The sequence below is a fragment of the Micromonospora sp. WMMD882 genome (assembly GCF_027497255.1).
Taxonomy (GTDB): domain Bacteria; phylum Actinomycetota; class Actinomycetes; order Mycobacteriales; family Micromonosporaceae; genus Micromonospora.
In genome coordinates, this window is sequence record NZ_CP114903.1 from 2,990,045 (window position 1) to 3,105,387 (window position 115,343).

Here is a 115,343-nt window from a genome sequence, read left to right on the forward strand (position 1 = left end):
ACGGACCGCGCTGGCGCTCACCGTCGTCACCGTGCTGACCGTCCGGCTGGCCCTGGCGGCCGGCGGGGTGGCAGGCGCGTTGGCGGCCGTGTTCGCCCTGCTCGTCTGGGGCGCGGCGGTCACCGTCTGCTGGCCCCGCGCCACCGGGACCGGCCCGGCCCGCACCGGTGGCCCCCGGCTGTCGCTGGTCGCGCTGGCCGCCGCCGGGTACGCCGTGCTCGGCGTGGCGCTCGTGTCGCCGACCCTGTGGTGACCTGCTCGGAGTGCGTCATGATTGGGGAATGGTCCGGGTCTTCCTTCTCCTCTTCGTGATCCAGGTGGTCCTCGCCTCGCTGGCGTTGATCGACTGCCTCTCCACCGACAAGCACAAGGTCAGGGGCGCTCCCCGGTTCGTCTGGGTGCTGGCCATCCTGCTGGTGCCGCTGCTCGGCGCGGCCGGCTGGTTCGTCGCCGGTCGCCCCGTCCGGGCCGGTGACGCGCCACGCCCCGCCGCCCCGCGTCGGGGGCCGGTCGCCCCGGACGACAACCCCGAGTTCCTGAAGTCCCTTGACGAGTCGACGCGGAAGCAGGACGAGGAGCTGTTCCGGCGCTGGGAGGAGGACCTGCGGCGACGCGAGGAGAAGCTGCGCGACCCCGACCCGACGGACGCCCCCGACCGGCGGCCGGAACCGGGCCGGGCCGACACCACCGACCGGCGCCCCGACCCGGACCAGACCGCCTGACCCGGGGGCCCCGACCCGGACCGCTCGACCGGTCAGACCCGACGGCGGAGCGCCCGGACCGCCAGCGGGGCGAAGACCGCGGTGAGCACGGCGCCCCAGAGCAGCGACTGGACCACCGGGGCGGCCACCGGACCACCGACCAGCAGGCCGCGCAGCGCGTCGGCGAGCACGGTCACCGGGTTGACCTCCACCCAGGACTGCAACCAACCGGGCATGGTCTCGGTGGGCACGAAGGCGTTGCTGGTGAAGGTCAACGGGAAGATCACCATGAACCCGAAGATCTGCACCTTCTCCGGCTCGCTGACCATCACCCCGACCAGCACCGACACCCAGGCCGCCGCCAGCGAGAAGGCCAGCAGCAGGGCGAGCGCCCCGACCAGCCCGAGCGGGCCGTTGTGCAGCCGGAACCCGAGGATCGCGCCGACCCCGATCAGCAGTGAGACCGACCATGCCTGCTTGACCGTGTCGGCGAGGATCCGCCCGGCCAGCGGGGCCCACCGGGCGATCGGCAACGACCGCAGCCGGTCGAAGACACCCTTGGTGAGGTCGTTGTTGAGGCCGAAGCCGGTGGTCATGGTGGCGAAGAACGCGTTCTGCACGATGATGCCGGGCAGCGCGAAGGTGAGGTACTCGCCCGGGGAGCCGGCGATCGCCCCACCGAAGACGTACGTGAAGAGCAGCACGAACATCACCGGCTGGATGCTCAGGTCGAGCAACTCCGCCGGGTTGTGCTTGATCTGCACCAGGCTCCGCCAGGCCAGGGTGACGGTGTGCGACAGCCCGGCGACCGGGCCGGGCCGCCGGGTCGGGGCCAGCGGGGCGGGCGCGGTGACGGCGGTCATGCCAGGGTGCCTTCCAGCTCGGCGTCGGCGGGGGTCTCCGACTCGGCCCGGTGGCCGGTCAGGGAGAGGAAGACCTCGTCGAGGCTGGCCCCACGCAGCGCCAGCTCGGCCACGGCCACCCCGGACTCGTCGAGCCGGCGCACCACGGCCGGCAACACCGACGAGTCGTTCACCGGGACGGTGACGGTGGTCTGGGCGACCTCCGGGGCGTGCCCGGTGACTTGCCCGGCGATGGCGAGCACGGTCGGCAGGTCGGCGGCCCGCTCGGGCCGTACGCTGAGCGTCTGCCCGCCGGTCTTCGCCTTCAGCTCCTCCGGGGCGCCCTGGGCGATCACCCGCCCGTGGTCGACCACGGCGATCTCGCTGGCGAGCTGGTCGGCCTCCTCCAGGTATTGCGTGGTGAGCAGCACGGTGACCCCGTCGGCGACCAGACCCCGGACGATCTCCCACAGCTCGGTGCGGCTGCGCGGGTCGAGCCCGGTGGTCGGCTCGTCGAGGAAGAGCACCTGCGGGCGGCCGACCAGGCTGGCGGCCAGGTCGAGCCGCCGACGCATCCCGCCGGAGTAGGTCTTGGCGGACCGGTCGCCCGCGTCGGTCAGGTCGAAGTCGGCGAGCAACTGCCGGGCGCGGGCCTTCGCGTCCGACCGGCGCAGCCCGAGCAGCCGGCCGATGAGCAGCAGATTCTCCGCGCCGGTGAGGGCCTCGTCCACCGAGGCGTACTGCCCGGTCAGTCCGATCGCCTGGCGGACCCGGTGGGCGTCCCGGGCGACGTCGTACCCGGCGACGGTGGCGTGCCCCTCGTCGGCGCGGAGCAGGGTGGCGAGCACCCGTACCGTGGTGGTCTTTCCGGCCCCGTTCGGGCCGAGCAGGCCGAAGACCGTCCCGCTCGGCACCGCCAGGTCGACTCCGGCGAGCGCGGTGGTGGCGCCGAAACGCCTGACCAACCCCTCAGCCCGGATGGCATGGGTCATGGACAACAACTCCCCCGTGTCGTGGCGCAGATGTCGGCACGCAGCATGGACGACGGGTATGACACTTTTCCGTCGTGCCACGGCCCGACCCTACGGCGCGCGCGGGGAAGCCGCTGACGATTTTCGCCTCAGGCGAGGGTGGAGGAGCGCGGGTACGCGTCGGTCGGGTCGGTGAGCACGTTGACCAGGTACGGCACCCCGGCGTCGAAGGCGCGTTCCAGCGCCGGCCCCAGGTCGGCGGCCTTCGCCACCGTCTCGCCGGCCCCGCCCAGCGCGGTCACCACCTGGTCGTAGCGCAGCTCCGGCTGGAGGTCGGCGGCGAGGTCGTAGCCGTACATGGCGCGCATCGGGTGTTTCTCCAGCCCCCAGATGCCGTTGTTGCCGACCACCATCACCACCGGCAGCTTCTGCCGGACCAGCGACTCCACGTCCATCAGCGAGAACCCGGCCGCGCCGTCGCCCAGCAGCACGCAGACCTGCCGGTCGGGGTGGGTGATCCGGGCCCCCATCGCGTACCCCATGCCGGTGCCGAGGCAGCCGTACGGGCCCGGGTCCAGCCAGGTGCCCGGCCGGGCCGGCTCCAGGTAACGGCCGGCGTACGAGACGAAGTCACCGCCGTCGCCGATGGTGATGGCGTCCGGGGCGAGCACCTTGCGCAGCTCGCCGTAGACCCGGCCGGGGCGGATCGGGTCGCTGTCGGCGGCCAGCTCGGCGGCGTCGCGGGCCTTCGCGGCGTCCTCCTTGACGCGCAGCTCGGCGACCCAGTCGGCGTGGTCGACCCGGTCGCCGGAGTGGTCGGCCAGCGCGGTGAGGATCAGCCGCAGGTCACCGGCGGGCGAGACGGCCGTCTCGACGTGCGAGGCGCGCTGGCTCGGCGCGTCGACGACGTGCGCCACCCGCGCGTCGCCGAAGTCGCCGAAGCCGAGGCGGAAATCCAGCGGGGTACCGATCACCACGACCACGTCGGCGCCGCCCAGGGCGGCCCGCCGGGCCTTGGCGAAGGCGAGCGGATGCTCCGGCGGGAGCGCGCCGCGCCCCATGCCGTTGGTGAACACCGGCACGACGAGCGCCTCGGCCGCCGCCCGCAACGCGTCCACCGCGCCGCCGGCCCACACGTCCGACCCGGCCACGATCACCGGCCGCTGCGCGCCGGCGATCAGCTCGGCCGTCCGGGCGACCTCGTCCGGGTCCGCCGCCAGCGGCGCGGGGGCCGCGCCGGTCGGCAGGTCCGCCTCGCCGGTCGAGAAGATCACTTCCAGCGGTACGTCGAGGAAGACCGGCCCGCGGTGCGGGGTGAGCGCGGCGTCCAGCGCGGCGGCCACCGCCCCGGGGATGCCGTCGGTGTCGAAGATCGTCTCGGCGTGCCTGGTGACCGGCCGGACCAGCGGGAGATGGTCCATCTCCTGGAGGCTGCCCGAGCCCCAGCGGAACGCCGGCGCCCTGCCCCCCAGCACCAGCACCGGGGAGGCGTTGAAGAAGGCGCTGGTCAGGCCGGAGATGCCGTTGGTGACGCCGGGGCCGGCGGTGAGCACGGCGAGGCCGGGGCGACGCTGGAGCTTGGCCACCGCCTCGGCGGCGAACACCGCCGACTGCTCGTGCCGCACGTCGTACACGGGGAAGTCGGTCGTGTGCGCGGCGTCGTAGAGCGGGAAGACGTGCCCGCCGGAGAGGGTGAACATCTCGCGTACGCCGTACGCGCGCAGCGCCGCGAGCGCCAGCTCACCGCCGTGCCCCTCGATCCGCTCCGTCATTCCTCGCCCCTCTCCCGTCACGTGGCCGGTCCGAGGTTACCCGTCGGTCACGTGGACGTGAAGATTCCTCGGCGCGCCGCCCCGGTCAGCGGCCGGTGAAGCGGGGCTTGCGCTTCTCGACGAAGGCGGCCATGCCCTCGCGCCGGTCCTCGGTGGCGAACAGCGCCGCGAAGAGCTGGCTCTCCCACGCCAGGCCGGAGCCCAGATCCATGTCGAGGCCGCCGTCGACGGCCAGTTTCGCCGCCCGCAACGCCTGCGCCGGACCGTCCAGGTACGGCTTGACCAGCTCCATGGCGGCCAGGTGCACGTCGGCGGCCGGCACCACCCGGTCGGCCAGCCCGATCCGCAGCGCCTCCTGCGCGTCGACCATCCGACCCGACATGATCAGCTCCTTGGCCCGGGCCGGGCCGACCAGCCGGGCCAGCCGCTGGGTGCCGCCCGCGCCCGGGATGATGCCGAGCCTGATCTCCGGCTGGCCGAGTTTGGCGTCCTCGGCCACCACTCGCCAGTCACAGGCCAGCGCCAGCTCGCAACCGCCACCGAGGGCGTAACCGGTGATCGCGGCGACCACCGGCTTGGGGATCCGGGTGAACGCGCCGAGCGCGCTGGAGAGGTCGGCCGCCCGCTGCGCCATGTCCACGTAGGACATGTCGGCCATCTCCTTGATGTCCGCGCCGGCGGCGAAGACCTTCTCCCCGCCGTACACGATGACGGCGCGGACCTCGGGGTCGGCGGCGGCGGCCGTGGCGGCGGCCCGCAGCTCCTCCTGGAGCTGGGTGTTGAGCGCGTTCATCGGCGGCCGGTCCAGCCGGATGGTGCCGATGCCGCCCTGGGTCTCCAGCCGCACGAACTCGCCCACGCTGCCCTCACTTCCTCGTCGAAGTCGCGTGCCAACCTTACGGCCCGGCTCGTTGGGACAGTAGTCTGGTGCCAGCCCCCGCCACCGGGAGTCGCGATGGTCATGTTCTACGACGACAGGTCGGTGCAGGTCACCTCGACCGCCGTCCGGGTCGACGGACGCGTCTTCCCGCTCGCCGAGATCACCCAGGTCTGGCACCAGAAGGGCAGCCGGTCCTGGCGGGTGCTCGCCGGACGGGGCGCGATCGGCGCGGCGATGGCCGGGCCGCTGGTCGCCGCGCTCCTCGGCGTCGCGCTCGCGGTGTGGCTGCACCGGTCGTGGACGGTCACCATCGCCATCGTCGGCGCGTCGGTGCTGGTCGGTCTCGCGGTCGGCCCGGTCGCCGACGTCCTGTTCGAGCTCATGGACCGCTCGTACGCCCGGGGCAGCCGGCAACGGGAGATCTGGATCCGCTGGCGGGGCCAGCCGGTGCGGCTGGTGCACACCGCCGACGCGCTGCGTTTCGGGCAGATCTACCGGGCGCTGCAACGGGCCATGGAACGCGACCAGCCCGCCCGCCGCCGCTGACTCCTGACAGGCAGCGGGCGCCGGGCAGCGGGCGCCGGGCGCCGGTGTGTCCCGGCCGGGTCGGCCCCGGTCACGTGATCAACTTCGTTTCACGGATATGGGGGCATCGCTGGCCGGCGATACCCCCATATCCGTGAAGTGGCCGGCGCGGGCCCGGCCTGGTCGGGCCGCGCCGGCTGGCGACGGTAGGGCTGGAGACTTCCTTTGGAGCTGCCCCGTCCGTGCGCCCATGCCACACCGCGGTACCCGCCGGCGTCGGGGCGCCGGGCGGGCGGCGAGGCGTGGGCGCTGCTCACCACCACCGGCGTCTCCACCCTGCCCGGCTGGTCCCGGCTGGTCCCACGCCGCGCGCCGCACCACCGCGCAAGCCACGCCACCCAGCCCCGCCCACGCCGTGTCGTCACCGCCCACGCCGCCCACGTCGCACCACGCCGCCCACCGCCGCATCGTCACCGCCCACGCCGCGCACGTCGCACCACGCCGCCCACCGCCGCATCGTCACCGCCTACGCCGCGCACGTCGCACCACGCCGCGCAGGTCGCACCACGCCGCGCAGGTCGCACCACGCCGCGCACGTCGCACCACGCCGCCCACCGCCGCACATCGCATCCACGCCGCCCAGGGCGCCCACGCCCCTCCTCGCCACCCATGCCACTCAGCCGCTCCCGCACCATCTACGCCACCCAAGCCGCCGCACGCGTGCGGCACACGTTCGCCCTGATCGCGGTGCCACTCAAGCTGACGCCTGCCCATGCCGCGCGACCACGCCGCGCACGCCAGGCCGCGCATCGCCATGGGCAACGCGTCGCCACGCACGCCACGCCACGTGATCCACGCCGCGCATGAGGCTCCAGCGCCGGTTGCGGTGCACACCCCCGGTTGCCCCATATCTGGGGCAGCTCCAAAGCGTGCTGTCGACAGACCTGCTCCCCGGCTCCCGCCGCCCACCGCTCGGCTGGGCTACCGTTCCGCCCACTGCCCGCTGACCCCTCCCCGCTGACCGCTGCCCCTCCCCGCTGGCCCCCGTTGGCCGTTGGCTGGGTCAGGCTCCGCCGGGGTAGAGCAGGGCGAGCAACATCCCGGTCAGCCAGACGTACCCGGTGACGGCGACCGCGACCGTCAACGGCGCCGGACGCTGCTGACGGTGGGCGAGCACCAGGGCGGCCAGCGCCGGCACCAGCCAGTGCGCCAGCCCGGCGACACCGAGCAGGACCGCCCCCGGCACCAGCCAGCGTGGAGCCGCCGGCCGGATCGGCGCGGTGGGCCCCTCGACCGAGCCGGTCAGCTCACCGAGCCGGGTACGGGCAGCCGACAGGTCGAGCCGGGCCTGCCGGGCAGTATGGGGCGGGAGCGGGTCCAGGAAAGCGAGCTGGACCGTGTGCAGGCGACGCAGGGCGCGGGCGGCGGGACGGCCGTGCTCCCGGCGGAACGCCCGGACTGTCCGGAACCTCGTCCAGACGGTGGCGAGCAGGGCGGCCTCGGTCGGGGTGGCGACGGCGAACGACGGTCCGACGACCGGTGGCAACCCCGCCGGAGGAACGACCAGGGACGGCCCCGACGGCAGGACAAAGGACGACGGCAGGACAAAGGACGACGGCAGGACAAAGGACGGCGGCAGGACGAAGGACGACAGGGACGGACTCCACGTGCCGGGCGCGTCGGTCCGAGCGATCGGGGCGGTCGGGGCGGGGGAAAGGTCGGCCGGGGCGGTCAGGGCGGTGGTGCGGTGGAGCGCCTCCTGGCGGCGCAGCACGGCCAGGGCGTACCAGGCGCCCGCTCCGGGGACGCCGATCACCAGGAAGTAGCCGGCCATCGGCGAGATCGTGGGCAGGCGGTCGAGCAGCTCGGTGCTGCGCAACGCCAGCGGGGAGTTGACCGCCGCGTGGGCCAGCCAGGCCAGGCCGTACGCCCCGGCCAGCGCCGCCCAGCGGCGGACCGGACGGTGGTCGGCGCGCAGCATCGCGTACCCGATGCCGGCCCCGACCAGGGCGGTGAAGAGCGGATGGCTGACCAGCCCGGGCACGACGGTCCGGAGGGCGACGACGCGGAGCGCGTCCGCCGCGTGGTCGGGCAGGGTCTCGTCGGCGACGGCGAGGGCGTAGCCGAGATCTTCGACGGTGGCGAATCCCACGCCGGCCACCGCGCCGTAGAACGCGCCGGCGAACGGGGTACGCAGGTGCGGTCGGGCGGCCAGCAGGAGCAGCAGCACCCCGGCGCCCTTGGCGGTCTCCTCGGTGGTCGGCGCGACCAGCGCAGGCCCCCAGGCGGCGGCGAACCCGGGCGAGGTGAGCTGTGCCAGCAGCACGTCCCCGGTGTAGCCGGCGAGCGCGCCCACCAGGACCGCGACGGTGCCGCCCCAGCCGAACGCCAGCAGCACCAGCCACCAGGGCCGCCGGCCGAGCTGGTCGAGCCGGCGCAGCGCCGCCAGGCTCAACGCGGCGTAGGCCGCCAGCGGCGGCACGGCGGCCAGCGCCGACCGGGGGGCCACCCAGGCCCCGAAGCCGAGCAGCAGCAGCGGACCGGCCGCGCCCACCGTCACCACCGCCACCAGCAGCCAGAACACCGGGGTACGGGCCGGCGAGTACGGGCGGGTCACGACGGGTCCGAGCGTAGGCCGGTCAACGCGGCCCGGACCGGGGCGGGCAGCTCGGCGCAGCCGTCGACCGGGGTGACCAGCGCGGTGACCGCCACCTCCGGGCCGGTGAGCACGGCGTAGCATGCGGGCTGCTCGCCGGTGAGCGGCCCCCACTCGCCGCGCAGCCCGGCGGCGCGCAGCGGCTCGGGGCGGCCGGCCGGGCGGAGCAGCTCGTCGCGGGCCAACCGGTGCCGGGCGTGCGCCGTGAAGGGTTCCGGGTCACCCTGGTACGCCACCGCGGTGAGCCGGATCCGCAGCCCGTCGGCGGTGCGCAGGACCACCTCACCGGCGCCGGGGCGGGAGTCGGTGACGTCCAACCGCGCGCCGGGTGGCGGGTCGATCCGTACGCCGTGCCCGACGTCGACCGGTCGGGTCAGTGGTGGCCCCTCGGTGGGTAGCCCGGCCGACACGATGGCCGGCACGACAGTCAGCGCGCCCAGTCCGGTCAGGACGCCGAGCGCTACCCCGAGATCCCGCCATCTGCTCGTCATCGTTACAGGGTGTCAGGCCGGGGTGTCGACTGCGCAACCACTCAGTCGGCGACGGGGGTGCCGACGGCCCCGTCGACAGGGTTCACTGGAAAGATGACTCTCTATTACCAGGACGACACGGTACAGGTGACCTCCGAGTCGATCCAGGTGGAGGGGCTGACACTGTGGCTGGCCGACGTCTCGTACGTCTGGCACGCCCGCGGGCGGACCACGGCGGCGCAGCGGTCCCGCAAACTGGGCCGGGGCGTGCTGGTGCTGCTGCTCTCCCTGCCGCCGCTGGTGGCGGTGGTGTGCGTGGTGTCGGTGCTCGGGGCGGCGGCGCAGGACCGGGGCGACTGGACGGTGGCGCTGATCGTCATCGCGGCGTTCGCGGTGGGCGCGCTGGTGCTCGCCCCGTTCCTGGAGTTGCCGCTGGGCTGGCTGGACCGCTCGTACGAGCGTGGGGACCGGGTGCACGAGCTGTGGGTACGGCACCTGGGGCACGACATCCTGTTGCTGAGCTCATCGGACGCGCTGCGGTTCGGGCAGATCTACCGGGCCGTGCAGCGGGCCGTCGAGCAGCGGGGCGACCGGTGAGCGGCGTCCGCCCGGACGGCGGTGGTGGCCCGGACGGCGGTGGTGGCCGGTACGACGCACACTGGTCTGCATGGCGATCCCCCTCCCCCGCCCGACCGCCGTGTTCGGGTTGACCCGCTCCGCGTTCGACCAGGCGTGGGGCTCCGCGGCCTCGTTCGCCGCCGTCCCGGCCCGCGCCTTCGCGGTGCTCGACAGCGTGGAGGCGCTGGTGGCCCGGATCGACGCCGTGGCGGACCGGATCGAGGCGGTGGTCGACCGGGTCGAGGAGACCCTGGACCGTACCGACCGGGTGGTCGAGCGGGCCGAGGCGGTCTCCTCGTCCGCCGCCACCGTGGTCACCGACGCGGAGACCGTGGCGGCCCGCGCGAAAGCGGTGGTCACCGAAGCGGAGACGGTGGCCGCACGGGCGGGGACCGTGGTCAGCGAAGCGGAGACGGTCGCGGCACGGGCGGGGACGGTGGTCGCGGAGGCGGGGGCGGTGGCCGGGCGGGCGGCCGGCACGGTGGAGACGGCGCGGGCCGCCGCCGCCGTCGCCGGGGAGCTGCTGTCGGCGTACGAGCCGGCGTTGCGCCGGGCCGCCCCGATGGCCGCCCGGTTCGTGGAGCAGCTCAGCCAGGAGGAGGTGACGGCCGCGATCCGGCTGGTCGACGAGCTGCCGAAGCTGAAGGAGCACCTGACCGCCGACGTGCTGCCGATCCTGGCCACCCTGGACCGGGTCGGCCCGGACCTGCACGACCTGCTCGACGTCACCCGGGACCTGAAACTCGCGGTGGCCGGCATTCCGGGGCTGGGCATGCTGCGCCGCCGGGGCGAACGCCGCGCCGACGAGCCGGCGGACTGACCCGGAAGCCGCGCCGACCCGGAAGCCGCGCTGGGGGCGGTCGGTAGGTGACGGGTCAGCCGGCGTAGAGCTGGTCGATCTCGGGGCGGTGCGGGAGGGCCACGGACGCGCCCAGCTTGCGGACGCAGGCCGCGCCGGCCGCGGCGGCCCAGCGGACCGCGTCGGGCAGGTCGCGTCCCTCGCCCCAGCCGACGGCGAGGGCGGCGGTGAAGGCGTCACCGGCGGCGGTGGAGTCGACGACATCCACGACGAACGCCGGCACGTGCTCGTGGGCGCCGTCCCGGTCGACGTACCAGGCGCCCTGGCCGCCGAGGGTGAGCACCGCCCGGGGGACGAGCTCCAGCAGGGCGCGCGGGTCCTCGCGGCCCCGACCGGTGAGGGCCCGCGCCTCGACCTCGTTGACCACCAGCACGTCCACCGCGGCCAGCAGCTCCGCCGGGACCTGCCGGGCCGGCGCGGCGTTGACGACGACCCGGGTGCCGGCGGCGCGGGCGGCCAGCGCCGCCGTGGTCACCGTCTCGACCGGGATCTCCAACTGCGCCACCAGGACGTCGGCTTCCCGTACGCAGGTCAGCTCGTCCTCGGTGAGCCCGGTGAGGGTGGCGTTCGCGCCGGGCGCGACCAGGATGGTGTTCTCGCCCTCGGCGTCGACCATGATCAGGGCGACGCCGGACGTGCCGTAGCTGACCCGCAGGTGTCGGGTGTCGACGCCGGCGGCGGTGATCCGGGCCCGCAGGGTGACGCCGAACGCGTCCGAGCCGATCGCGCCGAGGAAGGCGCAGGAGGCGCCGGCGCGGGCGGCGGCGACGGCCTGGTTGGCGCCCTTGCCGCCGGGGACCATGACGAAGTCGCTGCCGAGCACCGTCTCGCCGGGCCGGGGCAGGGTGGGGGCCGCGCCGACCAGGTCCATGTTGGCGCTGCCGACGACGACCACCCGGGTCTGGGGCATCGCGGGTCAGGCGGCGCGGGCGGTGAACCGCTCGCCGGAGCGTTCCACCACCAGCGGCAGGCCGAAGGTCTTGGAGAGGTTGTCGCTGGTCAGGGTGGCGCCGAGCAGCCCCTGGGCGACCACGCCCGCGTCGCGCAGCAGCAGCGCGTGGGTGAAGCCCGGCGGGATCTCCTCGACGTGGTGGGTGACCAGCACCAGCGCCGGGGCGTCCGGGTCGTACGCCAGCTCGGCGAGCCGGGCGACCAGGTCCTCCCGGCCGCCGAGGTCGAGGCCGGCGGCGGGCTCGTCGAGCAGCAGCAGCTCGGGGTCGGTCATCAGCGCGCGGGCGATCTGGACCCGTTTGCGTTCGCCTTCGGAGAGGGTGCCGTACCCCCGGTCGGCGAGGTGGGCGACGCCGAGCTGGCCGAGCAGCGCGCGGGCCCGGCCCTCGTCGGCCGGGTCGTAGCTCTCCCGCCAGCGGCCGACCACGGACCAGGCGGCGGTGACCACCACGTCGGTGACCTTCTCCTCGCCGGGGATGCGGTCGGCGAGGGCGGCGGTGGTGAGGCCGATGCGGGTGCGTAGCTCGTTGAGGTCGGTGCGGCCGATCCGCTCGCCGAGCACGTGGGCGACGCCGGTGGTCGGGTGGAGTCGTCCGGACGCCAGGTTGAGCAGGGTGGTCTTGCCGGCGCCGTTGGGGCCGAGGACCACCCAGCGCTCGTCCAGCTCGACCCGCCAGTCGACGTCGCGTAGCAGCGTGGCGCCGGACCGGCGTACGCCGACGCCGTCGAGGTTGACCACCAGATCCTCGTCCACGGCCGGTGGTGCGGGTGCGGCGCCGTCCGCGCCGGGGATCAGCTCAGCAGTCACCCGGCCATCCAACCACGTGCCCGTCCCGGGGCACCTCACGGGCGACCGGGATCACTGGCAACACCTTGCAGCGTACGGAATCGTGGTGAAGAATTCCTTCACATGCGGAGCCGGTGCCCCCTACCCGACGGTGGAGCCGAACACCTCGTCCCGGACGGCGTCCAGGGCGGTGCGCAACGCCCCGCGCAGGATCGGCTCGTCGCTCAGCCCGGTCGGCACCACCCTCGGCCGGACCAGCGTGATCGCGGCCACCTCGTGCTGCACCCGCTCGGCCAGGGCCGTCCCGCCGGCCCGGCCCACCTCGCCGGCCAGCACCACCAGCGGCGGATCGAGCACCACGCAGGTGCTCGCCACCCCGAGGGCCAGCCGGCGGGCCAGCTCGTCGAGCAGCGGGCCACCGGCGTCGCCGGCCTCGACCGCCGCCCGTACCGCCGCCGCCGCGTCGTCGGCCGCGAAGCCGTGCTCACCGGCCACCGCGCGGACCGTCTCACCGCCCACGACCTGCTGGAACGCCGGCTTGGCCCGGCGGGAGACGTCACGCGGGATGGGCGCGCCCGGCACCGGCAGGTAGCCGATCTCGCCGGCCGCGCCGCTGCTGCCGTGGTGCAGCCGGCCACCCAGCACGATCGCCAGACCCACCCCGGCGTCCACCCAGACCAGCACGAAGTCCGTCATCCCCCGGGCCGCGCCGGACTGCGCCTCGGCGACCGCCGCCAGGTTCACGTCGTTCTCGAAGACCACCGGGGTGGCCAGGTCGTCGCGGAGCGCGGCGAGCAGACCCCGGTGCCAGCGCGGCAGGTTGAACGCGAAGGTGATGTCCCCGGTCGCCGGGTCCACCAGACCCGGGGTGCCCAGCACGATCCGCCGTACGCTGGCCAGCGGGGCGGCGGCGTCGCTGGCCGCCCGCACCACCGCGTTGTGCACCACGCCCACCGGGTCGTCGGTGTCCCGGGTGGACTGCTCGACCCGGCCGATCACCGTGCCGGTGATGTCGGCGCAGGCCGCCACCACCCGGTCCGCCCCGACGTCCACCCCGATCACGTGCGCGCTGCCCGGCCGTACGGCGTAGAGCTGGGCGTTCGGCCCGCGCCCGCCGGCCTGCTCGCCGACCCGGGCGACCAGGCCGCGCTCCTCCAGCCGCTCGACGAGCTGCGAGGCGGTGACCTTGGACAGGCCGGTCAGCTCGCCGAGGCGGGCCCGGGTGAGCGGCCCCTGCTCGAGCAGCAACTCCAGGGCGGCGCGGTCGTTGAGGGCGCGCAACAGGCGGGGGGTGCCGGGCAGCCGCGTCGAACTCATGCCACGTCCTCTGGTTCTGTTGAGCGTGTTGATCGTACCGGGCGGGGAGTGTTCGTAGCGTAACGCCGTCGTCGGCCGGGCCCCGGCCCCGTCGTCGACGGCGGGCAGCCGGACGGGAGCCCGGACGACCCCGAGGGAAGGAGATCACGTGGGCCTGGACCCAGGACTTCGCCGGCTCGTGCTCGGCACGCTGCTGGCCGCGTACCCGGGGCCGACGCCGCCGGCGTGGGCGCTGGAGCTGACCGGCGCGGGGCTGGCCGGGTTCACCCTGTTCGGCCCGAACGTGCAGACCCCTGCGCAGGTGGCGGCGGCCACCGCCGCGCTGCGCGCCGCCCGCCCCGACGTGCTGGTCACGATCGACGAGGAGGGCGGTGACGTGACCCGGCTGGCGCACGCCACCGGCAGCCCGTACCCGGGCAACGCGGCGCTCGGCGCGGTCGACGACGTGACCCTGACCCGTCAGGTGTACGCGGCGATCGGCGCGGAGCTGGCCGCGGTCGGCGTCACCGTGAACCTGGCCCCCACGGTGGACGTGAACAGCGTCGACGAGAACCCGGTGATCGGCACCCGGTCGTTCGGCGCGGACCCGGCCCGGGTCGCCGCGCACACCGCCGCCGCCGTGGCCGGGTTGCAGGGTGTGGGGGTGGCCGCCTGCGCCAAGCACTTCCCCGGGCACGGCGCGACCGTCGCCGACTCGCATCTGGAGCTGCCCACCGTCGACGTGCCGTTGGACGTGCTGCGGGCCCGTGACCTGCCGCCGTTCGCCGCGGCCGTGGCCGCCGACGCCAAGGCGATCATGACCGCGCACATCCGGGTGCCGGCGCTGACCGGCGACGGGCCGGCGACCTTCAGCCGGGCGGTCCTGGTCGACCTGCTCCGCCGGGAGCTGGGTTTCACCGGCACGGTGGTCACCGACGCGCTGGAGATGAGGGGCGCGGTGGTGGCGGCGGGCGGCGTCGGTCCGGCCGCGGTGGCCGCCCTCGCGGCCGGCGCGGACCTGCTCTGTGTCGGGGCGAGGGTGGACGCGGCGCTGGTCGGGACGGTGGTCGCGGAGATCGTCGCGGCGCTCGGCGACGGACGGCTGACCCTCGACCGGGTCGAGGAGGCCGCCGCCCGTTCCGCCACCCTCGCCACCGGCGCCGCCACCCTCACCACCCACGCCCGGGCCGCCGCGGCCGTCGGCGCCGTCGCGCCGGCCGGCGCCGCCGCGCCCGCCGGCCGGGTCGGCGGCCAGGTCGCCGCCACCAGCACCGGGCTGGGGTACGCGGTCGCGCGGCGGGCGGTCACCGTGGAGGGCACGCCGGGCGGGCTGGCCGGGGCGCTGGTGGTGCAGGCGCACGCCACCGCCACGCTGGCCGAGGGGCGGGTGCCGTGGGGCCTCGGCCCGCACCTGCCCGACGACGTGGAGGAGGTCCGGGTGGTGGCCGGCGCGACCGACCCGGCCGCCCTGCGGGCGCTCGCCGGGGACCGGCCGATCGTGCTGGTCGCCCGGCACCTGTGGCGGTTGCCGGGCGGCCCGGAGCTGGTCGAGGCGCTGGCCGCCACGCATCCGGTGACGGTGGTGGAGATGGGCTGGCCGGGGCGTTGGCGGCCGGCCGGCGTCCGCGCCTTCGTCGCCACGTACGGCGCGAGTCACGCCAACGGCCACGCCGCCGCCGACGCCCTGGGCTGGTAGGGCCGCTGACGCCCTGGGCTGGTAGGGAGGGGGTCAGCCGCCGAGGTGGCGGGAGCGGGGCGGGTCGGGGGTGACCACGTCGGGCAGGCCGAGCAGCGGCCCGATGGAGGTGATCCGCAGCACCCGCGCCACCGGCGGCTGCGGGTCGGTCACCCGCAGCGCCACGCCGCGTTCCCGGGCGAGGGTGAGGCCGTCGATCAACGCGCGCAGGCCGGTGGAGTCGAGGAAGCCGACGCCGGCCAGGTCGACCACGCACTCCCGCAGGCCGGGCCGGTTCAGCGCGGTGGTGAGCGCCTCCTCCAGCACGCCGACCGTGGCCATGTCGAGCTCACCGAGCGGGGCCAGCGTCACGCCGTCCCGCCCGACCTCCACCATTCGCAGCTCCATGCTCGCCCACCGTCCCCGCAGCGTTCCGAAAGGCCCGCGCCGTCCCCACAGTCGTACGTTCCGTAACGACAGCCCCGATACCGGGAACATGAATCGTCGCAGGTCAAGCCGACTTTTGGACATCGGAAACCAGGATTTCAGCGGTTGCCCCGCCGCATTCTGGACACATAGCGTCACCTCACCGGGGTGACCGGTCGGGTACCTCCTCGGACCTGGGGGAAGAGAGGCGGCGGACCGTGGATCCGGCCCGGGATCCACGGTCCGCGCCCCGTCGTCGACGTCCGGCACGCCTCTACCCCGCCCGGCGGCACGCGGAAACCCGACGCCGGTCAGTCGGGGTAGACCCCGTACGACCGCCAGCCCCGGTCGGGGAAGCCGGCCGCGGCGGCCACCCGGGCGGAGGCCACGTTGTCGACCGCGTGCAGGTACGTCGGGACGGCGCCGTCGGCCAGCACCCGGCGGGCGGCCTGGGCGACGAGCCGACGGGCCAGCCCGCGCCCCCGGGCGGTCGGCACGGTGCCCACGGCCAGCTCGTGGCCGTACCGGTCGTGTCGTTTGATCCCGACGCCGGCGAGGTAGCGGCCGTCGGCGTCCCACACGACCAGCACGTCGGTGTCGAACAGCCGCAGCCAGGACGGCAGGCCCGGGTCGGTCGGGCGGGTCCACCCGCCGGCGTCCGGCAGCGCGGCCGGCGCGACGGTCCACCGGAAGACCGCGTCGCGGGCCGGCCAGCCGGGGTGACCCACGGCCCGGGGCAGCGCGGCCAGCAGGCGCGGAAAGCTCCGCCGGGCCGCCAGCGCCCGCACCGCCGCGACCCGCTCCGACGGTACGGAGAGCACCCCGCTGCCCGGCGCGGACACCCCGATCGCGGGGCGGAGCCGGCCGTCCCAGGCGGGGCGGCTGCGCCGGGGCGACCCGACGACGTGCAGTCCGGGCCCGGCCGGCCACTGCCCGAGCCAGGTCACCAGGTGCAGGTGCAGTCGTCGGTCCAGCACGTCGATCACGGTACGCGTGGCGGCGGCCGGTGTCCGCGCGGTCGCCCGACCGGTGACGGGGTCCGCTCAGTACGCTGTCCGGACCGTAGGGGAGGTGGCCCGGTGGCGCGACGGGTGCTGGTGGTCGACGACGACCGGACGGTCGCCGACGTGGTGTGCCGTTACCTGACGCACGCCGGTTACCTGGTCGACCACGTCGCCGACGGGGCCGCCGCGTTGGCCGAGGTGGCCCGGCGACCGCCGCGGCTCGTGGTGCTCGATCTGATGTTGCCGGTGGTGGACGGCCTGGAGGTGTGCCGGCGGCTGCGGCAGCGGCCGGACGGCGTACCGATCATCATGTTGACCGCGCGCGGCGACGAGGCCGACCGGATTCTCGGCCTGCGCCTGGGCGCGGACGACTACCTCACCAAGCCGTTCTCGCCCCGGGAGCTGGTGCTGCGGGTGGCGTCGGTGCTGCGCCGGGCCGACGGCGAGCCGGCCGGCGGGGCCGACGAGGTGCTGCGCGACGGGGGCCTGGTGGTGCGGACGGGACCCCGGGCGGCCACCCTGGACGGCCGGGAGCTGACGTTGACGCTGCGGGAGTTCGACCTGTTGGCGCACCTGATGCGGCATCCGGGGCGGGCGTTCCGCCGGGCCGAGCTGCTGGACCGGGTGTGGGGTTGGAGCTTCGGCGACCAGTCGACGGTGACCGTGCACGTGCGACGGTTGCGGGAGAAGGTCGAGGCCGATCCGGCCCGGCCGCGCCGGATCGTCACGGTGTGGGGGGTGGGTTACCGGTACGAGCCGGCCGCCGATGCGTGACCTGGCGCTGATCTTCGCCACCGCCCTGGGCGCGGCGCTCGGGGTGGGGCTGCTCGGCGCGGCGGCGTTGCGGGCGTTGCGCGGCCGGTCGGTCACCGCGCACATCGGGGTGCTGCTGGTGCTGACCGTGTCGGCGGTGGTGGCCGGGGTGGCGGTGGTCGCCGAGGCGATGTTCCTCTCCCCGCACGACCTGGAGGTGGTGTTGATCACCGTTGCCGCGGCGGCGGTGGTCAGTCTGGCGGTGGGTTGGCTGTTCGGCCGGCGGCTGGCCGCCGCGGCGGTCTGGGCCGACCAGGCCCGGCAGCGGGAACGGCGGATCGAGAAGGGCCGGCGGGACCTGGTCGCCTGGGTGTCGCACGACCTGCGGACCCCGCTGGCCGGTCTGCGGGCGATGGCCGAGGCGTTGGAGGACCGGGTGGTGGCCGACCCGGTGACGGTGGCCGAGTACCACCGGCGGATCCGGGTGGAGACCGACCGGATGACCCGGCTGGTGGACGACCTGTTCGAGCTGTCCCGGATCAACGCCGGGGCGCTGCGGCTGTCGTTGACGGCGGTGCCGCTGGGCGAGGTGGTCTCCGACGCGCTGGCGACCACCGCGCCGTTGGCCGCCGCCCGGCGGATCCGGCTGGTGGCGGCGGAGTCGGGTTGGCCGACGGTGCTGGCCGGCGAGCCGGAGTTGGCCCGGGTGGTGGGGAACCTGCTGGTGAACGCGGTGCGCTACACGCCGCCGGGCGGCACGGTCACGGTCGAGGGCGGGCAGGACGGCGGGGACGCGTGGTTGGCGGTGGCGGACACCTGCGGCGGCATTCCGGCCGCCGACCTGCCCCGCCTGTTCGACGTGGCCTTCCGGGGCGAGTCGGCCCGGACGCCCCCGCCCCCACCGGCCGCCGGCCCGGACCCGGCCGCCGGGGTGACGGTCGCGGTGGGGCCGGGCGGTGACGGGTCGGGCGGGTTGGGTCTGGCGATCGTGCGGGGGTTGGTTGAAGCGCACGGCGGGCGGGTACAGGTAGCGAACATCACCGATGGCTGTCGATTCGTGATCCGGTTGCCGATCCCGGGAACCTGACGCGAGCACCGTGCGTCACATCTAATTCCATACATGGACACCTTTTCCTGGGACGGTGTTTCTCATGCTGAAGAAGTCGATTGACCTGCAAAAACGCGACACCGGGCAGCTCTGGCCAGCCATGTCTGTCGATGTGACGCCGACCATGCAGGCCCCGTACCCGAGCGGGCGGGCCGGGCGCGGGGGCGTCAACCGCTCCTGGGTCGTGCTGAACCGACGCCCGCCGAACCCCGCCGACTGCCGCCACCTCGGCACCTGCTGACACCAGACGGGCCACCACGGAACCGCGCGGGATGCCGACACACCCGGGCGCTCCAGCGGGGGTTTTCGCACACCTGTCGGGTAGGTTCTTCTGCGTTCCGGCATCGGCCACTTCCCGACAGGAGAAGCTCAGCGCATGGGCAAGAAGACGATCCACGTCTCCGACTTCAGCGGCACGGTCCTCACCGGCGACGGCGACGTGGTGCGCGTCGTCGTGCTGGAGCACCCTGACCTGGTGACCGGGCCCGTGCAGGTGGAGATCAGCCCGGCCGAGGTGGAGGCGATCGACGACGCCGCCCTGGACGTCGCGGTGGTGGAGATCCACGACACGGCCGACGGCGAGCCGCGCCGGGTGGCGCTCACCGCCAGCGAGTTCGACTCGATGGCGACCGACACCCCGATGGCGCAGGTGCTGCGCACCGCCGAGCGGGTCCGCCCACCGAAGGCCGCCCGCAAGGCCACCGAGAAGATCGACTACGGCACCGTCGAGCACGCCGGGAAGCCGCACCGGGGCCGGGTCACCGAGGAGGAGGCCACGCTGGTCCGCGACCGCCTGGACGAGGTGAACAAGCGGCTCGCCGACGCCGGCCTCCGGCAGATCGACCCGGCCGACCCGGAGCACGCCGAGCGCTACGGCTTCCCCGCCCCGACCGCCACCGCCACCGCGGAGCACCTCGCCGCCACCGCGGGGTAACCCCCGCCCGCACGTCGACGAAGGGTCCCTTCCCGCGCCGCAGGCGTCCGGAGGGACCCTTCGTCGTGCCCGAACAAGAAACGTCCGATGCACGACAGTAACCAATTGTGATCCGGCTCGTTAAAGGCGCGAGGCCGGTGATTCCGAAAAGGGCCTCACGGTCGACGCCGCCCACGACGCTGCCTCACCAGCCTGGAACGTGCTATATAAAGACGTTACAAAACAATCAATTACCCTGAATGCGATACGGGTTCGCGATTTCGCCCTTCGGCGGGCGTCGCAGGACCGAGGGCACCCCGCTCACCAGCAGTGACCGGGGGCGCGCCGCCACGAAAAAACAGCATTGTTCTGCTTCAAGGGTAGGAGTCGTATGTCAACGTCGCGTCGTTTCCGGACGCTGACGGGATCAGCGCTTGCCATCACGCTGATCGCGTCGGCGATGGTGACCACCACCGCGTCCGCGCGTGCCCCGGGCGGGGAGGCTGAACCCGCGCCGGTCGCCGCCAGAGCCAAACCGGCGCCGGTCGTCGGGTCACACAGCGCCGCCGACCCGGCCCGGCCCACGGCCGCCAAGCCGGCCGCGCCGAAACAGCCGAAGGTCGGCAAGCGCGGCAACCTCGCCGCCGTCACCTGGAAGAAACCCGCCGAGAACGGCAGCCGGATCACCGGGTACGTGGTGACGCCGTACCGCGACGGCAAGGCGCGCAAGGCGACCAGGTTCGACGCGTCGGCGACCAGCCGCGCGGTGCGGATCTCCCCGGCCGGCGGGGCGTGGACGTTCACCGTGGCGGCCGTCAACGGCGTCGGCGCCGGGCCGGCCAGCCCCCGGTCGAAGGTGGCCGTGCCGATCGCCCTGCCCGCCGCGCCGACGATCATCGCCCTCACCGCCGGCACCACCTCGGCCACGCTGAGCTGGATCCGGCCGGCCGACGGCGGCTCGCCGATCACCCAGTTCGTGATCACCCCGCACATCAACGGGGTGCCGCAGCCGGAGCAGGTGGTGGGACCGGCGACCACGGGCGTGGTGACCGGCCTGACCCCGGCGACCACCTACACCTTCACGGTGGCGGCCCGCACCGCGGTCGGCACCGGACCGGAGTCGGCGCCGTCGGACCCGGTCACCATCGACGTGTCGCCGAACGTGACCTACGCCGGGCCGGAGGGCACCGTCAACGCCGCCTACCTGGGCAACGTCCTGGTCACCAACGGGGTGCCGCCGTACACGTACGCGGTCGTGCCGAGCCCGGTCACCGGCGCCCTGCCGCCCGGCCTGACGCTGAACCCGGCGACCGGCGCGATCACCGGCATCCCCACCACCGCCGGCGTCTACCCGGTGATCTTCCGGGTCACCGGCAGCGCCGGCGGGGTGGGCAGCCGGCTGGTCGTCCTCACCATCAACGCCCGGCCGGACATCGTGGTGCCGAGCCTGGCGCTCGGCGAGGTCGGCGCGCCGTACTCGCAGCGGCTCACCGTGCTCGGCGGCACCGCGCCGTTCACCTGGTCGATCGCCTCCGGCACGCTGCCGCCCGGCCTGACCCTCGACTCCACGAACGGAAGCCTGGAGGGCACGCCGACCACCGTCGGCGCCTTCGGCACGGACATCCGGGTGACCGACGCGGCCGGGGCCTCCGACGTGCAGCAGATCCGGATCACGGTCCAGGCGCGCAGCGTCGTCGCCCTCGCGGTGAGCGACACGTCGGTGAGCTTCGCCGACGAGGTGACCTTCACCGTCGACATCGGCCCCGGTGAGGCGCAGGGCTCGGTGAGCCTCTTCAACACCAACGCCGGGGGGGCGACCAGGCTGCTCGGGAACTTCCCGGTGGTGCTGAACCGGGCCACCTTCAGCGTCCGGGTGCCCCAGTTCGGGACCAACAACTTCCAGGTCCGGTACGAGGCCACGAACACCAACGCGGTGGCCTTCTCGAACTTCGTGGCCGTCCAGGCGACCGGGGTGGCCGGGCAGGCGGTGATCACCCAGTTCCGCCAGTCCGGGATCGGCGGACCACTCGACCAGTACGTGACCATCTACAACACCACTGTGATCCCGATGCCGATGTCGGGCATCCGGGTCGAAGCGGCGGACGGCACCGTCGTCACCGTCCCGCCGACCCGGCTGCCGCTGCTGCCCGGCCAGAGCTTCCTGGTCGCCGCCGAGGACTACTCGCTCGGGTCGATCGCCGCGCCGGACCTGCCGCTGGCCGCCGACCCTGCGGCCGGGGACTGCACGGTCGTGGTCGGCCCGGTCTGCTCGCTGGGCGCAGTCGGCGGGCTGCGGGTCCGGTTCCCGGACACCGCGACCCCGGGTACCGGCACCATCGCCGACGCCGCCGGCTCCTCCCCCGGCTTCTACCGGGGCAGCCCGCTGCCGGCCTTCACCTCCCCGCCGGCGGTGGAGAACATCTTCGGCCGGCTGCGGCAGGCCGGTGAGCCGCTGGACACCGGGAACACCGCCAACGACTTCCGGTTCGTCACCAACACCGGCGGCGTCCAGGGCGGCGTCCCGTCGGCGGTCGGCGCGGGCTCGCCCCGCAACTCGGTCGGCCCCCGCGAGGTGAACAGCCAGATCCAGACCACGCTGCTGGACCAGGACGTGGCGGCGAGCGCGTTCCCGAACCGGGAGTACGTCCCGCCGACGCCGATCCGGCGCGGCCAACTGATCATCAGGCGGACGCTCACCAACCGGGCCAGCACGCCGGCCACCCAGGTCAAGCTGCGGATCGCCAGCCTGAGCCAACTCAACGGGCCGCCGCCGCCGGCCGGGTCGTCGGCGACCCCGCCCTTCGCCGACCTGCGCTGGCGCAACCCGGCGCTGCCGACCACCTCGATCACGCTCAGCGACGGCCGGACCGTCACGGTCAACAACCTGACCATGGACTTCCCGGCCCAGGACCCCCCGGGTGGCGGCTTCTACACCGAGGCGACCCTCCCACTGCCGCTGGGCGGCCTGCCACCGGGCGGTAAGATCAACTTCTCGCTGACGTTCAGCGTGGAGTCGCCCGGCGCGTTCTGGGGCGCTTGGGACGTCCTGGCGCTGGGCATCGACCCACCGGTCACGTCGACCGCCGCAGCCGCCGGCCGCCCGCAGGCCAACGGCGACTCGGGCGTCATCCCGACCAGGGCGGTCCGCCCGCGTCAACCGCACGAGCGCTAGACGCCTCACGCCACACCACCGATCCGCGCGGGCGGCACCGACCGGTGCTGCCCGCGCGGCGCACGTCTCCGGGAGCCACCGATGTCACACAGTCCCACCGACCGGCACGCCTACGGGTTGCGGGTGCGCGGCCTCGGCCACGTCACCGAGCTCGCGCCGGCCGTCCCGCCGGACGACCGCCCCACGCTCACCGTCCGCTACGACCACACCGGCCCACCACCGCAGCCCACCGGCCCCGACCGGGAACGCTGCGCCCGGGTGCTCGCCGACGGCCGACGGATGAGCGTGCGCCGGGACCTGTCCACGGCCACCTTCCACGGGCCGGCACCCGCCCCCGACCTGCTAGCCCACCCGTACCTCGCCGCCGCCGCGATCGTCGTCAACCGGTGGGCCGGGCGGGAGTCGTTCCACGCGGGCGCGTTCGTCAGCGGCGGTCGGGCCTGGGCGGTGCTCGGCGCGCGTACCGCCGGCAAGAGCAGCCTGCTCGCGGCGCTGGCCGCCGACGGCGTGCCGGTGCTCGCCGACGACGTGCTGGTCACCGACGGCCGGGACGGCTTCGCCGGGCCGCGCTGCCTGGACCTGCGCGAACCGGTCCCCGGGGCGGACCTCGCCACCCGCCCGGCCCGGTACGCGACCCGGCTGCGCGTGGCGCTGCCACCGGCCCCCGACCGGCTGCCCGTCGGCGGCTGGTTCTTCCTCCGCTGGCGCGACGGGCAGCCGGATACGGCGCCCCCGGGCAGCCGGCGCGACGGCGGCGGGCCGGCAGTGTCGCCGGTGCCCGCGAGCGACCTGCTGGCCCGGCTCGCCGCGCTGCGCACCTGGCCGGAGCTGCCGTCCGACCCGGCCGTGCTGCTCGCCCTCGCCACCCTGCCCGCCTGGGACCTGGTCCGGCCCCGGGGCTGGTGGGCGCTCGACCACACCCGCCGGCTGATCGGCCGGGCGCTGCGCGCGCCGACGGAAGCGACACCCGTGACCGCGCCCACCGACGCGGTCCGCCCGGCCGGAGCGACGTCGTGACCGCGCTCACCGAGGCGGTCCGCTGCCTGGCGCTGGACGCCGCCGCCGTGGCGACGAGCGCCGCGCTGCGCGAGCGGGGCATCGAGTCGGTGCTGCTCAAGGGGGTCGGGTTGGCGCGCCGGCTGGGCGTCGACCGCCGGTACGGCGACGTCGACCTGCTGGTGTCGCCGGCCAGCTTCGAGGCGGCCCAGTGGGTGATCGCCGAGTGGGGCGGCCGACCGTTCGTCGTCGGGGCCCGCCCCGACGACCTGCCGTTGCGCTACGAGCGGACCTGGTGGTTGCCGGGCCCGACGCCGCTCGCCCTCGACCTGCACCAGGGGTTCGCCGGGGTGGGCGACGACGACGCCTTCTGGCGGGGCCTGTGGCGCACGGCGGAGGAGATGCCGCTGGCCGGGGGGCGGATCGCGGTGCCGGACCGGGACCACGCGGCGCTGCTGGTGGCGCTGCACGCGGCCACCCCGGCCTCGTCGACGCGCCCCCGGGCCGACCTGGAACGGGCGCTCGCGGTGTTCCCCGTCGAGGCGTGGCGGGGGGCGGCGTCGATCGCCGCGCGTTACGACGCGGTCGAGGCGTACGCGCTGGGGTTGCGGCTCGCCGCGCCCGGCGCGGAGCTGGCGACTGTGCTGGGCCTGCCGGACGGCTGCGCGCCGGCGCGCTGGCTGACCGCCCAGCGGGCCCCCGGGACCACGATCTCCCTGGCCCGCCTGGCGGAGCTGCCGGGCACGCCGACCCGGCTGCGGCATGTCGTGCGTCGGCTCGCGCCGTCGCCCGCCATGATTCGTCTCACCAGCCCGCTGGCCCGGCGTGGCCGGTGCGGGCTGCTGCTCGCCTACGCCGGCCGGCTGGCCAGGCACGCCGCCAACCTGCCCCGGGCGGTACGCGAGCTGCGCGCCGCCCGCCGGGCCACCGGACGGTGACCGGCGGCGCCGACGAGCACGCGCGCGCCGCGCGCCGCCCACCGGGCGGCGACCGGGGCCCGCGGCTCGCGCGGGTCGCCGGCCGCCGCGGGGGTGACCCGCGTCAGGCCCGGCGCAGCAGGCTGTTGTCCGCCAACTCGTCGAGGAACCGTCGGACGTCCTCGGTCGCCCGCTGCCGGTCGACCCGGGTCTCGGTGGTCAACGTCGCGACCAGCTCGTCCAGCGTCGCCCCGGCGAGCAGCCGCTGCCAGAGCAGGGCCGCCGACCGGTCCAACCCGAAGTAGACGGCGGTCCGGTGGTCGAGCACGACGATCTCGTCCCCGGCCTGCCGCCAGGCCACCTCGGGGCCACCCACCTGGTACACCACGCTCTCGGTCATCTCTGTGTCTCCCCTGTCGACGCTTCGGTCCGGGCGGGCCGGCCGACGCCGGGGCCGCTGCCCCGCGTCGTCCACCACACGTGCTGGAGCAGGGCGGTCGTGGCGGCGGGGATCGGCCAGGTCGACCACACCCGCCGCAGCGCCGCCGGGTCGACCAGGTCGTCGTCGACGCCCGAGCCGTCCCAGCCGGTGGCGAACTCCCTGGCGGGCCGGCGCAGGAACACCTCCAGGAAGGTGGCCTTGGGTCGGGCGGCGGTCACCACCGGCGGCAGGTCGTCCCCGGCGATCCGGGCCAGCAGACGCTGGCGGGTGACGTCGCGGGCCCGGCCGGCGACCGCCACCAGGGCGGCCAGGAAGCCCGGGTCGAGCAGCGGGTTGACCACGGTCACCCGGTGCTCGGCGGCCATCGCGGTCAGACCCGCCCGGGTCAGGGCGAGATCCCGCCGGCCCAGGTGCCAGCGGATCCGCTGGTCGAGGCGGCCCGGCTCGGCGCGGGCCTCGGCCGCCCGCGACCGCAGGCAGCGCGCCGCCACGTCGGGCCGCAGCCAGGGGTAGGCCGCCATGGCCGGCCGCCGACCGGCGGGCAGCGCCGCCCGGACGGCCGGGGCCAGGGCCCGCCGCAGCCGGTCCCCGACGGTACGGGGCGGACGCCGCCAACCGGCCAGCATCTGGTCGCCGCCGGCGCCGGTGAGCAGGGACCCGCCCGGCGCGAGCTCGACGATGGGCAGGTGCAGGTGCAGGTTGCAGGGGTGCAGCACGCCGTGCCGGGCCAGTAGCCGACCGGCCACCGGCCCGACGACGTCCAGGTCGTCGCCGGCGGGCAGCAGGCGCCACCGGCCGGTCAGCCCGAGCGCCCGGATCACGTCGTCCTGCCAGGCGGATTCGTCGGCCCCCGGCGCGTCGGCGAACCGCCAGGTCACCGGCACCGGCAGCGGCAGCCCCTCCCGGCGGGCGACCCGCACGGCGACGGCGAGCACGAGTGACGAGTCGAGTCCGCCGGAGAAGCTCACCACGCACGGCGGCCGGGCCAGGGCGGGCAGCACCGACCGTTCCAGCGCGGCCAGCGGCTCGACCGCCAGCGGGTCGACGGGCGGCAGCGCGGGCGTGCCGACGTGCCCGGACACCATGCCGCTGGCGAGGTCCAGCCGGGTGGGACGCGGCACGGGCCGCACGGACAGCTCAGTCACGGGTCAGGATTCCTCGTCTCGTGGCCAGGGCCAGCGCCCGACCGAACGTCCACGTCGACAACGGCAGCCCGACGGCGGCGACGCCGAGCAGGGCGAGCGCCGGACCCGTCCAGGACGCCCCGGCGAGCGCGGCGCGCAGACCGTCGAGGGCCAGCCGACTGGGCAGTGCCAGGGCCAACGGACGCAGCGCCGCCGGCAACGCGTCGACCGGGAAGTACGTGCCGGAGAGGAAGGTGAGGGCGACGACGGTCACCCGGGCCGCGGCGTCGCCCGGCCGGACCACGACCGTGACCGCCATGAGCAGGATGCCGACGCCGGCCATGGCCGCGCAGCCGACCAGCAGCAGCACCGCCACGCCGGGCCAGTCGGCGTGCCCGACCCGCAGGCCCAGCAGCGGGCCGAGGACGGTGAGGTAGATCGTGGCGCGGCCGGCGGCCAACAGGAACGGGTACCCGGCGACCCCGGTCGCCAGGGCGGCCGGCGACAGCGGCTGGGTGGCCAGCATCTCCAGGGTGCCGGCCCGCTGTTCGGCCGTGACCCGCGCGGTGAGCTGGGTGGTGGTCGCCTGGATGACCAGCATGAAGCTGAGGCCCACCGCCACGTACCCGAAGTAGTCGTGGGAGGGCTCGACGGCGGCCCGACCGGGCGCGCTGAGGAAGCGGGAGATGAGCAGGAAGACCGCCAGGTTGACGGCGGCGAAGGCGAGGTCCAGCAGGACGGCGGCCCGGGCCAGCGGCTCGGCCCGGAAGTCCCGCCGGACCAGCGCGGTCCACCCGCCGGCCCGGATGTCCCGCCGGGCGGCGGTCCGGACGCCGGTCGGGGGTCGACGGTCGGCGGCGGTCGGCGGCTTCCCGGTCCGCGGCCGGGCGGTGGTCACCGCCCGGCCGCCAGGTCGAGCGTCGCGTCGCACCGGGCCCGGTCCGCCGCGTGGTGCGAGGCGATCACGCAGGCCACCTCCCGTCGCCGGCCCAGGGCGGCCCACAGCAGCGCGCGGGCCGGCTCGTCGAGGGAGCGGGTGGGCTCGTCGAGCAGCAGCACCGCCGGATCGCCCAGCAGGGCGCGGGCGATGGTCAACCGCGCCCGCATGCCCGCCGAGCACTTCTCCGCCGGCCGGTCGGCGTACCCGCCGATGCCGAGCTCCGCGATGACGCCGTCCGTGGCCCGCTCCACGACGCGGCGGGGCAGGCGCAGCCGGGCGACCACCCGCAGGTTGTCGCGGGCGGACAGCCGGCCGTAGACGCCCTGCTCCGGCGCGAGGCACACGCCGACCAACCGCCGGGCGGCCGGCGAGCCCGCCGGCACGCCGGCCACCGAGATCCGACCGCTGGTGAGCGCCAACGTGCCGGCCAGGCAACGCAGCAGGGTGGTCTTGCCCGCTCCGTTGCCACCGGTGAGCAGCAGCCGGACGCCCTGCGGCACGTCGAGGTCCAGGTCGGTGAAGACCTGCCGTACGCCGAACCGGCGGGTGGCCTGGCGTACCTCGATCAAGGTATGGGCACGGACGTACGGCGTGGGTCGGGGCGGTCGGTCACGAGAAGCCGCCGCCGCCGAGACCGTCGTCGGGGCCGCTGGTTCCCCCCTGGGTCAGCTCGGCCAGGGTGCCCAACCGGCGGAGTCGGGGAGGCTGGTAGCCAGCCTCGACCACCGGAGCCTGGTGCTGAATGTCCCTCATGCTGTCACCCTTCGGGTTGGTCACGAAAATCACGTTTTGCCAAGGCTAACCGATTTGTGGTGTTACGTGTCTGTATTGCGGCAAATATCCGGTTGCCGATGCCGGGCCACCCACCCGTCCGGCGGCGGGCGACGCAGGAGCTCCACCATGCCCTCCCGCTCGGCGTCGCTCTCGTCGTCCAGCCAGGCGTGGGCGTGGAAGCCGGCCCGGGGCGCCGTCACCCCGATCACCACGGTCCGGCGGTCACCCCGGCTGCCGTGCCAACGCTGCAACACCAGAGCCCGTTCGAGGCAGTTCGCGCCGGCCCGCGCCAGGGCGAGACGCACCAGCCGGCCACCACCGGCGCCGTCGCCAGCGCCCGCGCCCGCGCCGTCGCCGTCGCCGACCGACCGGGCACCGTGCCGGCCTGCCGGCCCGGCCGGCGGGGCCGGGATCCGAACCGCCGCCAGCCCGCCCCGGGCCACCTGACGACGGACCAGCCGACAGGCCACCACGGCCCACCCGGCGAGGACGACCCCCCGGGGGCCCCAGCGCCGCAGCAGCCGGACCGGCCGCGCCAGCCCGGCGAAGATGACCGGCCCCCGCGTCGGCCGCCCCCGCCCGGATGCTCCACGCCCGGATGCTCCACGCACTCCCGCGCCTCCCGTCGCGCGTCCGATGCCGGATGCCCGACGCCCGACCCCGAATGCCCGACGCCTGGCGTGGCCGTCGACCGCCGGACGCCGGACGCCGGACGCCGGGCAAACGAACACCACACACATTCACAATCACTGTTATGTGCGCTTTTTATAACACGTCCGGCACGTCACCGATAAGCCGTCGAGATTTCCCGTCACGACAAAATCCCAGCTCACCGCAGTGGCGAGAAGCCCGGCCGGGCCATCCACACGTCAATTCCCGAAACTGTCGAGGCGCTCCCCCGCCGACCGCGGGCGGCGGGGTCGACACCGCCGCGTATCGTCACTGGACATGAGCGGCGTTCCCCATTCCCACTGTTCCGGCTGCGGCACCGCGTACCCGGCCGAGGCCGGTTGGCCGCGCGACTGCGCGGCCTGCGGGCACGTCACCTGGCGCAACCCGCTGCCGGTGGCGGTGGCGATCCTGCCGGTGACCACCCCGGACGGCCTCGGCGTGGTGGTGCAGCGCCGCGACATCGAGCCGGCCCGCGGGCAGCTCACCCTGCCCGGCGGCTACATCGAGCACGGCGAGCAGTGGCGGCACGCGCTCGTCCGCGAGCTGCGCGAGGAGACCGGCCTGACCGGCGAGGCGGAGGCCGTACGCCTCTTCGCGGTGCACAGCGCCCCGACCGGCGGCACCATCATGATCTTCGGCGTGCTGCCGGCCCGGCGGATCGAGGAGCTGCCGCCGTCCGCGCCCACCGCCGAGTCCACCGAATGGCTCGTCGTCACCGAGCCGACCGAGCTGGCCTTCTCCACCCACAGCCAGGCGCTCGCCGACTTCCTCGCCGAACAGCGCCGCACGTCGGCGAACTGAGCACGCTGGACGATCAGCGGAAGCGACGTCCATGGATACCGTTCTTCCATGCGGCGACCGACCCACGACGACCACTGCGCCCAGATCCTCCACCAGATCACGCTGCTGCGGGCCATGCTCGACGGCGTCGACCCGAACCTGCCCATCCCCACCTGCCCCGGCTGGACCCTCAACCACCTGCTGCGGCACCTGCTCGGCGCGCAGCAGTGGGTGGACACGGTGATCCGTACCCGGGCCACCGGGCCGGTCGTCCCCACCGCGCTGCGGGAGGTCACCGGCTACCGCGACGAGGACCCGGCCGCGCTCGCCGCCGAACTCGTCGAACGGGCCACCCGTACCGTCGAGGCGCTGCGGGAGGCCGGGCCGGACGCGCCGGTGTGGAGCCCGGCCCCGACGATGCAGCGGGCCGCGTTCTGGGCCCGGCGCGGCGCGCACGAGATGCTGGTCCACCGGGCCGACGCGGCGACGGCCCTCGGTCAGCCGTTCTCCGCCGCGCCCGAGAACGCCGCCGACGCCCTCGACGAGTGGATGGCCCGGATGGCCCGGCCGCTCCCGCCCGACCAGCCCGCCCCGCCCTCGCCCGCCCCGCCCTCGCCCGCAACGCCCGACGACCGGCCCGCCCCGCTCGCGCCCGGCCGGTCGGTGTGCCTGCGCGCCACCGACACCGCCCCCGAGGTCCGCGCCGAATGGCTCGTCGACCTCACCACCGCCCCGTTCACCTGGACGCACGCCCAGGCCCCGGCCACCGTCACGGTCCGCGCGCCGATGACCGACCTGCTCCTGATCGCGTACGGCCGCCGCCCGCCGCACGGCGACGCCGTCGAGGTACGCGGCGACGCCCGGCTGCTGACCGACTGGCTCACCGAGAACACCTTCAACTGACGTCCCGACCCGGACCGTCAGCACGCCGGCCGGGGCTGTCAGCGCGCTGGACCGGGCCGTCAGCGCGCGGAAGCGGGCCGTCACGCGCCGGACCGGGCCGTCAGCGCGCGGGGAACGGGCCGGTGGCAGGATCGGGTCCGTGCGTCTTCACGTGGGCTGTGCGATGTGGACCCATCGAGCCTGGTCAGGACGGCTGCTGGCGCATCCGTTGCCGGCCCGGGAACGGCTGCGGCACTACGCCGCGTGGTGTGACGCCGTCGAGGGCAACACCACGTTCTACGCGACGCCGACCCGGGACACCGTCGCGACCTGGGCGGAGCAGACCGGGCCGGATTTCCGGTTCGTCCTGAAACTGCCCCGGGCGGTCACCCACGAGGGCCGGCTCACCGGGGCCGGCGCGGAGCTGCGCGCCTTCCTGGCCGCGATCGAGCCGCTCGGCCCCCGGACGCACGCCCTGTGGCTCCAACTGCCCGGCGCCTTCGGTCCCGCCGACGTTCCTGCCCTGGCCCGCTTCCTGCGCCGGCTCCCCACCGACCACCGGTACGCGGTGGAGGTCCGTCACCCGGCGTTCTTCACCGACCCGGACGAGGCCCGGCTGCTGGAGGACGCGCTCGCCCCGGTGGCCGCCGAGTGGATCCCGTTCGACACCACCGCCTTCTTCACCACCCCGCCGACCAGCGACGCCGAACGGGACGCCTGGACGAAGAAGCCCCGCCTGCCGCTGCGCGCCCACGCCCTGACCGACCGGCCGATCGTCCGCTACCTGGGCCGCGACGACGACGCCCGGACCGTCGAGGGCTGGCAGCGGTGGGTCGAGGTGGTCGCCGGCTGGCTGCGCGAGGGCCGCTCACCCACCATGTTCGTGCACACCCCGGACAACGCCGACGCGCCGCTGCTCGCCCGCCGTTTCCACGACGAGGTACGCGCGAAGCTGCCCGCCCTGGCCCCCCTGCCCGACCCGATCCCGACCGCGCCGGGCCCCGCCGAGCCCCCGACCCTCTTCTGACTGCCCCTCCCCACCTAGCCCCGCCCTTGGCCGGGCGTCAGGCCGCCCCGCCCCGCCCTGCCCCGCCCTTGGCCGGGCGTCAGGCGCCCCACCTCGCCCCGCCCTTGGCCGGGCGTCAGGCGATTTCCTGGAAGTAGCGGCATCGACGCCGACGGACACCGCCACATCACCGTTATCGGCGACCGCGCCCGCCCCCCGGGCGGCGCACGCCCGGCGGAAGCACGGCTCGGGTGATCACCACCCGTCCCGACAGCCAGGTGAAGGAGCCGAAACTTTCGGAAACCGTGGCCCGCACCTGCTCCCACACAGTGGAGCCGAGCCTGCCACTGTGGACCATCCGCCCTGGCAGGACCGCTGCCCAGACTGGACTCCCGGCCGCCATCCCGACGTCAGGCTTGTTTCCGTAAAGTTTCCGAAAGTCGTTGACACGCGGAGGACCCACCCAATACCGTCGCCATCGACGGCACTGAATCGCTGTCGACGGCACCACCCGCTACTCACCCCGGTTGCGCGGGACGAGCGACACCACCCCCACCGCGTGGTAGCACCCCGGCCGCCCGGCTGCCGTAACTGGCCACCGGGTCCGGCGGTTCGCACCGCGCCGCTGGCCCCCGCCAGCTGTCACGAGGAGGAACGACGTACATGAAGCACACCTCGACCACCCCGAGGAGGCGCGGCCGTGTCCGGCTGCTCCTCGGCGCCGCGTTCGCCGCGGTGCTCGCCGTCAGCGGCACCCTCGTGGTCGCCCCGAGCGCGCACGCCGAGGCTGACCGGCACCTCACCCAGAACGCCACCGGCACCCACAACGGGTACTACTTCTCGTTCTGGAAGGACAGCGGCAACGCCAGCATGACGCTGCGCGCCGACGGCCGCTACTCCAGCAGCTGGGACCGGAGCACCAACAACTGGGTCGGCGGCAAGGGCTGGGCCACCGGCAGCCGCCGGACCATCAGCTACTCGGGCAGCTACAACCCGGGCAACAACAACACCTACCTCGCCCTGTACGGATGGACGCGGAACCCGCTCATCGAGTACTACGTGGTGGAGAACTTCGGCAGCTACAACCCGAGCAGCGGCGCCACCCGGTTGGGCACGGTCACCACTGACGGCGGCACCTATGACATCCTCCGCAGCCAGCGGGTCAACGCGCCCTGCATCGACGGTGACCGCTGCACGTTCTACCAGTACTGGAGCGTGCGTCAGCAGAAGCGCAGCAGCGGCACCATCACCACCGCCAACCACTTCGACGCCTGGGCCCGCGCCGGCCTGAACCTCGGCAGCCACTTCTACCAGATCATGGCCACCGAGGGTTACCAGAGCCAGGGCAGCTCCGACATCACCGTCTGGGAGGGTGGCGGCGGCAACCCCACCACCGGCCCGACCACTCCCCCGCCGTCCGGCGGCAACTGCACCGCGACGATCTCGGCCGGTCAGCAGTGGGGTGACCGGTTCAACCTGAACATCGCGGTGAGCGGCACCAACAACTGGGTGGTCACCCTCAACCTCAACGGTGGCCAGTCCATCCAGAACAGTTGGAACGCGCAGGTCAGCGGTAGCAGCGGCACCATCACCGCCCGGCCGAACGGCAATGGCAACAACTTCGGCATCACGGTCATGGCGAACGGCAACTGGACCTGGCCGACGATCTCCTGCCGGACAGCCTGACGCTGATCGTCTCCTGACACACCGCACCACAGGCGCGGCGGCCCCGGCCGCCGCGTCTGCCTGCGCGCGGGTCGAACCGACCGCCCAGCCGCGAGATCACACAACTGCCAGGCAGTAGTGGTCCCGATGTCGACCGAGGCCACCACTTCCCCGTTCAGGCACGATCTCGAGAGACCCGTCCAGCCCGTCGACTCGGCACATCGATCCGACGTCGCTGCGGCGGTTGCCGGACGGGCTGACAATGGCGGGATGACGCGAGCCCGTTGGACCTCGACGATCGCGCTGGTGACTCTGATTCTGGTCGCCGGCTGCTCCGACGACGCCGAAGGGCTGCCCGTCCGGGCGGCCCCGCTGCCGGCGGAGGTGAGCGGCCTCGGCCCGGCGGTGCTCGCGGTGCCCGTGGCGGACGACCGCCGCGACGACCTGACCGGGTTGCTCGCCGTGGCCCGCTTCGGTGACGACCTCGCCGGTCTGACCCCCGACCGGCGGCACGTCGAGATCGCCCTCGGTGACCCCCGCTTCCCGACCGTCGCCCAGGGGTTGGCGGAGGACCGCCGGGACGCGCTGCTCGTCGGCGGTCGCCTCCGTGACATCACGCTGCCCTCCCACGTTAACTTCCGGAAAGCCACGGCGATCGGCCCCACCCTGTCGATCACCGCGTCCCGGTGCCTCACCGTGACCGACGCCGACACCGTCACCCAGCCGGCACGGGGAGCCGTCTGCGCCGCCGCCGTCCACGGTGGCGTCACCTGGCAGGACCGACCCGGCGGCCGGTACGGCGGGATCGACCTCACCTCCGGGGCGGCGAGCCCGGCCGTCGAGCTGCCCGCGCCGCCGATCGCCGCCACCGCCGACGGCCGGTACCTCGCCACGGTCACCGTCGAGAAGCCCCGGCGGCTCGTCATCGCCGACACCAGCACCGGACGTTCCCAGGTCACCGTGACCGTCCCCGACCCCACCGAGGTCGTCGGGTTCTTCACCGACGGCGGCTTCGCCGTGCTGCACCGGCCCGGCAACATCCGCACGATAAGCCTGGTCACCCCGGACGGCGACGTCCGCACCCTGCTCGCCCCGGTCGGTGAGGTCGCCTTCGCCCCGGACGGGCGGCACGCCGTCGTGGCGGACAACCGCTCCGGCACGTCCCGGCTCGCCGTGCTCGATCTGACCTCGGGTACGGTCCGGCCGGTCGTCGACGGCGGCGGCCAGCTCGGCGAGCGCCGCCCCGGAGCCGCGGAGCTGCCCCCGGTCAGCGGGGCCGTCACCGCGCGCGCCTTCGGCGACACCGCCCTGGTCGTGGACCTGCCCGGGGCGAGCGCCCCCGAGTGGGCGCCCCGCCCCAGCCGCATCTGGTCGGTACGCCTCTCCACCGCGACCGCGATCACGCACCCCGATCCGCCGAAGGCGTCCGGCATACGGGCGCACAAGTCGACAGCCACGCCCGCCGAGGCAGCAGCCATGTCGGCGTTGGCAGCGGGGTCGGGGTTGCCGCTGGCGGCGCTGACGCTCCGGCCGGGCGGCGAGACCGTCACCGTCACCCCGGGCGGTACGGTCACCGTCGTCCCGTCGGGCGCCACCCCCCGGGGCACGCTCGGCCGGGACGCGGTGCTGTGCCACCTGACCGACTCGGAGGGACGCGAGCGGGCCGACCGGCTGCTGATCGTCGACGGCACCGGCCGCCGGACCGAGGTGCCCACCGGGGCCGACCGCGACCAGCGGGTGGACCGGGTGCTCCCCACTCCGGACGGCGCGCACCTGCTGATCTCGCTGCGCGCGTTCCCGCTCCGGTGGCGGCCGGGCCCGCTCGACACGGTGGTGGTGGCCCGACGCGACGGCGCCGGCGAACCGGTGGTCGTCTACCAGGGGGCCGTGCTGGTCAGCCTCGGCAGCAGTGGTTGACCTGACACGCGACCCGACCCGTGGTTCCTGGCCGGTTTCCTCGCCGCGGAGCACAATCTGAGCGCGGCGTCGTCCGGCTCCTCGGTCGTCCGGGTCGACCCGCGCCGGCTGCGGGTGCCGCTGCTGCCGCCGGCCGAGCAGCAGCGGTACGGTCGCGCGTTCCGGCAGCTCACGGCGCTGCGGGCGGCGGCGGATCTGACCGCGCGGCTGGCCGACGAGACGACCCGTACGCTTGCTGCCGGCCTCACCGGCGGCGCACTGCTCCCACCCGACGTCCCCGTGGAAGGAAACCGTTGAGCACCAGCAGACACACCGAGTTGGCGAACCACGCCTGGTCGGTCGCCGATCTCCTGCGCGGCGACTACAAGCAGTCCGACTACGGCAAGGTGATCCTGCCGTTCACGGTGCTGCGCCGGCTGGAGTGTGTTCTCGCGCCGACCCGGGAGAAGGTGCGCGAGGCTCACGAACGGTTCAAGGACCGGGACGACATCGACGTGAGTCGGTTCCTGCTGCGCGCCGCCGCGCCGCACCGCTTCTACAACGTGAGCGGCTACACGCTGAAGACGGTCGCCAGCGACCCGGGCCAGACCGCGAAGCACCTGCTCGCCTACATCGGGGCGTTCTCCGTCAACGCGCAGGAGGTGCTGCACCGGTACGAGTTCCCGCAGCAGATCCGCCGCCTCGACGCGGCGAACCTGCTCTACAAGGTGGTGGCCCGCTTCGCGGACCTGGACCTGGACCCGGTCAGACGCGACCCGCGCACCGGTGAGGTCGTGCTGGACGAGCGCGGCCAGCCGGTGGCCAACGTCTCCAACCACCAGATGGGGTACGTCTTCGAGGAGCTGATCCGGCGGTTCGCCGAGCAGTCCAACGAGACGGCCGGTGAGCACTTCACCCCGCGTGAGGTCATCGAGTTGATGGTGAACCTGCTGGTCGCCCCGGACCACGACGCGCTGAGCGTCCCCGGCGTGGTGCGCACCGTCATGGACCCGGCGTGCGGCACCGGCGGCATGCTGAGCGCCGCCGAGGAGCACATCACCGCGCACAACCCGCACGCCACGGTCGAGGTCTTCGGGCAGGAGCTGAACCCGGAGTCCTGGGCGATCTGCCGGTCCGACATGCTGATCAAGGGCCAGGACCCGGAGAACATCAAGTTCGGCAACTCGTTCAGCGACGACGGCCACCGGGGCGCGCGCTTCGACTACCTGCTGGCGAACCCGCCGTTCGGGGTGGAGTGGAAGAAGGTCAAGGACGAGGTCGAGGCGGAGCACGAGCGGCTCGGCGAGAGCGGCCGGTTCGGCGCGGGCCTGCCCCGGATCAACGACGGCTCGCTGCTCTTCCTCCAGCACATGATCTCGAAGATGAAGCAGCCCACCGCCGACGGAAAGGGCGGCAGCCGGGTCGCCATCGTCTTCAACGGCTCGCCGCTGTTCACCGGGGCCGCCGAGTCGGGCGAATCGAGGATCCGGCAGTGGATCCTGGAGAACGACCTGTTGGAGGGCATCGTCGCGCTGCCCGACCAGCTCTTCTACAACACCGGCATCTCCACGTACTTCTGGATTCTCACCAACCGCAAGCTGCCCGACCACAAGGGCAGGGTGATCCTGCTGGACGCCCGGGAGCACTTCGCCAAGATGCGCAAGTCCCTCGGCGACAAGCGCAAGTACCTCACCGCCGACCAGATCACCGAGATCACCCGGCTCTACGGCGACGCGCTGCACGCCGCCGCCGACCCGGAGCACCCGCAGCACGCCAAGGTGAAGGTCTTCGCCAACGAGGACTTCGGCTACCAGCGGATCACCGTGGAACGGCCGCTCAAGCTCCGCTTCGAGGTCACCGAGGAAACCCTGACCGCCGTACGCGAGTCGAAGCCGATCGCGCGGGCCCTGGACGTTCCCACCTTCGTCACCGCCCTGAAGCCGCTGGTCGGCCGCTCGTGGGAGACCAAGCGGGCCGCCTGGGAAGCCGTCCGCACGGCGATGGCCGAGGCCGGCGTGCTCTGGCCCAGCGGCGCCCCCTTCCAGAAGGCGCTCCGCGAGACGATCGGCGTACGCGACCCGGACGGCGAGACGCAACTGGTCAAGGGCGAACCCGAGCCGGACACCGACCTGCGCGACTACGAGAACGTGCCGCTGCACGAGGACGTCGAGGAGTACCTGCGCCGCGAGGTGCTGCCGCACGTCCCGGACGCCTGGATCGACCACACCAAAACCAAGATCGGGTACGAGATCCCCTTCACCCGCCATTTCTACGTCTACAAGCCCCCGAGGCCCCTGGCCGAAATAGACGCCGAACTAAAAGCCCTCGAAGCCGAGATCCAGGCACTATTGGGCGAGGTGACGAAGTGACTTGGGCACGTGAGGTCGCCCTGCGATCGGTCGCCGAGGTGGCGCTGGGCAGGCAACGGTCACCCCAGCACGCCGAGGGACCGCACATGGTCAAGTACCTGCGGGCGGCCAACGTCAAGGACGGAAAACTCGACCTCAGCGACGTTAAGTCAATGAACTTCACCCCTGACGAACAGCGAATCTTCGCTCTGCGTCCAGGTGACGTGCTGGTGACCGAGGGCAGCGGAAGCCTATCATCGGTCGGTGCCTCTGCCGTCTGGCAGGGCGAGATCGGTGGCCCCGTCTGCTTCCAGAACACGCTGCTGAGAATGCGTCCCCGTAGCGGTTTGGTCGATGGCAGGTTTCTGGGCTGGTGGGCCCAGTCAGCGTTCGGCTCCGGCGTCTTTGCTTCACTCGCCAGTGGGGCTAATATTTATCATTTGAGCGCAGAGCGGGTGCGCGCCCTTCGGGTTCATCTACCATCCATAGACGAGCAGCGACGAATCGCAGACTTGCTCGATACCAAAACCGCCCACATCGACAAGCTGATTAAAGCACGGGAAGCCCAACATTCAATGCTTGACGAGCGCGAGCGATCGAGCATTGACCAAGCATTTGACAGAAGCAGGTCTAGTCAGCAGACACGACTCAAATACCTGATGGCAACTCGACCACGATACGGTGTTCTGGTCCCCGAATTCTCCGACGACGGTGTCCCGTTCCTGAGAGTCAATGATCTAAATAATCTCCAAAAAGGCCCTAATCAGCTTCCCAGGATTCCAGTTTCACTATCCGCCAAGTATCCTCGAACCATCGTCCGGCCCGGCGATTTATTGGTAAGCGTAGTCGGCACTTTAGGAAGAACTGCAATCGCTACGAAGAGCCTAGCCGGAGCTAACATCGCCCGAGCCGTCTGCTCCATCCGCGTGGCACCAGGCGTGGAGGTTGATCTCGTTCATGCCTGGATAAAAAGTGGATCGTTCCAGAAGCAAGCACATCAGGCGACCAGCACGGATACCGCGCAGCCAACTTTAGGAATGGAAGACATATCCAACTTTTTGATATCTTGGCCTACAAGCCGGTCGGACAGAGAACGAACCCTGAAACAGATTATGTCAGCACAGGAATCAGTCTCGGAATTAAAGGTGCGGCTGACACAACAGCAAGGCACCCTCGCCGAGCGGCGGAAGGCACTGGTAACAGCCGCAGTGACAGGAAGAATTGCACACTAGAGACCGTTGACGATTTAACCTCAAGTCGAATTCCTCTAAACCTAGCTCAGGAGATTGTCCAGGTCACGGGGAAAAGGCAGAAAATACGCTAAGGCCACACTACGACGGACGACGCTAGTTTGCGCTACTCATGCCGAGGTAGGAACCAGTTTTCAGTCTCTACAGTAAAAATGGCCTCCTACGCCACTTTCGGTGGGCGTATACCTGAGACCTGCGGCGGCTCGGTAGCCTCGCACTATGGATGAGGTTCTACAGGTGTACACGGCCGCCAGCAGTCAGGAGTCCGCGCAGCGGTTGGCCCGGGGCGCGGTGGCTGCCCGGTTGGCCGCCGGTAGCCAGATCTTGGGACCGGTCGAGTCGGTCTTCTGGCACGAGGGTTCGTTCGGCACCGGCCAGGAGTGGCAGGTGCTGTTGAAGACCAGCAGAGCCCGTTATGCCGAACTGGAGGGTTACCTCCGCGAGCACCACGAATGGAGCAACCCGGAGATCGTCGCTACACCAGTGGTAGCAGGATCAGCCGACTACCTATCCTGGGTGCACGACACCGTCTCCGGAGAAGGCCCCCAGGGGTAGGCCGTGCTGCCGTCACCTACGTAATGATCGTCGGAGCAGCGGTCCTCACTTGTGCGGAGGGTACGAGGCGGCGGCGGACCGCGGCGATGCGCGTGGCAGGGCGCGGGGAGGCCACACCGGTGCTGAGCAGTTCGGCTTGGCGGAGCACGAGGGCGGCATGCTCGGCTTCTCCAGCGTAAATGTAGGCGTCGGCAAGCCAGGTGGAGTAGAGGGCTTTGTCCCTGGCGTAGGTGTCGTCGAAGCGGCGTAGGGTTTCTTCCAGTTCAGGGGCGGCGCGGAGGGGGCGTCTCAGCTCTGACCAGACTCGGCCGCTCATGATCCTGATCTCGTCGTGGTCGACCCACGTCGCCCAGTCAGGGGCGGCATCAGTAGCGGCTATGCCAAGCGCGTCGTGGGCCGCGTCGAGGGCGTGACCTGCTTCCCGTTCCCTGCCCGCCACTGCATATGTGAAGGCGAGCCGCTCCAACAGCAGTGCCTGCACGTTGGCGGGTACGCCGGAGTCCGAGGAGACGCGAGAGGCTTCTGCTGTATCGATGTCAGGTTGGCCGAGGCTGGCCCGCAGGTACGCCAGCAACGCAAGGGCGTTGGCGGCCAATGGAAGGTCATCGGCTTGCACCGCGATGGAGCGACTGCGGCTGAACAGAGCAGTGGCGTAGTCGTGGTCACCGGCGTCGAAGGCCGCCCATCCCGCCAATTGGGTCTGCTCGGCGAGCAGGGCCAGCAGGGCCCCGGCGGTGGCTTCGTTGAACGAGGCGGCACGAAGCAGCGTCATCGTGGCGCGTAGTTCCGCTTCGTACAGGCGTAGGGTGTCACGGCCGCCAAGGTAGTTGTCGAGACGCCGGAGCCGAGCGGTCCTCTTGGCATGCTCTTTGACGTCGTGATTGTTGATGCGGCGGCTACCGGTCGGGGCAGCGGACACCATGCCGTAGACCGTCAGCATCGCGGTAGTGGCGATGAACTCTCGGCGTAGCAATTTTTGCTCCTCGCATGGTTCCGGGTGGATCGGGTCCGCTTGCTGCCCGCCGCTGACCCGCCCTGTCGGACTCGCCCGTGCTGTCTGCTGTCGGAGCTCGATGATCTGGTCGTAGGCGTTGGTCAACTGGCCGCCTGTCTCAAGAGCCTCGTCGCATCGTTCCCAGAAGCGTCGCGGGGTCCGCTGCCGACCTACCTCCACGTTTGCGATCGTGCTGCGCCCATAGTGGACCAGCGGAGCCAAGGTGTGTTGGGTCAGACCGGCCGCACTGCGCAGGTGCGCGAGTTGGCGACCAAGATCGCGCCAACGCTCATCGAGATCAACCACGTCGGACATGTCCACTCGTCGTACCACCACTATCGAACGGGCCAATCGGCGTCGCGCTGAGGCACGGTCACGGCCAGAGCACACATTCGCGACCACCGAACATCTCGACATGGATTCTATTCGCAATGTCAGTGATCGGGCACCCCGACGGCGTGTCAACAGATTGTCGGAATTGGCAAATCGGCTTGCCGACACCTCCATGGTTGAGCTGCGCATACCTACAGAGCGATCGCAAGCGTCTCGGCGTGGTCTAGGCATGCGCCGGTACCCATGCCGACGCACAGCTCTGTTCTCGATGTCTCCGCCGCCGCCCAGCAGCATGTATCACAAATCGAATAGTGAATCCCGCCGTGACAGCACCTGTGTCAGCGGATTGTCAACGAACCGATTGTCGATGATGCCGACATTCCAGGGCGCAGGCTTAACTCTTTCGCGTCCATCCACAGTCAACACGTCGCCCTTTGATCACCTTGGTAACACGAGTCAGCCGGACGCTCGCGCATGAGCAGCGTGCCGACCTCAAGCTGATCAAGATTGGAGCTTGCCGAGTTATGGCCATGGACTCGAATTGCGGAACCAAGAACGTCTCTGAAAGCGCGAGGTGGTGAGCTGTGTTTCGGGAGGTCAGCTTCGACCCGTGGACCGCGCCCAGGCGGCACCGGCCGGTCTGGTCATGGCGGAGGTGGCGGAGAGTCTGCCGCTGCGGCGGCCTGCTGCCCTGCCAGTCAGCACGCCGCGCCCGGCCGGTCCAGCCCACCTGGAACGCCCCGACCCAGGTCTTTCCGACTGCGGCTCCGCTGATGACCCTCGCCGCCCAGTGGCGCTCATCGCCCGGGGCGTGGCAACTGTGAGACGCGAGTCCCCACGGGCGGGGCGCGCAGTGGTCACGCCTGGTCGCGTACGTCCTCGTCCTGGTTTTCGTCGTGCTGGCCGTACCCGTGGGGTGGCCTGGGTTTCGAAGGTGGTCTGTTCGTGGTTTCCGAAGTGATCGTGGCCGTGGTGTTCGGCGGGCTGGTGCCGGGGTTCCTGGCCGGGCTGCTCGCGTTCAAGGTCAAGTCGCGGTGGTGTCCGCGCTGCGGCGAGCACACCGAGCCCGTCCGCCCGGCGGACCGGCGGTGAGCGCGCCCCGCCAACCGGACCGCCGGGAGCTGCCTATCGGCCGACGCGTCGCGCAGCTACGGGCCAGCCGGGGCATGAGCCAACAGGTGTTCGCCGACCGGATCGGCAAGTCCAAGAGCTGGGTCGACAAGGTCGAGCGCGGCGTACGTACCCTCGAACGCCTACCCATGATCGAAACCGTGGCCACCGCCCTCGGCGTCACCCCGGGCGTGCTGCTCGGCCGCCGCGCCGCCCGCACCCCCAGCACCCGGGCCGCCGCCGCCGTCGAACGCGTCCACGAAGCCCTGGCCGACTACGACACCCCCACCGGCCCCGCCGGGCCGCCGTCGGTCAACCACGTCGACCACCAGACCGGGTACGCCGACACCGCCTACCGGCACGCCGACCACCTTCAGGTGTTACGCCTGCTGCCCGACCTGCTCACCGCCACCCGCCACGCCACCACCGCCACCCACCCACTCCTGGTGGTACGGGTCTACCGGCTCACCGCCCAGACCCTGGTCAAACTCGGCGAGCCGCACCTCGCCTGGTTGGCCGCCGACCGGGCCATGACCACCGCCACCGGTGACCCCCGCCGGGTCGCCCTCGCCGCCGTACCGCTGGCCCAGGCGTTCCGGGCGCTCAACCGACCCCGGTACGCGCTGGCCGCCACCACCACCGCCCTACGCCCCCTCGACCCGCCCCCGGCCGGCGAGCTGCCGCCCGACCACCTCGCCCTGGCCGGGACGCTGCTCACCGAGGCCGCGCTCGCCGCCGCCACCTGCGGCGACCCCGACGCCGTGGCCGACTACACCGGACGCGCCGCCCACCTCGCCGCCGCCCACGCCGAACGCCACCAGCTCGACCACGCCTTCGGGCCGGTCGTCGTCGACCTGACCCGCGCCCTGGCCGCAGCCCGCCTCGGCGACAACCGTCTCGCCGTCGACCTGCACCAGGCCGCCACCGGCGACGACGCCTGGCCCCGGCTGCCCGCCGAACACCGGGCCGCCCACCTCGTCGACATCGCCCGCGTCCACCTCGACCTCGGCGACCACCGGGCCGCCGCCCGCGCCCTGCTCACCGCCGACCGGACCGCCCCCGCCGAGGTACGCCTCCGACCCACCGCCCACACCACCCTGACCGCCGTGCTACGCGCCGGCCGCGCCCCCGCCGACCTGACCCGCCTCGCCACCACCATCGGCCTCGCCCGTACCTGACCGGTCCCATGACCCCGCCGCCCAGAGGATGCCAATGATCATCTCTCGGGCAGCGCCACCGTCTACCGGTGCTGGAGCCTCCCGAACGCGATCAGCGAAGTCACCGCCGCGACGGCCCCTCCGACCAGGCCGACGAGAATCGTGCCGAGCGCGATCCACGGTACGGCCTCCGCATCGCCGATGATCGTGAGCAGGACGCAGAGCGCGCAGCCCACGAGGAAACTGGTGCCGACCGTGGCGCCGTAGGCGAACCCGAACTGGGAAGCCTCGAACTTCGTCACCTGGGTTGCGGTGAGACCCAGCGCTCGCAGCACCTCGTTTTCCCGGCGCGCCCGCAGGAAACCGTCCGTGGCCATGACGAGCGCGGCCACGCCGATGCAGAGGGCCGCCGCGGTCAGCCCGGCATACAGCCACGGAACCAACGGTGACTCGCGTTGGGTGCCGAGATCCTCGGGGGTGACGGCGATCGGGGCCACGAAAGACCGGCTCACCGCCCGCCGGACCGCTCCGTCGGAAACCGTTTGGCGAGGGACGAGCACGAACGTTCCACGCGCCGCCACCGTTCCTGGCTCCGTCAACTGGAATCCGCCCGAGCCTGGTACGCCGCCGATGATTCGCTGAACGCGATCGGTTGCCGCCTCATCGAGCACGAAGGGCCGGGAGGGATCGCAGGCCGTCCTGACCACTTTGCGGACGTCCGCACACCGTGCGCCCAGCAGCAGGCGGCCGGACTCGGGCGCAAAGGCGTAAGGCAGCACCGCCGCCGCAGGGAGGGCGTCCTGCATACGGCGGATGTCGAGGTCCCGGAGGTCGAGGGCGTCGACCCGGTAGGAGACCGTCGACGGGTCCCGGACCGGCGACGGGTCGCCGGTGCCCATCACCGCGAGGAAACCGGCCCCGGACGTGAGCAGCAGGGTCAACACGGAGATTCCCAGCAACGGCCGGGCAACCGTGACCGGGCGTCGCTCCATCCGCCGTCCGGCCAGAAGGGTCGCCGGGTAGGGCAGCTTCTGGAGGGAACGCCCCAGCTCGACCAGGACGGTGGAGGCGATCAGCGGGACGCCGAGCAGAAAGGCGACGACCGAGGCGAGCGCGATGGCGCCTCCGGTCTTGCCGGGCAGCAACAAGGCAACCGACAACATCGCGGCGGACACCCCGAGCGGCAGGTATCGGACCCTGGACGGAACAGCGCTGCTCAGGCTCGGACGTGGAGTGCTCTCCGGCGACCGCCTCAGCAGGTCGGTGGCGACCACGACCACGAACGCGACAACGAGGAGGCCAAGCAGGGTCAGCAGGACCTGAGGAGCCGAGAGCTTCAGGTCCCCGGCGACCACCCGCTGCCCGACGATGGGAACGCTCGTCACCGAAGGCAAGAACGCCATACTCAGAATCCCGGCCAGGGTCAGCCCCGTCAGGTAGAGGGAACCCGCCTCCAGCAGGGTGATCATCGCGCTCGCCGGGCGGGAGATCCCGATCCAGCGGAGGGTCCGGATTCGTCTCTCCCGTACCGGTGAGGCAGTGGCAGTAGCAGCGGCGATCAAACTCCGATCGGAACGCCGAGCAGCGCCAGAGCGGCCAGCAGCATGGGAAGAGTCGGCAGGTCGGACGGATCCGCGACCGACACCGTTCCCGGCGTGTGCGGCTCTGCGCCGTACCCCTTGATCGGATGCGATCGTTCGTCGGCAGCGATCGAACGCCCTGCGGGAGGCCGCAGGTAGGCGAGCAGTTCGTCCTTCCGCCCGAGGGCGGAATCGGGCAGGACCGCGGGCTGTCGACCGTACCTGTCGGCCAGCGCGGGGTGATCGTCGATGAGCTCGGCCAGCGCGGGTGACACGAACGCCTCACCCGGCTCCGGCAGACGTGACAGACCGGGCGGCAACAGCGCCAATTCCGGTACGTCCGGACGCGGCTCAAGGTACAGGACCGGAAACTGCTCGCCGCGCCAGGTGTCGACCCTCCTGGCGAGCATGAGCGACGCGCCGTCGGTCTCACCGACGATTGCGGTACGCGCGAACTCGCGCTCGTCGATCCGCGAAAGCGCATTCGCCGAACCGACCACGAAAAGCGCGAGTACGGCAGTCACCAGGCCGGCCAGAACGAGAGCCACCTGCCGCCAACGTTGGCCGGGACTACCACCGACCGCCAACCGCAGCGCGAGCTTGAGCAGAGGGCTTACCGGATTCATGAAGCGACGATCGGGTCGACGAGCCGGCCGTGGGAGACCGTGACGATCCGATGGCAACGATCGGCGACGGCAGGGTCGTGTGTCGCCATCACCAGAGCGACACCCAGGTTCCCTACCAGTCGGGTCAGCAACGACACGACAGTGGTGGCATTCTCCTCGTCCAAGGCTCCCGTCGGTTCGTCGGCGAGCAGCACCTTCGGGCTGTGCGCCAGCGCCCTGGCGATGCCGACCCGCTGCGTCTCCCCACCGGAAAGAGTCTCGGGGAACGACTCGGAGAGGGCTGCCACGCCGAGCAGGTCCAGCAATTCCCCTGTTCTGGCGGCAGCCGGCCCCTTGCTCACACCGGTCAGCCGGAGGGGAAGCGCGACGTTCTCCGACACGGTCAACTCCGGCAACAACTCTCCGAACTGGAAGATCATTCCGATGTTGCGAAGACGATGCTTGGCCCGCTTACTGTCACTCACCGAGAACAGGTCACACCCCGCTACGACAACACGACCTGCCGAGGGTCGGCGGATACCAGCCAGGACGTTGACAAAAGAGGTCTTGCCCGATCCGGACGGCCCCATCACCGCCACCGCCTCACCCGCGCCGACCGAGAGCTCGGCATCACTGAGAAGCACTCGCCCCGGGACGGACAACTCCAGACCTTCCACCCGGATCGGGCTATCGGAAAAACCGTTCCCACAATCGGAATTTGACATTCACTCACCATTGCATCTTGGGACCCGGACGTCTACATGAGACGTTACCTTAACATGAGGCCAGTCCCGGGCAGCAAACAAGGCGGTAGTCGGCAGAGTGATCGCCGACCACCGCCCCGCCTGGGACTACCTCAGCACGTCACCACACTCTTTGGAGTTACTACTGCTCACGGATAAACGTACGAACCACAGACGTCAGGGTAAAAGTCGACCGCCTCACACGTCCGATGCTGCACGATTTCGCTACCATAGGGACCACGCGAGGCACAGCTGTTGTTGGCTCCGTTCCCGTCGGTAACGGTCGTCCACTCGCCGCTGCCAATCTGGTAATCAGCGTATACGTGGCGGCTGTCGGACTCCCGGTCGCATGTCTCCATGAAGTAGCCGTTCGACAGTTCGTACCTGTCGAACGAGTAGTCGCTTCCCTCGTACGAGGTCGCCGCGAAGGCGGCAGCGGGAGCACCTACGGCGAGCGCCCCCGCATAGGCGATGGCCAGTAGCTTCTTCATCCGCGTCTCCTATCAGGATTCGGTCACGGGTAAACGTACGAGCCGCAGACGTCGGGGTAGAAGTCGACTGCCTCACACGTCCGGTGTTGCACCACGTAGGCGTACTCACCCCGGGAAGCGCAGCTGTTGTTGGCACCGTTCCCGTCAGTCACGGTGCTCCACTCGCCGGTGTTGATTTGGAATTCGGCGTAGACATGCCGACTGTCGGACTCCCGGTCACAGGTCTCCATGGAGTAGTTGGCACCCGAGTCGTAGTCCCGCGAGTAGTCTTGGCCTTCGTAAGAGGTGGCAGCGAGGGCCACTACCGGGAATCCGACACCAAGAACTAGAGCGTAGACGAATGTCAATACACTTCGCGCCTTCATAAGATCCCTTCACTCTGGGTGACGTAAGCTTTACGCTACGCATTTGATCGATTTTCACCAACCCCACGAGGGTCATATGCCCAGTGATCGATATCACAATAAATGTGCCAGAAAGTCCTCCATCGTCGACTTGGACCCACATGTGGCTGCGTGGCGAGCCCCGGCTCGGTTGGGTGAGGCACCTCCGGCCTACGCGGGTTCACGCCGACGCGGTCTGTCGGCTCCTCGACGGCTTCGACCGTCCTGACGGCCCCTGACCGGATACACGCCCCCTATAAAGGGTCCTCGATCATCCCCGGCCGTCACCGGAAGGTGACTGGGCGGCGCTTGCGTCCGTCAGTACTCTCCAGCGTGGACCCGGGCGGGCACCGGGGCCACGGTGGGGAGGCGACGTGGCGGTGCATCACGAGTCGGTGTTCGGGGACGCGATCGTCGCCGCCCTGCTGGCCGACGGCTGGGCGGAGGGCGACCCGGCCGACTACCGGCCCGAACTCGGGCTCGACACCGCGCAGCTCTTCGGGTTCGTCGGCGCCACCCAGGCGCAGGAGTGGGAGGAGATGGTCACCCGCTGCGGCGGTGACCGGGACGCGGCCCAGCGCGAGTTCGTCAAGGGGCTCGGTCGGGCGCTCACCGACGACGGGCTGCTCGACGTGCTCCGCAAGGGGTTCAAGGTCCAGGGTCTCCGGTTCCGGGTGGCGCACTTCCGGCCGTCGTACGTGGAGTCCGAGGCGATCCTGGACGACTACCGGGCCAACCGGCTCACCGTGGTCCGCGAGCTGGCGTACGCGACCAAGCAGGCCGACCGGGGCAACCGGCTCGACCTGACGCTCTTCCTCAACGGCATTCCGGTCGCCACCGCCGAGCTGAAGAACCCGCTCACCGGCTCCGGCGTCGAACACGCCAAGGAGCAGTACCGGACCCAGCGTGACCCGACGGAGCTGATCTTCTCGCGTCGGGTGGTCGCGAACTTCGCCGTCGACCCGGAGCTGGTCTTCGTCACCACCCAGCTCCGGGGGCCGAAGACCCGGTTCCTGCCGTTCAACACCGGCAGCGCCGGACCGGGCCGCCCCGGCGGCCGGGGCAACCCGCCGGCCACCGCGCCCGGCACGTACCCCACCTCGTACCTGTGGGAGCAGATCTGGCAGCGGGACAACTGGCTCGACCTGCTGGAACGCTTCGTGCCCCTGCGTCAGGAGAAGGGCCCGGACGGGCGTACCCGGAAGAGTCTGATCTTTCCGCGTTACCACCAGTGGCACGCGGTGCGGCAGCTCACCGCGCACGCCGCCCGGCACGGGGCCGGGCACGACTACCTGGTGATGGCGTCGGCCGGCTCCGGCAAGTCCAACACCATCGCCTGGCTCGCCCACCGGCTGTCGTCGCTGCACACCCACGGCGACCCGGCGGCGCTCGCCCCCGGGGTGCCGCCCGGCGTGCCGGTCTTCGACAAGGTCGTCATCATCACCGACCGGCGTAACCTCGACGCCCAGCTCCGGGAGACCGTCGGCAGCTTCGAGCAGACCGCCGGCCTGGTCGTGAAGATCGACGAGAAGCACGGCGCGAAGTCGGAGCAGCTCGCCAGGGCGCTCTCCCGGGAGACCGGCAAGATCGTCACGGTCACCCTGCACACCTTCCCGGCCCTGGTCGACTACCTGCGGGAGAACCCGACCGAGATCCGGGGCAGCCGGTTCGCGGTGGTGCTGGACGAGGCGCACTCGTCGCAGGCCGGTGAGGCGGCCACCGACGTCCGGCGGGTGCTGGGCGAACTCGGGCTCGACGCCGACTCCGACGACGCGGGCGCGACAAGCGCCGACGGCCCGCGTACCACCGAGGAGAGACTGACGGCGAGCGCCCGCGCCCGGCAGCGCAGCGGCAACCTCTCCTACTTCGCGTTCACCGCCACCCCGAAGGCGAAGACGCTGGAGCTGTTCGGCACGCTCGGCGACGACGGGAAGTACCACCCGTTCCACACGTACTCGATGCGGCAGGCCATTGAGGAGGGCTTCATCCTCGACCCGCTGCGCAGCTACGTCACGTACGACACGTACTGGAAGCTGGTCAACGCCAACCCCGACGAACGGAAGGTCGACTCGGCGAAGGCCAACAAGGAGCTGGCCCGGTACGCCCTCACCCACCACTCCACGGTGGCCCAGCACGCGCAGATCGTCGTGGAGCACTTCCGGGCGCACACCGCCGGCCGGCTCGGCGGGCGGGCCAAGGCGATGGTGGTCACCTCGTCGCGACAGAGCGCGGTGCAGATGTCCCGCGCGATCAGGAGCTACCTCGCCGACCGGGGCTACCCGGACCCGGGCGTGCTGGTGGCGTTCTCCGGCACGCTCAGCTACGACGGCGAGGAGGTCACCGAGGTCCGGGAGAACGGCGGGTTGGCCGAGTCCGCGCTGCCCAAGGCGTTCGGGTACACCCGGGCCGACGACCGAAGCGCCCGCGCCGGCGCCGCCGGGCAGCGGGAGTACCGCATCCTGGTGGTCGCGGAGAAGTACCAGACCGGCTTCGACGAGCCGCTGCTCACCACCATGTACGTGAACAAGAAGCTCGCCGGCATCGCGGCCGTGCAGACGCTGTCCCGGCTCAACCGGACCGCCGAACGCAAGAGCCAGGCCGATCTGGCGGTGCTGGACTTCGTCAACGACGCCGAGGAGATCAAGGAGGCGTTCCGGCCGTACTTCGAGGAGGCCGAGACGCTGCCGTCGGACCCGAACCTGCTCTACACCGCGCAGAGCCGGGTGATGTCGCCGCCGCTGCTGGTCGACGCGGAGATGCAGGAGTTCGTGGCCGCGTACCTGGCGGCCGGGGAGCAGGCCGTGGCCCGCGCGGCGGCCGGGGAACAGGCCGTCGCCGGCAGCGCGGCGGCCTGGGAGAAGCTGCACGCCGAGCTGTACCGGCACCTCTCCCCCGCCGTCGCCCGGTTCACCGCGCTGCTCGACGGCGAGGACGACGCGGACCGGGAGACCGCCGAGACGTTCCGGGCCGACCTGACCGACTATGTCCGCAAGTACGGTTTCCTCGCCCAGATCGTGCCCTACACCGACGCCGAGCTGGAACGGCTCTACCTCTACGGGCGGCACCTGCTCAACCGGCTGCCCCGGCGCGGCGACGGTGGCGTCGACATCGGCGAGATCGACCTCAGTCACCTGCGGGTGGAGCAGACCGGCGAGCACGACGTCCGGCTCGACCCGGAGGGGCCGGGCGAGATGAAAGGCTTCGGCGCCGGGCCCGGCGGCGTCAAGGAACCGGAGAAGTCACCGCTGTCCGAGCTGATCGCCCGGTTCAACGACCGGTACGGCACCAACTTCGCCGACGAGGACGTGGTCAAGCCGTTCGACGAGGCGTTGGCCGACCCGAAGGTACGCGCCGCCGCCGTCGTCAACGACGAGGAGAACTTCGGGCACGTCTTCGAGCCGGTGTTCAGGGACAGGATGACGGACCACTTCGACTCCGTCGCCGACCTGGGTCGCCGGTACTTCGCCGTGGACCCGGACTTCCATACCTCCCTGAACCGCAGCGCCCGCAGCGCCGCCTGGCGGATGATCCGGGAACAGGAAGGCGTGACCGACGACGCCGCCTGACCCACACCCGACGGTTGGGAGCCCGTACCCGGTCAGTTGCCTGCGGACAGGTCCTTGAGGCCCGCCAGCATCTCGGCGAGGTCGGTGGTCTCCGCGGGCGGCGGGGTCTCGACGGTCACCGGCTTGTCGTAGTGGGTGTAGTCGACAGTCACCTGGGCTGCTCCGGCGTCTGCGACGAGCCGGGCGTCGAGCCGCAGGCGGTCATCGCCAGGGCCGTGAGCGCGGCTACCGAGAGAACGCCGATCCTCTTCCGAACAGACACGGTGCTCTTCTACCCCTGTGATGGCCTCCGGGAAGACCCCGGAACCACAGACGTCACACACTATCCCGGACCGTCCACTTAGGACCGATGTCATCGGAAGGACCGATTGCGCCGGTCTGTTATCATTCCTGCGGTCGGCCATCCACGATGATGAGATCGGGCGAATACATGTTGCCTGATGGGCAGGATCCGTACGCCCTTCTCGGCGTCGGCCGGGATGCGTCCTTACCGCAGATCCGGGAGCGTTATCACATTCTCGTGCAGATCTGGCATCCGGACAAGCACGAGTCGAGTAACGCGAAGGTCCGCGAAGAGGCGACCCGTCAGATGCAACTGATCAACGCCGCGTACCAACTAATCAAGAAGGACCACGACCGCCGGACCCGCGCGCCCGGCGCTGGTGAGCAGCAGCGCGAGAAGCGTGACCGGGAGGCCCGCGAACGCCGAGCGCGCGAACAACGCGCACAAGAGGAACGCGAACAGAGAAACCGCGAACGGCAGGCGCGGGAGCGGGAGGCCCGGGAGCTTCAGCCTCCCCGGGCGCAGTGGACACACCCGGAGCACCGGCCCGGAGACTGGGCTGGTCCGCCGACCATCGAGCTGGTCAGGATCACCTCCTCAGCCGGCGACGAGGGGCACACCCTCCGGGCGTATTTCGACCGCCACCAGAAGTACGCCGCCTTTCTCGGCTTCGAAGGCGAACTGCTCCTGTTCCGTTCCGAGGAGTCGTTGCACCGCTACCTGACCGACAGCGGCGCGCACGATCTGGCCGACGCCCCCGGCTGGGACGGTTTCATGAACTGGTTTCTCGGGTCGACCAAGGATCGCGACGACGACCGATCCTTCGACTTCGACCTGATTCTGACCAGTATCGGACATCCGCCGGCCACCTGGCTTCCTCAACTGTTCGTCGCCAACCGTGATCTCATCCTGGAGATCGCCGAGGCCTTCGAGGTTCACCAGGTGCTCGGGATGCTGCGGGCGGGATCGGCCCTGGACACGGTGGACGATCTCCTGCGGCTCGCCGACCGGCCGTTTGCCGGAAGGGGCGCGCGTCGGCGACTCGACGCTCTTCACCCCGGGCCCGTGGTGTCCGCCTGGCGGCAGACGATACGACACATCGAGAGCCGCATCCGCTGGCTGCGTTGATCCTGGTGGGAGGGGCGGCCCGGGAGGGCCGCCCACCACGATCAACTTCGCGCCCACCCGGTCAGGCGGGGGCCGCCCACCCGGTCAGGCGGGGGCCTGCCAGCGGTAGAAGGGGGTGGCGAGGGAGTCGCGGTGGGTCTGCCAGGTCTCGGGGCGGTACGGGGCGATGTAGGGGGCCAGGTCCTGCATGACCTTGGCGAAGGCCGGCTTGTGGTGGTCGTGCCGGTTGGCCTCGGCGACCGACTCGTCCTGCTCCAGCAGGTGGACGTACACGTCGTCGATCGAGTAGAGCCAGCGCCCGGCCACGCCCAGCTCGCCCGGGAGCGGCCCGGCGTCGGACTCGGCGAAGACCCGGGCCACGTCCGGCTCCGCGCCCGGCTTGAGCCGGCCCACGATCACGATCAGCGAGGTGCGGTCAGGCGGCGGACCGTCCGGCGCCCAGCGGTAGAACTCCTTCGCCACCGAGTCGGACGGGTTCTTCCAGTTTCTCGGGTACGGCGTCACGTACGGGCCGATCTCCTCGGCGATCTTCTGGAAGGCGGGCAGCCCACGGGTCTGGCCGGAGATCGCCGGGTCCTGCTCCCGCTCGATCACGTGGAGGTACAGGTCGTGGTGGGACAGCAGGATCCGCCCGATCACCCCGAAGTCCTGGGGGCGGGTGGCGTTGTCGTAGTGGCCGAAGACGTCGCCGACCGTCTGCTCGCTGCCGGGGACCAGGTGGCAGACGATGACGTTGCGGAAGACCATGGCTGCTCCTTGAGATAGATGGACGGGGACGGAAGTCACGGGCCGAAGCGGACGGGCAGCTCCAGCAGGCCGCGGAACGGTGACGCGGCCGGCAGCCGGCGCAACTGGTCGACCGGCACGGCCAGCCGCAGGTCGGGCAGCCGACGCAGCAGCTCACCGAGGCCGAGCTGGGCCTCCAGCCGGGCCAGCGACACCCCCAGGCAGTAGTGGACGCCGTGACCGAAGCCCAGGTGCGGGCCGCGTTCCCGGGTCACGTCCAGCCGGTCGGGGGCGGCGAAGCGGGCCGGGTCGTGGTTCGCCGAGTTGATCGCCACGCCGACGATCGCGCCGGGCGGGATGCGTACGCCCCGGTACTCGACCTCCTCGGTGGCGATCCGGGGGCTGGCCACCGGCAGCGGCCCGTCGAAGCGGAGCAGCTCCTCGATCGCCTCGGGCAGCAGCTCCGGCTTTCCGCGTACCAGGGCGAGCTGGTCGGGGTTGGTCAGCAGCGCGACGGTGGCGTTGCCGAGGAAGTCCGCGGTGGTCTGGTGCCCGGCGAACAGCAGCAGGAACGTGGTGGTGACCAGCTCGGCCTCGGTGAGCGTGCCGTCCTCGTCGCAGGCGGCGATCAGGTCGGTGACGATGTCGTCGGCCGGGTCGGCGCGCTTGGCCCGGACGAAGTCCACCAGGTAGTGGTGCAGGCGTAGTTGCGCCTCCTGCACGGCGGCCCGGTCGTCCTCCGGGCGGCGGGCCGACCCGGAGGTGCGGATCACCTGCGTCCAGTCGAGGACCCGCTGGTGGTCGGCGGCCGGGACACCCAGCAGCTCGCAGATCACCGTCATCGGCAGCGGGATCGCGAAGTCGCCCATCAGCTCCGCCCGGCCCCGGCCCGCGCCCCCGTCGGGCCCCGCGGCGGGACGTCCGGCGGGCCCCTGGTCGACGATCCGGTCCAGCAGGGCGGCCACGATCTCCGCGATGCGGGGGCGTAGCGCCTCGATCCGGCGCGGCGCGAACGCCTGCGACACGATCCGGCGCAGCCGGCTGTGCTCCGGCGGGTCCGCGTTGAGCATGTTCCGGTTCAGCGCCGCCGAGTTCGGTCCGAAGATCCGCAGGTAGTGCTGGTCCGGGCCGTACAGGTCCTTGGAGAGCCGGGGGTCGGTCAGCGCGGCCTTCGCGTCGTCGAACCCGGTGATCAGGTACGAGTCGAAGCGCGGCCCGCGCACCAGGCAGACCGGCCGGTGCTCGCGCAGGTCCGCGAGGGCCGGGTACGGGTCGGCGGCGAACCCGTCGGTGTAGAGGTCGGACGCGGACACGACGGGCTCGGTCATCGGGGCGCCCCCGGGTCGCCGCCGACGCTGTGCAGCACGTGGTACGTGTGCCGTTCGGCGGATTCACGCAGGTCGCGGATCACCCGCAGCAGGTGGTCCCGGTGCTCGCTGCGGCCGAACGCGTCGAGCCGGTCCCGGTCCGCCCAGTCGCTGATGATCAGGTAGCGGCGCGGGTCGTCGGCGTCGCGCACCAGGTCCTGCCGCAGGCAGCCGTCGAGGGTACGGATCTTCTCCGCCACCGTCAGCCACTCGTCCTCGAACCGTCGTTCGCAACCCGGGCGGGTCCGCATGGCCAGCACGGTGCGCACCGGTCGGGCCTCGTCGGCCCCGGGCGCCCCTGTCGTCGTACTCATGTCGCTCTCCTCGCCGTCGCCGGTCGGACGCCGCCGTTCGTCGGGTCGGCCCGCGCCCCGCCGCCCGGCGGGTCGGACGGGCAGCGGACGGTCGTCGGGTCGGGTCATCGGGTGGAACAGTCGCCGCCGGAAGTCCCGCAGCAGGAAGTCCGCGATCGGCCCGGCCTCCTCCCGCGCGTGCGCGGGGTTGGCCACCCAGCGGTGGAAGTCCGCCGCGCTGCGCCACTCGGCGAAGATGTGCGCCACCTCCGAGCCGGGGACCCGCAGCAGCTCCTCCCGCAGGTAGCCGGGCACGCCGGCCATCCGGGTCCGCACCTCGGCGTGCCCGCGTTCGAACTCCGCCCGCCGGGCGTCCGGCACGCGCATCTCCACGTCCACGAAGATCATTTCCGGTACGCCGCCGGCGGGGTCCCGCATCACCCGGCGGTCGTCGGGCCCGGCGGGCTCACACAGCGGGCGCAGCGCGTCGGCCAGCCGCGCGGCGACCGGCCCGTGCTCGTAGTCGTGCAGCGTGGACTCGTCGACCCACTCGGTGACCACCACGTACGAGCCGGGGCGGGCGGCGTTCTGGAGCAGCTCCCGCCGCAGGTTGCCGGCCGAGCCGCCGACCTGGCCGGCGATCGACCGCCACGCGGACTCCACGGCTGGCCCGCATCCTGGACGGGCACGCACCCGGAGCATCGTCCTGATCATGGAGTTCCCTTCGACGGGCCACGCCGGAGAGGGCTGGGCGCGTCGGCCGCCGTCGGGCCTCCACCGTTCGTCCCCGCGCCGAGTCTGCGCGGGCCGCCGTCACCGCCGGGTCACCGCACGCCGTTCACCCGTACGCGCGACGGTGACGGTGGGCGTGCGTGGCCCGGAGCCGGGAGGGGCCGGGGACGGAGAGGGGCCGGGGACGGAGAGAGGCCGGGGACGGAGAGGTCCGGGTCGGCGGGGTGGGGCGGTGGTCGCCCCGGGGCCGGGTGGAGTCGGCCCCGGGCGTGCCCGGTCAGTTGCGCAGACTCCACTGCTGGTTCGCGCCGCCGTTGCACGACCAAAGGATGATCTTCGTCCCGTTGGCGGTGGCCGCGCCGTTGGCGTCGACGCACAGCCCGGACTGGACGTTGGTGAGGGTGCCGTTGGCGTTCAGGTTCCACTGCTGGTTGAGACCGCCGTGGCAGTCCCAGATGATGACGGTGGTGCCGTTGGTGGTGCCCGCGTTGTTGGCGTCCAGGCACTTGTTGCCGTACACGGTCAACTGCTTGCCGGCGGTGTACGTCCACCGCTGGTTCGCGCCGCTGCCGCAGTCCCACAGTTGCGCCTGGGTGCCGTTGGTGGTGCTGGAGTTCGGCACGTCGACGCAGCGACCCGACTGGCCGCCGACCAGCCGGCCGTCCTGCGGGCTGCTGCCGCCGCTCTGCTGCCGGACGATCGAGGCCGACTCGGCGGACCGGTTGCCCTGCGCGTCGAGGACGTAGAGGCGGTACTCGCCCGGCGTGGTCGGCACGGCGATGGTGGTGGCGTTGCCCGCCGCCCGGGTCATCGTCGGGCCGGCGGTGAAGCTGGTCGTGCCGGCGGGCGCCAGCCAGACCGACCTGGTCGCGTCCCCGGCGCTGCGGATCGGGATCGACGCCGTGCCGCTGGTGACGAAGGTGCTCGCCGGCAGGACGTGATTCGGCAGGGAGAGGTTGCCCGCCGGGACGATGTCCCGGTAGGCGTCCTCCAGGCCGGAGTTGGCGGCGATCGCGTACGCCGGCGCCGGCCAGACGTAGTCGGAGGAGACCAGGATGTCGTGGATCGTGCTGTTCGGCAGGTTCTTGTTCGAGACCTTGTTGACCGGTCCGTACGTCTGGGTGACGCTCAGGTCGTGCTTACGCCCGAAGTCGTCGGAGTTGAGCATCCAGGTGATGTTCTTGTCCACGCTCAGGACGTTGTCCCGGAACGTGATGTACGCCGAGCCCTCGTCCGGGTGCAGCCCGTACTTGTGCCCGGACGGGACGCCCTGCAGGTAGTTGTTGGTGATCATGGTGCCCGGCTGGCTGCCCAGCGTGTAGATGGGCGCCGTGTCACTGAGCCGCTGCACCGTGTCGATGATGTGGTTGTGGCTGATGGTGTTGTTCCTCGCCGTCGTGGTGGGCCGGTTGGGCACGATCGAGCCCGACGACCCGTCGAAGTTCCACCAGCCCCAGCCGAGGGTGATGCCCGACCACGGGGCCTTCTCGATCCGGTTGCGCTGCACCGTCAGGGTGTCCACGAAGTACGCGGAGATGGGGCTGTGCCCGTTGAACAGGACCGCGCTGTCGTAGAGGTAGTTGTTCCTGATGTCGATGTTCTTCGGCAACCCCTCGACCTGCGGGGTCCACTTCTCCCGGTTGCTCGACGTGCCGTCGCCGACGTAGACGTGCTGGGGGTGGCCGACGACGACCGCCGATCCGGCGATGTCGTTCGTGTGGTTCCCGATCAACTGCGAGCTCTGCACGTCGTTGACCATGCTGATGCCGTCGGCGCCGGTGTGCTGGACCCGGTTGCGCTGGAAGAGGATCCCGTCGGCGTTCTGCACCTGGACGATGCCGGGGACCACGTCGACGTTGCGGTAGTAGTAGACGTGGAAGTTGCCCTTGGCGTACGCGGTCGCGGTGAGGTTGCCCTGCTGCGCCTGCTTGTAGGCGGAGCCGGCGACGTTGGCCAGGTTCCAGTCGGAGTGCTGCACGGTGAGCCCGGAGAACGTGATGTTCCGCGCGTGGCTGCTCGTCGACGTGCCGGCGACCCGCAGCAGGGTGGAGACGTTGTTCGGCGCGTAGACCGACGCGGTCGTCATGTTCTCGGAGCTGCTCTTGTAGTAGTAGACCGTCCGGGCGGTCTTGTCGAAGAAGAACTCGCCCGGGGAGTCCAGGAACTCGTACGCGTTCATCAGCTTGTGACTGCCGTTGACCTGGGCGTTTCCGTTGAACGCGCCCTGGGCGATGGCGGCGCCGGGCTGCTGGTACAGCGCCACCCGGTTCGCGCCGTCGGGCGTCGTGGTCACCTGACGGACGCCGACGATGGCGGTGGTCCAGGTCGTCGCCGTCTCGATCTCGATGTCGTCCTGGTTGCGGGCGATGGCGGGGAAGTCGTTCAGGTTGTACTTCGCGCCGTCACACTGCGACCCCGACTCCCAGGCCCACGCGGCCTGACCGGCGGTGATGTTGTACGTTCCGTGGCAACCCGCCGAGTTGACCGTCTTCGAGGCCATGAACGCCCGTTTGTCGTTGACGTAGAGCGCCCGCAGTTTGTTGGCGCGGTCCAGCGGCGCCTTCCAGATGTTGCCACTGTGCTGGGTCCATCCGGTCACCTGCACGCCGCCGTCGAGAACCGGTTTCTCGTTCTGGTAGGCGGCGTAGACGACCCGGTTGCCGTTGGTGCCGGAGTCGGCCGCGCCGAACTCGATCGTGCTGGTCACCGGGTAACGTCCACCCCGGAGGTAGACCTCGATGTCACCGGTCATGTTCGAATTCACCGTACGGACGACGTCCCGGGCCCGTTGCAGGGTCCGGAACGGCGCCTGGAGGGTGCCCGGGTTGGCGTCGTTGCCGTCCGGGGCGACATGGTAGGTCTGCTGGACGGCGGCCGAGGCCGGCGTCTGGTGCACGGTCACCGCGGGCAGCGCGACGCCGACGAGCAGCGCGGCTGCCAGCATTGACCTGCTGGCGGTAGAGGCGGCTGGTTTCACTTACCATTCCTTTCAGGTGCCGCCGACAGAATATGTTCGTCGGGTGGCCGCCCTCGGATCGCGACGGTCGCGCCACCGTACGAACAATGGTCGAAACGCCGGCGGGCATGGGACGGCGCCGGCAGTTCCGACCATTGGCGGGTCATGACAGAAGGTTGCAACGAAAAGGCGTGGCCTGCGCCGCGAGTTTCGGATGTCGATGCCGACGGCTTTGCGGGCCCGGCGCCGAGGGGCGACATTCTCACTGCCGACGGGGCTCATGCCGCTCGCTCACGCTCTCATGCCTGTCGTTGCGAAATTCCGCCTTGAAGCGTAGACGTCGGGTGCACCGGAAGCAACCATCAATTTGCCCTCACCTATACATAATTGCGGCCAGACCTGGGCGAAGCGCCGACGCCGCCCCCGGGCCCGACCCACGCTCAAGCCGGCCGGCGGTGGGGCCGGCCCGCGCTCAAGCCGGCCGGCGTTGGGCCCGGCCCGCGCCGGGGCCGCGGCCCACGGCGCGGCGGCTATCCTGCCGTCATGGCCGGCGCGGACCTGGAAGAGTTGATCGTCACGGACGCCGACGCGCTGCGCGCCTGGCTGTCGACCCACCACGCCACGTCACCCGGCGTCTGGCTCGCCCTGACCAGGAAGGGCGGCACGATCACCACGTTGACCTGGCAGCAGGCGGTCGACGAGGCGCTCTGCTTCGGCTGGATCGACGGGCAGGCCCGCAAACGCGACCAGGAGACCTCCTGGATCCGGTTCACCCCCCGCCGAGCCCGCAGCATCTGGTCCCAACGCAACGTCACCCACGTGGCCCGACTGGAAGCGGCGGGGCGGATGACGCCGGCGGGCCGCGCCGCGGTGGAAGCCGCCAAAGCGGACGGACGCTGGGCAGCCGCCTACGCCCCGCCCTCGGAAGCCGAGACGCCCGCCGACCTGCTCGCCGCCGTCGCCGCCGACCCCGCCGCCCAGGCCATGTTCGACGTCCTCACCAGGACGAACCGGTACGCCCTCATCCACCGGCTCAACGCCGTCAAACGGGCCGAGACCCGGGAACGGAAGATCGCCGAGTTCGTCGCCATGCTGGCCCGCCACGAGACGATCCACCCGCAGAAGGCCAGGCCCCCGGCCGTACCGTCGTGACCGGGCCGGCGCCGCCTCCGCCCGCCGACCTGCCCGGACGCCCACCGCCTGCGCCCCGCCGACCCGGCCCGGACGCCCACGCCCTCCTGCCGCGCTCCGTACGCGGGGCAGCGGCGGCGGAGCGCCGAATCGTCGGCGGCGCGTAGCGTGGCGCGGACCGAACCGTCGACGTTCGGCGCGCAGTTGACCCGGCTGGCCGAGCTGCGCGGCCTCGACGTCGGCGCGTTGGCCGGTCGGGCCGCCGCCCCCGCAGCCGAGATCACGTCGGCGTTCGACGGGAACGAGCCGACCGCGTCGCTGCTGCGTCGGCTCGCTCCCGCCCTGGGCCTGCGCCCCAGCGACCTGTTCGTGATCGCTGGCCGGCAGGTGCCCGGCGACCTCGCCCCACTCGATCCCACCGCCGCCAACGCCGTCGGGTGGCTGGCCTGGGCCCTGACCTACCTGCCACACGCCGCGCGGGAGCTGCGGCGACTCGCCCGGACGATGCCGCAGCAGCCCCGCCCACCGGGACCCCCGCCGCCGGCGCCGCCGTACCGGTGGTACCCGGACGGCCCCGGCGGCCTGCTGCTGCGCCTGCTGCACAACCGCAACCTCGACTGGTCCGGCGCCGCGAAGTACCTGTTCGGCATCGGCCGCCGCGACATGCTCTCGGCGTCGACCATCGGCATGATCGGACATGGCCGGAAGACGTTGACCCCCGACCTGCTGACCGGTTTCGCCGCCGTTCTCGACATCCCGGCAACCGACCTCAGCGCCCTGACCGGCATCGACCTGACCGGCCCCGAGCGACCGGTCCACCCGGACGCGCCCGAGGTCGCCGCACTGATCTGGGACGCCCGCCGCCTCACCGCCCACCAACTGCGACAACTTCAGGACCGGGCACACCAGATCCGGCACGAACGCGCCCACGAGCTCGAACCGCGCCTGCGCTGCGGCTGCCCCCGTTACGCCTGAGGCCCAGGCGGTCAACCGATCGACTCCGATCGCTGGCGCTCCCACGACTCGAATGGGAAGCTGTCTATGTAGCGAGAAGTGCACAGGCGGCCACGTTCTGCGATCAGGGTGGTTCCGTTGGAACAGCTTCCGTTGTGGGGCCCGAGCCGAGGCGTGGCATCGACGTCGGGGCGACCGAGCACCGGCGACCATCTGTCGCCGAGGCCGAAGGCGACACTTACCAGACCAGCGACGATGCGCCTGCTGATCACCGTGAAGACGGCGCCCCGCCCCTCCGCTGAGCACGGGCAGGCGGTCTGCGTCGGCGCGCTCGGCCTGGACCCTCCCTGGACGGGCTGGATCCGACTGCACCCGGTCCACTTTCCCCGACCGGCCGACGACAGCAGGTTCCGCAGGTACGGCGTCGTCCGCCTCGACGCGCTGCCGGCCAGGCAGGACCCGCGCCGCGAGAGCTGGACGCCGTTCGTGGACACCATCACCACCGAGCAGCGTCTCCTCCACCCGCAGGCGCGTCGGAACCTCCTCGATCCGCTCGTCGAGGACTCCATGTGCCGGCTCAACGAGCAGACCCGCGACGACCCGAACCCACGGTCGATCGCGCTGATCCGCGTCACCGACATCTCGGCCCTCCGGATCGGCCCGCACCCCGGCTGGACGGCGGAGCAGCGCGGGAAGATCGCCGACTACCTCCGTAGGCCCGACCTGCTGACGCCGACCAGGCGCGACCCCCTGCCACCCCCGCGATTCACCGGCGCCTACCACTACCGGTGCGCGGACCGCCGCTGCCGGGGGCACCAGCAGGATCTCTGGGACGGGGAGTTCGTCGCCGCGCAACGTCAGTTGCGTCAGCTCACCGACGCGGAGGCGACGGAGCGGCTCAGAGACCGGTTCCTCAGCCGGCTCTGCGCCGCCGACCGTGACGTCGCCTTCTTCGTCGGCAACCAGAGGAAGAGGCCGCGGTCGTTCAGCGTCGGCAGCGTCCACGCGCCCGGTTGACCAAGCGACAGGCACCGGGCAACGGTCAACCGATGATCTCGGTCAACACGTCGGCGTGACACGGGTCCTCGACGCGGCACCAGCAGGCCAGCCGCTTCCCGGCGAGCTCCCGCCGCGCCCGCTCGACAAGCGCCGGCTGCCCCACGAGCCACTGCCGGTACAGCCGTAACGCCTCGGCCCGGTCGTGCTCGCGGAGGCTGAACGGGTTGGCCCAGGGGGAACGCCGCAACCCGAACCCCTGCCGCCCGACGTAGACGGCGCCGGCCGGCACCACCGGGTGGTAGAGGTCCCCCTGCACCCGAACCCGCCCCTGCGCCGCCACGACGAGCAGCGTAATCCGTCGACGACGGATCACGCAGACGCCTCTCGGGCACTGGTGGCCGACCCGGCGACTGGATCGGCCCTGCGGGACCGCAGAGAAACTTCCCGACAGGCACTTCTTGTCGATCTGACAAGAAGGTAGAGTCGACACCATGAACGATCGATGGGAGTCATCAAGTGTGCTCCTGACAGTGGATCTGGTGATCCTCACCTTGCGCGAAGAGCGCCTTCACCTTCTGTTGGTGGAGCGCGGCCACCAGCCGCACCAGGGGGCGTTCGCACTTCCCGGTGGTTTCCTCCGGAACCGCTCCGAGGACATCCTGGCGGCGGCGGCGCGGGAGCTGTCAGAAGAGGCCGGCCTCGACGCCGGGATGCTGCACCTTGAGCAGCTCGGCGCGTACGGCGAACCGGGGCGTGACCCTCGCGGTCGGGTGGTCTCCGTGGCCCACCTGGCGATCGCCCCCCGGCTTCCGGAACCGGTGGCGGGGACGGATGCCGCAGACGCCTACTGGGCGCCCGTGGACCAAGTGCTCGACGAGTCCGTCCCCCTCGCCTTCGACCATCTTCAGATCGTGACCGACGGGGTGGAACGCGCTCGCGCCAAGCTGGAGAGCACCGCCCTCGCCACCGCGTTCTGCGGGCTGACCTTCACCCTTTCCGAGCTGCAGCGGGTTTACGAGGCCGTGTGGAGCACCAGCCTCGACGCCCGCAACTTCTACCGCAAGGTGCAGGGAGTAAGCGGTTTCGTGATACCGGCCGGGCCCACCAGGAGGACCGAAGGTGGGCGGCCTGCTCGACTCTTCCGCGCCGGTCCGACCACTGTGCTGTATCCGCCGATGGTCCGCCCGAGCCGGACCGAACGAGGAGAAGACCAGTGACAGACGACGTCGTGGTAATTCTGACGGCACTCGACCTGGAATATCAGGCGGTGCGCGAGAGGCTTGTCGAGCCGCAGCTACACCGGCACCGAGCGGGGACCCGGTTCGAGATCGGCTGGCTGGGTGAACGGCGTTGCCAGGTGGCGCTCGGCCTCGTCGGCAAGGGCAACCATCCGGCGGCTGTGCTGGCCGAACGGGCCATCGCCGAGTTCGACCCGATTGTCGTGCTTTTCGTCGGCGTGGCGGGCGCGCTGCGGGGCAAACTCGCGCTCGGCGACGTGGTCGTCGCCACGCATGTCTACGCCTACCACGGCGGCACAAGCGAGGACGACGGTCTCAAGGCTCGGCCACGAGTGTGGGAGATTCCCCACGGCCCGGACCAGATCGCGCGGCACGTAGCCCGAACGGGTGCCTGGGTCACCCAGCCGGCCACGGGCGGCGTGACTCCGCACGTTCACTTCGGGCCGATCGCCGCTGGCGAAGTGGTGCAGGATTCCACGATTTCCGACCATGCCCGGTGGGTGCGGCAGCACTACAACGACGCCCTGGCCATCGAGATGGAGGCAGCCGGGGTCGCCCAGGCGGGCCATCTCAACGGCTCGCCGGTCGTCGTGGTGCGAGGCATCAGCGACCGTGCCGACGGCACGAAGACCACGACCGACGGTGCCCGCTGGCAACCGAAGGCGGTGGCCAACGCGGCTGCCTTCGCCACCACGCTCGCCCTCGAGCTGGTGCAGGAGACCCGCATCAGCTCATCCCGAACCCAGGCCGAGAATAGGAGGAATCTGACGATGAGCCCGACGGTGAGTAACACCGCCAGCGGTGCGGCGCAGGTGGGCGTACAGGCCGGTCAGATCCACGGTGACGTCTGGGTGGCTGGAGCGACGCCGGTGGCGCCAATGGATCTGCCCAGCCAGCTCGCCGAGCTGCGGGAGGTGTTGTGGTGGGCGCACCGGTCGGGGCAACTGGACCAGCCGACCTACGAGGCGGCCGAGACCGAACTCAGCGCCGCTGACAAGGCGCTCGGCGACTCCCGGGACGGCAGCAGGCTCCTGGTGGCGCTCAAGCGGCTCCGCGGGCTGGTCGGGGACATCGCCGAGTTGGCCGCGAAAGTCGCTGCGGTCATCGCGGTCAGCAGGAGTTCAATGTGACGGCGCAGGAGTTCACGATGCCCGCGCATGACGACGCCCCGAACATCGGCCTCCAGGCCGAGTCTGTGCACGGTGACGTAACCGTCTATTTCCTCCCACCCGGTGCCCGGCCGGAGGACAAACTGCGGGTCGGCTTGAACTACCTCGACGGCGGGATGCCCCGCAAGGCAGGTGAGCTCATCTACGACGTCCTGATGGACGGACACAACAGCAGCGAGGCATGGTTCCACTGGCTGCTGGCGGTGATGAGTGGTCGCACCCTACGGCAGTTGTCCGAGGAGGACATCACCAAACTACGTTCGGCCCGCAGCCGGCTCCCGTTGCACAGGCAGGACGTCTGGGCCGATGGTCTACGGGTGATCAGCAGACTGCTGGACGCACTGGACTCCCAGCAACCGGAGCTGCGCCGACTGGTTCACAAGGAACTCGCCAGCCTCGACCCGTTGCTCCGGGAGCGGATCGTGCGGCATCTGCAACTCTTCCTCAGCGGCCCGGTCGAGGACGAGATGTGGACGATCAGCGTGGCCGAGGCGAGATCGGCTGGAAGTGCCAACAGACGCGCCGATCGGGTGTGGCGCTTCTTCTATCCGGCGCCGGCCGCCCCACGAGCCCGGCAGCCCGCTCCCATCGCTACCACCACTCGGGATATCGCGCTGACCGTCGTCGTGACGGCGGTGGCCGCCTCGGCCACCGGTTGGCTCGGCTGGGTCGTGCTCACCACCGGGCGGTTCGGACCGATCGCAGCGCTCCTGCTGACGAGCGGAGCGGCCTACCTGAGCGGAGTCCACGGCATCCGATGGCGGTTCAACGTGGATCGGCGACGAACCAAGGACGCCGTTCACCAGCCTCCCCGGCAGCGGAAGGCGGCACCGTCCGGCGGCTTCGCCAACCGGGTCGACCGGCTATTCACGCAGTACTCCGGGCGCTACGTCCCCCGAGGGGTGGACCGGACCGAGTGGCTGAAGCTGACCGCGGGCATTCGTCGTCATCTCAGGGACGAGATCGTCGAGGTCTACCGGGAAAGCCGGGTCAGTGACAAGGAGATCGCCTGGCTGATCCGACATCGGGTCGGGGACGTCAAGACGCGATGGACCAATGGCACCTTGTGGGCCTACCGCGATCAGCTCCGTACCCCGGCGCGTACCCGGGCTGTCGTTGTTCTCAACTGCCTCGTCGCGGTGGTGTGCGGGTTGCTGGTCATCGCCGCCGCATTGCGGCAGGAGGCCATCACCGGCGCGGTCGCCACGGTCGTCCTGCTGGCCACCGCCTGGCCCACGGTCCGCGGCTGGTCGCGGATCGTCCTTGAAAGCCGACGTCTCGCTGCTGACCAGCAGGAGTACGACCAACGGATGGCCGACAGTTGGGCGGCTCATGAGCGCTGGAAGCGCAAGCTCGCCGATAAGCCCACGGACGCGGAGATGGCTGCCTGGTTGGACTGCGACTCCAGACTTCTGATCGACAAGGCGATGGAGCACTACAACCTCCGCCCCACGGACGTGATCGCCTACGCGCTCATCGAGGCGCCCGCGAAGCCCTACGTAAAGCGCGGTCGAGTCCGGAACGGACCATGGCGGTACGGCAGGTACGAGCTGCTGGTGTTCCTGCTCACCCCGGATGGCGTGCGGCAGGTGAGCGCCCAACTCGACTTCGAGCAGGCCAGCTTCCACAACCTGCGCCGGGCCAACTACCGTTTCGAGGCCGTGGCCGCCGTACGAGTGGCTGAGTCGGACAACCACGCCCGGACCTTCGAGCTGGCACTGGTGAACGGCGAACTCACCACGGTCAAAGTTACCGAGGCCAGCACCGACAAGTTGCAGGACGGCGAGAACCCTCAGGCCCTGTCCGAAGCGGCACTGGACGCCAGCGGCCTCACGACCACCCTGCACGTCCTGGAAGGCGTCGCCGCCGAAGGCAAAGAGTGGCTGCAACGGGAGCGGCAGCGTGGCCGGAAGCGGGAGGAGAACTTCCTCTCCGCGATGCGAGACCTCTTCGGCTGACCAGGCCGCGCGGACCCTCCGTACTGTCTGCTACCACTGTTTGCCAGGAACGGGCACCGATGGCAGCGAGGCGTGAATGCGGACCCACTCGAGGGAAAGCACTGCAGGCAGCGTTCGACACCGCCGTCGGACACGCCTACCAGCAAGTCCACCACCCGCCGAGGGCCGCCGATACTGCGCACGTACTCGTCCAGCTCAAGAGGGTTCGACGCGCACACCACGTCGACCTCCGGTCACATCAGCTTGCAGGTGGCGTAGGCCCGACGTTGCTGGTAGGGACGGGACCTGATCAGCGCCGAAGGCACCGGGATCCGGCGTTCCGCCAGCAGGCGGCGCGAGTAGTCGAGGTTCTGCACCGTCAACACCAACGGCGAGGGAACGCCACCAATGCCAACGCCGAGACCGCCAACGGGACCCAACTGCACCTGTGGGCCTGCTACGGAGGCGGCAACGAGCAGTGGAGCAGGCGTGGCTGACGGTTTCACCGTCCCGTACCACAGTGGCACGGCGTCGGCGCGCGGTGGCGGTCGTCTTCTTCGGCCGCCACCCTGCCGGGCCGGGTCGAGTCACCCGCACCCCGGCTGAGCAGGGCCCTGCCGAATCCTGAGTCGACGTCAATCGATCTTTGTAGGACTGTCGCGCCCGCCCGACCGTGCGCCACTCCCGGTTTCAACATCGACAAGTGCTGATGTATTGTGAAAATGCTCCCAGATCGTGTCCTTCACCACCCCCGCCCAAGGAGCCGAAAACATGTCGCGATGGCGTCATCGTCCAGTCCCCGCACTGGCCGGGCTGCTCGTTCTGGTCCTGTCCGCGCTCCTGTTGCCACCGGCCTCGGCGGCCGGCAGACCCCACACCGGGGCGGTACCCCTCACCGAGCTGACCGTGGTCTCCGAACAGGTGGCCTCCGGTCTGCAACGTCCGATCGCGCTCACCGGCCTGCCGGACGGCCGGATGTTGATCGCGGAGAAGAACGGCACCGTCCGCGCCTACCACCCCGCCACCGGCCTGGCCGCCGCGCCGGTGCTCGACCTGACCGCCCGGGTCGACACGTCGGGCAACGAGCGCGGCCTCCTCGGCATCACGCCCGCGCCGAACTTCGCGCAGACCGGGATGCTCTACGTGGCCTACACGAGCCTGCCGGCCGGCGCGCTGACCCTGGCGCGACTGCCGATCAGCGCTCCCGAGCGGCTCCAGGTGCTACTCACCCAGGAGCACGCCCAGTACAACAACCACAACGGCGGACAGGTGGCGTTCGGTCGTGACGGCTACCTCTACTGGTCCCTCGGCGACGGCGGCCACACGAACGACCCGTTCAAGGCCGGCCAGAACCTCGGCACCCTGCTCGGCAAGATCGTGCGGATCGACGTCAACCGCGCCTGCGGGGCGAAGCCCTACTGCGTCCCCTCCAGCAACCCGTTCGTCAACAAGCGCGGCGCGCGGCCAGAAATCTGGCTCTACGGGCTGCGCAACCCGTGGCGGTTCTCCGTCGACCCGTTCGACGGCTCACTGTGGATCGGCGACGTCGGCCAGGGCCTGATCGAAGAGGTCAACCACATCCGCCCGTGGCAGGGCGGGGCGAACCTCGGCTGGTCCTGCCGGGAGGGCACACCGGTGTTCGACCAGACGCAGTGCCGTCCGGGCGTGGTCTACACCGACCCGGTCTTCGAGTACGAACACTTCATGACCGAGAGCTGCTCGGTCACCGGCGGCGTGGTCTACCGGGGGTCCGCCACCCCGGAGGCGCGGGGCACCTACATCGCGAGCGACTACTGCTCGACCCTCGCGTTCGCCGTACGCCCCAGGTCCACGGGCGGCTACGAGACCGCCACGATCGGCAACTTCCCCATCCAGCCGACCGCGATCGACGCCGACGTGCACGGCGAACTGTACGTGCTCAGCGACCTCCCGGGATGGTTGAGCCGGGTACGGCTCGAGCGCGTCCAGCCAGCCGCCGCCGACGGAGCCGCGAACCGCTGAACGGGCCCTCCCGTCCGCAGTGCCCCTGGGGGACGGCCGCACCACCAGCGGCCGTCCCCCAGCCCACTCACCGGCCGGGGATGAGGACCGGTTCTGTCACCACTTACGCACGGTCAGGTTGAGTTCCTGAACGGCCAGGTGGGTGAGGTCGGGTAGCTGGTCCTCGTGAAGGGTGACCCCGCGCAGGTTGCCGAGACCGGTCTTCAGGTCGCGCAGCGAGTTGCCCCGGAGGTCAGCACCCTGGAGGTGGCAGGAGTCGAGCTCCAGGCGGGCGAGTTGGCAGGACCGCAGGACCGTGTCCGGCAGGCGGCAGGACGACCAGGTGGCGTCGGTGAGGACGCAGTCCACGAAGGCCACGGCTCCGGCGGCGGTGACCCGGGTGAGGATGGCGTAGTCGAAGCGGCACCCCTCGAACAGCACGTCCTTGAGCCGGATGTCGGCGAATCGGGCGCCGGTGAGCCGGGCACCGGTGACGGCACAACGCTCGATGGTGACGCCGGAGATGGTGGCGCCGCAGAAATCGGTACGGGTGATCTCGCAGCCGACGATGGCGCCGGCCTCCCAGGTGCTCTCGGAGAGGTCCACGCCGGTGATCCGGCTGCCGCGGACACGGATGTCGTCGAGCGCCGCCCCGCGCCAGGAGGCGTCCTCGATGATGGCGTCGCTGAGGTCGTCGGTCAGGTCGCTGACGCTGTCGAGATCGTCGGGGTCGAGCTCCGGGAGCAGTATCCGCAGTTCGCCGACTGTGGTGGTCCGCATGTTCCTCTACCTGTGTCTGTCGAGGGCCGCGCGGGGCGGACTGGCAGCCCGCAAATGAAGAAGGCTCCGGCCCAGGGTGAAACCCCAGGTCAGAGCCATGCTGCTGGTGCGCCGCCAGGGACTCGAACCCCGAACCCGCGGATTAAGAGGTTGATCTTGGTTGAGTCATTACGTCCAATGGCATCGCAGCAGTCCACCTGTTCCTACCAAAGCTCCCATCCCGCCGAAACATGAGACCATGCGTCCAGATGGATGCGGGTCGGTCCACGGCAGCCGAGCACCTGCGGAGCACCCACCGATACGCCCAGGAGACCGCTTGTTCGGGTTGCGAGCAGGCCGCGCATCGGGGCTACCTGCAGCCACACCGCTGCCGGATAGCGGCGGGCGTCCGGCATCGCCGGGTACCAGACGCTCGCCATCGGCTCGTGGTAGTGACCCAGCCCTGCGACACGGTCGGGGCGCGACGTGTCGATCAGGTGCAGCGAAACGGTGCCGACCCGGTACGGACCGGTCGGCGCGGGCAGCGCGAGGCGGGTGCCGCCGGGCCGGCTGCGGTGAGGTTCAGCCTGCGGCGGCCAGGTAGGTGAGCAGGATTCTGAGCAGCGGGGTAGCGCAAAGATAGTGGACGATCCGGCCCAGGTTGCGCCCGGTCACGGCTCGGACTCGGCGGCCAACCGAGAGTTGGTGTCGCGGAGGGCAGGTGGGCGAGGATCAAGAGCGCTGGCCGGCCCGGGTTCAAGCGCTGCCAGCGGGATGGTTGCTGGGTGCAGTGGCGGTGGCCTGGCGCCGTCTGCGAAGGCGATCGAGGAGTCGGGCAGGCGTGACCCCGGGAGCATGTGTCTGTCGGGCGAATCGTTCGAGCACGGCAACTTCGGCGGCGGGGTCACCCAACCGGGCGAAGATGATGGCGGCCCTTTCGTAGTACCAGGGAGCCACCCCGTATCCGTTGATACGTGAGTCGTTCTCCACCGCGTCGATGCATCGGACGGTCAGGAGCAGTGCCGCGTGGACGTCGGTCTTCTGCGTCGTCATGATCTGGTCCGTGAGGGTGTGTGGCTGATGGCCGTCGACCAGGCCATCCGTCGTGGGTGTACACCACAGCGGCAGGCTGGTGCTGTCCGACCACGTGCGGCCGTCCCCGGCGCTGACCTTCTCGGTCCAGTGTTGGCCGTCCCAGAAGCGGTAGGTCCATCGCCCTGAGGGGTCCAGGTACCAGCCAGCGATGACCTGCGGAATTCGTTGAGTGGGCACGGACGCCGCAGCGCCCGGTGTCGGCTCGGTAGGGGACCCGGTCGGTTCGACGCACTCGACGGCTGTGCCGTCGGGCTGCTGCGATGCCGAGGAAGACCCGGCGGCGGCCCCCAGCATGTCGTCGAGGGCCAGATCGGAGCGGATCGGTATAGAGAGTTCACGTGCACGCGCGACCTTCATGGTGTCCTGGTCAGCGGCGGCGACAACGGCGGTGACGACGTTGCGGGTCAGGTTCAACGCTACGACGAAGCCGGCCTGGGAGAGGCGGTCGCGGACGTCGGCGGACACGGACGGACTGCACCAGACGCGTTGTCCCTTCTGCTTGGCGGCCGAGGTGCGGTCCGTGGTCTCTACCTCGGGCGCGGTGAGATCCGCGAAGTAGTCCGGTTCCCCGAGAAGTCGTGCGGCGGTAACGAGCTGTCGGTACTCAGTGCTGGTCAGGATGTCATCGGCGAGTGCGGCGTCCCGCAGTCCGTCGAGGTAACGGTGGTGAAGGGCCCGTACCTGCTGGGCACCCATGCCGGCCTGTCCGGCCAGTCGCGCCAGCACCTTGGCTTCGACGCCGGTCAGTTTACCGTCGCTGAGCGCGCTCCCGACGGCAGCGAGGTAAGCCTCGGTAGCGGCGGAGTCGGCGTCGCCGGTGGAGTAGGGCAGTTTCCCCAGCAGCGAATGGATCCAACCGTCCGTGCCCTTGCGTAGGCCGGTGACCCGGGTACGGGGTTGGGCGAGGCGCGGATACCGCGGCAGCGGGACAGGGGCGGACGGGAACCGCAGGGCGGGCGCGTTCGCCAGGAGCCTGGTGAGGAGCTGGGCGGTTGCCCGGGTGTCACCGAGAGCGGTGTGGGCGTCGTGCAGCTCGATACCGCACACGGTGCAGCAGGACATGAGCTGGAAGTTCGGCGCGGCCAGGACCTGTCGGGCCAGCCGCTGGGTGCACACCGCCGGCAGGGGCGCGGTGCTGATGCCGACCCGGGCGAACTCCTGCGCGATGAATCCCTCCTCGAAGCGGGCGTTGTGCGCCACCGCCACGGCACCGTCGAGCCTCGACAGGATCTCGCCCGCCGCGTCGGCGAACGTGGGCGCTCCGGACAGCATGTCCGCAGTGATGTGATGGATGAAGGTTGGCCCGGGGTCGCGGCCGGGGTCGACGAGGGTGGCCCACTCGTCGACCACCCGGCCTCCTTCGACGCGAACCAGGGCGATCTCCACGATTCGGTCAGATGTCGGCGACAGCCCAGTCGTCTCCACGTCTACTACCACAAACGGCACCTCACCCAGGTCGACACCTGCGCGTCCGCCCGCTGACCCGTAGGCGAACAGTCCGACCGACGACATACGAATCTCTCCATCTCGACGATCCCAGTTGATCATGGTCAAAGCGGCTGGCCGGCGACCGTTGCTGGTGACAGTTGTCAGAACGGCTGTGGGCGCGACTGATCCGTTGGACCACCGGCTCAGCGGGTGCCCACCGTCCAGCCTCTGCATGTCATTTGGCCGTGACCGGCTGTTCCTTGGCCTGGGTGAGGCTCTGCCGGTACTCGAGGGCTTCCGGGACCTCCTCGTACTGCAGGAGGCTGCCGGTCAACGCCAGCAGGTGTTCCTTGGCCTCCTCCGGAGTGGCGTAGAAGAACTCGCGCCGGTGGTTGACCAGGTTGACCCGCCGGTCGGCGAGCCGTGCGTGCATCTGCGCCTCGATGCCGACAGCGTCGTCGGAGAAGAACAGGGCGTGGACGTCGAAGTTGAAGGGCACCGAGGCGTCACTGAGTTCGCGTACCCGGTCCAGAGGGTCCAGGCGACGGGTCATGCCGACCTTGACCATCTTCTCGCCGAACGCGCCGAGATTGGAGATCACGTACACGTAGCCGGCTCGGACATTGGCGGCCCGGTGGTCGACGTCCTGGATCGCGGTGTCGATCTGGGCCAACCGACCCTGCATCTGGGCGGCACCGTCAGCATCGCCCTTGGCCTGCAGAGCGGCCAGGGCGTTGGCGTAGTGCTGGCGTTCCTTGTCGAGCCGGGCACGTTCGCGTTCGATCTCCTGCTGGGCCCGTCGCTCCTCGCGCAGCCGGGCCTTCTCCTCCCGCTCCCGCTCCTTCTCCTCGGCCAGCTTCTCCTGGTAGTCGGCGGTCAGCTCCAACTCCTTGACCCGCAGCCGGTGGTACTCCTCGGCGATCCGGATCTGCATCGTCTTGCCGAGCTTGGCGATGGTGACCGTTACCTTCCCCAGCCGGTCTACAGCCGAGTCGAGCTTGTACGGCTTCAACCCGCGTACCAGGTTGTCCGCCTCGGCGTTGTAGGCGCGGAGCATCAGCTTGGAGAAGTCCCGGATCATGACTCGGCCCTCGGCGGCCGAGCCATTGACCGTCCACCCGGTAGCCGCCTTGACCGCTCCCCCGTCCTTCCTGGTCATAGCCTTGATCTGGTCCTGAAGCCGGCTGAGCTGGCTCTGATAGGCAACCGCGTCCGACAGTGGATGCCGATACTGATAGACCCCAGCTTCCTGCAGCAGTGCCGTCTCCTCAGTGACCACAATCTGCTGCCGGAGCTCGCGCAGATGCCGATCGAGCTCGGCCTTCCGCGCTTCGCCCTTCGCGGTCAGGTCGGCGACCTCACGGCTGAGCCGGTTTCGGTGCTGCTCCAACTCCACCGCAGACAACACACCGAGCCGTGACATCTCCGCCCGCAAGCCCGTCAGCTCGACGCGCAACTGGTCCAGCTCGCTACGGAGCTGTGCGTTCTCCACGATCAGTTCACGCGCCTTGCCCCGAGCACCGAACAGAGGAATGTCCGGACTCCCATTGCGCTGCGGCGGGACGACGGCAGGAGCGCCATCAGCCTGCGCGTCGGCCGTAACGGGTACCGCTGGTGCCGGAGCCGGCGAGTCCGGAATCCACAACTGCCACCCCGCCGGAGGAGGGCCCCAGGCAGGATCCGGTGTCCAACCCGTAGGCGGCACCCACCCAGCAGGCGGCGGCGGCCAGTTCGGTGGCGCGTTGAAGCGATATCCCATTGCTCTCCCCAGGCATCATGGCTGCCCGACGAAAGTAGCGCCGTAGCCGCCGACCGGACATCGACGACTCAGATCAGCAGAGCAGCCATCCAGCCGACCACGGATACCCGAGCGACGACTTCAGTCTGGTTACCGACAGAAAGGCATCCGGCTTGGTGATGCGCTTCGGTCAGCCTGTCTCGCCTCGGCCTTGGCCCCTGATGGGGGTCCGGGGTGGCTCACCTCGAACCACCACACATGAGCCAGCCGGATAAGCGGTGAAGGCTGCACGGCACGAGAACCACGTCGCGCGATATAGCAAGGCTTCCCCGCCATGCCCGTCGGCGGCATGGTCGTTAATCTGATCTTGCCGTCTTCCACATGGGTCTGCCCGTTCAGTGCTCCCTGATATCCGATAGTCTGGTTATCTCGCCGCGTACGAAGACCTATCGTTGCCCGCATTGTCAGCGACGACGCGAGGGCACTCATGGGTTTTTACCTGCGGACCAGCCTCAAAGCGGGCCCCTTTAGATTCAACCTGTCACCATCTGGCGTCGGCGTCTCCGCTGGTGTCCCAGGGTTCCGTGTCGGGACTGGGCCTCGCGGCAACTACGTCCGCGTTGCCGGTCTCGGCACGACCTACTTCGGCGGCCGGGCACCCACCCCAACCTCACCCGGATCGCCGCCGTCGATGCTGCCAGCGACCCACAACGACGGGATCGTCATGCAGGAGTTGTCCGGTACGCCGGTACAGCAGCTGGTTGCAGCACATCCCTCCAACCTGATCGGTCAGATCCAGACCGCAGCCCAACGGCACCTGCTGTGGCCGTGGGCCGCTGCCGCCGTCGCAGTCCTGGCCCTATTCTCTGCACCGTTCGGGCTCCTGCTGCTCGTGCCCGGCCTACCCGCAGTGTGGTGGCTGTGGCAGCGCGACCTTGCGCGGCGATCAGTCGTCGTCTTCTACCAGGTTGACGACGTACCGGCGGTCAACTACGAACGCTTCACCACGAGCAGCAGCTTCGTCAGCCGTGTGCAGCGCGTCTGGCACGTCGAAGCCGAAGGTGCTCTCAACACTCCATATCAGCGGAAAGTCAACGCCGGAGCCGCAGCCCTGAACCGCCGCAGCCCAGCCTCGGTGGATCTGGCTGGTCCGCCCATGCTCGTGACGAACATCGCCGTACCGAGCCTTCATGGAAAAGACCGCTCTTTGTACTTCCTGCCGGACCGGGTGATCGTCCGCCACGGTCACCGTTACGCCGGCCTCCCGTACGCCGCAGTGAACGCCCATGCGCAGGCCCAACGGTTCATCGAGTCGGATACGCCGCCAACCGACGCCGAGTGTGTTGGGACGACGTGGCAGTACACCAACAAGTCCGGCGGCCCGGATCGCCGCTTCAAGAACAACAGACAACTGCCGATCATGCTGTATGGAAGGCTTACCGTCACCAGCCCAGACGGACTGCTGATGGTCTGGGATTTCTCCCGACCTGACGTTGCGGCGGCACTGGCCGAAGCAATCGGCCGGATGCGGTAATTGCAGGGATACCGCGGGACGCGGTACGGGATATCCAGTTCCGCTATCTCAACGACCAGGTCAAAGACCATCAGGCTGCCGGGCAGCCGGTGAGCCCTTTTCATCCTGAGTGGCGGTCGTTCTCCACGGCGTGTAGGACGAGGATGGCTTGGACGATGGTGATGGCGCGTCGGGGGCAGCAGCGCAGCTTGGTCAGGATCTTCCAGGTCTTGAGGGTGGCGACGGCACGTTCGCCGACCGCCCGGATACGGGCGTGGCCGCGGTTGACGGTCTTCTGCCGCCGCGACAACCGCGGGCGGTGTCGGTGGCGCTTGAACGGGGTCCGGATCGTGCCGCCGGCACCTTGGTATCCCTTGTCCGCGAACGTCATCACGTTACGACTGGCCAAGGCGTCGATGAGGCCGACGGTTCGCGCCGCGGTCAGGTCGTGGACCGCGCCGGGTAGGGCGGGTGAGGCCCAGACCAGCCGTCCGGCGGGGTCGGCGACGACCTGCACGGTCACGCCATGTCGTTTGTGCTTTCCCGAGTAGTAGGGCTTCTGGTCGGCGACTCTGTCGATGGGGATGAGGGTGCCGTCGAGGATGGCGTAGGCCAGTCGTGCTGCTCTTGTGGCGCAGGCGTTGAGGTCGTCGGCGAGGGTGGCGAGCAGGGTGATCGTCCCTCGGACGTACCTCCAGGCGGTGGTGGCGCCGATGGCGAACCCGGCAGCGAGGCGGGAGTAGGTGTCGCCGTTGCGCAGGTGCGCCAGGACCAGCAGCGCCTGCCGTCCGGGGTTCAGGCGTCGCCATCTGCTTCCGCGTTGGGCGCGGTGAACGCGGATCAGGTCCGACAGCAGGGCCCCGGCAAAGTCGTGACGCTGTCCGACTTGAGGCTTCTGAAGTAGAAGCGCCAGCGTTTGTGGCAGCAAGACGGGCATGACCAGCTCAGAAGATCATCAAGGTTCCTACGCCACGGTGATCGATCCGAAGTGAGTCATGCCCGCCCTGCCATCATCGCTGATCTCGTCTTTGTCCGATGCACCGGCTCTGACCGTGCCCGAAACCGCTGGCGGGCTACCCGCAGCACTGGCCGGGGTGCCTGATCCACGAGCTCGCCGCGGTGTGCGGCATCGGCTGTGCGTGGTGGTGACCGCGGTGGTGTGTGCCGTGGTGGCCGGCTACCGCTCGTACTCCGCGATCGCGGAGTGGGTGGCCGATGTCCCGGACGAGACGGCCGAGGCACTGGGTATCGCCGCTGACCGGCGCCCGTCGGAGGCGATGATCCGCCGGTTGCTGCAGGCCCTGGACCCGGATCTGCTGACCACGGCGATCAGCGGCTGGCTCGTCGGCCGGGCCACGACCAGCGCCTCGGGCAGCCGGCAGGCGATCGCGGTCGACGGCAAGACCCTGCGCGGATCCCGCACCGCCGTCACCGCCGCCGATCACGTGATGGCCGCCTGTGATCAGGCCACCGGTGTGGTCCTGGCAAGCACCAACGTAGACGGCAAGACCAACGAGATCACCCGGTTCGGACCTCTACTCGACCAGATCAGCGACCTGCGCAACACGGTGATCACCGCGGACGCGCTGCACTGCCAGCGCGAACACGTCGCCTACCTCGCCGAACGCAGCGCGCACTGGATCCTGACCGTCAAAGCCAACCAGCCCCACCTGCACGCCCAACTCGCCGGTCTGCCCTGGCGGGCCGTCCCCGACGCCACCCGCCACGACGACCGCGGGCACGGCCGCCGCGAGATACGCACCCTGAAGATCCTCACCATCTCCACCGGCATCGACTTCCCGCACGCCGCCCAGGCCATCCAGATCCGCCGCCGCCGACGACGCCTCGATGAGCCGAAACGCTTCACCACCGAGACCGTCTACGCCATCACCGACCTGCAAGTCCACCAGGCGAAACCGGATCAACTGGCCGCGTGGATCCGCGGCCACTGGTCCATCGAGAACAAGATCCACTGGGTCCGCGACGTCACCTACGACGAAGACCGCAGCCAAATCCGTACCGGCACCGGACCGCAAGTCATGGCCGCCCTGCGCAACGCCGCCATCGGCGCCCTACGCCTCGCCGGGCTCACCAACATCGCCGCTGCCAACCGGCATCACGCCCGCGACAGCAGCCGGGCACTGGCCCTCCTCGGCATCATCTAACGACTTTGCCGGGACCCTGGGTCCGACAGGCGGTTGAGGGTGCCGTTGGACAGGCGAATCGCGGCAGGGTAAGACAACACAGCGAGGCTTCCGGTTGGGGCATCGGGTTTTGGTCGACTGCTGTCTTACCGGGAGCCTCGCCCTACGTCGATCCCCGCCCCGACCCCACCGCCGTGACCAGCCCCGTCACGATGAAAAGGGCTCGATGGGCAGAGTCGGCGCCGCCGGCGACAACGCCGCCATGGAATCGTTCTTCGGCCTGCTGTAGAACAACGTCCTCGACCGCCGAACCTGGACGACCCGGCAGCAGTTGAGGACGCGATCGTGACCTGGACCGAACGGACCTACCACCGCCGACGACGCCAACGATCCCTGTCCCGGTCGACCCCTATCGAGTACGAGACCATCATGACCCCACCGGCCAGTCAGGCCGCGTGACTGAAACTGTCACCTACCGGTGCAGCAGACCCTTCCAAGCTGGACGCCATCGGTGCTGACGATTCCGTCCGTTTGGCTCTACTTCCTTGTCGGCGGCCGGGCAATGATTGTCGAATGACAGGAGACGGTCTCTGCGCCACGCCCGACTGCGGCCAGCCTGCAGTGTATCGAACTCGGACGAACCCGGCCTACTGCACTTCTTGCATAGACCGGCTCTTCTGCGACATGGGGCTGGTCCCGCTTGAGCCCTTTAGAAAGAAGAACGAGCGACGGCTCACAACTTGCCTTGTCTGCAGCGTTCAGCTCACTTACAGCTTGGACATGATCCTCTCCCCCTCTTCCGGCGGGGCCGGTCGGTGCGACTGGTGCAGGATGAAGAAGAATGGTCAGGCGTTTCGCGAAAATGCTGAGATGCTTGACCGCGCCACCCTCGGCTCCGCTAATATGGCGGAGCTATCGGGGCACACCCTCTTAAAGTTCATTGAGCGTCGAGTGTGGCCACGTGAGCGAGTAATAAGGCTTTTCAAAACTCTGCACATGGAGTGTGTTTCGGAACTGCCGTCTACGTCCGATGGATTTGAGCCGGTGCATGTCCGGTGCGTAAAGTGTGGACGCGACAGTGTCCATTTGCCGGGCCGCATGGATGCTTATACCAAACAAGGCTGGTGTGCATGCAACTTCTGTGGCGGAGGAAAGGGCCCCTGCTCGGACGATGTTGTGCGCTGCTTCGAGTCCCGCGGACTGCGGATAGATGACGTGGTTACGCGGCATGACAAGATGCATACTCGCTGCCAGCGCTGCGAGAGCCCTCGGTTCGTATCGTTGGATCAGCTTAGGCGCGAAGTGGTGCCCTGCTACGTATGTGACGGCGCGGCCGATCCAACGAAGCCTCACCGCGTATACATCTTCCACTTTCAGGATCTTCGCTGCTTCAAGGTTGGTATTACCAACGTGGGGAACGACGACCGACTCCGGGAGCATCAGAGGCGGGGCGGGGTGCTGCAGGATGTTGTCCAGGTGAACAACCGAGCCGCAGCAGTAGCCTTGGAGGGGAACATCCTTACTGCAATGGCGGCCTACCCCTCGTCGGCGACTGCGGCTGACTTTCCACAAAATGGATGGACTGAGACCTGGGCTGATAATGCTCCCGGCATCTCGCTGGCTCGACTAGCGATCACCGTCGCGGACGTGACCGTCCCGGCCGAAACGGTCCGACAGTGGCGCAGCGAACGCCAAGGAAAGTCCCGAGCTTCGGGCCAGGCTGCCGTGACGGCAAGGAATCAGGAACTTTCTCTTGAGCGAGGCGAGATCGTAGTCTTCACCGGACGCGACGCCACCCCTAGGTCTCAATGGGAGGCGCGCGCCCGGCACCTGGGATTGCGAGTTGGGTCGAAGGTGACTTTCACGACGACGCTGCTTGTTAGCGATGATCCAACGTCAAAATCGCGCAAGTGCCTAGACGCGCGGTCGCGCGGGGTGCGGATGGTGGACTACCGAACGCTGTCAAGGATCCTGGACGAGTTTGAGGGCTGACGCCGGCCCTACCCGGCAACGTCGCCTCGCCAGCGAGCTGTTCCAGGCATTCGACGCCCCTGAAGTCAGGCAGGTCGCTGTCAACGGCGGGATCCGCCTTCCGCACTGGCATTCACAGGTCTGTTCTACAATCACTGCCTGGGCCCAAGCGGTTGGCGCCGAGGTGGTCCCGCAGGCGCCCCTGATCCCAGGGTCACCACGCATGCTGGCCATGCTGCGGTTCGACGGGGAGCGATAGCTCCCGGAAACGCCAGCATTTGAGGGTGGTCAGGCCAAGGTGGCGGTGAGGACGTCGGTGTGCCAAGTCACGTCTGTGCGCAGGTGCCGGAGGCCGACCCACTCCTGGGCCAGGCGCTCACCGCGGGTGAGTAGGGTGGCGACCTGGTCCGTATTCTCGCCGAGCCAGCCGGCCAGCCGGGCGGCGTCCGTCGGTGCTGCGGCCTTCTCCTTCGCAGCTATGGGGAGCCCGAGCCGCAGTAAGGCGCGGTAGAGGTGCACCGCGGGCCGCACCTGCGGTAGCCCGTTCTGCACGGCGGTCGCTGAGGCCGAGAGCGGGATCCGCAGTCCGCTCAAGTCCAGATCGCCGAAATACCGGATCTGGGATACCGCGTGGCGCGCGCTGATCGTGTTCACCGACGCCGTGAACGTGTTGCCCAGGCCCCAGGCGACGTAGCCAAGGTCGTGCCGCTCCGGCAGGCTGTTCACCACCGACCACCATGTCGTCGCGTTTTCGATAACCAGCAGCATCCGCCCTGCGCCGACCCGCTGGTAATACCCGTCTCCGATCGTTTCGGTGAAGCGCTCCGCCAACAGCGGCGGGTGCACCACGAACGCCCCGATAAGCCGCAGCAGCTTCTCGCGGTCGGAGAAGAGCGGTCCCGAACGGAGAGTGTCGAGCACCTTCTCCGGCATTGGGAAGTCCGCCGCCGACCCGTGTCGGCCGAAGATCTCCAACGATCGTTCGCGGACGGGCACAAGCGAGCGATCGGGGTTGGTCATCAGCCATCGGTTGACCGCTATGTAGGCCGCCCGCTGTTTCGGGGTCGCCACCGGCCAGTGGGTGGCGAGCTCGCGCACCTCCGGATGCCACGGTGGCATCGGTGCCGGCCGCGCCGTAGCGCTGCCGGTCGGCAGCAGCCAGATTGCCGCAGGCAACGCCACCTTCTCGCGGTCGTCGGCGCGTAGGAGCTGGATTCGGCACGCCTCTTCCAGCTCCAGCAGCAGCCGCCGCAACACCGCACGCTCGTACTCGTCGTCGGCGTTGGCTGCGGGGATGCGGTGGTAGGCCTCCCAGACGAGGTTTATCTCGACCCGCTTCCGGGCGGTCCGCTTCCAACCACCGAGCTCCGCCGCCGCGCGGAGCTCGTCTAGCAGGTCACTGGCCGGACGGGAGGTCGCCATCAGTCCTCGGCCCGGATGAAGGTCCGGAGGGCGGTCAGCTCGCCGCCCGCGTCCTCGGGGCCTAGTTCGTCTAGCCGCTTGCGGAAGACGTGATCGACCGCCAGGTATTTGCGCCCGGCCCGCAGGTCGGAGTCGTTACGCAGCCGGATGATCAGCGGGAAGGCGCTCAGCGCGTTGGCGTCGAAGAGGCCGGTGGTGTAGACCAGCTGCACGCCCAGCCTCGCGGCGACCGACCGCTGCAGCTCGAGCAGGTAACCGGCCGAGGCCCGCCCGATCGGGTTGTCGAGGAACAGCACCCCGGAGTGCCGGTTGGCGATCCGGCCACGGTTGTTGGCCCGCAGCGCAGCCATCGTGCAGTACAGGATGATCGCCGCGGTCAACTGCTGCCCGCCGGAGAAAACGTCTTTGATTTCCGAAACCCGCTGCCGCTCAGCCCGCAGCGCCGAGTCGGGCTTTAGGACGTCGACGCGGAAGCCGCGCGGCACCGCCCGCCGGACACAGCGCAGCAGCAGGGCCATCCCGTCGGTGCCGCCGCTGTCGACTACCTCGTCGACAACCTCGCCGATCGCATCGAGCAGAGCTGCCTCCTCCAATGGTTGATACGCGATGCGCAGGAACTCCTGCCCTGACCAGCCGTCCAAGCCCTGGGGCAGCCGGGAGAGCCGCTGCGCGTTGCGCAGGGTACGGAAGGCGGCACCGACCATGCCATGCAGCCGCACGTTGATCATGTTCCGATGACGGTCGATGCCGGCGAGCTCGTCAGTCAGCGACCGCAGCCGCGGCCGGAGAGCCGTGATCCACTCATCGGCGTGCCCGGCCAAGCTCTCACCGTCCAGCGTGGACACCTGCTGATGGATGGTCGACTGAAGGAGCCGGAATCGGGAGTCCGCGGCGTGCCGCCGCAGCGCCTCCGTGGTCCGGGTTAGCCGGCCGCGCTCGGTCGCGGCGCTGTCGTTCGCCGCGTTCAGGGCGGTGCGCAGACTCCGCTTGCGCACCCGCGCCGTGTCAAGGTCGTCGGGGAATGCTGATGCGCTCCCACTGGCGCTGACGCCGAGATCCTCGGCGAGGTCGGCGAAGCCGCGGGCGGTTCCCTTGGCGGCCTCGAGCTTGTTGCCCGCCTTCTCGGCGACCTCGCCGAGCTCGGCGAGGCGGCGGTCGGCCCCCGCCGCCGCACGTTCGGCGGCGTTGATCAGGACGGCGGCGTGATCCTCGTCGGCTGGGTCGATGAAATCGGCGGGGAGAGCCCGTTGTTCGACGCTTTCGTTGAGTAGCGCATTGATCGCAGCCACCGTGGCGCCGGCGGTCCTCAGGTTCTCGTTGGCTCGGGCAGCCCGGTCGGTGGTTCGCCGCCGGGCGGCGCTTCGGCTGCCGAAGTCTGCGCCCTCGGGCGTGTCCAGCAGTTCCAGGGCCCGCCGCCGCACGGGCGGGGCCAGCTCCTCGAACCGTGACCGCGCCTGGGCCTGCTCGCGTTCCACCTGGTCGAGGCGGAGCCGCAGGTCGACGCCGACTTCCGCCCTAGTGTACGCGTCTGACGCGGCAATGAAGCGCGCCCGGAGCACCTCGACGGGTTCGGCGGGCAGGTGCGCATCCGGCGAGATGTCGCCGCCGCCGGGCACTTGGGCGAGCTCCCGGCGGGCCCTGGCGGCGACGTCGCTTAGGCCGTCGGCGTGGCGCTGATGACCCGTGGCCTCTTCGCGTTGAGATTGGGCCAGCTCCCGCGCCGTTGCGGCCAGCCGAGCGTGCGTTTCCGCGCCGGCGAGTAGCTGCCGGCGTGACTCGTCCAGCATCCGGCGCTCGGCCTCGTGCCGAGCGAGCGCCTGCAGGGCGCGGTCGCGTTGCTCGGCGGTGAGCAGTTCGGCACGCAGGCCGGGAAGCGAATCGTGCACGGCGATCCGCCGATCGATCGCGTCCCGGGTCGCTTCGGCGGCGAGGATGTACGCGCTCTCTGCCTGTTCAAGGCTGGCCGTGAGGTCGGCGCAGTGCTCCTCCATCTCGGTGAACCGCCCCGGTGGGAGGTCTCTCCGCCAGTCGCGCAGGTCCCGGATCAGGTCCTGGTCCACAACGAGCGACCGGGCAATTGTCGCGAGCTGCTCGCGGCGCTCCTCGTCGCGTCGCTCGACGGCGGCTCGGGCGGCCTCGGCGGCCTCCTCGTCGTACAGCGCCGGGTTTAGCGGTACGAATGCCTCTGCCCCCGCCGGGTTTGCCTGATGCAACGCGTCGGTCGTGCCGATCCCGACGAAGAACACCGGGTAGATGTCGCGCGACGCGAGGACGGTGCCGGCGTCGGCGAGTTGGTCCGGATCGTTGAGTACGACGCCCGACACTAGCTGGGGGGCAGCGTGCAGCAGCTCGAGGCGCCGTTCGAGGTTGTCGATCTGGGTCAAGTGGTCCCAGCCGCTCCACGCCGCGATCCCGGCGTCGTTTAGCGCCTCGCACGCGGCGGTCACTTCGGCCGGCGGCGGCAGCAGGCCGTCGGCCTCTAGCGCGGTCCGGATGCGCTCGTCGGCGGCGGCCTCGGCTTGGAGCTGAGCGCGGGTGCTCTCCGCTCGCGTCACGGCAGCGGCCAGCCGCTCGGCGAGCGGTTCAGCGTCCGTCTCCAGCCGCACCTCATCGCTGTCGATCAGCTCGGCGAGCCGCGGGCGCCCGGCCAGCTCAGCGGCGCGGGCGACCGCCGCCTCGTATGCCTCCATGGCCCGGTGATGGGCTTCCTTGGCCCGAACTACCGCGGTCGCCGCGTCGTTTTCGGCGCGCACCGACACGACGCGTTCCTCGTCGAACTCGAGGGCCTTCTCTCCGGCGACGGTCAACCGGCGTCCCGCTTCGGCGGCCGCCTCCGCAGCGAGCTCGGCCGCCGCCGCTGCGGACGACCCGGCCGGCAGCAGCCCGCTCGCTGCGGCATCGGAGAGCGTCGTGTCGATCTCGGCGATGCGCTTTGCAGCGGCGGCCGCACCAGCACTGAACGTGGCCGCCTCCTGCGTCTCGCGCACCAGCGTGTCCTCGGCGGCAGCGGCCGCAGCGGAGCATTCCGTTGCCAGTTTCCCGACCGCTTTAGCCGCGTCCGCAGCCTCACCGGCGACTTGGAGGAGCCCGCGGGCCAACTGTGCGGCTGCGGCCTTCTTTGCATCCAGGATCGGGCGTGCGGATTCCTCGGCGTCCTTAACCAGGGCCGCCGTCTCGGCGGCCGCCGCGTCCGCCGCCCGCAGCTCAGCGGCCTTCTCGATCTCTCTCCAGGACTCGGCGAGCGCGTCGGCGTCTTCGTGGTCCTGCTTAACGACCGCCTCGATGGCTCGTGCGGTGTTGAGCTGCAGGACCAGCGCTCGGCGCCTCAGCTCTTTGACCGCGGCCTGCCGGTGCTCCTCGTCGGTGCGGGCCGCCGCCAACGCTTCGGCGGTCTCGCGCGCAAACCGTTCTCGGACGGCGAGCAACTCCCGCTCGGCTCGGCTGCGGGCGGCCACGCTCTGGGCAAACTGGTCGACCGCTGCCTGGGCGCCGACAGCGGTCGCCTCGGCGGTGCGCGCCGCCTTGTGCGCCTCGGCAAGCGGCACAAGCCGGTCCAGCGCGCCCGCGACGAACTCGCTCTCCAGCAGGAGACCGTCGCGTCGCTCCAGGTCGCGGCTGTGCTGCGCTACTAGGTCGGCGATCTCGCGGGGGTCTTCCTCTGCGACCACGGCCCGCAGTAGAAACTCCACAAACGCCTCATCTGTGGCGAAGGTAAACGTTCCGGCGGCCTCGCCTTCGTCCGCATTCATCTCACGCTGGTAGCGAAACAGCTCCGGGTCGAGGCCGAGCTGGTCGAGCTGCCGTGTCCATTCGCCGGGCTGGCGGCTGGCGAAGAACTCCAGGCGCGGATCCGAGGCGAACCCCTCGGCTAGCCGCTGCCGGAATGCGACGCGGCTGACTAGGCGCCGGTCAGCCGCGAACGGCAGCGTGTCTAGCCGTACCTCTTCGGTCGGCCTCAAGCAGTACCAAAAGGTGGCGAGGTTCTCGGGGTCGCCTGACACGGTGTTGTTGCGCCACTCTGACACCTTGCCGGTCAGTAGCAGCCGGCCCGTCTCGGCGTGCATCCACTCGAGGACCACGTGCGCAACGTCACCGGCGAGCACGAAGTTCTCCAGCACTCGGGTGCTGGTTGTGCCAACGATTTGACGTCGCTTGGGAAGCATGACCGAGAAGATCAGCTTGAGCAGGACGGACTTGCCGCCGCCGTTCTCTAGGAACAGCACACTCGCAGGCGAAGGGCGGCGGTGTGGCTGGTGAGGCTCCAGCAGAGTGTCGGCCTGAAACCGGACCAGGCGGCCGACGTCGCTGAAGTCCAGGGTGATGTCCTGGTAACGGGCCGGCTCCGGGCCGACCGAGTAGAGGCGTACCCGGGACAGCTCGTACACCGGTCAGCCCTGGCCTTCCGCGCCGCCGGACGCTGCGCGCAGCGACCCGCCGGGTTTAAGGACCGGGACGACGCCGATCTTCAGCAGCTCGTCCATGGTGCGCTCCACAGCCAGTTCCCGGACCTGAATCAGGAAGCGGCGGGTGGTGCGGTACAGGCCATCAATGTCACCCGGGATCGGCACGAGCAGCCCTTGGTCGGCGAGATAGCGTAGCGCTCGGGCGACCATGCCGCGGGTACTGTCCGGGGCGACCCGGCCATCCTTGGTGGCCTGACTTTCGGGCCGACGTGCATACGCGCGCCATACCTGTTCGAGCCGGGGCGCGTCGGCCTCTGGGTCCGTCGCGTCCGCGCGTTCACGCAGTTCACGGGCAACCTCGCGGGCCATTGTGTCGACCTCGGCTACCGAGATACGGCCAGTGTACTGGTCGTTGGCAAGGTCAGCTGGGCGAGGGAAGGCCAGAGCCGCTGCGGCGAGGAAGGTGACGCCGTGCAGTACCTTCTCGACGTCGCGGCGATCGCTCGTCCGGGTCTGCCGGGCGTACTGGTCGAGCCGGAGCTCGAAGACCGAGCCGTGCAGCGCCGACAGCACGATGCCCGACTCGGCGTCGACGTCGAGCACCCGCAGACCCAACCCTTCGGCAACCGCAGTCACTATGAGGGCGAACGCGTCGTCGTCCCGGTGCCGGATTACCAGGCTCCGGTAGGCGGGGTCACGAGCGGGCAGCATTCTGGGGCGGAGGCCGAACGCGACCAGCGAGGCCGCGGCAGTGACGTCGTCATTCATCGTGATGCCTCGTCGTCGAGCAGCGCGACCGCGGTGAGCAACAGGTCGTCGCCATTGACACCGCCCACTCCGGCCAGCGGGAGCGCGTCGCCGGTCGGCAGCGCCAGCAAGACGTGTTGCTGTCCGCGCCGCATCGCCGAGCCGAGCTCGGGCGCGTAGGCGTGCGTGGCAAGCAGGCTGACCAGCGCAGGGAGGTCCTCATCGAGCTCGGCGGCCTCCACAAGCAGCTCGGACAGCGGCCGGGTGGTCCCTTGCAGGTTGAGCAGGAGGCTCGCCCTCTGCCAGTGCTCGTCCGAGAACCGGTCGGTGCTTGTCACCGGGACCAGCTCCGGCTCGGGCAGCTGCCGGCCGAGGTTGCCCTGCTCGGGTGGCACCCGCAGCAGAAGGTCGACCAGCGAGCTCAGGGTCACAACGGACGGCCGGGCGAGGCCTGCCGACGAGCGGAAGTACGCCTCGAGGGGGTCGCGGGCGTCAGCGGCCGGGAGGCCCATGATAGGGCGCAGGAGCTGGCCGTGCAGGTCGGCGGCCTCCCGGCGCGGCGGATCGGCGAACAGCTGCCGGTCCTGCTCCGCGCGAAACAGCGCCCGGGCCCGTTGCAGCCGCATCAGCAGCTGGCTGTGCCGACGCATGCAGTCCTCGACGATGGTGACCAGGTCGGCGGCCTGGCGCTTGTGCCGGGGGTCTATCGCCTCGTCGCGGGCGTCGGCGATGTGCCGTAGGATCGCGTTCTCGTTGGTGAACCGGTCGTGGACGTGGTCGAGCGCCGAATCGAGCAGCGCGGGAACGGCCTCGTCCCAGTCCACCGCCCTCACGTCGCGCCGGGTCGCCTCCAGTGCCGTGCGCAGTGCCTCGCCGAGCTGGACGGTGCGGTACCGGGCCTGCTCGGCGGCGAGCTTTGCATCGGCCAGCCGGCCCCGCCTTATCAGGTTGTCGAGCTTCACTTCGGCGGCGACCTGAGCGGACTCGATGTCGGTGTCGAGCGCGCCGACGAGCACGTTGATCGCCTCGTCGGTGGCCCTAAGGTAGATCTCGCCGCCCGCGCCGGACAGCTCGACGAGGAGCTTGAAGTCGAACCGGCGGCGGACGTAGACCCCCGCGTCGTCCACCTCGCCGTACACCCGCTGGAATCCCCGGTCGACGGTGCCGACGTTGATCAAGCTGTCAAGCACCCAACGGGCCACCCGGCAATGTTCCTCGTGGCTACGGGCGGGACCCTGCATCGCCACGAGCGGGACCGTGCGGGCAATGATCTGCTCGGCGTCAGCACCTGCGTCAAAGTCCATGGCGATGGTCACCTGGTCGATGACATGCAGCCCGATTTCGGCCATCTGGTAGATCGAGCTGTCAACCCATTCCAGGCGCGACTTGCGGGAATCAAGATCATTCAGCGGTGCGGTGCAGGCGAGCGCCTTAAGCCGGCGGACGAGCCCGCCATCAGGGAAGACGCCGCTATCCCCGACTCCCCCCACATGAACCCCCATACCCTCCCGCGCGAGATGCCATGATAAAGCATCACGAGATCGCTAGTTGTTCCATGCCTGGCCCGTTTTGGGTGTGGCAGGGACGCAGCCGAGGCTGCCCTGAACAACGCCGTCGTCATCGACATCACCGCAGCTCACACGCTGGCCCTGCTCGAACCCCAGCTGCGCTCGCAACTGCTCTCTGGCTTCGGACAGGTCCGCGCCACCGACGACGCCTACCACGACGCGATCCGCGGACAGGAGTCACTCGGCATGCGCTCGACCATGTCGACCGGCTGGGATCCCGTCGAGCAGCGCCCGACCGTCACGACAATCGAAGAGTCCGTCGCCGACTCGCTCGCCGAGCAGTCCACGTTGATCTGCTCGATCCTGCGTCACGCAACACGACGGCCGTGGCCACGGTTGACAAACTTCCCCGATACCGACCAGGGATTCGAGTGGCTGTCATCGCTCGACATGGCAGCCGCTCAAAGCACAACATTCTGGTGCGACGACTATCGTCTGCGTTCGGTCGCTGCTGATATGGGCGTCGCGACCTTCGACACGGTCGACCTCATCCGGCACCTGCAGAGCCGGGAACAGATCCCGCTTGAGCTTCGCGCGGCGGCCGAGGCGGTCCTGCTCACCAACTACTTCACCGACCTCGGATTTGACCGGGTCACGTTCGACCTGGCCGCAGCGATCGACGGCCAAGCGCCGCGTGGGGTGGCGTTCGCGCTGACCCGGCCTGCGACCTGGGCCGACCCGAACGCGGTGATCGAGTTCGTGCTCGCCATGCTGACGCACGCCGCGACCGCCGGACCGGAGCAGATCGAGGGCTGGGTGTCCGCGACCGCCATCGGCCTGGTTCGCATCACCGAAGACGACAGCGGCGCCAGCGCCAACCTGCAAGCCCTCCTGAATCGATGCATGACGCAGCCGTGGATGAACGCCGATCGGCTCCCGGCAGTGCTGCGCGGTGTACGGGCCGGAATCGGCGAACGGCCGCCGGTCACAGACCCGTTCGAGGCCGTGGCCGCTGGCGTCTACCGCAATCTGGTCGCCAAGCAGGGACATGCCTTTGCCACGTCGATGATGATGGCCTTCGTCGCCTTGTTGCCGGAGTCCGACAAGGCGACAGCTTCGCGGGTGATTCTGACCCACCGCGACTGAAGCAACGACAGGTCACCCAATCGCAGGGTTCCGTTAGCCCCGCCAGTACGGAGCTGCGGGCTACCGGCCCTGTCGACCTAGGATCGAGGGAGTCCGAATTATGCCGTTGACGGCCCGTTCAACTACTGGGACCAACCTCAAGATCACGTACCGGATCTGCCGCAGACAACGCGCGCTACGCAGTGCCGCCACAACCCGATCGAGCCCGTCCTCGGTCGTGCCGATGTCAGCGCGCATTCGACGCCTCGATGATGGTGGCCGTTCCTACCGTGGGCCGGCCCTCGTGCATAGTGATCGTCATGCCCGGTTGCAGGTGCCTCCAGAGGGCTGGGGACAGCGGGCCAAGGCGGACCGACCCGGTGGCGCCTGGTGGCAACGCCGGCGCCGACTCCACCCAGATGCGTGCCACGAGCAGGTCAGGGTCGCCTACGGCCGTGCGTCTGCCTACATCCCACAGCGGTCGGAGGACGCCCTTGCCCGGGATCGGCGTTCGCCGGCCACCTTCGGCGGGCGACAGGAGCCGCAACTCTGCGCGGACGATCCCGTGGATGCTCTCCCACCGACCCCAGCGGCACCACGCGGCGGCATCAGAGAGCCCCATCAGCTCGGCGCTGTCGATCAGCAGATCCCACCAAGCGGTCGGCGGTCGCCAACCCGTGTCGAGGTCCGCAAGGAGGTCGAGCGCGACCTCCCACTCGTCGTGGTCGAGGTACTCGCGGGACGTCCACCACCGTCACGCCGGCCTCGTTGACGACATCAGCGGGGACCATGGCCGCAGCCCGGGCGAGCAGATCGGCAACATCCACCTGCGGATTATTCAATTTCGTCGCAGCATCAGCGCGACACCTCCCACCGGCGCTCGGATCTGCCGCCCCGGGTGTCACAACCCTCAGGCAGTGCAATCGAGTCGGTCAGCTCACACGAGGCCGTCGAGGTAGCCGACGTCCGTGGAGCCCGACGCGACGCGGACCCGATACCCCCAGCGCCGGAGGACCTGGGCGACCTTCGCGGCACCGGCCGGATTGGCGGAGTGGACGTTGATGACGCCGACATCGAAGGGGCAGTTGTCGAAGGCAGCCCGCTCCAGAACCTCCACGACCGGCCAGATCGTGTCGTCCCGCCGAGGTCGTGATCCAGCCACAGCTCATCCAGGTGCCGGCCGCGATACCGACCGAGGAGTTCAACTCCGGCGGCGCTGGTGCGGGCCACCTCCGCGCTACGGCCGTCCACGAACGAGCGGAGGTCATCGACCAGGACGATCGTTCGACGGGCATCCACGCGATAATGATGCCTGGCAACGTCATCCAGGGCCCCGGCAAAGTCAGGTGACGCCGAGTAGTGCCAGGGGTCGGGTGCTGTCGCGGGCGTGGTGTCGGTTGGCGGCGGCGATGTTGGTGACTCCGGTCAGGCGTAGGGCGCTGATGGCGGCGTTGCGGAGGGCGGCCATGACTTCGGGTCCGGTGCCGGTGCGGATCTGGGAGCGGTCTTCGTCGTAGGTGACGTCGCGGACCCAGTGGACCTTGTTCTCGATCGACCAGTGCCCGCGGATCCAGGCGGCCAGTTGTGCCGGTCTGGCGTGGTGGACGTGGAGGTCGGTGATGGCGTAGACGGTTTCGGTGGTGAAGCGTTTCGGCTGGTCGAGGCGGTGTCTGCGGCGGCGGATCTGGATGGCTTGGGCGGCGTGTGGGAAGTCGATGCCGGTGGAGATCGTCAGGATCTTGAGGGTGCGGATCTCGCGGCGGCCGTGTCCACGGTCGGTGTCGCGTGCGGCGTCGGGGACGGCCCGCCAGGGCAGGCCGGTGAGCTGGACGTGCAGGTGGGGCTGGTTGCCTTTGACGGTCAGGATCCAGTGTGCGCCGCGTTGCGCGAGGTAGGTGACGTGCTCGCGTTGGCAGTGCAGGGCGTCGGCGGTGATCACGGCGTCGCGCAGGTCGCTGATCTGGTCGAGTAGCGGTGCGAAGCGGGTGATCTCGTTGGTCTTGTCGTCGACGTCGACGCACGCGAGGACCACGCCGGTGGCCTGGTCGCAGGCGGTCATCACGTGCCGGGCCGGGGTGTCGGTGGTGCGGGAGCCGCGCAGGGCCTTGCCGTCGACGGCGATCGCCTGAGGGTTCGTCGGGGCAGCGGTGGTGGTCCGGCCGGCGAGCCATGCCCCGATCGCGGTGGTCAGCAACTGCGGGTCCACGGCCTGCAGCAGTCGACGGATCATCGCCTCGGACGGGCGTCGGTCGGGAGTCATGCCCAGGGCGAGAGCTGTCGAGGCCGGAACATCGGCGACCCATTCGGCGATCGCCGTGTAGGAGCGGTAGCCGGCGACCACGGCGCACACCGCTGCGGTGACCACGACTGTCAGCCGGTGCCGGACACCTCGCCGGGCCCGTGGATCAGGTAGACCGGCGAGCGCTCCGGGCAACCCACCAGCGGTCTCGGCAACGGTCAGAGCCGGTGCGCAGGACACCGACGAGATCAGCGATGATGGCAGCGCGGGCATGACTCACTTCGGACGATCACCGTGGCGTAGGAACCTTGATGATCTTCTGAACAGGTCATGCCCGTCTTGCTGCCACCGACAGCGGCGCTTCTACTCCAAGCCTCACAAGTCAGACACCGTCACGACTTTGCCGGGGCCCTGCGGGTCTGACACCTCACGTTGATCAGTCATCGTTGTCGTCAGCTTCGGCAAGAAGCTGCTCGGCATGGACAGCCGCCCACAGCTCGGCAGCAGTGAAAGCTGCTTTGAGGTCCGGATTTGTCTCGGTGGCCGCTGCCTGTGCGGCGGCCGCGCGAGCGTTGTTGAGCTCGTCGGACACGCCGTTCGAGAAGCCCCACGAGTGGAGCGTCATGGCGCCCGAGATGTCGGCGAGCACGCGCGTCGCCATGTTGCCGTTCAACAGGCGTGCCCTGACGAGTATGGTCCTGGCCAGGTCGGGGTGGCGTAGAGGCCACGCGCTGACGTCTCGGAGCGCCGACACCGTGTCCTCGAGCGCGGCATCGTCGAGCTCATCGACGGCCGTGGCGAGATGTTGGGCCTGAGCGGTCGTCATGCCACCCTTCATGGCGATCGAGATGACGATCGATGCATTCGCGGCTTTGCCATTGTGAGCGCGGTCGACCACCCAGTGCGTGAGCGCCTCGGCGTTTCGGTCGAAGGCGTCCGCGAAGCCATCGACGTCTGTCGGCAAGCGGCCGCCGTCCCCGTGCAGATTCTCGAGATGGTCAAGGACCAGGCGTGGGTAAGTGAGTGCTATGCCGGCGACGATCTGCTGAACGGTGTAATCGTTCCAGTCTGCGTGATTGATCAGGTCGAGAATCGCCGAGGCGTCTTCGTCGCTCTGGGTCTGGCCCCAGCTGAGCCCGTCGTAGCCGCATGCGCTCTGCAGTGCACTCGTCAGCGCGTGCGGTGAAGGTTGTTCGCTGAGCAGAAGGCGGGCCGTCGCGGCGGGCGCGGTAGCGAGCAACTTGTGGCTGCCCATGATGAAGCGGTCGCGTAGCTCGGGCTCGGCTTCCGCTATGCCCTCGCGGTGGATCTGCTCGAAGGGTGCCCCCCTGTCCGTCCAGGTGTACGTGGCGAAGGCGGTGCCGATGGCTAGACGCACGTCCGTGCGGTAGCTCGAAGCGTCAGCCAGCCAAGCGAGTAAACCGGTCGCGTCGTAGTCGGCCCAGGCATCCAGCAGCTGATGCAGACTCTGGTCGAGGACAGACGCAGGTCCGTCGGCGATCTTCCGAACCACGTGAGGGATGAGATCGGATCTCTGCTTGGCGAACTCCCGCCAGAGGGCCCACAGCGTAGGTGGCCTAGGTGCGGCCAGCTCGACCTCTACCGCGGAGATGCGGAGCGTTCGTACCAACTCAGGGATGCTGTCGGATGTCAGCCGCGTGACGACCTGCGCGACCGCGCGCTCATGCATTGCCGTCCGCTCCTCGATCCTGACTCGGCGCTGCTCGCTGTGTTCTGCATCGATCTCGTCTTGCGGCATGCCGGCTTCACGGGCGGCTCGCGCTGCTTCCGCTGCCCGTAGCTCATCGAGGGTTGCAACCATCATTCCGCGCCGGGTCGGGAAGCCTCGGAACGTGCTCAGGAGGACCTCTGCCAAGTCGTCGTCCCTGTTGTCGAGCGACGTCACGAGACTCAGCGCAGCATGGCGAACACGTACCGATCGAGCGTGCTCGGCTGTCCAACCGATCTCGTGGCGGATCAGTCGGCGGATCACGGCGCTGCCGGTGGAAACAGCCGCCGTCTCCACAGTCGTCACCGTGGCGAGATCGTCCTCTTCCCAACCGACAACCTCTTCTGTAGTCACGTTCCGGTTGGGCGGACCTGTCGGTTGACGGACCGCTGTGCCGAGGAGGCGAACAGCCTCCCCGGCTCGGCGCAGGTCAGTCCCGCTCGCTTGCCGGAGAAGCGTTGATCGGATCGCGTCTCGGATCGGGCGTGCCCATGTCACCGACACGGCGTACGGGCGCAGTGAAATGCGTCGGCGGGTCTCCGCGACGGTCCGGGTGCCATCCTTCGCGAGCAGGGGACGTAGCGCGAACATCGGCGTCGCGTGCCGCAGGTCGCTCGCCTGAGCGAGCTGCTTGTCGACCCACGCCACGATCCGGAGAGGAAACGACGGGTCCGGCAAGTCGCCGATGCTCGTGAGCCGGTCCTCGATGACCCGAACAACATGGCCCGGGTACTGGTTCGGTGGCTGTGAGTCATCGAGGTACAGCGACCACAGCGCGTCGAGGACCGTCTCGAGCGTCTCTGGGGCGTTGGCGGCGCACTGCCCGTACATCTCGGGCATGAGCCAGAGAACGTCCCTTGAGCTCTCGGCTCGGCCGAAGAACGGGTGCGCGGCTGCAGCATCGTCGACGGTTCGGTCCTGTTCCTGCAGTCGGACCCGGAGTTCCTCGAGCACTGTCAGGAACGGAACTGGCAGGGTGGTCGCCAAGTTGCGAAGCCCACGAAGCGCTCGATGCAACTCGACGGGTTCGGCACCGCGGAGCCAGTCCGCCACTGACTCCCAAATCGGCCCGATGACCGATGGCCCGTCTCGTTGACCGAGCCGCCAGTCGAGTTCCGCGAGCGTGGTCACGAGCCGGTCGTCGGAAGGGTTGCCGAAGGCTTCCCACAGCTGCTGGGCGAAGTTGGTCGCGTGGCGCCCGACCGCGGCCGAGGTTTCCAAGATCTCGTCCGCGAGCACGTCGGGGACTACGCGGGTCAGTCCGCCGCGCGTCACCAGGACGCCGCGATCGTGCAAGCTCCGGCAGAGGCGCAGCAGGTCACCCATGTCCAATTCAACAAATCGGGCGATGTCTGTGCGCAGTGTGTCGTCGGTGTCGTCGATCGGGCCGAGAGCCGCGAAGACGGCGAGTGTTCGTCGCACGGTGCGGTTTGGTACGCCCTCCAACTCGCCGGTGGCAACTTCCTGGTACCGGGCGAGAACCTGCTGGCGAAGGGCGTTATCGGCCTTCAGGGGCGCGGTCAACCGGCCGCTACGGATCAGGTTGACGCCGATGACCGCCACGTGCGGCGAGTCAACGGCTTGGCCGGCGAAGTACTCCTGCGCCGCTAAGGTCAGGTCGAGCCCGTCGGCGATGCTGGTGACCAGCTTGCGTGCGTCCCGGCGGCTCAGCTCTCCGACCGGGATCGTCTCGACCTGAGCCGGCGCGAACCGGGCGTTGATGATCTCGGCCTGCACGGCGGCGACCCCGGATGTCCGGGAGCCGAGGACAACCTGCGTGCCCTCCGTCAGGCGCGCGTAGGTGAGCAGCGCTGCGAGGGCGGCCGGGTCGCGGTGCGCGTCGTCGACCAGCACGACAGCCGGTGTGAGAGGAAGTTCGTCGATTGCTGCCTGGTCGAGGCTGCGTCCGGGTGAAAGGCAGACGACCGGAACCTGGGGGTGGGCCTGCTCGAACTCTGCCAATGCTTCAGTGAGCAACCGCGTCTTGCCGCGGCCCCCGGGGCCGGCAACAACGACGACCGTCGGGAAGTCCGCTGATCGGTCGAGTGCGGTCCGTAGCGCGGCGAGCTCGGCGTCGCGGCCGATGCGGGGTCCACGGTCGTTGAGCGGCGCGTCCTCTTTCATACGATCTGCGACGAAGGTGTCGAGACTAAGGAATGCGTCGGTGCCGGGAACACCAAGAAGGAACTGTCGGGTCGGTCGGTCCCACGTCGCATCGAGGACGTCCCGTCGCTTATGCAAGGGGAGATCGTCTAACATGCGTCCGAGGGCACGCTGATCAAGTAGCTGCCACTTGGAGTGCTTCTTGATCTCCATCCTGGCGTCGCGCGATGCCTCCCCGGAGAACACCAGGTAGTACTCGTCAGCCTGGAAGGTGCAGACGCGCACGACTTCCCGGACGTGTGCCGGCGTCAGCTTGTCGTATCGCTTGCACTGCCAAGCGGCGGTCTTTCCGTCGCTGTATTCACCCTCGAAGTCGACGCCGTCCTGAAAGTCGCCTCGCCGGCCCCAACGCTCCACCCGGGTCACCCGCCGAGCCGACCCCGAGCAAAATCTACTCGCACTCAGCAGGCGCTCGGTAAAGTCCTCCAACTCATACTCCGAGAGACTGGGTGTAGGGGGCAACCGCGGATTCTTCCCCGGCAGCGGGCCATCTGCGGGCATCGGCGTCCACCTCCACTCTGCGTGCATGGTCCTCAGACAAGATCGCTATCTCCGGCCCGTAGCAGGGTATCCCTCATCGGCAGCACAGCTGCGTACTCGGTGGCGGTGCCCAGGGTCCTCCCGGTGGTCAGGACGTAGATCGCGGCGGACGCGAAGCTGTCCAGGCGCCGCGTCGAGCGGCGACTACGCGACGACAGCCTCGACGTGGCCGGCCACTCATCACCAGGTTGACCAGCCTCCTCTTTGGGCGTTGCGTCGGACGGCGGCGCCGCGCAGCCGTCGAAGCGTCTTGTACGTTGATCGGGTTGGCTCATCAGCGGGGTGGACGTCGCCCGACGGGCTCGGTCTTGATCGAAGCGGTACCGGGCCAACCGCGCCATCCGGGCCTTGCGCGTCCGTAGGAAGGGGGTCGAGGTCATGTCCGAGCTGTTCGGCGCCAATACGATCGACATCGGCGGGACGTCGATGTTGTTGACGGTGACCAGCGCATCGGCGGTTCATCTCGCGGCACCGGCTCAGACACCTGGCTCTGGACGCGCGGCTGTCTTGGAACACTATCTGCGGAGCGACGATCCAGATCGGGAACGGCTGCTCGCTAACTACGATCGGCGGGCTTTGGCGGAGCCGCGGTGGTCGGTGACAACCCTGTGCGGCCGGGAGTGGTCGATGATGATCGGCGGCGACGGGGGCACCGTCTCGCTGTTTCGCGAGACGGCATTCGCGCCGACCTGCCGGCGATGCATGGCGGTGGTCGACCGCCAGTTCCCGAAGCCCGCCGCCGATGACCGCCTCGCACTCGTGGCTCGGCTGGCCGCTGACAAGGTCCTCGAAAGTGGGCACGTCGAGGTGCACCACGTGCCGGCTGACCAGCAGACGCTGCTACGTAACGGCGTCAAGAAGCTGCTCCGGGCCGCGACGAGCCACAGTGTCGCCACGCATGTACTGCAGGCAGGACAGATCACCGTCGTCTGCGACGCCATCTACGACGAACAGTCCCACGACCGAGCCGCCGAGGCCATCGAATCCCTGGCGACCTTCAACTCCGAGTCAGGTCTGCAGCAATCGCCGCACGAACCCACCGAGCGCGACTGGGTCATCGACTGGCAGCAGTGAGATGTTCCCTGAACCCCTTGAACTCGGCTCCACGCGGGCATCTCGACATGATCCGCGCCCACCTGACCGGTAGCAACTACTCCGTACTCAATGGGGCTGGGCGTGACCGGCGGACGTGAAGAGCGTACTTGACGCAGCAGCTGTCCACCCAGGACCACCGAGCTATGACGTCCAGGTTACGAGACGACCTGCAGATTTGCCCGATCAGTCAATGATCGACATGGCGCAGCAGGCAGGATTCTCATAGGGTAGCCACGTCGGCACCACCCGTGATCATCCTGGGTGGCTGCCGTCCCCGTCGCGGAAGGACATCTGGTCGCTCATGGACTACCAACCCCACGGCCTGCAGCTGGTCTTCGATCCGCGCAAGGGTTTTTGTCACTTCGTGCTGTACAGCGAGCCACCCGGGGTAGGGCCGGGTATCGGCCTGAATGGCGGCAAGATCTTGGCGATCGACAAGACGGTCGACGGTGCAGCCGTCAGGACCGGGAGTCCGTACGTCAGGGAGTGGGTGCAGCGGCTCGAGCCGTGCGACCCGGACGCGTTGCACGTCGCCCTGGTTGGCTCGCGCGACGCGGCCTCCCTGTGGCATCCCTGCGTCTACGCCGATACGCAGTCCCCTGCGGCCGTTGGTGGCGACGGGTGCGTCTGCTGGCAGACTTTTCATGACCCGGTGACGTGGATGCCCGTCGCGGCGAAGCACTACCGTACGGTCAGCGGCAATCACGAGAACTGGCGTTACTCCACCTGTTCGCCTCTGGGATTCCCCGACGGAGTACGGCTGGCTTCGCTGATCCTCGACGACGGCGCGATCTGGATGCGCACCGAGGACGGCACGCTGCACTTCCTGCCTGAGGCACTCGGGGCGGGGTATAGCAGCGGCTATAGCGGTGGCGGCCCGACGGAGCTCGCCCGCATGATCGAGAAAATCGTGCAGTTGGACGGCTACAACATCACGCCCGGCACCGCTCGCGGCATGCCCGATCGTAAGGTTTTGGCCTGGGTCAGTAGCCCAGCAGCCAAGCAACGCCAAGAGTTGAGCCTTGAGCAGCTCAAGCTCCTGTGCCGCACGGGAGTGGTCGCCTAACGCGCCAGTTCGGGGCCGACCGCCGGCTCGCTCCCGCCCGAGGCGGTCACGGTTACCGGGCTCCGGGATGGCAGTGGGGAGTGTCGGCACCAATCCAGCCCGAGCCGATACGCCCGGCGAACAACGCCACCACGAAGATCTTGACCCGGACACTGGCCTGCACACCGAGGCACCACTACCACTGGCCAAGGCGGGGCGGGGCGGGCACGACCCTCAACGACCCGAATGTCTGTCCAACGAAATGCAGCGCCGCTAGTCTCGGCCAGCCCTGACACCTCAACGCTTCGTAGATGACGCCGGCCCACTCGCTGATGGCTCGCGTCATCGTGGCCTACTCCCAGTCGCTGTACCAGCGGCGGTGCTCCCCGGGTTTGCGTGCCGGGTCGCCCAGGTGGTTGTTCTGCCAGGCCCACCAGGATTCCTCACGGAAGTCGGCGGACGGTTCGGGTGCGACGGGGTCCGGTTGCCAGATACCGCCTTCGCTCGGCGGCGGAGAGACCGTGACGCTGCCCTCGTAGCCGTGCAGGTTCCGCAGAGCCTCGACCTGGCCGGCACTCAGCGGCGGGTTGACAGCGAAACGCCGCTGCCCCAGACCGATCGCACCAGCGCGCATGAGTAGTTCCACGGCCGAGTCGAACGCCTCCAGACCGCCGACAACGATCGTGATGACGGCAAATGGGGCACCTGCCGGCAGCTGTGGGGTGCTCGTGGACGGCGCCGGTATCCACGGAGCGGGTAGTGCTGCGGGCACGGGCCGACCGAACTCTTCGTAGATGCTGTTCCCTAGAGGGGCTGGCTGGTCTGCAGGGAGCGCGCCGAGCTTCTGCAGGCGCGCGACGATGGCGCCGGTGTTACGGCCGAACTCCCCGGCGATCTCGTCAACGCTGACCTGGGCACCCCAGCGGTCGAGCAGCAGCTGTTCTTCCTCGGGGGTCCATCGTTCGTACGCTTTGGGGTGCCGGGTTCGCACCTGCGGCACCGTGTACGCCCGGTCAAGTGGTGCCTTCACCCGTCGCTCGATTCGGGCCAGGAGCGCCCCCATGGCCTGGCGGAAGGAGCTGACGCCCTCAGCCGGCAGCACGCCGGTCAGCGACGTGATGATCTGCCCGTCACGGTCGCAACCGGTGAACGCCACCGTAAGGCGCTCATCACCGGTGGCCTGCACATCCACCTGATAGATCTGCCCACCGGCCACGAACTCCTCATGCCACCCCTGCGGGGTCGGCAACTGCACTGCCACCCTCTCCGTCATGACGGAGAGGATAGAAGCAGACACTGACAGACACAGCGAACGCTCTTACGCGTGTTGCACCAGGGGCCAGAATTCCAGAACCGGCGCTCGTGCGCCGCGCGCAGGCGACCAGCCTGTCCCACGGGCCATCGGCCCCGTACAGGGTCCGGAAAGTGCTTGTCGTGCGCGCATGATCTGACGCCGTAGCGAGGTGAGGCGAAGAAGGGCAACGGCGACGCTGATCCGCCGCTGGAGCCTGGGCGCGCGACTCCACTGTTTCCGGTAGCGCGTGGGGCGCGGCGGTCAGGCATCCTGTGCGGATGCTCCTGGTTATGACCCTGCTATCGGGTTCCTCGGACTCCGGCTGGTTCCGGTGGATACCCGTGGCGTCAGCCGTCGTCGCAATGTTCGCACTGCTGGTTGCGCTGTCAAACCGCAACACTTCACGGCACGCGTTGGCCCTCTCCTTGCAGCAGGAGGAACGACGGGCAGCCCGATTGACCGTCACCCTTGATGACTCCGCATCATGGCGTCGTCGGGACGCGCCACATTGGGTCGGCATGAAGATCCTCGCGGTCAACCCCACTGACCGTGATGCCGCCGTTGTCAGCGCTGATCTGCACATTGCCTACACCCTGCAGTCCGGTCACGCGATGACGGTCAAGATTCGCCACGAGACCACCGGCGAAGCGTTCCCGACTGAGGTGGAGGCTCTAGACCTGCCTGCGCGGCTACAGGCCAACGGCGCGGTCGCCGGTTGGCTGACGTTCCGGCTACCTGCCAACTTGCTCCCTGCGGGCGCGGGGATTCATCGTTATGACGCTGTTCTGCAGGACAGCCGGGGTATCGCCGCGACGGTCAGCGCGTCCGTTCTACGAGAGGTGGGTCATGATTAGAAAGCGGACGACCAAGAAACGTCCGACGAGACGGAGCCTTGATCCTGCCGACATCGTGCCCGTCGTCGCAGACGGATCGATTGCCGGCCCGATCGCTGACGGCCGGATGGTGCCACTGGTCATCATAGATACCGCCACCCGGCCTGACCTTGATGAACTGGTACGACTACACGATCACCTGTCACCTGGTGATGTCACATACAGGTGGGGCCAGGTAGACCGCGACGACGATCAGGTAGCCCTCTCGCTACAGTTCACCCGCCCGATCGAGGTCCGCGCGACCCTGTTGTTCAGCATCGAGCACGAGGGCATCATCGTTGACGCCGCTCTCAACAGCCAGGCTCTCTACCTACAGCCGGGTCGGCCGGGCGACCGCCTGAAGCATGACCCACACCGACCGAAGATCCTCATCGAGACGCCCGACGACGATTTCCGGGACCGATGGGAAGATGTCGTGATCCAGCGCCTGACCAAGGTGATACGCCGCCAGAAGCGGATGCCACGGGCAGAAGCGCGCCAACTGGCCGCAGATTTGCTTGACCAGTCGCGCAGCCTGAGCCGGTTCCGGATGCCAGCGTAAGACAAAATCCGCCTCGTCGTAGAGGGGGCGGCCGATCTCCTGACCACAGGGCACGCAGCCATCGGTGACGGCTCGGATGATCGACGGCTTCCTCTTTAACGAGGTCAAGCGCTGATACTTCGTAGGGCCGGCCGGGAACTTCGCCAGCTGGCCCTACGCAGTATCAGGTGGCGAACTTGCGAACTATGCCGGCCTTGCGGTGCCGCCGCGTCGGGGGACGACGGCGGCGGTGGCTTCGGCGGCGGCGTGTGAGAGTTCGGGGAGGACGTCGCCGTAGAACTTGGCGGTGAAGTGTGGGCTGGAGTGGCGGAGTCGGTTGGAGATGACTTTCATCTGGACGCCGGCGGCGAGTCCCATGGTGGCGGCGCCGTGGCGGAGGTCGTGGAGTCGGATGGGTGGTAGTCCGGCTTGTGTGGCGAGGTGGTGGAAGTGGTCCGTGACGTCGGCGGGGTGCAGCCGCCCACCGGTGGGCGTAGTGAACACCAAGCCGGTTCTGGTCCAGGCGGTGCCGGCGGCGAGGCGTTCGCGGTGGTGGCGGGCGCGGTGGGCGCGGAGGACGGTGACGGTTTCGGTGTCGAGGGCGATGGTGGCTTCGCTGTCGGTGGTTTTGGGGGTGTCGATGGCGGTGGCCCAGCCTTGTTGGACGAGTTGCCAGCGGACGGTGAGGGTGGCGGCGTCGAGGTCAAGGTCGTCCCAGTGGAGTCCGCAGGCTTCGCCTCGGCGTAGGCCGGTGAAGGTGATGAGGTGGTAGAGGGCGTAGAGCCGGTCGCCTGCGTCGTGGGTGTGGTCGAGGAACCGGCCGGTGTGTTCGGGGGTCCAGATCATGACCGGGCTCGGGGTCTTACCGGTGTCCCGCCACGTTTTGACGCGTTGGTCGGTCCAGACGGTCGGCTTGGGCGCCCGGGCGCGGGGTAGCTCGACCAGCAGGGCGGGGTTGAGGTCGAGGTAGCGGTGGCGGCGCATCGCGTCGTTGAGGGCCTTGCGCAGGGTGGCGTGGATGACGTGCATCGTGCGGGGGCCGACGACCCGCTGGTTCTTGACCTGGTCACGTTTCGCCGGGTCGCGGCTGGCGCGCAGGGTGGCGATGGTGGTGTTGCGCTCGGTGATGGCCTCGTACATGGCGTCGATGTGGCCGGGGCGGAGCCGGTCGATGCGCAGGTGCCCGAGGTGCGGGATCAGGTACAGGCGGATGTGTCCTTCGTAGGAGCGCAGGGTGCCCTTCTTGATGTTCTTGCGTCCGGCGAGCCAGTCGGTGAGGTATACGGCCATGGTGGGGAGTTCGGTGGGGGTGATGTCCAGGTGCAGGGTCCGCCGGACCTGGTCGGGGGTGGGCACGGGTGCGCCGGTCTTGACGGCGGTCTCGATGAGGTCCCCGGTCTTGACCATGACGTGCGGGTCGCTGGCGTCGGGGACGGCCAAGGCCGCGCGGATGCGGTCCAGGACGGCGTCGGCGTCGGCCTGGGTGGGGTAGGGGCCGTGGCGCAGTGTGCGGCGGGTGCCGTCGGCGCGGGCGGGCAGTTCGATCTGCCAGTGCCACTGCCCGTGGTTACGGGACCATCCACCGCCAGGCCGGCGCAGCTGCGGGCAGGAACGTCCCAGGCGGCGGCCGGTGGTGGTGTCGCGGCAGCCGCAGCGTTTGAAGATGGAGCCTTTCACTCGTCGTCTCCTGGGTGCTCGACGTGGTGCCTCCAGCGGTGGCGGGTGTAGTCCGCTGGTGGCGGGGTCGTTGCATCCACGCTCGACACCCCGACGGGATCAAGTCGCGAGCCACCATCGGCGTCGGGGGTGGTGAGGTGGTCGAGGAGGAGGAGTCGCAGGAGGCCGGCGACCGGGACGATGATGCGGGCGCCGGCCCGGATCAGCGGGGCGGGGAAGGTGTCGGTGGCGGCGAGGCGGTAGGCCTGGGACCGGCTGATACCGAGTACGGCCGCGGCGGTGGGCAGGGTGGTGGCGGCACCGAGCGCGCGGATCCGCTCAGCGGTCCACGGCACCCCGGTAGAAAGGTGGTGTGGGCTGGTCGGGTCGGTGTCACGGGTGGGTGTGGTGTCGGCGTTCATGGTGTCGAATCTCCTGACTGCGATACGAGCGGTTGAGGAATCTGCGAACTGGTGGTCGTGGAGATGGAGAGCTCCGGTGTTGCCGGTGGCGTCCTGCCGTCGGCCAGGTCAGGTGGTTGCCGGGCTGGGGTTGGGGACGTTGGATGCGGTTCGGCTTTGAGGATCTTCAGGAGCTGGGAGGCTCTCTTGTTGGACACGGTGTGCCCGGCAGCGCGTAGTCCTGCGGCCAGGGCGGTCCGGGTCAACGGCTGCCCCTGCACGGCGAGACGCTCCTGAACGCGCCGCGCAGCGGGAAGCAGCTCCTCGGCGCCGTGGAGATGGCCGGACGGTCCACGCCGCGACGACCGGCCCCGGCGGACCGGTCCACCGGAACGGGGACGCGGACCGTCCGATCCGTTGTCGGGGTGGTGGTCGCTGGTGTCGGGGACGGTCCACGCGGGGAGAGACCGTTCTGCGGATGGTTGGGTGGACGGGGCGTCGCGGTCCCCGCCGGACCGGGCGGGGTCGATGGTGGTGGACTGGTCCGCCGACTGGTCGGTGGGTGCGGCGGGTCCGGAGTGGGTGGGGTTGGGTGTGGTGTCGGTGTAGCCGAGGGCGATCTTGACCATGACCAGGAACCCGAGCGCGGGCACGGCTGCGGCGATCCAGCCGATCGGGGACGGCTCGGCCTCCACGACCTGTGCGGCAAGCGAGAGCGTCACCGCGCAGGCCAACACCGTCGCCGGGAACACCACCGAGACGCCGGCTCGTTTGCGACGGCGGAGTTCCAGGCCGGAGGCGATGGACATCAACTCCAGCACGATCGAGTCCGCCCACGCCAACCAGCCCGGCTGGCCGTGAGCGGCGGCCACGTTGTGGACGTGGGTGAAGCTGGCCGCACCAGCCGCCCCACCGATAGCGAGCATGATCACGACCTGGAGGACACCCTCGGCCCGGTTGCGTCCCGGACCCGTGTCCGGGTCACCTGGGGATGTCGTGGCGGACCACCTCCCCGGACCAGACCACACGCACACCCGGTCCACCCACATCCCGCGCGGACCGGACGAGCCGACGGACGATCCCGACACGCCGGTCCGGGACCGTCAGCGGACCGATCACGTCGTGGACCGCAGACCAGCCACATGGGGGACGGAACGATACCTCTGCCCCGTCACGGCTGAGGCTGTCCGGGTCTGTCACCGGCCGGTCAACCGCCTCCGGTGAGACGCTGACAGACCGGTGAGAGAACCACCCTGCGGCGATGTCGTACACGAACCGCGTGAGGAAGGGGTTCGGCGATCTGTCGAGGTTCATGCCGCCGCCTCCCCTGCCAGGTCACGGTCATCGACGACCCACGCCGCCAAGCCGGCGAGCGTGGACCGTTGTCCGTCCCCGCCGGCCACAGCCCACACCGCCTCCGCCGGGCACAGGCCCGCCGTGGCCGCGTGGTCGCGGGCACCGGTAGCCACCGGGACCAGCGGCGGCGCCTCGGCCAACACCCGGCGTAGGTTCCGCTCCCGAGCAGCGGAGTGCAGCCAGAACAACACCGGCCACCCCCGCCCCATCGCCGCGAACCACTCCCGGTAACCGACCAGCTTGCGGACCAACACCGACAGCGGCTCACCACCGGTGTCGTACTCCACGAAGAACGGCACCACCGTGCTACCCGACGCCCAGAGGCCATAGCCGTCAGGGCGCACCCGGGGTTGATAGGCGCGCACCAGAGCCGGATCCCCCGGCCGCGTGAACACCCCCAACCGCTGACACGCCGCCTCCGACAACCACTCCCCCAGCCGGACATCAGGATGGGTCCGGGCGTAGCCCGCGAGAGCGGTGAAGAAACCGTTCACCCCGAGGCGATGCTCCAGAGTGCGGCTCGACGTCCAACGCCGCCGCTCCACCCGGGCGTGATCACGCCGGGGCGGACGCTCGTCGCGGCCCGCGGCGACGACCTCCGCGCCGAGTTGGTCGATGACGTAGTGATACGGATACGAGCCGCCATCGGCCCGCTGCGGCCGGAACCGCGCCACCAACCGCAACCGGTACAGCGTCCGCAGCCGGCGCTGGCAGAAGTCCAGGGACGGGAACAGGGCGTGCGCGATCTGGAACGACGTCAACACCCCGTGGTCATAGAGCCAGCCCAGCAACACCCGGTCACGGCCGGTCAGCTGAGACTGGACCCGAAGGACCGGATCATCCACCGGCCATCACCTCCTTTCCGGTACGGAATGCCAGCCCCAGGGGAGAGACCCGAGACCAGGCAGGGTCTGTCGCAGGACAAGACGGCAGCGTCGACAGCCGCCCTGGCCTGCGGTGTAAGGGCGGAACAGGGGTCCGTTCCGGCGTCCGGTTGAAGACTGACCACAACACCGACGCCAACCCGGACCCCGCAACGGGGACTGAGACGGGATCTGTCACCGCTACCAGTACTAAGCCGGAGCGCAGAGACGAGACGCACGAGGAACACCGCAACTCCTTGATCGAAGAAGACGAGAAAACATCGAACATCGGGACGCCGTAGGGGTCGCCGCAGGCGCCGAAAGACCGCGAACATGTGCGCTGTGGAGTTGCCAAAGAACACGCCGACCGGCGCACCGGCCGACCAGAGGACGGATGAGGGCAGCAACGATCGACACGACCACCAGAAAGGCGGTCACGGCAGCGGGGACAGCGGTAGCGGTAACAGGTACGGCGAGCAGGGCGACATAGCGCCGCGCCGGCAGTGGGATCGTCTCAGCCTGGGACAGATGCTCCGGGAGCCGTCGACATCACGACGGTCCAGTAGGGCGTCGACTCAACCCGCCGAAGAAACATCCTTCATGGCAAACCCCCTGTCACTCAGAACCATCGACGGCCCGACCACTTCCGAGCCTCGAACGACCGGCGACGCTCCCACAGGAGCGTCACCACACCGATCGATCGGACCCGGCGGGCAGACCGCCACTCGGTCGCCTGCGTACCAGTACGCCTCCGCCGGCAGCACCATGTCAACCAGCATCACCAACAGTCGACCATGACGTTTCTGGACCCAGTTGGACCCAGTAACACCCGCTAACCCGTACTTGGCCCCAGCGGGACGGATTCTCGGCCGAAACAGGCAGAAAAGATCTTGACCAGCCGGATCGGCTGTCTCACATTGCAAGACGATGCTCTCGCCGACAGACCGGTCACAGCCACGTCGCCGCTTCCCGCCGCCGAAACCGCATGCCGGACCAGCGACAGCATGGACGGACCGGCGGACGAGGCCCGCCGACAGCACCCCCACCTACAGCGCGAAGGCGTGCTCAGCCGACAGGCCTTTTCGACCTCGGCCTGATCTGGCACTACCTACCCAATATCCCGCGACCCGACCCACAGACGGCGAGATCCCCGAGCAGGCGAAGTCACGCCCAGAAACCCTCTCATGCCGATGGGCGTGCACTCGCTCCGCACTTGCCGCTGACCGGTGACGGCGGGACCCGCACTTATGCCGGGAACGGCTCCACGTGTCCGCTCTACCCTCGACCGGCTACTCTGCGAGCCATGAGCAACGCGGCCGGAGCGAAGGCGACCCGCGAGGAAGAGATCGCGTTTCTGGCCGTGGAGCAGGTGCTCGGGGTCGACATCAAGCTCGCGGATGCCGGCGGTGGCGACAAGATGCCCGACGGCTCTTGGATATACCCTGACGGCCAGGAGCGCCACGGGATCGTCGAGGTCACCTCGCCCCCGGCCGCAAGCCTGATGGTGCGATGGGCGCGCGCGAAAAAGGCGGGACTGCCCCAGACCGAGAGCGGATCGATCCCCTTGCGCTTGAACGAGCTCGCGCAGGTGTGCGATGAGATGCTCGCGGCGGACTGGGCTCGGGAGAACATCCACAAGCTCCTAGCCCAACCGGCCGACGAGCGGCACCTCTTCCTCTTTGGGCGGCGTTACGAGGAAGAGCACTACTTTTTTCGACTGTCCGATCTTGATGAAGACGGGAAAACCGAACCCGTCAAAGACCTTGTCCTCCCGCAGGGCATCTCGGACGTATGGTTCCGGGGCCGGGCACGGCTGGACCGCGACCAGCCAGTTAGCACAGTGGAACTCGGGTTGGCGCGGTTTCACGCGGAGTCGGGTTGGCACCGCTACGTGGTCCGGATCGAGGACCGGCACCTGCCGACCCCCAATCGGCGTATCACTGATGATCGAGTTCCCGTTGGATGGCGACGTCCCAAAGATCGATCTACGAGGCCGGCCGATGACTGAGGCCGACTGGGTCGGCAATCACGTATTGGCTACAGGCCTGCTCGTGCCGCGGATCCTCGTGCCAGATGTCTGATCCGCGAGCGGCCCACCGCTGAACGCCGACCCGTCCTCATCTGCCGCCGAGCGCGCAGACGTGCTGCAAGTCGTACCCGGTCCGCCTTTGGCTGCCCTCGACGGTGTAGGCATGCCGGGGCTGTGCCGCTGACGAGGTGGTGCGCGACGATCAACCGGTGCAGCGTTTCGATAGCGTCGGTTGTGACCTGGTGGTGGGCACCGCCGTCCGGGCGACGATCATCAGTCATGAGCGTTGGGGGGTCATGGCCGAGGTCCTCGGGCATGAAACGGTGGGCGCGTCGGTCGACGCCGGCGTCATTGACAGCCCATCGGGCGGACCTCGCGCCCTGCCCGAGGAGTACCCGCCAGTCGGCGAGCAGGTCGACGCGGTCGTCCAGGAGATCAGCCGGTACCACCCGCCCGTCTGGATACGCCTCACGATGCGTATCGCGGACCTACAGGAGTTCAGCTGGCCGTGCGGATGCTGCGGTCAGCTGACGATCCTCAGCCCTGGCGGCGACGGCGTCACCGTCGATGTGCGCAGCAGTGAGGGGCCGGGATGTGCGTCGTTCGCCGCGCACCGGTCCTGTCTGGCCGGCCGCTTGGCCCCGGACTTCAACGGCGACCGCGCCCGGGTCAACACCGTGGGACGCGACCAACCGATGCCCTCAGCGATCGGGAACGAATCGTCCTGATAGCGGCAGCCACCGCCGGATGACCTCCCACAGACGCGTGAGATCACCTGCACGCACATGCCGCCGTCCGGGCGCGGCGGGGAAGCCTTGCCGTCTCACGCGGCGTGGCGGTCGTGCCATGCAGCCTTCACCGCTTGTCCGGCGGGCTTACGTATGGTGGTTCGGGATGTCGAGGATCAGTAGGAACCGGACTTTAGTGTTGCTGTCGGCGAGCGTGAGCGTTTCGTCCAGGACCGCTTGTGTGGCCATCGTCGGTGGCGGTGTGGACGTGTGGCAGTGTTCCCAGCCGGAAACCGCCTCGGGCGCTACCCCGAGGTGCTGGGCGAAGTCGTGGACGGTCATCCGGAGGGCCTCGCGTAGCGCGCGGGTCTCCTGTCCGGTCCACCGGCCGACGACCACCGTCCCGCACCGGCAGTCACCCGTCGCCGCTTGAGTGGCCCGGGTGGCGGTTCGGCCAGAGAGCCGCTGGCGTTCCTCGTCCCGCGCCTGCGCCTGCTGGGTCTGGAAGTCCCGTACCAGCGCGGCCATCTGGTCGAACGCCGCCAGGAGGGCACCTCGTGCGTCGACCGCCCGGTCGGCGTCCTGCCAGAACCGGCGCACGCTGGTGTCCCGTCCGATCTCGGCATTGGCGACCGAACTGCGGGAGTAACAGATGTTCGTGGCGAGCTGCGTCTGCGTGAGCCCCTGCTCGGCGCGCCAGGCGGCCAACCGACGACCGAGGTCCCTGCGCGCCTCGGTCACCTGCTGCTGACTGATCGGCCCTGGAAAGCGCAGAGCCGACGGATGCCAGCCGTCCACGGCCGGGCGCGTGATCCGCACATTCGTCATCGGGCCCACCGATCGGGAAGCCGGTACACCTGGCGAAGGTCGGCCCCGGTCGACGGCACAACGGGTACCGCCGCGAGGCGGTCCCGGGCGATATCCGACGGTGTGATGAGCACTTCGACGGGCCCCGCGAGGACCACGACAGCGCCGGTCGTGTCGTCGTGACGGACCAGCGCCGCGACAGTCACGGCGTGGGCGCTCACCGTCACCCGCACCGCCGCCGCTCGGGCCGTGATGACCGGACCGTCCTCCGTCCCTACCGATACCGGGCGGCCAGCGTCGGCGCCGGGAGCCACTGATGTCCAGCCACCTGGTCCTGGTTCCTCCGGGCTCACTTCAGGGTCTTGGGCGTGTCCCTTGACGACGAAGAACCCGAGATCGGCGTTGGTCGCTCTGTCCAGAACCTTCCGCAAGGCCGTGCGGTACGGCTCGAACAACCAGCGGTGCTCCGCGCGTTCGAGCTTGTCGATGTAGCGGGCGTCGATGACGCTGCGGCATCCCGTGTGGGTGTGGGTGTGGACGTTGACCGCGTCGGCCAGTTCCTGCCACGACTTCGGCCGCCCCGAGCCCGACGGAGACCGCAGCGCCAGCCGAGTTACGCGAAGCAAGCTGTTCGGCCCCGGACGATAGGCCACGACGTCTTTCTCCTGATGGCTTCGTTGCTCTTGTACCCGACGACTGTCCCGGATGAAGTTCGAGTTGTTATCGCTTCCGCACTGTCAGGTTGAGATCCTGAACGGCCAGGTGGGTGAGGTCGGGTAACTGGTCCTCGTCGAGGGTGACTCCGTGCAGGTTTTCGAGACCGGTCTTCAGGTCGTGCAGCGAGTTGCCCCGAAGGTCAGCACCCTGGAGATGGCAGGAGTCGAGCTCTAGGCGGACGAGCTGGCAGGACCTGAGGACCGTGTCGGGCAGGCGGCAGGCCGACCAGGTGGCGTCGGTGAGGACGCAGTCGACGAAGGCCACGGCTCCCGCGGCGGTGACCCGGGTGAGGGTCGCGTAGTCGAAGCGGCATCCCTCGAACAGCACGTCCCTGAGCCGAATGTCGGTGAGCCTCGTGCCGGTGAACCGGGACCCGCTGACGGCGCAGCGCTCGATATTGACGCCGGACAGGGTGGCACCGGAGAAGTCGGTACGGGTGATCTCGCAGCCGAAGATGATGCCGGCCTCCCAGTTGCTTTCGCTCACGTCGACACCGATGAGCCGGCTACCACGGACGGTGACGTCGTCCAGGGTGACGCCACGCCACGAGGCGTTCTCGATGGCAGCGTCGCTGAGGTCGTCGGTCAGGTCACTCATACTGTCGAGGTCGTCAGGGTCGAGATCCGGGAGCAGGATCCGCAGGTCGCCGACTGTCGTGGTCCGCATATGGTTCTTCACCTGTATCTGTTTAGGGGCGCGGGGCGGGCCGGCCGCCCCGCGCCGCCGGGTGTCAGGTCCGCTGTCAGCGGGTCACTTCTTCTTATTCCAGTTGTCCCAGCCCGGACGGCTGTCGAAGCTACCCCGGTTGTCCCAGGTCGGCCGGTTGTCGAACTTCGCCGCGTCGACCGACGCTACCGCCCGGGACGATGCGACACCGAGACGGTCAAGGTCATGCGGCGCGGCATTGACGAGCGCGGCAAGGGCGTCAGTCATGCTGGTCCTCCAGTCGGGGTGAGATGGTCCGCGGTGGCGCGGACCAGGGCCTGTCGGGTGGTACGGCAGAAGCCGGTCTCGCGGACGGTGAAGGCGCCGTGTTCGAAGTAACGGTTGCCGGCCTGCCCGCCACGGCAGAAGTCATAGAACCCGCACCGGTCGGCGCAGTCGTTGAGCGCGGCGACGAACTCGGCCACATAGCGCAGACCACCGGCCCGGGCGAGCATCACGGTGATCGGCTCCTCGACCACGTTCCCGGCGACGAAGTCCCCGTACTCGGGGTCGGTGATACCGAGCAGCTCCGGTGACAGGAGCACGACCCGGCCGTCCCAGGACACCGTGGGAATCGGCTCATGGGGCGCATGGTCGACGCCCCCAGCGCGGGCGGCGGTGAGGTAGTCGGCCAAACGATCCAGATCACGGACACGCAACCGGCCACCGGCGGTGCGGCGCTGCACGAGCCGCCGCCAGAACCGGTACGCAGACTCCACCGACACCGGTTGCCGGACGGCGCCTTCCTGCTCCTCGATGTTGAAACCCACGGACTGACATCCCGGCAGGCCGGTGAAGAAGTCCACGAGGTCGTCGGCATGGTCGATGGTCTCCGGAGTGACGACACAGATCACCGAGTACTCCAGACCCGCCTGCGCCAGAACCCGGATACCGCGCAACGTGCGCCCGATGGTGGACCTGCCCGCGTGGTCGAGGCGGTTGCGGTTCAGGGCACCCGGGCCGTCGACACTGACACCGACCGTGAACCCGTAGGCGGCGAACAGGTCACACCACCGCTGGTTGATCAACGTGGCGTTGGTCTGGACCTCGTGACGCACCCGACCCGCGCGCCGCAGCGACTCGAAAGGGGCGAGCAGGTCCTGGAAGTGGCTGATCGGGGTCGCGGTCGGCTCGCCACCATGCCAGACGACGCTCACCGGATGGCCACTGCCCTGCCGCTCGATCGAGGTGGCGCAGGCCTGCGCCACCGGCACGGTCATCAGGCGACGCGACCGGCGGTCAGGCAGGTAGCAGTAGAGGCAGTCGAGGTTGCAGAAGCTCGTCGGCTGCACCACCAACGTGTGGAACACACCGGCGATCGCCGGCCCGTCCACGGCGGTGATGACACCGATACCGGTCATGACACCCTCTCCTCGGACAGCGGTGGGAATCCGGTCGCGGCCTGCCGCCGGGCACCGGCGCGGCACCTGATCCAGCCCATGAACCGGTCGAACAACCCCGAACAGCCGCCCGCGTCCGCGCCGTTGAGATGCCGCAGGTCGTCGATGGCCGTATGCAGGCAGGCCGCCAGGTACAGCGACAACCCGACCCCGCTGCCCTCGTACTCGACCAGCAGCGTCCCCTTCGCCTGCGCGCACGGCCACGGGTGACCGCAGTTCCGGCACAGCCACCCCGGGCGGGCCGGCAGATGCTCCCCCTCCACCCGGCAACGCCTGTCAACGCCCTGGCCAGGAACGGGTTGCTCGATGCTCATCGGCGGAACCCCAGCCGGTTCCGCTGCTCGAAGAACCGACGCCACACGTGGGTCAACAACGGCGGATCCGCCACGGCCGCCACCGGAGCCGAGGGTTGCGCCCCGGACCGCTGAGCCGCCCGGCTGGTCGCGACCGAGCGGGAGATGTACACGGTCACGCCCGGCCCCCCACTGTCGCGGGTACCCCGAGACGGTGGGCCCGCGCCCGAAGGCGCGGGCCCACCACAGCGGGACGACGGCTGGGAGCAGACCGCCGCCCACCCACCCACGCAGCCCTCTCGGCGGTACGCAGACGGGGAGTCAACCCCGCAGACGACGGAGTGCCCGACGACGCCCTCTGCCGGTGCGTCGGGTCGCGTTCCAGCACGTCGCTGATCGGCACATCCATCTGAAGCTCCCTGCGCGAGACTGCCGCTGAATCCGCCGGCACGATCGGGAAGAAGCAACGTGCCGGCACATCCAGACTGGCCTGGGAGACGATCGGGCGGAATGTCCTGCCGGTGCACTGGCGGTGCACCTGCTGTCACCCGCGGTGCCACTACCATCGGCAGGCAGGCGAACAGCCCCTATCGGGGAGGACATGCGATGGCTCCGGTAACGACCTGGACCGGCCGGGAGGCGACCGCGCTGCGCCAGGCGTTGCGGATGAGCGTCACCGCCTTCGCCGAGCACCTCGGCGTAGCGCGACGGACGGTCGCCAAGTGGAGCAGCCAGGGCGACAAGGTCCTCCCGCGCGCCGACATGCAGGCCGCGCTGGACACCGTGCTGACCCGCGCCACATCCGACGCCCGGGCACGCTTCGAGGCCCTACTGGTGACCGGCACCAACGGTGCACCCGGGAGCACCACCCCGGCGCGGACCGGCTCAGACACCGATACTGGAAAGGACAGGCACAGCGGCTCGGGCTCGGATGGTGACGTGCGACGGAGAGAGCTTCTACGCGCGACCGCAGCGGGCGTTGCCGCCGGCCCAGCTGTCTCGCCGCTGCTCGACGCGCTCGTCTCGCCACGACACCCACCTAAAACGGTGCTGTCCGTCCAGCAGCTCTCCCGCGCGGTGGCCGCAGTAAAACGCGACTACCAGGCCTGCCGGTACGCACGCGTCCTCGACGACCTCGTCACGCTGCTACCAGCCCTCGAACCCGCCAGAGCCAACGCCGAAGAAGAGCAACGCGCACAGGCCGACGTCCTGGCGACCGACCTGTACCACGTCGTCGGAAGTGTTCTACTCAAGATGGGCGACCGAGGGATGGCCCTGGTCGCGGCCGAGCGAAGCACCCACGCCGCAACAGCGAGTCAAGACCCGGTGGCTATCGCCGCGAGCGCACGGATCATGACCCACGCCCTCATGAGCAACGGCCACGACGACCAAGCCGTGACCCTCGCAGGGCATGCCGCCGGCGCCCTCGACCGGGACACCCGCCTCGACTCGACCGACGCGGTCGCCGTGTACGGCGCGCTCGTGCTCCGCGGCGCCGTCGCCGCCGCCCGCAAGGACGACCGGGACACCGCACACGCCATGCTCGACGAGGCCACCCGCGCCGCCGCCCGACTCGGCTACGACGGCAACGACCGGTGGACCGGCTTCGGCGCCACCAACGTCCTGCTGCACCGCGTCAACATCGCCCTGGCCCTCGGCGACGCGGGAACCGCCATCACGCTCGCCCGCACGGTGCCCCTGGACAAGATCACGCTCGCCGAACGCAGAGCCTCGCTGTACGTCGACGTCGCCCGCGCCTACACCCAGTGGGGCCGCCACGAACAGGGCCTCAACGCGCTGCGCACCGCCTACGACGTAGCGCCCGAGGAGATCCGCTGCCGCCCGACCGTCCAGCGCATCGCCGGCGACCTCGCCCTCCTCGCCAAAGGCCAGATCCGCACCGCCGTCATCGACTTCGCCCAGACCGCCGGGATCCCGCTGTGACCAACGGCCACCTACAGATCGTCGTCTGCGGCGCCGGCCCCGCCGCCGACGTGACCAAACTGATCAGCACCGCGCTGGACCGGTCCTGGACGGCAGTGGTCACCGCCACACCCAGCGCTATGGACTTCCTCGACCTACCGGCCATCGAGGAACTGGCCGGCACCCCTGTGCGATCCAGTTACCGGGCCTCCCCTGGCCGCCGGCGCTCACTTCCCGCCGCCAGCGCTGTGGTCATCGCACCAGCTACCTACAACTCCATCAACAAGATCGCCCTCGGCCTCGCCGACAACTACGCCATGACCTCCGTCGCCGAACTCATCGGACGACACATACCCGCCGTCGTCGTTCCATTCGTCAACGCCGCACTCGCCACCCGACTCCCCTTCCGCCGCGCGGTAACCAGCCTCCGCGACGAAGGAGTCCACGTCCTGCTCGGCCCCGAACACAAGTGGGAACCACACCAACCCGGCAGCGGCAACGACCGACAGCGCGCCTTCCCCTGGACGACGGCGTTCGAGACAGCCGCCAGACACGCCCACAAAGCGCAGACGCAGGCCCAACACCGATAGCCCCGACTCAGACCAGCCGGCTCGTATAACCCGCCGCCACCAGACGATCGAACGCCGCCCGCACCTCGCCCGGCACCTCCTGCCGGATCGCGAAACCGCGCTCGGCGTACACCTCGATCCGCTGCGTGTCCCCCACCAGCATGTCCACCACCCGCCGAGGGCCACCGATGCCACGCACGTACTCGTCGATCCCCAACGGGTTAGACGCGCACACCACGTCGACCTCCGGCCACATCAACCTGCACGTGGCGAAGGCCCGACGCTGCTGATACGGCCGAGACATGAGCAACACCGAACGCACCGGGATCCGGCGTTCCGCCAACAGTAGGCGCGAATAGTCGAGGTTCTCCGCCGTGTTCGTCGCCCGCGGCTCCACGAGAATCGACTCCGCCGGCACACCATGCTCGACCGCGTACTCCCGGTAGTGCACCGCCTCACCACGCGGAAACCGCTCCACCGTCGTCGGAGCGTTCGCACTGGTGAACACGATCCACGGGAACAGACCCTCATGAAACAGGCGGGTCGCGACCACCGCCACACCGAGATCGTGACTACCGAGCCCGATCCCCACATCACAGGGGCGCAACTCGTGACCCAGATCGTGGTAGCGCCACAACGTCTCCACGTCAGCCCGGATCCCGTCCGGTACCACCGCCGGCACCGACACCAGACCCCCTCACCGAACCGGCCCGGACGTCCACCACCACGCCACCAGTCCACCGGCAGCCGGAACGGTCCAACGGCTCCCGAGCACCCACCGAGCACCGGGCCACCAGCACGGAAACAAGAAAGGCTCTAACCCAGGGCATAACCCCAGGTCAGAGCCTTGCTGCTGGTGCGCCGCCAGGGACTCGAACCCCGAACCCGCGGATTAAGAGTCCGCTGCTCTGCCAGTTGAGCTAGCGGCGCTCGTTGGCAACGGAGAGAACCCTAGCACGGGGTCTGAGGAGGGTTCCAATCCGATCCCCTCCTCACCTATTCGGACGGAGATTAAGCCGTGTAACCGGACGAACCTCGCATAATTTCCGGGTCCGGCGACCGGAGCCGTGCCCTGATGCGGCACGATGTCCGCCAGGGTCGCGAGAAACCGAGGTGGGGATGGGCAGGTTCGCGCGAGCCGGGGCGATGGTGGGCGTCCTGGCTCTGACGGCGTCATTGGCGCTGACGGGGTGCGGTTCCGATCCGGCGGAGCCGCCGGCCTTCGTGGGCGGTGACCCGACGGGCGCTCCCCGGACGGGGGTCGCCGCTCCGGTGGACGACGAACGACCGGGGTCGTCGGGATCGCCAGGCACTCCGGTCACGGTCAGCCCGGCCGAGGGGGCGAAGAACCAGCCGGTGAGCGCGGAGATCGGCACGGCCGACCCGGGCGTGAAGATCACCGAGGTGACGCTGACGGCCGCCAACGGCGACAAGGTCGCGGGCACGCCCCGCGCCGACGGTTCGTCGTGGGTGCCGGCCACCCCGTTGAAGTACGGCACGAAGTACACCGCCACGGTCACCGGCACCGGTTCGGCGGGCCCGGTCTCCGGCACGAGCACCTTCACCACGATGCGCAAGCCGAAGTCGACGATCGGCTCCGGCCTCTACCTCTTCGACGACCGGACCTACGGCGTGGCGATGCCGGTGGTCACCGAGTTCTCCCCCGGTATTCCGAAGAAGGATCGCGCGGCGGTGCAGAAGCGGATGTTCGTCACGACCAACCCGCCGCAGCCGGGCGCCTGGCACTGGGTGTCCAACGGCACCCAGGCGTACTACCGGGGGCCGGAGTACTGGCAGCCGGGCACCACGATCGCCGTCCGGATCGCCCTGGAGGGCATTCCGTTGAGCAACGGCCGGTACGGCAACGTCGACCGGAAGGCGACCGGGAAGATCGGCCGCTCCTTCGAGATGAAGGTCTCCAACGCCACCAAGCAGATGACGGTGATCGAGAACGGCCAGGTGACGCGCACTCTGCCGGTGAGCCTGGGCAAGAAGTCGACCCCTTCCTCCAGCGGCACGATGGTGGTGATGGAGAAGAAGGCGGCCACCGTATTCGACACCCGCGACGATCCGGACCCGGCGAACCGGTACGTCACCGACATCGAGTTCGCCCAGCGGTTGACCTGGGGCGGCGAGTACATTCACGCGGCGCCCTGGTCGGTGCAGCACCAGGGGCGGCGCAACGTGTCGCACGGCTGTGTGAACGTCGCCACCGACAATGCCCGCTGGCTGTTCGACCGGACCATGGTCGGTGACCCGATCACGATCACCGGCACCGAGCGCAAGCTGGCCGCGGGCAACGGCTGGACGGCGTGGAACCTGAGCTGGGCGGAGTTCGTCAAGGGCAGCGCGCTGCCCGTACCGGAAGGTGGGTCCGGCCCGGCGCTGGCCGGCTGACCGACGCCGACTCCGACTCCGACTCCGGGGCCGGGGCCGACTCTGGTCGCCGGCCCCGGAGTTCGATGGGAGCTCCAGGTCGCCGGCTGCCGGAGTCGGCATGTCGACGGAACCGACCCCGACCACCCCGCAAAACGGATGATTTTACCAATATTCCCGTGATCGCGGACGGTGTTCCTCTTCACGCCCCGCAACGGGTACGAGGTCCCGCGCGTCTGGTGAGGGACGATGGACGTCGCGGGACCACGACTGTGAGGACATCATGCGAGCTGACCAGGACCGACTGATCCGGAGCAGGGGCGTCCGGAGCGGCAGGCGGCACGGCGCGTTCGCGGCGGCGGCGCTCGCCGTCACGTTGGCGTTGACCTCGGGTTGCACCGGTGGCGGTGATGGCGGATCCACCGGCTGGCAGGACGGCGGCGGTGACCAGGGGCCCGAGGCCGCGGTGACGATCACCACGCCGGCGGCGGACGCGAGGGACGTGCCGGCGTCGACCGGGGTCACCTTCGACGTGGAGCAGGCCGAGCAGGCCGCCGTCGAGGTGAAGGACCCGGCCGGGACGCCTGTCGAGGGCGCGCTCGCCGCCGACGGCCGGAGCTGGCTGCCGGCCGGCGCGCTGGCGTACGGCACCACGTACACCGCGACGGTGACGGCGACCGGGGCGGACGGCAAGCCGGCGACCGCCACCCACACCTTCACCACCATGGCGAAGCCGGCCAACCAGGTGCGGGTGACCAGTTTCCTCGGCGACGGCCAGGTGGTCGGGGTCGGCATGCCGCTGATCGTCAAGTTCGGTCGGCCGATCCCGGAGGACTACCGGGACGACGTGCAGCGCCGGATGACGGTCCGTTCGACGCCGGCACAGGAGGGCGTCTGGCACTGGGTCAGCCCGACCGAGGTCCGCTACCGCCCGAAGGAGTTCTGGCAGGCCGGGAGCACCGTGCAGTACAAGGTGCAGACCGGTGGGCTGCCGATGGACGACGGCTGGTACGGCCGGTCCGACCTGACCGTGGACATCAAGGTCGGCGCGGCCACCGTGATGACGGTGGACAACAAGACCAAGCGGATGACCGTCACCCGCGACGGCAAGGTGATCAAGACCATCCCGGTGAGTCTCGGTAAGAAGAGCACCCCGTCGTCCAGCGGCACCATGGTGGTGATCGAGAAGCTGAAGGAGACGGTCTTCGACACCTTCGACGAGCTCGGCCCGGAGGACGGCTACCGCACCGACATCGACTTCGCCCAGCGGCTGACCTGGGGCGGCGAGTTCATCCACGCCGCGCCCTGGTCGGAGGGGCAGCAGGGCCGGGTCAACGTCTCGCACGGCTGCGTGAACGTCTCCATGAAGGACGGCGAGTGGCTGTTCGGGCAGACCCGCATCGGTGACCCGGTCACGGTCAAGGGCACCGAACGCAAGCTGAAGAACGGCAACGGCTGGACGGAGTGGAACATGAGCTGGTCGGAGTACGTCAAGGGCAGCGCCCTGCCGTACGAGCCGGCGGCTTCCGGCACGCCGGAGGCGAGCCCGTCGGTCACCGGGTGACCCTGGCGAACCACTGACGGGACCGCGGGAGCAGCAGCAGCACGATCAGGACGAGACCGGTGACGAGCGACAGCCAGTCGCCGTTGACGATGCTGAGCAGGGCC

98 protein-coding genes, 2 tRNA genes and 3 pseudogenes (2 of these 103 running past the window's edge) are annotated in these 115,343 nt (G+C 70.1%); 48 read left to right on the forward strand and 55 right to left on the reverse strand.

All coding sequences use genetic code 11. The features are described 5' to 3' along the window. A protein-coding gene (locus O7606_RS12220; protein WP_281599196.1) for a DUF202 domain-containing protein crosses the window boundary here: on the forward strand, positions 1-253 show its 3' portion. The gene continues 50 nt to the left of window position 1, outside the view; 253 of the gene's 303 nt are visible here — the last part of the coding sequence; its start codon lies beyond the left edge, outside the window; it ends in the stop codon at positions 251-253. Positions 254-281: 28 nt separating this feature from the next. Then, complete coding sequence (locus O7606_RS12225) at positions 282-722, forward strand: PLD nuclease N-terminal domain-containing protein (protein ID WP_281599198.1); 441 nt, start codon at positions 282-284, stop codon at positions 720-722. 32 nt (positions 723-754) lie between these two features. On the opposite strand, the gene O7606_RS12230 is transcribed toward O7606_RS12225, so the two are convergent. The 4 genes from O7606_RS12230 to O7606_RS12245 all read right to left on the reverse strand — a co-directional run bounded on the left by O7606_RS12230 (position 755) and on the right by O7606_RS12245 (position 5,145). Then, positions 755-1,564 (reverse strand): ABC transporter permease, encoded by an 810-nt coding sequence (locus O7606_RS12230; protein WP_281599200.1) that lies wholly within the window; start codon positions 1,562-1,564, stop codon positions 755-757. Continuing rightward, entirely contained in the window at positions 1,561-2,535 is a 975-nt protein-coding gene (locus O7606_RS12235; protein ID WP_281599201.1) for an ATP-binding cassette domain-containing protein, read from the reverse strand. Before O7606_RS12235 ends, O7606_RS12230 begins: the two co-directional genes overlap by 4 nt. 128 nt (positions 2,536-2,663) lie before the next feature. Continuing rightward, positions 2,664-4,286, reverse strand: coding sequence for an acetolactate synthase (locus O7606_RS12240; RefSeq protein WP_281599202.1), 1,623 nt, complete (start codon positions 4,284-4,286; stop codon positions 2,664-2,666). Between the two features lie 85 nt (positions 4,287-4,371). Next, complete coding sequence (locus tag O7606_RS12245) at positions 4,372-5,145, reverse strand: enoyl-CoA hydratase-related protein (protein ID WP_281599204.1); 774 nt, start codon at positions 5,143-5,145, stop codon at positions 4,372-4,374. A gap of 96 nt (positions 5,146-5,241) precedes the next feature. Between O7606_RS12245 and O7606_RS12250 the strand changes: the two genes are divergently transcribed. Then, on the forward strand, positions 5,242-5,712 hold the full coding sequence (locus O7606_RS12250; RefSeq protein ID WP_281599205.1) for a DUF6232 family protein: 471 nt from the start codon (positions 5,242-5,244) through the stop codon (positions 5,710-5,712). Between the two features lie 1,042 nt (positions 5,713-6,754). Here O7606_RS12250 and O7606_RS12255 read toward each other — a convergent pair. After that, positions 6,755-8,308, reverse strand: a complete 1,554-nt coding sequence (locus O7606_RS12255; RefSeq protein ID WP_281599206.1) for a PrsW family intramembrane metalloprotease — start codon at positions 8,306-8,308, stop codon at positions 6,755-6,757. Beyond that, complete coding sequence (locus tag O7606_RS12260) at positions 8,305-8,838, reverse strand: hypothetical protein (protein WP_281599207.1); 534 nt, start codon at positions 8,836-8,838, stop codon at positions 8,305-8,307. Before O7606_RS12260 ends, O7606_RS12255 begins: the two co-directional genes overlap by 4 nt. A gap of 93 nt (positions 8,839-8,931) precedes the next feature. On the opposite strand from O7606_RS12260, the gene O7606_RS12265 reads away from it, so the two are divergent. Together O7606_RS12265 and O7606_RS12270 are read left to right on the forward strand one after the other, a co-directional pair. Further along, complete coding sequence (locus O7606_RS12265; protein ID WP_281599208.1) at positions 8,932-9,414, forward strand: DUF6232 family protein; 483 nt, start codon at positions 8,932-8,934, stop codon at positions 9,412-9,414. Between the two features lie 70 nt (positions 9,415-9,484). Continuing rightward, positions 9,485-10,255, forward strand: coding sequence for a hypothetical protein (locus O7606_RS12270; protein ID WP_281599209.1), 771 nt, complete (start codon positions 9,485-9,487; stop codon positions 10,253-10,255). 55 nt (positions 10,256-10,310) lie between these two features. Here the strand turns inward: O7606_RS12270 and O7606_RS12275 are convergent, their stop codons facing one another. The 3 genes from O7606_RS12275 to O7606_RS12285 all read right to left on the reverse strand — a co-directional run bounded on the left by O7606_RS12275 (position 10,311) and on the right by O7606_RS12285 (position 13,349). Further along, on the reverse strand, positions 10,311-11,204 hold the full coding sequence (locus O7606_RS12275; RefSeq protein ID WP_281599210.1) for a ribokinase: 894 nt from the start codon (positions 11,202-11,204) through the stop codon (positions 10,311-10,313). A 6-nt stretch (positions 11,205-11,210) separates the two neighbouring features. Next, positions 11,211-12,053: an ABC transporter ATP-binding protein gene (locus O7606_RS12280; protein ID WP_281599212.1), complete on the reverse strand. Its 843-nt coding sequence runs from the start codon at positions 12,051-12,053 to the stop codon at positions 11,211-11,213. A gap of 120 nt (positions 12,054-12,173) precedes the next feature. Then, a complete protein-coding gene (locus tag O7606_RS12285) occupies positions 12,174-13,349 on the reverse strand; it encodes an ROK family transcriptional regulator (protein ID WP_281599214.1) in 1,176 nt (391 codons plus the stop codon). A gap of 148 nt (positions 13,350-13,497) precedes the next feature. Between O7606_RS12285 and O7606_RS12290 the strand changes: the two genes are divergently transcribed. Continuing rightward, entirely contained in the window at positions 13,498-15,024 is a 1,527-nt protein-coding gene (locus O7606_RS12290; RefSeq protein ID WP_281599215.1) for a glycoside hydrolase family 3 N-terminal domain-containing protein, read from the forward strand. Between the two features lie 33 nt (positions 15,025-15,057). Here the strand turns inward: O7606_RS12290 and O7606_RS12295 are convergent, their stop codons facing one another. Next, a complete protein-coding gene (locus O7606_RS12295; RefSeq protein WP_281599217.1) occupies positions 15,058-15,411 on the reverse strand; it encodes an STAS domain-containing protein in 354 nt (117 codons plus the stop codon). 329 nt (positions 15,412-15,740) lie between these two features. Then, positions 15,741-16,406, reverse strand: coding sequence for a GNAT family N-acetyltransferase (locus O7606_RS12300; protein WP_281599219.1), 666 nt, complete (start codon positions 16,404-16,406; stop codon positions 15,741-15,743). A 102-nt stretch (positions 16,407-16,508) separates the two neighbouring features. On the opposite strand from O7606_RS12300, the gene O7606_RS12305 reads away from it, so the two are divergent. From O7606_RS12305 to O7606_RS12335, 7 genes are all read left to right on the forward strand, one after another. Continuing rightward, positions 16,509-17,207 (forward strand): response regulator transcription factor, encoded by a 699-nt coding sequence (locus O7606_RS12305; RefSeq protein ID WP_281599220.1) that lies wholly within the window; start codon positions 16,509-16,511, stop codon positions 17,205-17,207. After that, positions 17,200-18,273: an ATP-binding protein gene (locus tag O7606_RS12310; RefSeq protein WP_281599222.1), complete on the forward strand. Its 1,074-nt coding sequence runs from the start codon at positions 17,200-17,202 to the stop codon at positions 18,271-18,273. The genes O7606_RS12305 and O7606_RS12310 overlap by 8 nt, the downstream gene beginning before the upstream one ends. Before the next feature lie 64 nt (positions 18,274-18,337). Next, positions 18,338-18,535, forward strand: a complete 198-nt coding sequence (locus O7606_RS12315) for a hypothetical protein (protein ID WP_281599224.1) — start codon at positions 18,338-18,340, stop codon at positions 18,533-18,535. 135 nt (positions 18,536-18,670) lie between these two features. Continuing rightward, positions 18,671-19,228 (forward strand): hypothetical protein, encoded by a 558-nt coding sequence (locus O7606_RS12320; RefSeq protein ID WP_281599226.1) that lies wholly within the window; start codon positions 18,671-18,673, stop codon positions 19,226-19,228. Positions 19,229-19,667: 439 nt separating this feature from the next. After that, positions 19,668-22,379, forward strand: coding sequence for a fibronectin type III domain-containing protein (locus O7606_RS12325; RefSeq protein ID WP_281599227.1), 2,712 nt, complete (start codon positions 19,668-19,670; stop codon positions 22,377-22,379). Positions 22,380-22,460: 81 nt separating this feature from the next. Beyond that, on the forward strand, positions 22,461-23,396 hold the full coding sequence (locus tag O7606_RS12330) for a hypothetical protein (protein WP_281599228.1): 936 nt from the start codon (positions 22,461-22,463) through the stop codon (positions 23,394-23,396). Next, on the forward strand, positions 23,393-24,313 hold the full coding sequence (locus tag O7606_RS12335; RefSeq protein WP_281599229.1) for a nucleotidyltransferase family protein: 921 nt from the start codon (positions 23,393-23,395) through the stop codon (positions 24,311-24,313). Before O7606_RS12330 ends, O7606_RS12335 begins: the two co-directional genes overlap by 4 nt. Positions 24,314-24,416: 103 nt before the next feature. Here O7606_RS12335 and O7606_RS12340 read toward each other — a convergent pair whose 3' ends face one another. From O7606_RS12340 to O7606_RS12365, 6 genes are all read right to left on the reverse strand, one after another. Beyond that, positions 24,417-24,692, reverse strand: a complete 276-nt coding sequence (locus O7606_RS12340) for a PqqD family protein (RefSeq protein WP_281599230.1) — start codon at positions 24,690-24,692, stop codon at positions 24,417-24,419. Beyond that, a complete protein-coding gene (locus tag O7606_RS12345; RefSeq protein WP_281599231.1) occupies positions 24,689-25,879 on the reverse strand; it encodes an asparagine synthase-related protein in 1,191 nt (396 codons plus the stop codon). The genes O7606_RS12340 and O7606_RS12345 overlap by 4 nt, the downstream gene beginning before the upstream one ends. Beyond that, positions 25,872-26,756: an ABC transporter permease gene (locus O7606_RS12350; RefSeq protein ID WP_281599232.1), complete on the reverse strand. Its 885-nt coding sequence runs from the start codon at positions 26,754-26,756 to the stop codon at positions 25,872-25,874. Before O7606_RS12350 ends, O7606_RS12345 begins: the two co-directional genes overlap by 8 nt. Next, positions 26,753-27,367 (reverse strand): ABC transporter ATP-binding protein, encoded by a 615-nt coding sequence (locus O7606_RS12355; protein WP_281599234.1) that lies wholly within the window; start codon positions 27,365-27,367, stop codon positions 26,753-26,755. The genes O7606_RS12350 and O7606_RS12355 overlap by 4 nt, the downstream gene beginning before the upstream one ends. Before the next feature lie 40 nt (positions 27,368-27,407). After that, a complete protein-coding gene (locus O7606_RS12360) occupies positions 27,408-27,551 on the reverse strand; it encodes a lasso RiPP family leader peptide-containing protein (protein ID WP_281599236.1) in 144 nt (47 codons plus the stop codon). Positions 27,552-27,613: 62 nt separating this feature from the next. Then, entirely contained in the window at positions 27,614-28,183 is a 570-nt protein-coding gene (locus O7606_RS12365; RefSeq protein WP_281599237.1) for a lasso peptide biosynthesis protein, read from the reverse strand. A 337-nt stretch (positions 28,184-28,520) separates the two neighbouring features. Between O7606_RS12365 and O7606_RS12370 the strand changes: the two genes are divergently transcribed. From O7606_RS12370 to cutA, 9 genes are all read left to right on the forward strand, one after another. Further along, a complete protein-coding gene (locus tag O7606_RS12370; protein WP_281599238.1) occupies positions 28,521-29,045 on the forward strand; it encodes an NUDIX domain-containing protein in 525 nt (174 codons plus the stop codon). A gap of 48 nt (positions 29,046-29,093) precedes the next feature. After that, the gene (locus O7606_RS12375; RefSeq protein ID WP_281599239.1) at positions 29,094-29,927 is read left to right on the forward strand and encodes a maleylpyruvate isomerase family mycothiol-dependent enzyme; all 834 of its coding nucleotides are present in this window, start codon (positions 29,094-29,096) and stop codon (positions 29,925-29,927) included. 163 nt (positions 29,928-30,090) lie between these two features. After that, positions 30,091-30,933, forward strand: a complete 843-nt coding sequence (locus O7606_RS12380) for a DUF72 domain-containing protein (RefSeq protein WP_281599636.1) — start codon at positions 30,091-30,093, stop codon at positions 30,931-30,933. A 642-nt stretch (positions 30,934-31,575) separates the two neighbouring features. Further along, positions 31,576-32,598, forward strand: coding sequence for a glycoside hydrolase family 11 protein (locus tag O7606_RS12385; protein ID WP_281599240.1), 1,023 nt, complete (start codon positions 31,576-31,578; stop codon positions 32,596-32,598). Positions 32,599-32,883: 285 nt separating this feature from the next. Continuing rightward, positions 32,884-34,494 carry a hypothetical protein gene (locus tag O7606_RS12390; RefSeq protein ID WP_281599241.1) on the forward strand — a complete coding sequence of 537 codons (1,611 nt, stop codon included), beginning with the start codon at positions 32,884-32,886 and terminating at the stop codon, positions 34,492-34,494. Between the two features lie 114 nt (positions 34,495-34,608). Next, the gene (locus tag O7606_RS12395) at positions 34,609-34,791 is read left to right on the forward strand and encodes a hypothetical protein (RefSeq protein WP_281599243.1); all 183 of its coding nucleotides are present in this window, start codon (positions 34,609-34,611) and stop codon (positions 34,789-34,791) included. Continuing rightward, a complete protein-coding gene (locus tag O7606_RS12400; protein ID WP_281599244.1) occupies positions 34,788-36,842 on the forward strand; it encodes a class I SAM-dependent DNA methyltransferase in 2,055 nt (684 codons plus the stop codon). Before O7606_RS12395 ends, O7606_RS12400 begins: the two co-directional genes overlap by 4 nt. A gap of 86 nt (positions 36,843-36,928) precedes the next feature. Then, on the forward strand, positions 36,929-38,053 hold the full coding sequence (locus O7606_RS12405; protein ID WP_281599245.1) for a hypothetical protein: 1,125 nt from the start codon (positions 36,929-36,931) through the stop codon (positions 38,051-38,053). Between the two features lie 237 nt (positions 38,054-38,290). Then, positions 38,291-38,626 carry a divalent-cation tolerance protein CutA gene (cutA, locus tag O7606_RS12410; protein WP_281599246.1) on the forward strand — a complete coding sequence of 112 codons (336 nt, stop codon included), beginning with the start codon at positions 38,291-38,293 and terminating at the stop codon, positions 38,624-38,626. Positions 38,627-38,642: 16 nt separating this feature from the next. Here the strand turns inward: cutA and O7606_RS12415 are convergent, their stop codons facing one another. Next, complete coding sequence (locus O7606_RS12415) at positions 38,643-39,935, reverse strand: helix-turn-helix transcriptional regulator (protein ID WP_281599247.1); 1,293 nt, start codon at positions 39,933-39,935, stop codon at positions 38,643-38,645. Between the two features lie 963 nt (positions 39,936-40,898). Between O7606_RS12415 and O7606_RS12420 the strand changes: the two genes are divergently transcribed. Then, positions 40,899-41,045 (forward strand): hypothetical protein, encoded by a 147-nt coding sequence (locus O7606_RS12420; protein WP_281599248.1) that lies wholly within the window; start codon positions 40,899-40,901, stop codon positions 41,043-41,045. Continuing rightward, a complete protein-coding gene (locus O7606_RS12425) occupies positions 41,042-42,241 on the forward strand; it encodes a helix-turn-helix domain-containing protein (protein WP_281599249.1) in 1,200 nt (399 codons plus the stop codon). Before O7606_RS12420 ends, O7606_RS12425 begins: the two co-directional genes overlap by 4 nt. 62 nt (positions 42,242-42,303) lie before the next feature. Here the strand turns inward: O7606_RS12425 and O7606_RS12430 are convergent, their stop codons facing one another. The 4 genes from O7606_RS12430 to O7606_RS12445 all read right to left on the reverse strand — a co-directional run bounded on the left by O7606_RS12430 (position 42,304) and on the right by O7606_RS12445 (position 45,639). Further along, complete coding sequence (locus O7606_RS12430; RefSeq protein WP_281599250.1) at positions 42,304-43,689, reverse strand: hypothetical protein; 1,386 nt, start codon at positions 43,687-43,689, stop codon at positions 42,304-42,306. An 89-nt stretch (positions 43,690-43,778) separates the two neighbouring features. Continuing rightward, positions 43,779-44,426: a hypothetical protein gene (locus O7606_RS12435; RefSeq protein ID WP_281599252.1), complete on the reverse strand. Its 648-nt coding sequence runs from the start codon at positions 44,424-44,426 to the stop codon at positions 43,779-43,781. Continuing rightward, positions 44,423-45,082, reverse strand: coding sequence for an ABC transporter ATP-binding protein (locus O7606_RS12440; protein ID WP_281599253.1), 660 nt, complete (start codon positions 45,080-45,082; stop codon positions 44,423-44,425). Before O7606_RS12440 ends, O7606_RS12435 begins: the two co-directional genes overlap by 4 nt. A gap of 215 nt (positions 45,083-45,297) precedes the next feature. Continuing rightward, entirely contained in the window at positions 45,298-45,639 is a 342-nt protein-coding gene (locus O7606_RS12445) for a hypothetical protein (protein ID WP_281599255.1), read from the reverse strand. Positions 45,640-46,396: 757 nt separating this feature from the next. Here O7606_RS12445 and O7606_RS12450 point away from each other — a divergent pair. Beyond that, positions 46,397-49,588, forward strand: a complete 3,192-nt coding sequence (locus O7606_RS12450; RefSeq protein WP_281599256.1) for a type I restriction endonuclease — start codon at positions 46,397-46,399, stop codon at positions 49,586-49,588. 412 nt (positions 49,589-50,000) lie between these two features. Next, positions 50,001-50,999, forward strand: coding sequence for a J domain-containing protein (locus tag O7606_RS12455; protein WP_281599257.1), 999 nt, complete (start codon positions 50,001-50,003; stop codon positions 50,997-50,999). 84 nt (positions 51,000-51,083) lie between these two features. Here the strand turns inward: O7606_RS12455 and O7606_RS12460 are convergent, their stop codons facing one another. The 4 genes from O7606_RS12460 to O7606_RS12475 all read right to left on the reverse strand — a co-directional run bounded on the left by O7606_RS12460 (position 51,084) and on the right by O7606_RS12475 (position 57,061). Further along, positions 51,084-51,746, reverse strand: a complete 663-nt coding sequence (locus O7606_RS12460) for a TcmI family type II polyketide cyclase (protein ID WP_281599258.1) — start codon at positions 51,744-51,746, stop codon at positions 51,084-51,086. Between the two features lie 35 nt (positions 51,747-51,781). Next, entirely contained in the window at positions 51,782-53,053 is a 1,272-nt protein-coding gene (locus O7606_RS12465; protein ID WP_281599259.1) for a cytochrome P450, read from the reverse strand. After that, positions 53,050-54,099: an antibiotic biosynthesis monooxygenase family protein gene (locus O7606_RS12470; RefSeq protein ID WP_348651146.1), complete on the reverse strand. Its 1,050-nt coding sequence runs from the start codon at positions 54,097-54,099 to the stop codon at positions 53,050-53,052. The genes O7606_RS12465 and O7606_RS12470 overlap by 4 nt, the downstream gene beginning before the upstream one ends. A gap of 295 nt (positions 54,100-54,394) precedes the next feature. Continuing rightward, the gene (locus O7606_RS12475; RefSeq protein ID WP_281599261.1) at positions 54,395-57,061 is read right to left on the reverse strand and encodes an RICIN domain-containing protein; all 2,667 of its coding nucleotides are present in this window, start codon (positions 57,059-57,061) and stop codon (positions 54,395-54,397) included. A gap of 555 nt (positions 57,062-57,616) precedes the next feature. On the opposite strand from O7606_RS12475, the gene O7606_RS12480 reads away from it, so the two are divergent. From O7606_RS12480 to O7606_RS12490, 3 genes are all read left to right on the forward strand, one after another. Next, on the forward strand, positions 57,617-58,225 hold the full coding sequence (locus O7606_RS12480; RefSeq protein ID WP_281599262.1) for a YdeI/OmpD-associated family protein: 609 nt from the start codon (positions 57,617-57,619) through the stop codon (positions 58,223-58,225). A gap of 147 nt (positions 58,226-58,372) precedes the next feature. Then, entirely contained in the window at positions 58,373-59,179 is an 807-nt protein-coding gene (locus O7606_RS12485; protein ID WP_281599263.1) for an XRE family transcriptional regulator, read from the forward strand. A 234-nt stretch (positions 59,180-59,413) separates the two neighbouring features. Continuing rightward, positions 59,414-60,175: a hypothetical protein gene (locus O7606_RS12490; RefSeq protein WP_281599265.1), complete on the forward strand. Its 762-nt coding sequence runs from the start codon at positions 59,414-59,416 to the stop codon at positions 60,173-60,175. 25 nt (positions 60,176-60,200) lie between these two features. On the opposite strand, the gene O7606_RS12495 is transcribed toward O7606_RS12490, so the two are convergent. Next, positions 60,201-60,530: a DUF4326 domain-containing protein gene (locus tag O7606_RS12495; RefSeq protein ID WP_281599267.1), complete on the reverse strand. Its 330-nt coding sequence runs from the start codon at positions 60,528-60,530 to the stop codon at positions 60,201-60,203. A 118-nt stretch (positions 60,531-60,648) separates the two neighbouring features. Between O7606_RS12495 and O7606_RS12500 the strand changes: the two genes are divergently transcribed. From O7606_RS12500 to O7606_RS12510, 3 genes are read left to right on the forward strand one after another with little or no spacing between them, the layout of a single operon-like run. Then, complete coding sequence (locus tag O7606_RS12500) at positions 60,649-61,374, forward strand: NUDIX domain-containing protein (protein ID WP_281599268.1); 726 nt, start codon at positions 60,649-60,651, stop codon at positions 61,372-61,374. Beyond that, positions 61,371-62,525, forward strand: a complete 1,155-nt coding sequence (locus O7606_RS12505; RefSeq protein ID WP_281599270.1) for a 5'-methylthioadenosine/S-adenosylhomocysteine nucleosidase — start codon at positions 61,371-61,373, stop codon at positions 62,523-62,525. The genes O7606_RS12500 and O7606_RS12505 overlap by 4 nt, the downstream gene beginning before the upstream one ends. Beyond that, the gene (locus O7606_RS12510) at positions 62,522-64,522 is read left to right on the forward strand and encodes a hypothetical protein (protein WP_281599272.1); all 2,001 of its coding nucleotides are present in this window, start codon (positions 62,522-62,524) and stop codon (positions 64,520-64,522) included. Before O7606_RS12505 ends, O7606_RS12510 begins: the two co-directional genes overlap by 4 nt. A gap of 134 nt (positions 64,523-64,656) precedes the next feature. Here O7606_RS12510 and O7606_RS12515 read toward each other — a convergent pair. After that, positions 64,657-64,875: pseudogene (locus tag O7606_RS12515) on the reverse strand (YdcF family protein); the annotation flags it as partial. Positions 64,876-65,272: 397 nt separating this feature from the next. Between O7606_RS12515 and O7606_RS12520 the strand changes: the two are divergent. Continuing rightward, complete coding sequence (locus tag O7606_RS12520; RefSeq protein ID WP_281599274.1) at positions 65,273-66,502, forward strand: PQQ-dependent sugar dehydrogenase; 1,230 nt, start codon at positions 65,273-65,275, stop codon at positions 66,500-66,502. Positions 66,503-66,598: 96 nt separating this feature from the next. On the opposite strand, the gene O7606_RS12525 is transcribed toward O7606_RS12520, so the two are convergent. The 4 genes from O7606_RS12525 to O7606_RS12540 all read right to left on the reverse strand — a co-directional run bounded on the left by O7606_RS12525 (position 66,599) and on the right by O7606_RS12540 (position 71,255). Further along, entirely contained in the window at positions 66,599-67,261 is a 663-nt protein-coding gene (locus O7606_RS12525) for a pentapeptide repeat-containing protein (RefSeq protein ID WP_281599275.1), read from the reverse strand. A gap of 104 nt (positions 67,262-67,365) precedes the next feature. Further along, positions 67,366-67,485: transfer RNA gene (locus O7606_RS12530), tRNA-OTHER, on the reverse strand. A 511-nt stretch (positions 67,486-67,996) separates the two neighbouring features. Then, complete coding sequence (locus O7606_RS12535) at positions 67,997-69,883, reverse strand: exonuclease domain-containing protein (protein WP_281599277.1); 1,887 nt, start codon at positions 69,881-69,883, stop codon at positions 67,997-67,999. Positions 69,884-69,998: 115 nt separating this feature from the next. Then, positions 69,999-71,255 carry a DUF4041 domain-containing protein gene (locus O7606_RS12540; protein WP_281599278.1) on the reverse strand — a complete coding sequence of 419 codons (1,257 nt, stop codon included), beginning with the start codon at positions 71,253-71,255 and terminating at the stop codon, positions 69,999-70,001. 937 nt (positions 71,256-72,192) lie between these two features. Here O7606_RS12540 and O7606_RS12545 point away from each other — a divergent pair. After that, complete coding sequence (locus tag O7606_RS12545; RefSeq protein WP_281599279.1) at positions 72,193-73,035, forward strand: hypothetical protein; 843 nt, start codon at positions 72,193-72,195, stop codon at positions 73,033-73,035. Between the two features lie 100 nt (positions 73,036-73,135). Here the strand turns inward: O7606_RS12545 and O7606_RS12550 are convergent, their stop codons facing one another. Then, positions 73,136-73,951 carry a transposase family protein gene (locus O7606_RS12550; protein ID WP_281599280.1) on the reverse strand — a complete coding sequence of 272 codons (816 nt, stop codon included), beginning with the start codon at positions 73,949-73,951 and terminating at the stop codon, positions 73,136-73,138. 58 nt (positions 73,952-74,009) lie between these two features. Here O7606_RS12550 and O7606_RS12555 point away from each other — a divergent pair, with 58 nt between their 5' ends. The 3 genes and pseudogenes from O7606_RS12555 to O7606_RS12565 all read left to right on the forward strand — a co-directional run bounded on the left by O7606_RS12555 (position 74,010) and on the right by O7606_RS12565 (position 77,150). Beyond that, complete coding sequence (locus tag O7606_RS12555) at positions 74,010-75,179, forward strand: ISAs1 family transposase (protein WP_281594764.1); 1,170 nt, start codon at positions 74,010-74,012, stop codon at positions 75,177-75,179. Between the two features lie 199 nt (positions 75,180-75,378). Next, positions 75,379-75,617 (forward strand): annotated as a pseudogene (locus O7606_RS12560) (integrase core domain-containing protein); the annotation flags it as partial. Between the two features lie 996 nt (positions 75,618-76,613). Beyond that, positions 76,614-77,150 carry a BRCT domain-containing protein gene (locus O7606_RS12565; RefSeq protein WP_281599281.1) on the forward strand — a complete coding sequence of 179 codons (537 nt, stop codon included), beginning with the start codon at positions 76,614-76,616 and terminating at the stop codon, positions 77,148-77,150. A gap of 267 nt (positions 77,151-77,417) precedes the next feature. Here O7606_RS12565 and O7606_RS12570 read toward each other — a convergent pair whose 3' ends face one another. Genes O7606_RS12570 through O7606_RS12585 form a run of 4 tightly spaced genes read right to left on the reverse strand, consistent with a single transcriptional unit; the run spans position 77,418 to position 85,191 of the window. Next, complete coding sequence (locus tag O7606_RS12570) at positions 77,418-78,551, reverse strand: Wadjet anti-phage system protein JetD domain-containing protein (RefSeq protein ID WP_281599282.1); 1,134 nt, start codon at positions 78,549-78,551, stop codon at positions 77,418-77,420. Continuing rightward, positions 78,551-82,936, reverse strand: a complete 4,386-nt coding sequence (locus O7606_RS12575; protein ID WP_281599283.1) for a hypothetical protein — start codon at positions 82,934-82,936, stop codon at positions 78,551-78,553. The genes O7606_RS12570 and O7606_RS12575 overlap by 1 nt, the downstream gene beginning before the upstream one ends. A gap of 3 nt (positions 82,937-82,939) precedes the next feature. Further along, positions 82,940-83,722 carry a hypothetical protein gene (locus tag O7606_RS12580; RefSeq protein ID WP_281599284.1) on the reverse strand — a complete coding sequence of 261 codons (783 nt, stop codon included), beginning with the start codon at positions 83,720-83,722 and terminating at the stop codon, positions 82,940-82,942. After that, a complete protein-coding gene (locus O7606_RS12585; RefSeq protein WP_281599285.1) occupies positions 83,719-85,191 on the reverse strand; it encodes a hypothetical protein in 1,473 nt (490 codons plus the stop codon). Before O7606_RS12585 ends, O7606_RS12580 begins: the two co-directional genes overlap by 4 nt. Before the next feature lie 135 nt (positions 85,192-85,326). On the opposite strand from O7606_RS12585, the gene O7606_RS12590 reads away from it, so the two are divergent. After that, positions 85,327-86,355, forward strand: a complete 1,029-nt coding sequence (locus tag O7606_RS12590; protein WP_348651166.1) for a hypothetical protein — start codon at positions 85,327-85,329, stop codon at positions 86,353-86,355. A gap of 916 nt (positions 86,356-87,271) precedes the next feature. On the opposite strand, the pseudogene O7606_RS12595 reads toward O7606_RS12590, so the two are convergent. The 3 genes and pseudogenes from O7606_RS12595 to O7606_RS12605 form a co-directional block, all read right to left on the reverse strand. Further along, positions 87,272-87,633, reverse strand: a pseudogene (locus tag O7606_RS12595) (cyclic-phosphate processing receiver domain-containing protein). A 43-nt stretch (positions 87,634-87,676) separates the two neighbouring features. Continuing rightward, entirely contained in the window at positions 87,677-88,846 is a 1,170-nt protein-coding gene (locus O7606_RS12600) for an ISAs1 family transposase (protein WP_281599287.1), read from the reverse strand. A gap of 163 nt (positions 88,847-89,009) precedes the next feature. After that, the gene (locus O7606_RS12605; protein WP_348651147.1) at positions 89,010-92,993 is read right to left on the reverse strand and encodes a restriction endonuclease; all 3,984 of its coding nucleotides are present in this window, start codon (positions 92,991-92,993) and stop codon (positions 89,010-89,012) included. Positions 92,994-93,383: 390 nt separating this feature from the next. Between O7606_RS12605 and O7606_RS12610 the strand changes: the two genes are divergently transcribed. After that, on the forward strand, positions 93,384-94,079 hold the full coding sequence (locus O7606_RS12610; RefSeq protein ID WP_281599289.1) for a hypothetical protein: 696 nt from the start codon (positions 93,384-93,386) through the stop codon (positions 94,077-94,079). A 322-nt stretch (positions 94,080-94,401) separates the two neighbouring features. Beyond that, positions 94,402-95,166 carry a hypothetical protein gene (locus tag O7606_RS12615; RefSeq protein WP_281599291.1) on the forward strand — a complete coding sequence of 255 codons (765 nt, stop codon included), beginning with the start codon at positions 94,402-94,404 and terminating at the stop codon, positions 95,164-95,166. A gap of 331 nt (positions 95,167-95,497) precedes the next feature. Here the strand turns inward: O7606_RS12615 and O7606_RS12620 are convergent, their stop codons facing one another. Then, positions 95,498-96,418 (reverse strand): hypothetical protein, encoded by a 921-nt coding sequence (locus O7606_RS12620; RefSeq protein ID WP_281599292.1) that lies wholly within the window; start codon positions 96,416-96,418, stop codon positions 95,498-95,500. 383 nt (positions 96,419-96,801) lie between these two features. On the opposite strand from O7606_RS12620, the gene O7606_RS12625 reads away from it, so the two are divergent. Continuing rightward, a complete protein-coding gene (locus O7606_RS12625) occupies positions 96,802-97,293 on the forward strand; it encodes a hypothetical protein (RefSeq protein ID WP_281599294.1) in 492 nt (163 codons plus the stop codon). Then, positions 97,286-97,873, forward strand: coding sequence for a hypothetical protein (locus O7606_RS12630; RefSeq protein WP_281599295.1), 588 nt, complete (start codon positions 97,286-97,288; stop codon positions 97,871-97,873). Before O7606_RS12625 ends, O7606_RS12630 begins: the two co-directional genes overlap by 8 nt. Before the next feature lie 183 nt (positions 97,874-98,056). Here the strand turns inward: O7606_RS12630 and O7606_RS12635 are convergent, their stop codons facing one another. The 4 genes from O7606_RS12635 to O7606_RS12650 all read right to left on the reverse strand — a co-directional run bounded on the left by O7606_RS12635 (position 98,057) and on the right by O7606_RS12650 (position 102,110). After that, positions 98,057-99,529, reverse strand: coding sequence for a site-specific integrase (locus O7606_RS12635; protein ID WP_281599297.1), 1,473 nt, complete (start codon positions 99,527-99,529; stop codon positions 98,057-98,059). Further along, positions 99,526-99,930, reverse strand: a complete 405-nt coding sequence (locus O7606_RS12640) for a hypothetical protein (RefSeq protein ID WP_281599298.1) — start codon at positions 99,928-99,930, stop codon at positions 99,526-99,528. The genes O7606_RS12635 and O7606_RS12640 overlap by 4 nt, the downstream gene beginning before the upstream one ends. Beyond that, positions 99,927-100,835, reverse strand: coding sequence for a DUF2637 domain-containing protein (locus O7606_RS12645; protein ID WP_281599638.1), 909 nt, complete (start codon positions 100,833-100,835; stop codon positions 99,927-99,929). Before O7606_RS12645 ends, O7606_RS12640 begins: the two co-directional genes overlap by 4 nt. 384 nt (positions 100,836-101,219) lie before the next feature. Continuing rightward, positions 101,220-102,110, reverse strand: coding sequence for a replication-relaxation family protein (locus tag O7606_RS12650; RefSeq protein ID WP_281599299.1), 891 nt, complete (start codon positions 102,108-102,110; stop codon positions 101,220-101,222). 1,321 nt (positions 102,111-103,431) lie between these two features. Here O7606_RS12650 and O7606_RS12655 point away from each other — a divergent pair. Together O7606_RS12655 and O7606_RS12660 are read left to right on the forward strand one after the other, a co-directional pair. Beyond that, positions 103,432-104,136 (forward strand): hypothetical protein, encoded by a 705-nt coding sequence (locus O7606_RS12655; protein ID WP_281599300.1) that lies wholly within the window; start codon positions 103,432-103,434, stop codon positions 104,134-104,136. Positions 104,137-104,366: 230 nt separating this feature from the next. Continuing rightward, positions 104,367-104,885, forward strand: a complete 519-nt coding sequence (locus tag O7606_RS12660; protein WP_281599302.1) for a hypothetical protein — start codon at positions 104,367-104,369, stop codon at positions 104,883-104,885. Positions 104,886-105,032: 147 nt separating this feature from the next. On the opposite strand, the gene O7606_RS12665 is transcribed toward O7606_RS12660, so the two are convergent. The 7 genes from O7606_RS12665 to amcA (O7606_RS12695) form a co-directional block, all read right to left on the reverse strand. After that, on the reverse strand, positions 105,033-105,713 hold the full coding sequence (locus O7606_RS12665) for a helix-turn-helix domain-containing protein (RefSeq protein ID WP_281599304.1): 681 nt from the start codon (positions 105,711-105,713) through the stop codon (positions 105,033-105,035). Beyond that, positions 105,710-106,345: a hypothetical protein gene (locus O7606_RS12670; protein WP_281599305.1), complete on the reverse strand. Its 636-nt coding sequence runs from the start codon at positions 106,343-106,345 to the stop codon at positions 105,710-105,712. The genes O7606_RS12665 and O7606_RS12670 overlap by 4 nt, the downstream gene beginning before the upstream one ends. A 67-nt stretch (positions 106,346-106,412) precedes the next feature. Next, positions 106,413-107,075 (reverse strand): pentapeptide repeat-containing protein, encoded by a 663-nt coding sequence (locus O7606_RS12675; RefSeq protein WP_281599306.1) that lies wholly within the window; start codon positions 107,073-107,075, stop codon positions 106,413-106,415. 84 nt (positions 107,076-107,159) lie between these two features. Then, the gene (amcA, locus tag O7606_RS12680; RefSeq protein WP_281599308.1) at positions 107,160-107,342 is read right to left on the reverse strand and encodes a multiple cyclophane-containing RiPP AmcA; all 183 of its coding nucleotides are present in this window, start codon (positions 107,340-107,342) and stop codon (positions 107,160-107,162) included. Further along, complete coding sequence (gene amcB / locus O7606_RS12685; RefSeq protein WP_281599309.1) at positions 107,339-108,475, reverse strand: cyclophane-forming radical SAM peptide maturase AmcB; 1,137 nt, start codon at positions 108,473-108,475, stop codon at positions 107,339-107,341. Before amcB ends, amcA (O7606_RS12680) begins: the two co-directional genes overlap by 4 nt. Next, the gene (locus O7606_RS12690; RefSeq protein WP_281599311.1) at positions 108,472-108,828 is read right to left on the reverse strand and encodes a hypothetical protein; all 357 of its coding nucleotides are present in this window, start codon (positions 108,826-108,828) and stop codon (positions 108,472-108,474) included. Before O7606_RS12690 ends, amcB begins: the two co-directional genes overlap by 4 nt. Then, positions 108,825-108,986, reverse strand: a complete 162-nt coding sequence (amcA, locus tag O7606_RS12695) for a multiple cyclophane-containing RiPP AmcA (protein WP_281599312.1) — start codon at positions 108,984-108,986, stop codon at positions 108,825-108,827. The genes O7606_RS12690 and amcA (O7606_RS12695) overlap by 4 nt, the downstream gene beginning before the upstream one ends. A gap of 427 nt (positions 108,987-109,413) precedes the next feature. Here amcA (O7606_RS12695) and O7606_RS12700 point away from each other — a divergent pair, with 427 nt between their 5' ends. Both O7606_RS12700 and O7606_RS12705 read left to right on the forward strand, forming a co-directional pair. Further along, positions 109,414-110,751 carry a hypothetical protein gene (locus tag O7606_RS12700; protein ID WP_281599314.1) on the forward strand — a complete coding sequence of 446 codons (1,338 nt, stop codon included), beginning with the start codon at positions 109,414-109,416 and terminating at the stop codon, positions 110,749-110,751. After that, the gene (locus tag O7606_RS12705; protein WP_281599315.1) at positions 110,748-111,320 is read left to right on the forward strand and encodes a flavoprotein; all 573 of its coding nucleotides are present in this window, start codon (positions 110,748-110,750) and stop codon (positions 111,318-111,320) included. The genes O7606_RS12700 and O7606_RS12705 overlap by 4 nt, the downstream gene beginning before the upstream one ends. Positions 111,321-111,327: 7 nt before the next feature. On the opposite strand, the gene O7606_RS12710 is transcribed toward O7606_RS12705, so the two are convergent. Then, entirely contained in the window at positions 111,328-111,987 is a 660-nt protein-coding gene (locus tag O7606_RS12710) for a YdcF family protein (RefSeq protein ID WP_281599316.1), read from the reverse strand. A 166-nt stretch (positions 111,988-112,153) separates the two neighbouring features. Further along, a tRNA-Lys gene (locus O7606_RS12715) sits at positions 112,154-112,229 on the reverse strand. 189 nt (positions 112,230-112,418) lie between these two features. On the opposite strand from O7606_RS12715, the gene O7606_RS12720 reads away from it, so the two are divergent. Then, positions 112,419-113,696, forward strand: a complete 1,278-nt coding sequence (locus tag O7606_RS12720; RefSeq protein WP_281599318.1) for an Ig-like domain-containing protein — start codon at positions 112,419-112,421, stop codon at positions 113,694-113,696. Between the two features lie 262 nt (positions 113,697-113,958). Further along, the gene (locus O7606_RS12725) at positions 113,959-115,239 is read left to right on the forward strand and encodes an Ig-like domain-containing protein (protein WP_281599320.1); all 1,281 of its coding nucleotides are present in this window, start codon (positions 113,959-113,961) and stop codon (positions 115,237-115,239) included. On the opposite strand, the gene O7606_RS12730 is transcribed toward O7606_RS12725, so the two are convergent. After that, positions 115,229-115,343, reverse strand: partial view of a hypothetical protein gene (locus O7606_RS12730; protein ID WP_281599321.1) — the 3' portion only. Its footprint extends 227 nt past the window's final position; only the last 115 of its 342 coding nucleotides appear in the window; the start codon falls outside the window, past its right edge — the gene reads right to left on this strand; its stop codon occupies positions 115,229-115,231. The two genes, O7606_RS12725 and O7606_RS12730, sit on opposite strands and share 11 nt — an antisense overlap.

Bases quoted from the DNA above. Each gene is read 5' to 3' on its own strand.
- O7606_RS12225 (WP_281599198.1), top strand. From the start codon at position 282: ATGGTCCGGGTCTTCCTTCTCCTCTTCGTGATCCAGGTGGTCCTCGCC.
- O7606_RS12230 (WP_281599200.1), bottom strand. From the start codon at position 1,564: ATGACCGCCGTCACCGCGCCCGCCCCGCTGGCCCCGACCCGGCGGCCC.
- O7606_RS12235 (WP_281599201.1), bottom strand. From the start codon at position 2,535: ATGACCCATGCCATCCGGGCTGAGGGGTTGGTCAGGCGTTTCGGCGCC.
- O7606_RS12240 (WP_281599202.1), bottom strand. From the start codon at position 4,286: ATGACGGAGCGGATCGAGGGGCACGGCGGTGAGCTGGCGCTCGCGGCG.
- O7606_RS12250 (WP_281599205.1), top strand. From the start codon at position 5,242: ATGGTCATGTTCTACGACGACAGGTCGGTGCAGGTCACCTCGACCGCC.
- O7606_RS12260 (WP_281599207.1), bottom strand. From the start codon at position 8,838: ATGACGAGCAGATGGCGGGATCTCGGGGTAGCGCTCGGCGTCCTGACC.
- O7606_RS12265 (WP_281599208.1), top strand. From the start codon at position 8,932: ATGACTCTCTATTACCAGGACGACACGGTACAGGTGACCTCCGAGTCG.
- O7606_RS12270 (WP_281599209.1), top strand. From the start codon at position 9,485: ATGGCGATCCCCCTCCCCCGCCCGACCGCCGTGTTCGGGTTGACCCGC.
- O7606_RS12275 (WP_281599210.1), bottom strand. From the start codon at position 11,204: ATGCCCCAGACCCGGGTGGTCGTCGTCGGCAGCGCCAACATGGACCTG.
- O7606_RS12285 (WP_281599214.1), bottom strand. From the start codon at position 13,349: ATGAGTTCGACGCGGCTGCCCGGCACCCCCCGCCTGTTGCGCGCCCTC.
- O7606_RS12295 (WP_281599217.1), bottom strand. From the start codon at position 15,411: ATGGAGCTGCGAATGGTGGAGGTCGGGCGGGACGGCGTGACGCTGGCC.
- O7606_RS12310 (WP_281599222.1), top strand. From the start codon at position 17,200: ATGCGTGACCTGGCGCTGATCTTCGCCACCGCCCTGGGCGCGGCGCTC.
- O7606_RS12315 (WP_281599224.1), top strand. From the start codon at position 18,338: ATGCTGAAGAAGTCGATTGACCTGCAAAAACGCGACACCGGGCAGCTC.
- O7606_RS12320 (WP_281599226.1), top strand. From the start codon at position 18,671: ATGGGCAAGAAGACGATCCACGTCTCCGACTTCAGCGGCACGGTCCTC.
- O7606_RS12325 (WP_281599227.1), top strand. From the start codon at position 19,668: ATGGTGACCACCACCGCGTCCGCGCGTGCCCCGGGCGGGGAGGCTGAA.
- O7606_RS12330 (WP_281599228.1), top strand. From the start codon at position 22,461: ATGTCACACAGTCCCACCGACCGGCACGCCTACGGGTTGCGGGTGCGC.
- O7606_RS12340 (WP_281599230.1), bottom strand. From the start codon at position 24,692: ATGACCGAGAGCGTGGTGTACCAGGTGGGTGGCCCCGAGGTGGCCTGG.
- O7606_RS12360 (WP_281599236.1), bottom strand. From the start codon at position 27,551: ATGAGGGACATTCAGCACCAGGCTCCGGTGGTCGAGGCTGGCTACCAG.
- O7606_RS12370 (WP_281599238.1), top strand. From the start codon at position 28,521: ATGAGCGGCGTTCCCCATTCCCACTGTTCCGGCTGCGGCACCGCGTAC.
- O7606_RS12375 (WP_281599239.1), top strand. From the start codon at position 29,094: ATGCGGCGACCGACCCACGACGACCACTGCGCCCAGATCCTCCACCAG.
- O7606_RS12380 (WP_281599636.1), top strand. From the start codon at position 30,091: ATGTGGACCCATCGAGCCTGGTCAGGACGGCTGCTGGCGCATCCGTTG.
- O7606_RS12385 (WP_281599240.1), top strand. From the start codon at position 31,576: ATGAAGCACACCTCGACCACCCCGAGGAGGCGCGGCCGTGTCCGGCTG.
- O7606_RS12405 (WP_281599245.1), top strand. From the start codon at position 36,929: ATGGTCAAGTACCTGCGGGCGGCCAACGTCAAGGACGGAAAACTCGAC.
- cutA (WP_281599246.1), top strand. From the start codon at position 38,291: ATGGATGAGGTTCTACAGGTGTACACGGCCGCCAGCAGTCAGGAGTCC.
- O7606_RS12415 (WP_281599247.1), bottom strand. From the start codon at position 39,935: ATGTCCGACGTGGTTGATCTCGATGAGCGTTGGCGCGATCTTGGTCGC.
- O7606_RS12430 (WP_281599250.1), bottom strand. From the start codon at position 43,689: ATGATCACCCTGCTGGAGGCGGGTTCCCTCTACCTGACGGGGCTGACC.
- O7606_RS12435 (WP_281599252.1), bottom strand. From the start codon at position 44,426: ATGAATCCGGTAAGCCCTCTGCTCAAGCTCGCGCTGCGGTTGGCGGTC.
- O7606_RS12445 (WP_281599255.1), bottom strand. From the start codon at position 45,639: ATGAAGAAGCTACTGGCCATCGCCTATGCGGGGGCGCTCGCCGTAGGT.
- O7606_RS12455 (WP_281599257.1), top strand. From the start codon at position 50,001: ATGAGATCGGGCGAATACATGTTGCCTGATGGGCAGGATCCGTACGCC.
- O7606_RS12460 (WP_281599258.1), bottom strand. From the start codon at position 51,746: ATGGTCTTCCGCAACGTCATCGTCTGCCACCTGGTCCCCGGCAGCGAG.
- O7606_RS12465 (WP_281599259.1), bottom strand. From the start codon at position 53,053: ATGACCGAGCCCGTCGTGTCCGCGTCCGACCTCTACACCGACGGGTTC.
- O7606_RS12470 (WP_348651146.1), bottom strand. From the start codon at position 54,099: ATGATCAGGACGATGCTCCGGGTGCGTGCCCGTCCAGGATGCGGGCCA.
- O7606_RS12475 (WP_281599261.1), bottom strand. From the start codon at position 57,061: ATGCTGGCAGCCGCGCTGCTCGTCGGCGTCGCGCTGCCCGCGGTGACC.
- O7606_RS12480 (WP_281599262.1), top strand. From the start codon at position 57,617: ATGGCCGGCGCGGACCTGGAAGAGTTGATCGTCACGGACGCCGACGCG.
- O7606_RS12490 (WP_281599265.1), top strand. From the start codon at position 59,414: ATGCGCCTGCTGATCACCGTGAAGACGGCGCCCCGCCCCTCCGCTGAG.
- O7606_RS12500 (WP_281599268.1), top strand. From the start codon at position 60,649: ATGAACGATCGATGGGAGTCATCAAGTGTGCTCCTGACAGTGGATCTG.
- O7606_RS12520 (WP_281599274.1), top strand. From the start codon at position 65,273: ATGTCGCGATGGCGTCATCGTCCAGTCCCCGCACTGGCCGGGCTGCTC.
- O7606_RS12525 (WP_281599275.1), bottom strand. From the start codon at position 67,261: ATGCGGACCACCACAGTCGGCGAACTGCGGATACTGCTCCCGGAGCTC.
- O7606_RS12535 (WP_281599277.1), bottom strand. From the start codon at position 69,883: ATGATCAACTGGGATCGTCGAGATGGAGAGATTCGTATGTCGTCGGTC.
- O7606_RS12545 (WP_281599279.1), top strand. From the start codon at position 72,193: ATGCTGCCAGCGACCCACAACGACGGGATCGTCATGCAGGAGTTGTCC.
- O7606_RS12550 (WP_281599280.1), bottom strand. From the start codon at position 73,951: ATGCCCGTCTTGCTGCCACAAACGCTGGCGCTTCTACTTCAGAAGCCT.
- O7606_RS12555 (WP_281594764.1), top strand. From the start codon at position 74,010: ATGCCCGCCCTGCCATCATCGCTGATCTCGTCTTTGTCCGATGCACCG.
- O7606_RS12570 (WP_281599282.1), bottom strand. From the start codon at position 78,551: ATGGCGACCTCCCGTCCGGCCAGTGACCTGCTAGACGAGCTCCGCGCG.
- O7606_RS12580 (WP_281599284.1), bottom strand. From the start codon at position 83,722: ATGAATGACGACGTCACTGCCGCGGCCTCGCTGGTCGCGTTCGGCCTC.
- O7606_RS12600 (WP_281599287.1), bottom strand. From the start codon at position 88,846: ATGCCCGCGCTGCCATCATCGCTGATCTCGTCGGTGTCCTGCGCACCG.
- O7606_RS12605 (WP_348651147.1), bottom strand. From the start codon at position 92,993: ATGCACGCAGAGTGGAGGTGGACGCCGATGCCCGCAGATGGCCCGCTG.
- O7606_RS12610 (WP_281599289.1), top strand. From the start codon at position 93,384: ATGTCCGAGCTGTTCGGCGCCAATACGATCGACATCGGCGGGACGTCG.
- O7606_RS12615 (WP_281599291.1), top strand. From the start codon at position 94,402: ATGGACTACCAACCCCACGGCCTGCAGCTGGTCTTCGATCCGCGCAAG.
- O7606_RS12620 (WP_281599292.1), bottom strand. From the start codon at position 96,418: ATGACGGAGAGGGTGGCAGTGCAGTTGCCGACCCCGCAGGGGTGGCAT.
- O7606_RS12625 (WP_281599294.1), top strand. From the start codon at position 96,802: ATGTTCGCACTGCTGGTTGCGCTGTCAAACCGCAACACTTCACGGCAC.
- O7606_RS12630 (WP_281599295.1), top strand. From the start codon at position 97,286: ATGATTAGAAAGCGGACGACCAAGAAACGTCCGACGAGACGGAGCCTT.
- O7606_RS12640 (WP_281599298.1), bottom strand. From the start codon at position 99,930: ATGAACGCCGACACCACACCCACCCGTGACACCGACCCGACCAGCCCA.
- O7606_RS12645 (WP_281599638.1), bottom strand. From the start codon at position 100,835: ATGCTCGCTATCGGTGGGGCGGCTGGTGCGGCCAGCTTCACCCACGTC.
- O7606_RS12655 (WP_281599300.1), top strand. From the start codon at position 103,432: ATGAGCAACGCGGCCGGAGCGAAGGCGACCCGCGAGGAAGAGATCGCG.
- O7606_RS12665 (WP_281599304.1), bottom strand. From the start codon at position 105,713: ATGACGAATGTGCGGATCACGCGCCCGGCCGTGGACGGCTGGCATCCG.
- O7606_RS12675 (WP_281599306.1), bottom strand. From the start codon at position 107,075: ATGCGGACCACGACAGTCGGCGACCTGCGGATCCTGCTCCCGGATCTC.
- amcA (WP_281599308.1), bottom strand. From the start codon at position 107,342: ATGACTGACGCCCTTGCCGCGCTCGTCAATGCCGCGCCGCATGACCTT.
- amcB (WP_281599309.1), bottom strand. From the start codon at position 108,475: ATGACCGGTATCGGTGTCATCACCGCCGTGGACGGGCCGGCGATCGCC.
- O7606_RS12690 (WP_281599311.1), bottom strand. From the start codon at position 108,828: ATGAGCATCGAGCAACCCGTTCCTGGCCAGGGCGTTGACAGGCGTTGC.
- O7606_RS12700 (WP_281599314.1), top strand. From the start codon at position 109,414: ATGGCTCCGGTAACGACCTGGACCGGCCGGGAGGCGACCGCGCTGCGC.
- O7606_RS12720 (WP_281599318.1), top strand. From the start codon at position 112,419: ATGGGCAGGTTCGCGCGAGCCGGGGCGATGGTGGGCGTCCTGGCTCTG.
- O7606_RS12725 (WP_281599320.1), top strand. From the start codon at position 113,959: ATGCGAGCTGACCAGGACCGACTGATCCGGAGCAGGGGCGTCCGGAGC.